The organism is Reyranella aquatilis, assembly GCF_020880995.1.
GTDB lineage: Bacteria > Pseudomonadota > Alphaproteobacteria > Reyranellales > Reyranellaceae > Reyranella > Reyranella aquatilis.
This window is the reverse complement of the sequence record NZ_JAJISD010000007.1, coordinates 57672-170239: the sequence shown is the minus strand read 5'-3', so window position 1 is coordinate 170239 and position 112568 is coordinate 57672. Positions and strand designations below refer to the sequence as shown.

Annotated in this window: 106 protein-coding genes, 1 tRNA gene, 2 pseudogenes and 1 riboswitch (2 of these 110 cut by a window edge); of the genes and pseudogenes, 71 read left to right on the top strand and 38 right to left on the bottom strand. The window is 65.8% G+C overall.

Going from position 1 to position 112568, the window contains the following annotated elements; all coding sequences use genetic code 11:
• The 3 genes in view from LJ725_RS17125 to cobJ are tightly spaced (each overlapping or abutting the next) and all read left to right on the top strand, a layout consistent with a single transcriptional unit that may run on beyond the window.
• Window positions 1–444, top strand: the 3' portion of a protein-coding gene (locus LJ725_RS17125) for a precorrin-8X methylmutase (RefSeq protein ID WP_230551854.1). 189 nt of this gene lie to the left of the window's left edge; only the last 444 of its 633 coding nucleotides appear in the window; the start codon falls outside the window, past its left edge; its stop codon occupies window positions 442–444.
• Window positions 441–1199, top strand: a complete 759-nt coding sequence (locus LJ725_RS17120) for a precorrin-2 C(20)-methyltransferase (protein WP_230551853.1) — start codon at window positions 441–443, stop codon at window positions 1197–1199. The genes LJ725_RS17125 and LJ725_RS17120 overlap by 4 nt, the downstream gene beginning before the upstream one ends.
• Complete coding sequence (gene cobJ, locus LJ725_RS17115; protein WP_230551852.1) at window positions 1196–1942, top strand: precorrin-3B C(17)-methyltransferase; 747 nt, start codon at window positions 1196–1198, stop codon at window positions 1940–1942. The genes LJ725_RS17120 and cobJ overlap by 4 nt, the downstream gene beginning before the upstream one ends.
• Here cobJ and LJ725_RS17110 read toward each other — a convergent pair.
• Window positions 1912–2667, bottom strand: a complete 756-nt coding sequence (locus LJ725_RS17110) for a cobalt-precorrin-6A reductase (RefSeq protein WP_230551851.1) — start codon at window positions 2665–2667, stop codon at window positions 1912–1914. The genes cobJ and LJ725_RS17110 overlap by 31 nt on opposite strands.
• Before the next feature lie 14 nt (window positions 2668–2681).
• Between LJ725_RS17110 and cbiE the strand changes: the two genes are divergently transcribed.
• From cbiE to clcA, 7 genes are read left to right on the top strand one after another with little or no spacing between them, the layout of a single operon-like run.
• Window positions 2682–3923 (top strand): precorrin-6y C5,15-methyltransferase (decarboxylating) subunit CbiE, encoded by a 1242-nt coding sequence (gene cbiE, locus LJ725_RS17105; RefSeq protein WP_230551850.1) that lies wholly within the window; start codon window positions 2682–2684, stop codon window positions 3921–3923.
• Window positions 3920–4303, top strand: a complete 384-nt coding sequence (locus tag LJ725_RS17100) for a cobalamin biosynthesis protein (protein ID WP_230551849.1) — start codon at window positions 3920–3922, stop codon at window positions 4301–4303. The genes cbiE and LJ725_RS17100 overlap by 4 nt, the downstream gene beginning before the upstream one ends.
• Window positions 4300–5061, top strand: a complete 762-nt coding sequence (gene cobM / locus LJ725_RS17095; protein ID WP_230551848.1) for a precorrin-4 C(11)-methyltransferase — start codon at window positions 4300–4302, stop codon at window positions 5059–5061. Before LJ725_RS17100 ends, cobM begins: the two co-directional genes overlap by 4 nt.
• Window positions 5058–5843 (top strand): uroporphyrinogen-III C-methyltransferase, encoded by a 786-nt coding sequence (cobA, locus tag LJ725_RS17090; RefSeq protein ID WP_230551847.1) that lies wholly within the window; start codon window positions 5058–5060, stop codon window positions 5841–5843. The genes cobM and cobA overlap by 4 nt, the downstream gene beginning before the upstream one ends.
• Window positions 5843–7180, top strand: a complete 1338-nt coding sequence (locus tag LJ725_RS17085; protein WP_230551846.1) for a cobyrinate a,c-diamide synthase — start codon at window positions 5843–5845, stop codon at window positions 7178–7180. The genes cobA and LJ725_RS17085 overlap by 1 nt, the downstream gene beginning before the upstream one ends.
• Window positions 7180–7818, top strand: coding sequence for a 5,6-dimethylbenzimidazole synthase (gene bluB, locus LJ725_RS17080; protein ID WP_230551845.1), 639 nt, complete (start codon window positions 7180–7182; stop codon window positions 7816–7818). The genes LJ725_RS17085 and bluB overlap by 1 nt, the downstream gene beginning before the upstream one ends.
• Before the next feature lie 57 nt (window positions 7819–7875).
• The gene (gene clcA / locus LJ725_RS17075) at window positions 7876–9246 is read left to right on the top strand and encodes a H(+)/Cl(-) exchange transporter ClcA (protein WP_230551844.1); all 1371 of its coding nucleotides are present in this window, start codon (window positions 7876–7878) and stop codon (window positions 9244–9246) included.
• A 196-nt stretch (window positions 9247–9442) separates the two neighbouring features.
• Here clcA and LJ725_RS17070 read toward each other — a convergent pair whose 3' ends face one another.
• From LJ725_RS17070 to LJ725_RS17045, 6 genes are read right to left on the bottom strand one after another with little or no spacing between them, the layout of a single operon-like run.
• Window positions 9443–10537, bottom strand: coding sequence for a carboxylesterase family protein (locus tag LJ725_RS17070; RefSeq protein ID WP_230551843.1), 1095 nt, complete (start codon window positions 10535–10537; stop codon window positions 9443–9445).
• Window positions 10537–12177, bottom strand: a complete 1641-nt coding sequence (locus LJ725_RS17065; protein ID WP_230551842.1) for a GMC family oxidoreductase — start codon at window positions 12175–12177, stop codon at window positions 10537–10539. Before LJ725_RS17065 ends, LJ725_RS17070 begins: the two co-directional genes overlap by 1 nt.
• Before the next feature lie 16 nt (window positions 12178–12193).
• Window positions 12194–13033, bottom strand: a complete 840-nt coding sequence (gene panB / locus LJ725_RS17060; protein WP_230551841.1) for a 3-methyl-2-oxobutanoate hydroxymethyltransferase — start codon at window positions 13031–13033, stop codon at window positions 12194–12196.
• Window positions 13034–13056: 23 nt separating this feature from the next.
• Window positions 13057–14553 (bottom strand): sensor histidine kinase, encoded by a 1497-nt coding sequence (locus LJ725_RS17055; RefSeq protein WP_230551840.1) that lies wholly within the window; start codon window positions 14551–14553, stop codon window positions 13057–13059.
• A 7-nt stretch (window positions 14554–14560) separates the two neighbouring features.
• Window positions 14561–15358 (bottom strand): response regulator transcription factor, encoded by a 798-nt coding sequence (locus LJ725_RS17050; RefSeq protein ID WP_230551839.1) that lies wholly within the window; start codon window positions 15356–15358, stop codon window positions 14561–14563.
• Window positions 15288–15887 carry a hypothetical protein gene (locus tag LJ725_RS17045; RefSeq protein WP_230551838.1) on the bottom strand — a complete coding sequence of 200 codons (600 nt, stop codon included), beginning with the start codon at window positions 15885–15887 and terminating at the stop codon, window positions 15288–15290. The genes LJ725_RS17050 and LJ725_RS17045 overlap by 71 nt, the downstream gene beginning before the upstream one ends.
• Window positions 15888–15982: 95 nt before the next feature.
• Between LJ725_RS17045 and pepN the strand changes: the two genes are divergently transcribed.
• Both pepN and LJ725_RS17035 read left to right on the top strand, forming a co-directional pair.
• The gene (gene pepN, locus LJ725_RS17040; RefSeq protein ID WP_230551837.1) at window positions 15983–18634 is read left to right on the top strand and encodes an aminopeptidase N; all 2652 of its coding nucleotides are present in this window, start codon (window positions 15983–15985) and stop codon (window positions 18632–18634) included.
• A 140-nt stretch (window positions 18635–18774) separates the two neighbouring features.
• The gene (locus tag LJ725_RS17035) at window positions 18775–19185 is read left to right on the top strand and encodes a hypothetical protein (RefSeq protein WP_230551836.1); all 411 of its coding nucleotides are present in this window, start codon (window positions 18775–18777) and stop codon (window positions 19183–19185) included.
• 9 nt (window positions 19186–19194) lie between these two features.
• Here LJ725_RS17035 and LJ725_RS17030 read toward each other — a convergent pair whose 3' ends face one another.
• On the bottom strand, window positions 19195–20769 hold the full coding sequence (locus tag LJ725_RS17030; protein WP_230551835.1) for a GMC family oxidoreductase: 1575 nt from the start codon (window positions 20767–20769) through the stop codon (window positions 19195–19197).
• 90 nt (window positions 20770–20859) lie between these two features.
• On the opposite strand from LJ725_RS17030, the gene LJ725_RS17025 reads away from it, so the two are divergent.
• A complete protein-coding gene (locus tag LJ725_RS17025) occupies window positions 20860–22098 on the top strand; it encodes a Zn-dependent hydrolase (RefSeq protein WP_230551834.1) in 1239 nt (412 codons plus the stop codon).
• Between the two features lie 10 nt (window positions 22099–22108).
• Here the strand turns inward: LJ725_RS17025 and hutC are convergent, their stop codons facing one another.
• Both hutC and LJ725_RS17015 read right to left on the bottom strand, forming a co-directional pair.
• Window positions 22109–22831 (bottom strand): histidine utilization repressor, encoded by a 723-nt coding sequence (gene hutC, locus LJ725_RS17020; RefSeq protein WP_408015755.1) that lies wholly within the window; start codon window positions 22829–22831, stop codon window positions 22109–22111.
• Window positions 22825–24192 carry a formimidoylglutamate deiminase gene (locus LJ725_RS17015; RefSeq protein WP_230551832.1) on the bottom strand — a complete coding sequence of 456 codons (1368 nt, stop codon included), beginning with the start codon at window positions 24190–24192 and terminating at the stop codon, window positions 22825–22827. The genes hutC and LJ725_RS17015 overlap by 7 nt, the downstream gene beginning before the upstream one ends.
• Before the next feature lie 30 nt (window positions 24193–24222).
• On the opposite strand from LJ725_RS17015, the gene hutI reads away from it, so the two are divergent.
• Genes hutI through hutU form a run of 3 tightly spaced genes read left to right on the top strand, consistent with a single transcriptional unit; the run spans window position 24223 to window position 28618 of the window.
• Window positions 24223–25422 (top strand): imidazolonepropionase, encoded by a 1200-nt coding sequence (gene hutI / locus LJ725_RS17010; protein ID WP_408015748.1) that lies wholly within the window; start codon window positions 24223–24225, stop codon window positions 25420–25422.
• Window positions 25419–26960 carry a histidine ammonia-lyase gene (gene hutH, locus LJ725_RS17005; RefSeq protein ID WP_230551830.1) on the top strand — a complete coding sequence of 514 codons (1542 nt, stop codon included), beginning with the start codon at window positions 25419–25421 and terminating at the stop codon, window positions 26958–26960. Before hutI ends, hutH begins: the two co-directional genes overlap by 4 nt.
• Window positions 26957–28618, top strand: coding sequence for a urocanate hydratase (gene hutU, locus LJ725_RS17000; RefSeq protein WP_230551829.1), 1662 nt, complete (start codon window positions 26957–26959; stop codon window positions 28616–28618). The genes hutH and hutU overlap by 4 nt, the downstream gene beginning before the upstream one ends.
• Here the strand turns inward: hutU and queG are convergent.
• Together queG and queF are read right to left on the bottom strand one after the other, a co-directional pair.
• Window positions 28615–29790, bottom strand: a complete 1176-nt coding sequence (gene queG, locus LJ725_RS16995; RefSeq protein ID WP_268990730.1) for a tRNA epoxyqueuosine(34) reductase QueG — start codon at window positions 29788–29790, stop codon at window positions 28615–28617. The genes hutU and queG overlap by 4 nt on opposite strands.
• An 8-nt stretch (window positions 29791–29798) precedes the next feature.
• Window positions 29799–30257: a preQ(1) synthase gene (gene queF, locus LJ725_RS16990; RefSeq protein ID WP_230551827.1), complete on the bottom strand. Its 459-nt coding sequence runs from the start codon at window positions 30255–30257 to the stop codon at window positions 29799–29801.
• A 28-nt stretch (window positions 30258–30285) separates the two neighbouring features.
• Between queF and LJ725_RS16985 the strand changes: the two genes are divergently transcribed.
• Window positions 30286–31470: an FAD-dependent oxidoreductase gene (locus LJ725_RS16985; protein ID WP_230551826.1), complete on the top strand. Its 1185-nt coding sequence runs from the start codon at window positions 30286–30288 to the stop codon at window positions 31468–31470.
• 87 nt (window positions 31471–31557) lie between these two features.
• A complete protein-coding gene (locus LJ725_RS16980; protein WP_230551825.1) occupies window positions 31558–33138 on the top strand; it encodes an ABC transporter substrate-binding protein in 1581 nt (526 codons plus the stop codon).
• Window positions 33139–33248: 110 nt separating this feature from the next.
• Here LJ725_RS16980 and LJ725_RS16975 read toward each other — a convergent pair whose 3' ends face one another.
• Both LJ725_RS16975 and LJ725_RS16970 read right to left on the bottom strand, forming a co-directional pair.
• Window positions 33249–34229 carry a Bug family tripartite tricarboxylate transporter substrate binding protein gene (locus LJ725_RS16975; RefSeq protein ID WP_230551824.1) on the bottom strand — a complete coding sequence of 327 codons (981 nt, stop codon included), beginning with the start codon at window positions 34227–34229 and terminating at the stop codon, window positions 33249–33251.
• A 25-nt stretch (window positions 34230–34254) separates the two neighbouring features.
• Window positions 34255–36051 (bottom strand): acyl-CoA dehydrogenase family protein, encoded by a 1797-nt coding sequence (locus LJ725_RS16970; RefSeq protein WP_230551823.1) that lies wholly within the window; start codon window positions 36049–36051, stop codon window positions 34255–34257.
• Window positions 36052–36157: 106 nt separating this feature from the next.
• Here LJ725_RS16970 and LJ725_RS16965 point away from each other — a divergent pair, with 106 nt between their 5' ends.
• Window positions 36158–37114 carry a LysR substrate-binding domain-containing protein gene (locus tag LJ725_RS16965; protein ID WP_268990717.1) on the top strand — a complete coding sequence of 319 codons (957 nt, stop codon included), beginning with the start codon at window positions 36158–36160 and terminating at the stop codon, window positions 37112–37114.
• A gap of 97 nt (window positions 37115–37211) precedes the next feature.
• Window positions 37212–37356, top strand: a riboswitch (FMN riboswitch).
• A 77-nt stretch (window positions 37357–37433) separates the two neighbouring features.
• Window positions 37434–37883, top strand: coding sequence for a 6,7-dimethyl-8-ribityllumazine synthase (locus LJ725_RS16960; protein WP_230551821.1), 450 nt, complete (start codon window positions 37434–37436; stop codon window positions 37881–37883).
• 16 nt (window positions 37884–37899) lie between these two features.
• Here the strand turns inward: LJ725_RS16960 and LJ725_RS16955 are convergent, their stop codons facing one another.
• On the bottom strand, window positions 37900–38430 hold the full coding sequence (locus LJ725_RS16955) for a dihydrofolate reductase family protein (RefSeq protein WP_230551820.1): 531 nt from the start codon (window positions 38428–38430) through the stop codon (window positions 37900–37902).
• A gap of 16 nt (window positions 38431–38446) precedes the next feature.
• Complete coding sequence (locus LJ725_RS16950; RefSeq protein ID WP_230551819.1) at window positions 38447–39262, bottom strand: N-acyl homoserine lactonase family protein; 816 nt, start codon at window positions 39260–39262, stop codon at window positions 38447–38449.
• Between the two features lie 176 nt (window positions 39263–39438).
• Between LJ725_RS16950 and LJ725_RS16945 the strand changes: the two genes are divergently transcribed.
• Window positions 39439–39693, top strand: a complete 255-nt coding sequence (locus LJ725_RS16945; protein ID WP_230551818.1) for a hypothetical protein — start codon at window positions 39439–39441, stop codon at window positions 39691–39693.
• Window positions 39694–39754: 61 nt separating this feature from the next.
• On the opposite strand, the gene LJ725_RS16940 is transcribed toward LJ725_RS16945, so the two are convergent.
• From LJ725_RS16940 to LJ725_RS16920, 5 genes are all read right to left on the bottom strand, one after another.
• Complete coding sequence (locus tag LJ725_RS16940) at window positions 39755–40771, bottom strand: Bug family tripartite tricarboxylate transporter substrate binding protein (protein ID WP_230551817.1); 1017 nt, start codon at window positions 40769–40771, stop codon at window positions 39755–39757.
• On the bottom strand, window positions 40768–41409 hold the full coding sequence (locus tag LJ725_RS16935; RefSeq protein ID WP_230551816.1) for a glutathione S-transferase family protein: 642 nt from the start codon (window positions 41407–41409) through the stop codon (window positions 40768–40770). The genes LJ725_RS16940 and LJ725_RS16935 overlap by 4 nt, the downstream gene beginning before the upstream one ends.
• A gap of 9 nt (window positions 41410–41418) precedes the next feature.
• Window positions 41419–42288, bottom strand: coding sequence for an NAD(P)-dependent oxidoreductase (locus LJ725_RS16930; RefSeq protein ID WP_230551815.1), 870 nt, complete (start codon window positions 42286–42288; stop codon window positions 41419–41421).
• A 125-nt stretch (window positions 42289–42413) separates the two neighbouring features.
• Window positions 42414–42626, bottom strand: coding sequence for a DUF4287 domain-containing protein (locus LJ725_RS16925; RefSeq protein WP_230551814.1), 213 nt, complete (start codon window positions 42624–42626; stop codon window positions 42414–42416).
• Window positions 42627–42671: 45 nt separating this feature from the next.
• On the bottom strand, window positions 42672–44141 hold the full coding sequence (locus LJ725_RS16920) for an L-lactate permease (RefSeq protein WP_230551813.1): 1470 nt from the start codon (window positions 44139–44141) through the stop codon (window positions 42672–42674).
• 228 nt (window positions 44142–44369) lie between these two features.
• On the opposite strand from LJ725_RS16920, the gene LJ725_RS16915 reads away from it, so the two are divergent.
• A tRNA-Thr gene (locus LJ725_RS16915) sits at window positions 44370–44445 on the top strand.
• A 201-nt stretch (window positions 44446–44646) separates the two neighbouring features.
• Window positions 44647–45942, top strand: coding sequence for a tyrosine-type recombinase/integrase (locus tag LJ725_RS16910; RefSeq protein WP_230551812.1), 1296 nt, complete (start codon window positions 44647–44649; stop codon window positions 45940–45942).
• On the opposite strand, the gene LJ725_RS16905 is transcribed toward LJ725_RS16910, so the two are convergent.
• The 4 genes from LJ725_RS16905 to LJ725_RS16890 form a co-directional block, all read right to left on the bottom strand.
• Window positions 45939–46313, bottom strand: a complete 375-nt coding sequence (locus LJ725_RS16905; RefSeq protein WP_230551811.1) for a MerR family transcriptional regulator — start codon at window positions 46311–46313, stop codon at window positions 45939–45941. The genes LJ725_RS16910 and LJ725_RS16905 overlap by 4 nt on opposite strands.
• 325 nt (window positions 46314–46638) lie before the next feature.
• A complete protein-coding gene (locus tag LJ725_RS16900; RefSeq protein ID WP_230551810.1) occupies window positions 46639–48030 on the bottom strand; it encodes an exonuclease domain-containing protein in 1392 nt (463 codons plus the stop codon).
• Window positions 48031–48042: 12 nt separating this feature from the next.
• On the bottom strand, window positions 48043–48555 hold the full coding sequence (locus LJ725_RS16895; RefSeq protein ID WP_230551809.1) for an ImmA/IrrE family metallo-endopeptidase: 513 nt from the start codon (window positions 48553–48555) through the stop codon (window positions 48043–48045).
• 2 nt (window positions 48556–48557) lie between these two features.
• Entirely contained in the window at window positions 48558–48884 is a 327-nt protein-coding gene (locus LJ725_RS16890; protein WP_230551808.1) for a helix-turn-helix domain-containing protein, read from the bottom strand.
• A gap of 178 nt (window positions 48885–49062) precedes the next feature.
• Between LJ725_RS16890 and LJ725_RS16885 the strand changes: the two genes are divergently transcribed.
• Genes LJ725_RS16885 through LJ725_RS16870 form a run of 4 tightly spaced genes read left to right on the top strand, consistent with a single transcriptional unit; the run spans window position 49063 to window position 51509 of the window.
• Window positions 49063–49770 (top strand): multiubiquitin domain-containing protein, encoded by a 708-nt coding sequence (locus LJ725_RS16885; RefSeq protein ID WP_230551807.1) that lies wholly within the window; start codon window positions 49063–49065, stop codon window positions 49768–49770.
• Complete coding sequence (locus LJ725_RS16880; RefSeq protein ID WP_230551806.1) at window positions 49767–50099, top strand: hypothetical protein; 333 nt, start codon at window positions 49767–49769, stop codon at window positions 50097–50099. Before LJ725_RS16885 ends, LJ725_RS16880 begins: the two co-directional genes overlap by 4 nt.
• Window positions 50096–50611, top strand: a complete 516-nt coding sequence (locus tag LJ725_RS16875; RefSeq protein WP_230551805.1) for a hypothetical protein — start codon at window positions 50096–50098, stop codon at window positions 50609–50611. The genes LJ725_RS16880 and LJ725_RS16875 overlap by 4 nt, the downstream gene beginning before the upstream one ends.
• A complete protein-coding gene (locus LJ725_RS16870) occupies window positions 50598–51509 on the top strand; it encodes a HesA/MoeB/ThiF family protein (protein ID WP_230551804.1) in 912 nt (303 codons plus the stop codon). Before LJ725_RS16875 ends, LJ725_RS16870 begins: the two co-directional genes overlap by 14 nt.
• A gap of 284 nt (window positions 51510–51793) precedes the next feature.
• On the opposite strand, the gene LJ725_RS16865 is transcribed toward LJ725_RS16870, so the two are convergent.
• A complete protein-coding gene (locus LJ725_RS16865) occupies window positions 51794–53281 on the bottom strand; it encodes an RES domain-containing protein (RefSeq protein ID WP_230551803.1) in 1488 nt (495 codons plus the stop codon).
• Window positions 53282–53765: 484 nt separating this feature from the next.
• On the opposite strand from LJ725_RS16865, the gene LJ725_RS16860 reads away from it, so the two are divergent.
• The 5 genes from LJ725_RS16860 (at window position 53766) to radC (ending at window position 63535) form a co-directional block, all read left to right on the top strand.
• Window positions 53766–55883 carry a ParB/RepB/Spo0J family partition protein gene (locus LJ725_RS16860; RefSeq protein ID WP_230551802.1) on the top strand — a complete coding sequence of 706 codons (2118 nt, stop codon included), beginning with the start codon at window positions 53766–53768 and terminating at the stop codon, window positions 55881–55883.
• 213 nt (window positions 55884–56096) lie between these two features.
• The gene (locus LJ725_RS16855) at window positions 56097–60431 is read left to right on the top strand and encodes a strawberry notch family protein (protein ID WP_230551801.1); all 4335 of its coding nucleotides are present in this window, start codon (window positions 56097–56099) and stop codon (window positions 60429–60431) included.
• A 10-nt stretch (window positions 60432–60441) separates the two neighbouring features.
• Window positions 60442–61467 carry a DUF7146 domain-containing protein gene (locus LJ725_RS16850; RefSeq protein ID WP_230551800.1) on the top strand — a complete coding sequence of 342 codons (1026 nt, stop codon included), beginning with the start codon at window positions 60442–60444 and terminating at the stop codon, window positions 61465–61467.
• A gap of 282 nt (window positions 61468–61749) precedes the next feature.
• Complete coding sequence (locus LJ725_RS16845) at window positions 61750–62718, top strand: DUF2493 domain-containing protein (RefSeq protein WP_230551799.1); 969 nt, start codon at window positions 61750–61752, stop codon at window positions 62716–62718.
• A gap of 136 nt (window positions 62719–62854) precedes the next feature.
• Window positions 62855–63535: a RadC family protein gene (radC, locus tag LJ725_RS16840; RefSeq protein ID WP_230551798.1), complete on the top strand. Its 681-nt coding sequence runs from the start codon at window positions 62855–62857 to the stop codon at window positions 63533–63535.
• Between the two features lie 11 nt (window positions 63536–63546).
• Here radC and LJ725_RS16835 read toward each other — a convergent pair.
• A pseudogene (locus tag LJ725_RS16835) lies at window positions 63547–63989 on the bottom strand (flavin reductase family protein).
• 277 nt (window positions 63990–64266) lie between these two features.
• Here LJ725_RS16835 and LJ725_RS16830 point away from each other — a divergent pair.
• Both LJ725_RS16830 and LJ725_RS16825 read left to right on the top strand, forming a co-directional pair.
• A complete protein-coding gene (locus LJ725_RS16830; protein WP_230551797.1) occupies window positions 64267–64743 on the top strand; it encodes a hypothetical protein in 477 nt (158 codons plus the stop codon).
• A 532-nt stretch (window positions 64744–65275) separates the two neighbouring features.
• Window positions 65276–65599: a DUF736 domain-containing protein gene (locus tag LJ725_RS16825; protein WP_230551796.1), complete on the top strand. Its 324-nt coding sequence runs from the start codon at window positions 65276–65278 to the stop codon at window positions 65597–65599.
• 236 nt (window positions 65600–65835) lie between these two features.
• On the opposite strand, the gene arsB is transcribed toward LJ725_RS16825, so the two are convergent.
• Window positions 65836–66864 carry an ACR3 family arsenite efflux transporter gene (gene arsB / locus LJ725_RS16820; protein ID WP_230551795.1) on the bottom strand — a complete coding sequence of 343 codons (1029 nt, stop codon included), beginning with the start codon at window positions 66862–66864 and terminating at the stop codon, window positions 65836–65838.
• 98 nt (window positions 66865–66962) lie between these two features.
• Here arsB and LJ725_RS16815 point away from each other — a divergent pair, with 98 nt between their 5' ends.
• The 8 genes from LJ725_RS16815 (at window position 66963) to LJ725_RS16780 (ending at window position 75078) form a co-directional block, all read left to right on the top strand.
• On the top strand, window positions 66963–67811 hold the full coding sequence (locus LJ725_RS16815; protein ID WP_230551794.1) for a metalloregulator ArsR/SmtB family transcription factor: 849 nt from the start codon (window positions 66963–66965) through the stop codon (window positions 67809–67811).
• A 16-nt stretch (window positions 67812–67827) separates the two neighbouring features.
• Window positions 67828–68871 carry an ArsJ-associated glyceraldehyde-3-phosphate dehydrogenase gene (locus LJ725_RS16810; protein ID WP_230551793.1) on the top strand — a complete coding sequence of 348 codons (1044 nt, stop codon included), beginning with the start codon at window positions 67828–67830 and terminating at the stop codon, window positions 68869–68871.
• On the top strand, window positions 68868–70115 hold the full coding sequence (gene arsJ / locus LJ725_RS16805) for an organoarsenical effux MFS transporter ArsJ (protein ID WP_230551792.1): 1248 nt from the start codon (window positions 68868–68870) through the stop codon (window positions 70113–70115). The genes LJ725_RS16810 and arsJ overlap by 4 nt, the downstream gene beginning before the upstream one ends.
• Window positions 70116–70165: 50 nt before the next feature.
• Entirely contained in the window at window positions 70166–70486 is a 321-nt protein-coding gene (locus LJ725_RS16800) for an ArsR/SmtB family transcription factor (protein ID WP_230551791.1), read from the top strand.
• 59 nt (window positions 70487–70545) lie between these two features.
• Window positions 70546–71898 (top strand): FAD-dependent oxidoreductase, encoded by a 1353-nt coding sequence (locus LJ725_RS16795; protein WP_230551790.1) that lies wholly within the window; start codon window positions 70546–70548, stop codon window positions 71896–71898.
• Window positions 71898–73067, top strand: coding sequence for an MFS transporter (locus LJ725_RS16790; protein ID WP_230551789.1), 1170 nt, complete (start codon window positions 71898–71900; stop codon window positions 73065–73067). The genes LJ725_RS16795 and LJ725_RS16790 overlap by 1 nt, the downstream gene beginning before the upstream one ends.
• Window positions 73048–74292, top strand: coding sequence for an MFS transporter (locus tag LJ725_RS16785; RefSeq protein WP_230551788.1), 1245 nt, complete (start codon window positions 73048–73050; stop codon window positions 74290–74292). Before LJ725_RS16790 ends, LJ725_RS16785 begins: the two co-directional genes overlap by 20 nt.
• A 72-nt stretch (window positions 74293–74364) precedes the next feature.
• Complete coding sequence (locus LJ725_RS16780; protein WP_068190747.1) at window positions 74365–75078, top strand: sulfite exporter TauE/SafE family protein; 714 nt, start codon at window positions 74365–74367, stop codon at window positions 75076–75078.
• 67 nt (window positions 75079–75145) lie between these two features.
• Here LJ725_RS16780 and LJ725_RS16775 read toward each other — a convergent pair whose 3' ends face one another.
• Together LJ725_RS16775 and LJ725_RS16770 are read right to left on the bottom strand one after the other, a co-directional pair.
• Complete coding sequence (locus LJ725_RS16775; RefSeq protein WP_156716909.1) at window positions 75146–75304, bottom strand: hypothetical protein; 159 nt, start codon at window positions 75302–75304, stop codon at window positions 75146–75148.
• Window positions 75305–75384: 80 nt separating this feature from the next.
• Window positions 75385–75993, bottom strand: a pseudogene (locus tag LJ725_RS16770) (cation transporter).
• Between the two features lie 90 nt (window positions 75994–76083).
• On the opposite strand from LJ725_RS16770, the gene LJ725_RS16765 reads away from it, so the two are divergent.
• Entirely contained in the window at window positions 76084–76485 is a 402-nt protein-coding gene (locus tag LJ725_RS16765; protein ID WP_230551787.1) for a MerR family transcriptional regulator, read from the top strand.
• 405 nt (window positions 76486–76890) lie between these two features.
• Here LJ725_RS16765 and LJ725_RS16755 read toward each other — a convergent pair whose 3' ends face one another.
• Complete coding sequence (locus tag LJ725_RS16755) at window positions 76891–77118, bottom strand: helix-turn-helix domain-containing protein (protein WP_068190743.1); 228 nt, start codon at window positions 77116–77118, stop codon at window positions 76891–76893.
• A gap of 244 nt (window positions 77119–77362) precedes the next feature.
• Here LJ725_RS16755 and LJ725_RS16750 point away from each other — a divergent pair, with 244 nt between their 5' ends.
• On the top strand, window positions 77363–77626 hold the full coding sequence (locus LJ725_RS16750) for a DUF2285 domain-containing protein (protein WP_068190742.1): 264 nt from the start codon (window positions 77363–77365) through the stop codon (window positions 77624–77626).
• Between the two features lie 149 nt (window positions 77627–77775).
• Window positions 77776–78096 (top strand): transcriptional regulator domain-containing protein, encoded by a 321-nt coding sequence (locus LJ725_RS16745; protein ID WP_230551786.1) that lies wholly within the window; start codon window positions 77776–77778, stop codon window positions 78094–78096.
• A gap of 22 nt (window positions 78097–78118) precedes the next feature.
• On the opposite strand, the gene LJ725_RS16740 is transcribed toward LJ725_RS16745, so the two are convergent.
• Window positions 78119–78292: a hypothetical protein gene (locus LJ725_RS16740; protein ID WP_230552057.1), complete on the bottom strand. Its 174-nt coding sequence runs from the start codon at window positions 78290–78292 to the stop codon at window positions 78119–78121.
• On the opposite strand from LJ725_RS16740, the gene LJ725_RS16735 reads away from it, so the two are divergent.
• The 19 genes from LJ725_RS16735 to LJ725_RS16645 all read left to right on the top strand — a co-directional run bounded on the left by LJ725_RS16735 (window position 78209) and on the right by LJ725_RS16645 (window position 96144).
• On the top strand, window positions 78209–78550 hold the full coding sequence (locus LJ725_RS16735; RefSeq protein WP_230551785.1) for a DUF2285 domain-containing protein: 342 nt from the start codon (window positions 78209–78211) through the stop codon (window positions 78548–78550). The genes LJ725_RS16740 and LJ725_RS16735 overlap by 84 nt on opposite strands.
• A 141-nt stretch (window positions 78551–78691) precedes the next feature.
• Entirely contained in the window at window positions 78692–78973 is a 282-nt protein-coding gene (locus LJ725_RS16730) for a helix-turn-helix transcriptional regulator (protein ID WP_230551784.1), read from the top strand.
• Between the two features lie 13 nt (window positions 78974–78986).
• Entirely contained in the window at window positions 78987–79859 is an 873-nt protein-coding gene (locus LJ725_RS16725) for a replication initiator protein A (RefSeq protein WP_230551783.1), read from the top strand.
• Between the two features lie 244 nt (window positions 79860–80103).
• Entirely contained in the window at window positions 80104–80568 is a 465-nt protein-coding gene (locus tag LJ725_RS16720) for a DUF2840 domain-containing protein (protein WP_230551782.1), read from the top strand.
• Window positions 80568–81074, top strand: coding sequence for a S26 family signal peptidase (locus LJ725_RS16715; RefSeq protein WP_230551781.1), 507 nt, complete (start codon window positions 80568–80570; stop codon window positions 81072–81074). Before LJ725_RS16720 ends, LJ725_RS16715 begins: the two co-directional genes overlap by 1 nt.
• 2 nt (window positions 81075–81076) lie before the next feature.
• Window positions 81077–81895 carry a lytic transglycosylase domain-containing protein gene (locus LJ725_RS16710; protein ID WP_230551780.1) on the top strand — a complete coding sequence of 273 codons (819 nt, stop codon included), beginning with the start codon at window positions 81077–81079 and terminating at the stop codon, window positions 81893–81895.
• Between the two features lie 571 nt (window positions 81896–82466).
• Window positions 82467–84350, top strand: a complete 1884-nt coding sequence (locus LJ725_RS16705) for a DUF3363 domain-containing protein (protein WP_329958373.1) — start codon at window positions 82467–82469, stop codon at window positions 84348–84350.
• Window positions 84351–84478: 128 nt separating this feature from the next.
• Entirely contained in the window at window positions 84479–86479 is a 2001-nt protein-coding gene (locus tag LJ725_RS16700) for a conjugal transfer protein TraG (RefSeq protein WP_230551778.1), read from the top strand.
• 8 nt (window positions 86480–86487) lie between these two features.
• A complete protein-coding gene (locus tag LJ725_RS16695; RefSeq protein ID WP_230551777.1) occupies window positions 86488–86931 on the top strand; it encodes a CopG family transcriptional regulator in 444 nt (147 codons plus the stop codon).
• 138 nt (window positions 86932–87069) lie between these two features.
• Window positions 87070–88038, top strand: a complete 969-nt coding sequence (gene trbB / locus LJ725_RS16690; RefSeq protein ID WP_230551776.1) for a P-type conjugative transfer ATPase TrbB — start codon at window positions 87070–87072, stop codon at window positions 88036–88038.
• A gap of 53 nt (window positions 88039–88091) precedes the next feature.
• Window positions 88092–88361: a TrbC/VirB2 family protein gene (locus LJ725_RS16685; protein ID WP_230552050.1), complete on the top strand. Its 270-nt coding sequence runs from the start codon at window positions 88092–88094 to the stop codon at window positions 88359–88361.
• The gene (locus LJ725_RS16680) at window positions 88361–88624 is read left to right on the top strand and encodes a VirB3 family type IV secretion system protein (RefSeq protein WP_230551775.1); all 264 of its coding nucleotides are present in this window, start codon (window positions 88361–88363) and stop codon (window positions 88622–88624) included. The genes LJ725_RS16685 and LJ725_RS16680 overlap by 1 nt, the downstream gene beginning before the upstream one ends.
• A 10-nt stretch (window positions 88625–88634) precedes the next feature.
• A complete protein-coding gene (gene trbE / locus LJ725_RS16675; protein ID WP_230551774.1) occupies window positions 88635–91073 on the top strand; it encodes a conjugal transfer protein TrbE in 2439 nt (812 codons plus the stop codon).
• Entirely contained in the window at window positions 91070–91807 is a 738-nt protein-coding gene (trbJ, locus tag LJ725_RS16670; RefSeq protein ID WP_230551773.1) for a P-type conjugative transfer protein TrbJ, read from the top strand. Before trbE ends, trbJ begins: the two co-directional genes overlap by 4 nt.
• Before the next feature lie 37 nt (window positions 91808–91844).
• Complete coding sequence (gene trbL / locus LJ725_RS16665) at window positions 91845–93098, top strand: P-type conjugative transfer protein TrbL (RefSeq protein WP_230551772.1); 1254 nt, start codon at window positions 91845–91847, stop codon at window positions 93096–93098.
• Entirely contained in the window at window positions 93098–93781 is a 684-nt protein-coding gene (gene trbF / locus LJ725_RS16660; protein WP_230551771.1) for a conjugal transfer protein TrbF, read from the top strand. The genes trbL and trbF overlap by 1 nt, the downstream gene beginning before the upstream one ends.
• A complete protein-coding gene (gene trbG, locus LJ725_RS16655) occupies window positions 93778–94725 on the top strand; it encodes a P-type conjugative transfer protein TrbG (RefSeq protein WP_230551770.1) in 948 nt (315 codons plus the stop codon). The genes trbF and trbG overlap by 4 nt, the downstream gene beginning before the upstream one ends.
• Window positions 94722–95891: a TrbI/VirB10 family protein gene (locus LJ725_RS16650; RefSeq protein ID WP_230551769.1), complete on the top strand. Its 1170-nt coding sequence runs from the start codon at window positions 94722–94724 to the stop codon at window positions 95889–95891. Before trbG ends, LJ725_RS16650 begins: the two co-directional genes overlap by 4 nt.
• A 10-nt stretch (window positions 95892–95901) precedes the next feature.
• On the top strand, window positions 95902–96144 hold the full coding sequence (locus tag LJ725_RS16645) for a DUF2274 domain-containing protein (RefSeq protein ID WP_230551768.1): 243 nt from the start codon (window positions 95902–95904) through the stop codon (window positions 96142–96144).
• On the opposite strand, the gene LJ725_RS16640 is transcribed toward LJ725_RS16645, so the two are convergent.
• The 3 genes from LJ725_RS16640 to LJ725_RS16630 all read right to left on the bottom strand — a co-directional run bounded on the left by LJ725_RS16640 (window position 96137) and on the right by LJ725_RS16630 (window position 101420).
• Window positions 96137–97045, bottom strand: coding sequence for a LysR family transcriptional regulator (locus LJ725_RS16640; RefSeq protein ID WP_230551767.1), 909 nt, complete (start codon window positions 97043–97045; stop codon window positions 96137–96139). The two genes, LJ725_RS16645 and LJ725_RS16640, sit on opposite strands and share 8 nt — an antisense overlap.
• Window positions 97046–97797: 752 nt before the next feature.
• Window positions 97798–98985, bottom strand: coding sequence for an adenylate/guanylate cyclase domain-containing protein (locus LJ725_RS16635; protein ID WP_230551766.1), 1188 nt, complete (start codon window positions 98983–98985; stop codon window positions 97798–97800).
• Between the two features lie 83 nt (window positions 98986–99068).
• Complete coding sequence (locus tag LJ725_RS16630) at window positions 99069–101420, bottom strand: heavy metal translocating P-type ATPase (protein ID WP_230551765.1); 2352 nt, start codon at window positions 101418–101420, stop codon at window positions 99069–99071.
• Here LJ725_RS16630 and LJ725_RS16625 point away from each other — a divergent pair.
• From LJ725_RS16625 to LJ725_RS16595, 7 genes are all read left to right on the top strand, one after another.
• Window positions 101382–101735: a metal-sensitive transcriptional regulator gene (locus LJ725_RS16625; RefSeq protein WP_329958377.1), complete on the top strand. Its 354-nt coding sequence runs from the start codon at window positions 101382–101384 to the stop codon at window positions 101733–101735. The two genes, LJ725_RS16630 and LJ725_RS16625, sit on opposite strands and share 39 nt — an antisense overlap.
• Before the next feature lie 55 nt (window positions 101736–101790).
• A complete protein-coding gene (locus LJ725_RS16620) occupies window positions 101791–102216 on the top strand; it encodes a hypothetical protein (protein WP_230551763.1) in 426 nt (141 codons plus the stop codon).
• A gap of 374 nt (window positions 102217–102590) precedes the next feature.
• A complete protein-coding gene (locus LJ725_RS16615; protein WP_230551762.1) occupies window positions 102591–104027 on the top strand; it encodes a TolC family protein in 1437 nt (478 codons plus the stop codon).
• Window positions 104028–104041: 14 nt separating this feature from the next.
• A complete protein-coding gene (locus LJ725_RS16610; RefSeq protein ID WP_230551761.1) occupies window positions 104042–105433 on the top strand; it encodes a multicopper oxidase family protein in 1392 nt (463 codons plus the stop codon).
• Window positions 105434–105452: 19 nt separating this feature from the next.
• Window positions 105453–105944, top strand: coding sequence for a cupredoxin domain-containing protein (locus LJ725_RS16605; protein ID WP_230551760.1), 492 nt, complete (start codon window positions 105453–105455; stop codon window positions 105942–105944).
• A gap of 25 nt (window positions 105945–105969) precedes the next feature.
• The gene (locus LJ725_RS16600; protein ID WP_230551759.1) at window positions 105970–106260 is read left to right on the top strand and encodes a copper-binding protein; all 291 of its coding nucleotides are present in this window, start codon (window positions 105970–105972) and stop codon (window positions 106258–106260) included.
• A gap of 296 nt (window positions 106261–106556) precedes the next feature.
• Entirely contained in the window at window positions 106557–107042 is a 486-nt protein-coding gene (locus tag LJ725_RS16595; protein ID WP_230551758.1) for a c-type cytochrome, read from the top strand.
• 269 nt (window positions 107043–107311) lie between these two features.
• Here the strand turns inward: LJ725_RS16595 and LJ725_RS16590 are convergent, their stop codons facing one another.
• The 3 genes from LJ725_RS16590 to LJ725_RS16580 all read right to left on the bottom strand — a co-directional run.
• Window positions 107312–108760, bottom strand: a complete 1449-nt coding sequence (locus tag LJ725_RS16590) for a TolC family protein (protein WP_230551757.1) — start codon at window positions 108758–108760, stop codon at window positions 107312–107314.
• A 169-nt stretch (window positions 108761–108929) separates the two neighbouring features.
• Window positions 108930–112073: an efflux RND transporter permease subunit gene (locus tag LJ725_RS16585; protein WP_230551756.1), complete on the bottom strand. Its 3144-nt coding sequence runs from the start codon at window positions 112071–112073 to the stop codon at window positions 108930–108932.
• On the bottom strand, window positions 112070–112568 hold the 3' portion of the coding sequence (locus LJ725_RS16580) for an efflux RND transporter periplasmic adaptor subunit (RefSeq protein WP_230551755.1). The gene runs 764 nt beyond the window's last position; the window shows 499 of its 1263 coding nt (coding positions 765–1263); its start codon lies beyond the right edge, outside the window — the gene reads right to left on this strand; its stop codon occupies window positions 112070–112072. The genes LJ725_RS16585 and LJ725_RS16580 overlap by 4 nt, the downstream gene beginning before the upstream one ends.

The window sequence follows — 112568 nt, the reverse complement described above, 5'->3', positions numbered from 1 at the left end:
GTGGCGCGGCAGGCGCTGAAGGACGGCGCGCCGATCCTGTGCGATGCGAAGATGGTGGCCAATGGCGTGACGCGCGCGCGCCTGCCCGCGGCGAACGACGTGATCTGCACGCTCGACGATCCCTCGGTGCCCGCTCTGGCGCAGAAGCTCGGCAATACGCGCTCCGCCGCGGCGATGGAGCTGTGGCGCGAGCGTCTCGGCGGTGCGGTCGTCGCGATCGGCAACGCGCCGACGGCGCTGTTCCGCCTGCTCGAGATGCTGGACGAGGGCTCGCCCGTGCCGGCAGCGGTGATCGGCGTGCCGGTGGGCTTCGTGGGAGCGCTCGAGTCCAAGGACGCGCTGGCGGCCGACGGGCGCGTGCCCTTCCTGATCGTACGCGGCCGTCGCGGTGGCAGCGCAATGACGGCCGCGGCAATCAACGCTCTGGCCAGCGACATCGAATGACCAGCCTCGACGCGATCGCGGGCACCGCCGAGCGCGGAACGCTGTACGGAATCGGCGTGGGGCCGGGGGACGTGCGCTATCTCACCCTGCGCGCCGCCGGGCTGGTGCGCTCGGTCGACGTGGTCGCCTTCTTTGCCAAGCGCGGCCGTCTCGGCAATGCGCGGCGCATCGTGGCGCCACTGATGGACGCGGCGCGGCAGGAGCTGCGGCTGGAATATCCCGTCACCGACGAGATCCCGGCGGATCATCCCGACTACCAGAACCAGATCGCGGCGTTCTACGCCGAGGCTTCGTCGTCTCTCTCGGCGCTGCTGGAGGATGGCAGGTCGGTCGGCCTGCTCGCGGAAGGCGATCCGTTCTTCTACGGATCCTTCATGCACATGTGGCGGCGTCTGGCGGAGGTCTTCCCGGTCGAGGTCGTGCCCGGCGTCACCGGCATGTCGGGCTGCTGGACGCGCGCCAACCTGCCGATCACCTGGGGCAACGACACGCTTTCGGTCCTGCCGGGGACGCTGGCCGAGGGGCAGCTGGTCGACCGGCTGCGCAACACCGACGCGGCGGTGATCATGAAGCTCGGGCGCAATCTCGCCAAGGTGCGCCGCGCCGTCGAGGCGGCCGGCCTGCTGTCGCGGGCGGTCTATGTCGAGCGCGGTACCATGCCGGGCGAGCGCATCCTGCCGCTGGCCGAGTGCGGAGAGCCGGCCGGTGCCTATTTCGCGATGGTCCTGGTTGCCGGCCAGGGGCGGCAACTGTGAGCGGCTCGCTGACCGTGGTCGGAACAGGACCGGGCAAGGCCGAGCTCATGACGCCGGCGACGCGCGCGGTCCTCGACCGGGCCTCCGACCTGGTGGGCTATGGCCCCTATCTCGATCGCATTCCCGCGACGCGCCCGGATCAGCGACGCCACGCCTCGGACAACCGCGTCGAACTCGATCGTGCCCGCCATGCGCTGTCGCTCGCCGCGACCGGACGCGATGTCGTGGTGGTGTCGGGCGGCGATCCCGGCGTCTTCGCCATGGCCTCGGCGGTGTTCGAGGCCGTGGAAGGCGGCGATCCGGCCTGGCGGACGCTCGACATCCGCGTCGAGCCCGGCGTGACGGCGATGCTGGCGGCGGCGGCGGAGGTGGGTGCGCCGCTCGGCGGCGATTTCTGCGCGATCTCGCTCTCGGACAATCTCAAGAGCTGGTCGACCATCGAGCGTCGATTGAAGGCAGCGGCCGACGCCGACTTCGTCATGGCTTTCTACAATCCCGCCTCGAAGGCGCGGCCACACCAGCTTGGCAAGGCCTTCGAGCTGTTGCGTCAGGTGAAGGCGGGCGAGACTCCGGTCCTCTTCGTGCGCGCGGCGGGAACGAACGATGCCAAGGTGACGGCGGCGACATTGGAGACGGCCGATCCAGCGGTGGCCGACATGCGCACCCTGGTCATCGTCGGTGCCAGCACGACCCGCACAGTCGGACGCTGGGTCTACACGCCGCGCAGCGAGCGCCGGACATGATCGAGCCAGGCCACGGCCTCTTCGGGCGTTGCCGTGACATGACCGGCCGGCTTGTCGGGGCGCGCGATCATGACGACCGGCACGCCGAGCGCGCGGGCCGCGGCGATCTTGGCGTAGGTCGCGTCGCCGCCCGCGTTCTTCGACACGACGAGGTCGATCCTGTGGTCGCGCAGCAGGTCCGTTTCAGCGGCGAGATCGAAGGGCCCGCGCGCCTGCAGCAGCGTGAGCTGCGGCGGCAGGGCGACGCCCGCCGGTGCGTCGATGACGCGGGCCAGATAGCGATGCTGCGGCGCGCCGGCGAACAGTGGCAGTTCCTGCCGTCCGATCGCCAGGAGCACGCGGCGCGGCTCGGGTCCGAGAGCCTCGACGGCGGCTGCCATATCGATCGCATCGTGCCACTCGTCACCCGTCTGTCGCGTCCAGGGCGCGCGCACCAGCGAGGCCAGCGGAACGGCGGCCTCGTCGCAAGCCGCAACGGCATGCTTCGACATCTGGTCGGCATAGGGATGCGTCGCATCGACGACAGCGGCGATCTTCTCGTCGCGCAGATGGCGCACCAGGCCGTCGATGCCGCCGAAGCCGCCGATACGCGTCGGCAAGGGCTGCGGCGCAGGACGCTCGGTGCGGCCGGCCAGCGAAAGCGTCGCCTCGAAGCGCGCATCGTTCGCGAGAAGGCGCGCCAGCGCGGACGCTTCGGTGGTGCCGCCGAGGATCAGAATGCGCATGTCGGAGTCGGGCGATGACGGGCGGGGGCGCAACCTGCCCGGCAAAGCCATGGCTGTCCATCGTCGGACTGGGCGAGGACGGCATCGACGGCCTGTCCGCCGTGGCGCGCCGCCTCGTCTCGTCGGCGGAACTGGTGGTGGGCGGCCGGCGCCACCTCGAACTGGCGGGGTCACTGATCGGCGGCCGATCGCTTGCCTGGCCCAGCCCGATTGCCGGCGCGATGAGCGACATCCTGGCGATGCGCGGTCGGCCGGTCGTCGTGCTGGCGAGCGGCGATCCTTTCCACTACGGCGTCGGCGACATGCTGCTGCGGTCGGTGCCTGCCGACGAGACCATCTGCCTGCCACAGCCTTCGTCGTTCAGCCTCGCCGCGTCGCGCCTGGGCTGGTCGTTGCAGGATGTCGCCCCGGTGAGCCTGCACGGTCGCGCGCTGGAAGGCATCGTGCGCCATCTGCAGCCCGGCGCGCGCATTATCGCTTTGTCCTGGGATGGCGAGACGCCGGGCCGGCTGGCCCGGTTGCTCTCCCAGCGCGGCATGGGCGAGTCGAAGCTCACGGTGCTGGAATCGCTGGGCGGCCCGCAGGAGCGCATTCGCCGGGCAACGGCGCAGGGCTTCGCGCTTGCCGATGTGGTGGCCCTCAACATCGTCGCGCTCGAGGTCGTGACCGCCCCCGGGGCGCGGATCGTGACCCTGGCGCCGGGCCTCGACGATTCGCTGTTCGAGCACGATGGCCAGCTCACCAAGCGCGACATTCGCGCGGTGACGCTTTCTTCGCTGGCGCCGCAGCAGGGCGAACTGCTGTGGGATGTCGGGCTGGGTGCGGGCTCGATCGCCATCGAATGGTTGCTGCGCCATCCCTCGCTGCGTGCCATCGGCATCGAGGAAAGCGCGGAGCGGGCGGCGCGGGCGATGCGCAACGCCGCGACATTGGGCACGCCCGACCTTCAGATCGTGCAGAAGAGTGCGCCGGCGGCTTTCGACGGCTTGCCGGCGCCCGATGCGATCTTCGTGGGCGGTGGCCTGTCCGATCCCGGCCTGCTCGATGCCGCCTGGTCGGCGCTGAAGCCCGGCGGACGGATAGTGGCCAACGCCGTGTCGTTGCAGTCGGAGGCTCGCCTGATCGACTGCTTCCAGCGTCACGGCGGCGAGATCACGCGCCTGCAGGTCGCCAAGGCCGGACGCGCCGGAACCGGCAATGTCTTCGTCTGGCGCCACGCGGCTCCCGTCACGCAATGGCGCGCGAGGAAGCCATGATCGTCGCGGGCGTGGGCTGCCGGCGCGAGACGTCGGCCGACGAGATCGAGCGGGTCGTGCGCATGGCGCTCGGGATGTTCGACCTGCCGGTCGAGCGCCTGGATTCGGTCGCGACCGAATCGGAAAAGGCGACCGATCCGGTGTTCGCCGAAGTGGCGCGCCGGCTGTCGGTCAAGCTGGTCGGCTGCACGGTCGACGATCTCGACCGCGTCGCGGGGCGCGTGCTGACGCCGTCGAAGCTGGTGCTGAAGGCCAAGGGATTGCCGTCGATCGCGGAGGCGTCGGCGCTGGTGGTGGCGGGTCGCGACGGCCGGCTGCTGGGAACGCGTGTGGCGACCGGGCGCGCGACCTGCGCCATCGCCATCGGAGAAGGACGATGACCATCCATTTCATCGGCGCGGGTCCGGGCGCGCCGGACCTGATCACCGTGCGCGGACGCGACCTGATCGCGCGCTGCCCGGTCTGCCTCTATGCCGGCTCGCTGGTGCCGAAGGCGCTGCTCGACCATTGTCCGCCGGGCGCCCGCATCGTCGACACCGCGCCGCTGTCGCTCGACGAGATCGTGGCGGAATGCCGTCGCGCGACCGAGGCCGGCCAGGACGTGGCGCGTCTTCATTCCGGCGACCTGTCGATCTGGAGCGCGCTCGGCGAGCAGCTTCGCCGCCTCGACGCCGAGAGCATCCCCTACACCGTGACGCCGGGCGTTCCCTCGTTCGCCGCGGCGGCGGCCGTGCTGGGACAGGAACTCACCTTGCCTGAAGTGGCGCAGACCGTCGTGCTGACGCGGACCTCGGGCCGCGCCTCGGCCATGCCCGAGGGCGAGACGCTCGCCGCCTATGCCGCGACCGGCGCCACCCTCGTGCTGCATCTCTCGATCCATGTGCTCGACGGGATCGTGGCGGAGCTGACGCCGCATTACGGGTCCGACTGCCCCGTGGCGATCGTCTATCGTGCGACCTGGCCGGACGAACGCGTGATCCGCGCGACGCTGGGCACGATCGTCGATGAAGTCGCGAAGTCGCCGATCGAGCGCACCGCATTGATCCTGGTGGGCAAGGTGCTGGGCGCGCGCGACTTTCGCGACAGCGCGCTCTACGACGCGGCCTATCAGCGGCGTTTCCGGGGGCGCGGCGCGTGAACCTGGAAGGCTTTCCCGACCTGCCCGCGTTTCCACCGGGCGAAGTGTGGCTGGCGGGCGCCGGTCCGGGCGATCCGCGCCTGCTCACCGTGCTGGCGCTGCATGCCGTGTCGCGGGCCGACGATATCGTGCACGACGCGCTGGTCGATTCTCGTGTGCTGCGTCTCGCGCGCCAAGACGCCGTCCTGCTGCCGGTGGGCAAGCGCGGCGGCCGGCCCTCGCCGAAGCAGGACGAGATCAATGCGTTGCTGGTCGAACGCGCGCGCGCCGGCCGGCGCGTGCTGCGGCTGAAGGGCGGCGATCCCTTCGTGTTCGGCCGTGGCTGGGACGAGGTCACGGCGCTCAGCGAGGCGAAGCTTCGCTTCCGCATCATTCCCGGCCTGACGGCAGGGCTTGCCGGCACCGCTCTCGCCGGCATTCCCGCGACCTCGCGCGACACGAACCATGCCGTCGTGCTGGCGGCGGGCCATCGCGCCGAGGGCCAGTCCACCGCCGATTGGGAGGCGCTGGGACGGCTCGGCCAGCCGCTCATCCTGTACATGCCGATGGCGCAGCTCGAGGAGATCGTGGCGGCGCTGCAGCGCGGCGGGCTGCCGGGCGACACGCCGGCGGCGCTGGTCCAGTCGGCGACGACGGAGGACGAGCGCGTCGTCGAGAGCCGGCTCGATGCGCTGGCGGAAGATGCGGAGCGTCATGGCATCGGCTCGCCCTGCATCGCCGTGATCGGCGCGATCGCCACGCTGCGCCGGCGGGCGCTCGCGTCGATGGTGGGCTGGTCGTGATGGACGGTCCGCGCGGGCTGATCGTGGCGGCGGCGCGCTCCGGCGCCGGCAAGACGACCATCACTTCCGGCCTGATCCGCGCGCTTGCGCGCCGCGGACGCACCGTGCAGCCCTTCAAGTGCGGGCCGGACTATCTCGATCCCGCGTTCCATGAAGCTGCGGCGGGGCGGCCGAGCTTCAATCTCGACAGCTGGGCGATGGCGCCCGCGACTCTCTTCGATCTCGCGCACCGCCACGGGCGAACCGCGGATCTCGCCGTCGTCGAAGGGGTGATGGGCCTGTTCGACGGCGTGGCCGAACCCGGCCAGACGGCGCGCGGCACGACCGCCGATCTCGCGGCGCTCACGGGCTGGCCGGTGGTGCTCGTGCTCGATGTGTCGGGCCAGGCCGAGACGGCGGCGGCGGTGGCGGCGGGGCTCGCGCGCTATCGCGACGACGTCGAGATGGCCGGCGTCATCCTCAATCGCGCGGCGGGCGCGCGGCACGTCGGCCTGATCGCGCCGGGGCTGGCGCGTGCCGGCCTGACCCTGTTCGGCGCGCTGCCGTCGGATCCGACCGTCTCCCTGCCGGAGCGGCATCTCGGGCTGGTGCAGGCCATGGAGCAGCCCGACCTCGTGCGCCGCCTCGACGCCGTCGCGGACACGATCGAGGCTTCGCTCGATCTCGATGCCATCGAGGCGGCGGTGCGCCCGGCCCGCATCGGCCCGACTCGCATCGGCCCGGCTGCACCGACTGCCGGATTGCCGCCGCCCGGCCAGCGCATCGCGGTGGCGCAGGACCGCGCCTTCTCGTTCCTGTACCCGCACCTGCTCGAAGGCTGGCGCAGGTCGGGCGCGCAGATCCTGCCGTTCTCGCCGCTCGCCGATGAGGCACCCGATGCCGCTGCAGACGTGGTCTGGTTGCCCGGCGGCTATCCGGAACTGCACGCGGGAACGCTGGCCGCCGCCGGCCGTTTTGCCGCCGGTGTCCGCGCACTGGCCGCGCAGTCGGTGGCGGTCCACGGCGAATGCGGGGGCTACATGGTGCTGGGGCAGGGGATCGAGGATGCGGGCGGCGCACGCCACGCGATGCTCGGCCTGCTGAACGTCGAGACCTCCTTCGCCAAGCGGCGGCTGCACCTCGGTTATCGACGCGCGCGACTGCTGGCGGACGGCGTGCTGGGCGCCGCGGGCGAGGAAGTGGCGGGCCACGAATTCCATTACGCCAGCATCCTGTCGGTGGGGGATGCGCCGTTCGTCGACTGTCGCGACTCGGCCGGCGCGCCGGTCGCCGAGGCGGGTGCCCGGCGCGGCGCGGTGAGCGGCACCTTCTTTCATGCAATCGATCGGTGGAGTTGATGACGCATCCCGATTTCGACGCGGCTTTCCGGGCCGAGTTCCGCCAGCTCGTGCTGTGGCGACGCGACGTGCGTCGCTTCCGCACCGATCCGGTGGCGCGCGAGCGCATCGACGCGCTGCTGGAAGTGGCCAGCCATGCGCCGTCGGTCGGCCTCAGCCAGCCGTGGCGGTTCGTGCATGTCGAATCGGAAGCGCGGCGCCGCGCCGTGATCGAAAGCTTCACCCAGGCCAACGAACAGGCGCTCGCGGGCTATGACGGCGAGAAGTACGCGATCTATGCCGGCCTGAAGCTGGCTGGACTCAAGGAGGCGCCGGTCCATCTTGCGGTCTTCTCCGACGACGGCACGCATACCGGCAGCGGACTGGGGCAGCAGACGATGCCCGAGACGTTGCACTACTCCGTGGTGGCCGCCATCCAGACCCTGTGGCTCGCGGCGCGCGCCGACGGGATCGGCATGGGATGGGTGTCGATACTCGACCCGAAGAAGGTGACGCAGGCCCTCGACGTGCCGGCCGGCTGGAACCTCGTGGCCTATCTCTGCCTCGGCTTCCCGGCGGAGGAGCATCTCGATCCGGAACTCGAACGGCATCACTGGGAAGTGCGTAGCGATCTCGACAAGGTAGTGTTCACGCGCTGACGCTTTGACAGTCCGGTTTCGCCGGGCATTATTGCACCTCATCATCGGAGGGTGCGCGTGGCTTCAGGAGATCGACCGGCAGGGCAATCGATCTCCGATGCCGCCTTGTACGTTCTGGCGGCACTGTGCGGCGCAGCCACCGGAGTCCTGGGCGCCGGCTTCCATCTGATCGTCGATACGCTTGTCCGCTGGCCTTCGTGGCTGGTGGCGTACATGGGGCATGGCCCCCTCACCATGGTTGTCGCGGCGGCGATTGCCGCAGTCGCGCTGGTTGCCGCCTTCTTCCTCACGCGTCGTGTCGCGCCCGAAGCGGCGGGCAGCGGCGTGCAGGAAATCGAAGGTGCGATGGAGGGGCTGCGCGAGGTGCGCTGGCGGCGCGTCCTGCCGGTGAAGTTCGTGGGCGGCGTGCTGGCGCTGTCGTCAGGTCTCGTGGCGGGACGAGAAGGGCCGACCATTCACATGGGCGCGTCGATCGCGCAGGCCGTTTCGGAGCGGCTGAAGCTCAGCGAGTCGGAGTTGCGCGGCCTGCTGGCGGCCGGCGCCGCGGCCGGCCTGGCCGCCGCGTTCAATGCGCCGCTGGCGGCGATCCTTTTCGTGATCGAGGAAACGCGCAAGCAGTTCCGTTACACGCTGCGCTCCTACACCGCCGTCATCATCGCCTCGACGGCCAGTGCCATCGGCATGGAACTGGTCGGCGGCACGGCGCCGCAGCTCAAGCTCGACAATGCCGAGATGCCGCTGTCGCTGCTGCCGGCCTTCCTGGTGCTGGGCGTGTTCCTGGGCGGGCTGGGCATCGTCTTCAACCGCACGCTGCTCTTCCTGCTCGATTGGGTGGCGGACACGTTCCGCAAGGTGCCGTTCGTGCCGGCGCTGCTGGTCGGCGCCGCCGTCGGTGTGCTGGCGCTCGTGCTGCCGCAGGCGGTGGGCGGTGGTGAACTTCTGATCCCCGGGATCGTGAGCGCCAACCTGCCGATCACGGCGCTGCTGCTGCTCTGCCTGCTGCGCTTCGTCGGCGTCATGGTGAGCTATCCGGTGGGCGTGCCCGGCGGCATCTTCGCGCCGCTGCTGACGCTCGCGACGACGGTCGGCCTGATCGGCGCCTGGCTGTTGCAGACCGCCGTGCCGCTGCCGCCGCTGGCCGGCGCCGCCTTCGTCATCGCCGCGATGGGCGGATTGTTCTCCGCGTCGATCCGCGCGCCGCTGGTCGGCGTGGTGCTCGCGGCCGAACTGACCGGCGGCTATGCGCTCATCCTGCCGCTGATCGTGACCTGCGTGACGGCCAATGCCGTGTCGCAGGCGCTGGGCGGGCGGCCGATCTACGAACTCCTTCTGGAACGCACCCTGCGGCTGTCGGGCCAGGCGGTGCCGCCACCGGTCACGACAGGCGTTCTGTCGCCGGTCGGCGTGGACGAGGACCGCCGCGCTTGAGATCTGCCTGCTTCAGGTTCCGCCGCACAACCTCATCCTGAGAGCCGGGCCGGGAATGAATGCAGCGAAAACAACGGGCTATGAAAAGCCCCTATGACCTCACCCTGAGGAGCATCGCGCAGCGATGCGTCTCGAAGGGTGGGAACGCGCACCTTGCCTGTTGCCCATCCTTCGAGACGGCCACTCCGTGGCCTCCTCAGGATGAGGATGGCGACAGGAACCAGTCGAGGATCCGTGGATTCTCGTCGCGTGGATAGGTGTGCGAGAGGTCGGCGATCTCGCGATAGGTGACATCGGCTCCCGCCTGTTCCAGAGCACGCTGCGCGCCCTGCGCCATCTCGGGCGGAAACATCCAGTCTTGCGTGCCGTGGACGATGTGGATGGGCAGGCCGCGCAGGCGCTCGGCATCGGCGAAGGTCATCAGCATCGGATGGAAGCTGGCGGCGACCGGCGCGAGATGGGTGAAGCGGCAATCGCCGCGCAGGCCGACGACGTAGGTGAAGGTGCCGCCGTCGCTCATGCCGGTCAGCAGCTGGCGTCCGGTGTCGATGTTCCAGTCGTTGGCCACGTCCGCTGCCATGCGGTCGATGCGTGGCCCGTCGATCTCCGGTTCCATGAGCGACCACGTACTGCCCGACGCCGTGGGCGCCAGCACAATGAAGCCGCGCGTGCGTGCTTCCCGGACCCAGCTCCACAGGAAGGCGCCGCCATTGCCGCTGCCGCCATGCAACGCCACGACCAGCGGCCAGCTTTTGGCCGCGTCGTAGTATTCGGGAACGTAGAGCGAAAAGGCGCCGCGCGTGCCCGCCGGGCCGGCGATATGCATGAAGCCCACGCCTTCGCGCGCCGGATCGGCGGCCGCGAGCCGCGCCTGCAGCTCGGTGTCGCCGCGCGCGGCCTGTTCGAGAAAGAAGTGACTGACCGGCTTGAGGAAAGGGGTCAGCGGATAGAGCGCCTCGCAGGCCCGCGGGTAGCCGCGCAGGGTACGGTACGCGGCTACGATGGGTTGCGGCGCGTCCGGCGCGGCCATCAGGCCGGCAAGCGTTTCTTGCGCCTGCTCCGCCGCGCGCTCCAGATGATGGCGCACCGGCGCCAGGCGGCCCGGCCAGTCCAGAGCGCGCGAGGCGGCCAGGGCGGGGCCGAGATCGTCGGTGCGCTTGGCGAGGGCCTCGATGACCTGCGGCAGGGTGGCGGGGGAGAGATGACGCGATGCGAACTCGATGGCGTTCAGGGCGCGCAGAGTCGCCGGCACCAGCGCAGAGATCACCTCGACGGCGGCCTCGTCGGCCATCAGTCCTTCAGCACCGTGGCCTCGAGCGGCGGCTTGCCGCGGATCATGTCGGCCGCCTTCTCGGCGATCATCAGCACGGAGGCATTGAGGTTCGCCGACGGCATGGTCGGCATGATCGAGGCGTCGACCACGCGCAGCCCGTCGAGGCCGCGCACGCGCAGCTGGTCGTCGACGACGGCGGTCGGATCGTTGTCCGGCGCCATGCGGCAGCTACCCATCAGATGGAACGTCGTGGTGCCCCGTTCCTTGGCGGCCTGCAGCAGGTCGGCGTCCGACTGCTTCTCCGAGCCGGGGAACTCCTCGCGATCGTAGTACTTGCTGAGCGCCTTCGAGCCCAGCAGCCGCCGGGCCAGCTTCATGCCGGCCAGCAGCACGCGCCGATCGCTCTCGGCGCCGAGATAGTTCGGCTGGATGACGGGATGCTCGAACGGGTCGGCGGAGCGGGAGCGGACATAGCCGATCGAATCGGGACGCTGCTGCCACGAGGCGATGGTCATGCCGGGGAAGTCGTCGAGCGTCGACTGGACGCCCTCCTTGTAGCTGGCAGGCGTGAAGGTGAGCTGCAGGTCGTAGTTCTCGATGCTCTCGTCGGACTTCCAGAAGACGTAGATGAGCGTCGGATTGAGCGTCAGCAGGCCCTTGCGCGTGGTGACGTATTTCAGGACCTCGCCGGCCAGGCGCAGGCCCTTCGAGCGCTCGTTGATGCTGACCGCGTTCTTGACGCGGGCGACGAAGCGCGGCGCGTAATGGTCGCGCAGGTTCTCGCCGACGCCCGCCAGTTCATGCTTCACCTCGATGCCGAGCGACTTCAGCAGCGGCGCCGGACCGATGCCCGAGAGCTGCAGCAGCTGCGGCGAGTTCACCGTGCCGCCGCTCAGGATCACTTCCTTCCGGGCGCGGACTTCCATCGCCTTGCCGCCGCGGCCGCCCTTGAGATAACGCACGCCGACCGCGCGCTTGCCGTCGAGCACGACCGATGTCGCATGCGCGTGGGTGCGCACCGTGAGGTTGGCCCGCGACATCGCGGGATGCAGATAGCCTCGCGCGGCGCTGACGCGGCGGCCATTCCTGATGATGCGCTGGACGTAGCTCACGCCTGCCTGGGTCGTGCCGTTATAGTCGGAATTGCGCGGGATGCCCTGTTCCACCGCGCCTTCGATAAAGGCCTCGCACAGGGGATCGCGCCATTCGAGATCGGTGATCGGCAGGTTGCCGTCGCTACCGCGGAAGGTGGCATCGGCGTCGCCCGCCAAGCGGTTCTCGCTGCGGCGGAAATAGGGAAGCACGTCGGAATAGCCCCAACCGCGATTGCCACGCTGGGCCCAACCGTCGAAGTCGAGCCGCTGGCCGCGATTGTAGATATGGCCGTTGATCGAGCTCGAGCCGCCGAGGGTCTTGCCCCGCGGGGCGGCGATCGCCCGGCCGCCGGTCCATTCGCTGGGCTCGGACTTGTAGAGCCAGTTCACCTTGGGATCGACCAGCGTGTACATGAAGCCGGCCGGGATATGGATGAAGGGATGCCAGTCGCGCGGACCGGCTTCGAGCACGCAAACCGTGACGTTGGGATCCTCGCTCAACCGGCTGGCCAGCACACTGCCCGCCGAGCCGGCCCCCACGATCACGTAGTCGAAACTCTCCATCCGGTCGCTTCCTCCCTCAGGGACGGGATTGACCACCGGATTTGGGCAGGAAGCAATGCTCCATTGCGGGAAAACGACGCGCCTTCACGTCGGCTGAATAGGCGGCCGCGGCCTCGGAGATTTTCCCTCCAAGATCCGCGTAGCGCTTCACGAACCGCGGGGTGAAATCGCTGAACAGGCCGAACACGTCCTCCGACACCAGGATCTGCCCGTCGCAGGCGGGCGAGGCGCCGATGCCGATGGTCGGGATGGAGACCGACCGGGTGATTGCGGCGGCCACCGGCTCCAGCGTGCCTTCCAGCACCACCGCAAAGGCGCCGGCCTCGGCCATCGCCTCGGCGTCGCGCGTCACTTGGCGGGCTTCCTCATCGGAGCGGCCGGTCGCCTTGAAGCCGCCGGCCACGTTCACCGCCTGCGGCATCAGCCCGACATGGGCGCAGACGGGGATGCCGCGCTGGACGAGGTAGCGCACCGTCTCGGCCATAACCTCGCCGCCCTCCAGCTTCACGCCACTGGCTCCGGTCTCGGACATGATACGCGCCGCGCTGTGGAACGCCTGCTCGGGGCTGGCCTGGTAGCTGCCGAACGGCAGGTCGACGATCACGCAGGCATGTGCGGCGCCGCGCATCACGGCCGAGCCGTGGGCGATCATCATGTCGAGCGTGACCGGCAGGGTGCTGTCGAAGCCATAGACGACCATGCCCAGCGAATCGCCGACCAGCAGCAGGTCGACATGCGGGTCGAGCCAGCGCGCCATCTGCGTGGTGTAGGCGGTGAGGCAGACGATCGGCTCACCGCCCTTGCGGGCGCGGATCTGCGGCGTGCTCACTCTCTTGGCTGCGGTGACGGCGCTCATGATCTCTCACCTTTCGACGGCAACTAGTGGATGACGGCGCGGGGCAACCGAACCCTGATCGACAGACCGCCGCCGGGGCGATTGGCGGCCATCACCTGGCCGCCCAAGGCCTCGACGTTGCGCCGCACGATCCAGAGGCCGAGGCCCGAATGCTCGACGGCACGGTCGCTGCCTATGCCATCCTCGGGGCGCAAAGAGAAGTAGCGTTGGAAGACGCTGTCGATCTTCTCGGGATCGATTCCGGGTCCCTCGTCTTCGACGATGAGTTCGACGGCATCGGGGAAGACGCGCAGCGAAACGGCGATACTCTTGCCCGCAGACGAGAAGCTGATGGCGTTCTCCAGCACGTTCTGCAGGACGATCTCCATCATCCCGGCCGCTGTCCGAACGACCGCGCCGCGGTCGAGTTTCACCGTCAATCCGATCTCGCGAGTCGCGAGGATCTCGCGGAAATGACGGGCCGCATCTTCGACAAGTGGCGCGAGGTCGGTCGGCACGCGCGGCGCGTCGATCAGGTCGGCGGTTCCCATGTCGTGACGCTGCGCGGCGTTCACCAGGCCGAGCAGGCGGGCGAGCGAGGAGTCGATGATCTCGAGCGCACGCCGGGCCCGCTGGTCCTGCTCGGGCACGGCGCGCTTCACCGGGCTCAGGGCCGACTGCACGGCGGCAAGCGGCGTCTTGAACGAGTGGGCGTTGTCCTCGGCGGACTGGCGGATCTCGCGCGACACGCGGCGTAGTTCGTGGACCAGCCGATCGAAGTCGCGCGCCACGCCCGACAGTTCGGGCACGGTGTTGCGCTCCACGAAGGTCGCGTCCACGGCGCGGCCCAGGGCGATCTCGTCGGCGACGTTGCGGAAGCGGCGCAGGCTGAGACGGATGCCGAGCACGACCAGCACAGCGAGCAGCGCGCCGACCAGATAGATCGCGGCGGCGATCCGGATTTCGCGCGTCTGCCAGTAGGGGCGGCCGATCGAGGTGTCGAGAAACTCGGAGGCGACATGCGTGGTCGTCAGGATCCAGCAGTTGCCGCGGGCGCGGATCGGGATGATCGAGGTCAGCAGCTCGACCGTCCCGTCGGCGCGGCTGTAGCGCATCTCGTCGGATGCGTTCCAGGTGCAGGCCTCCGACAGGCGCAGCAGGATGCCACGCTGGCCCAGCTCCTCCAGCTCGGCCGTCACCGCTTCCGGCCCGAGCGGCGGCGCCGACGCGACGAGAAAGAAGCGGCCGGCCGAGCGTGCCGCCGGCGGCTGGAACATCAGCTTCAGCACCGTGCCGCTGCTCGCATACTTGGCGAGCTCGCGGTTGAGGTTCATCGGCTCGGACGGGTCGGTCTCGCGCAGCACCGGCGCGAGCGCCTCGGCGATCAGCGCGCTGCGGTCCTGGATGGCGCGCGTCACCAGGGCCTGCATCTGGCTGTCGGCGCTCTCGAACTGCCCGTAGAGCACGATCGGCAGTGCTACGAACAATCCGATCAGCGCCGCCAGCTTCAGCGTCAGCGAGGCGGCGAGGCGGCGCAGCACCGGAGCGCTATTCCTTCCCCCAGCGGTATCCGAACGACTGGTAGTTCTCGATCTCGCTGAACTCGGGATCAATGGCGCGGAACTTGTTGCGGATGCGCTTGATGCAGGAGCGGACGTTTGTCCGGTAGCCGTTCTCGCCGCTGCCCGCGATGAAGCCGACATAGTGCATGCAGTCGTAGACCGCGCGGTAGCTCACGTAGCTGCCGATGTTGGCGGCGAGCGTGTGGACGATCTTGAACTCGGTGACGGTGAGGTTGAGGTCGGTTTCGTCCCAGAAGGCGCGGCTCACCGCAGGCTTCAGCAGCAGTCGGCCGCAATGGAAGTTGCCTTCGCCGTCCGCCGACATCGGCTTCTCGGCACGGTCGGCGATCAGCCGCAGGCGGCGCGCGAGGATCGGCACGCCGCGCGACTTGTCGACGAAGTCGATGGCGCCGCGGTCGAGCGCGAGCTGCTCGTAGTTGGGTTCGCTGTGTCCCGTCAGGAACACGACCGGGAGGTTGATGCCCGCCCGCCGCAGCTTCGGCAGCAGGTCGATGCCCGAGACGCGCGGCAGGCCCCAGTCGAGGACGATGATCTCGATGTCGCCCGCCGACTCCAGGAATTCGACCAGGCCGGTGCCGTCGCGGAAGGCGGCGACGTCGAAGCCATGGTCGCCCAGCTCGCCGCTCGCGACCTCGCGGAAATCGTCATCGTCTTCCACGAAGGCGATGCGGACCCGCCGGCCGCTCTCGATCTCAGCGTCGGCCCTGTATGCGGGATTGGAGCTGGGCCAGACAGAGCCGTCGTCCTTCGTCTGTGTCGTCATCGCTCTTCACCTTGTACGCGAGGGTTCCGTACTGCTTGGTTTCGACATCCGGATAGAGCTGGATGTCCAGGGTGCACTGGCCGTTTCGGTAGCGCCACTGCTTGCCGGGCGGGCGAGCTTCCTCGCTGGTCGGCGGCCCGAGCATCGCGCGAAGTTCGGATTCGCGGTAGCCGGTGAGCACGGGCGGAGGGACATTGGCCACGGGCGCGTCAGGCGCGGAAGCGGGAGCGGGCGGCGCGGCGGCAGCTGTCGTTGTCGCGCCGGCTGGCTTCGCGGGGCGTGCGGGGGGCGGCGGCGCAGGCTTGCGTGCTGCGGTGGTGGCGGCGGGCGCAGGCGAGGTGAGGCGCGCGAAATCGGCACGCATCGCCTCGCAGCCCGAGAGGAGCAACATGCCCATGCCGGCGCCGAGCGTTCGTGTTGCCAGAAATCCAAGGGTCATCCGCATCGAAGAAAAGCCTGCTGACTGGCGTAAAGCGACCATGTGGCGGGTTTGCGGCAAAGCGCCCGGTAGCGGCAGGGCAATTCCCAAGGGAGCGGCACCGTCCGTCCTGCAGGATTGCGGCGAGTCGTCACCCGGGGCAAGCGCGATTTCCGCGCCGTCCCAGGCTGGCGTATGAGGTTTTCATGGACATCAGCAAAGACATGACCGCCGCGCCCCGCACGATCCGCCGCGACGACTATACGCCGCCGCCATTCCTGATCGACACCGTCGATCTCGTCGTCGAGCTATTCGCGGACTCCGCGAAAGTCGTCTCGCGCATGGCGGTGCGCCGCAATCCGGCGGCGGTCGCGAAGCCCGCCGATCTTGTCCTCGACGGCAAGAAGATGGACCTCCTCTCCGTTTCCCTCGACGGCCGGGCGGCCGCGCACGAGGCGACTCCGGAGACGCTCGCGATCCGAGCCGTGCCGGACCGCTTCACGCTGGAAATCGCGACACGGCTGCGACCGCAGGACAATGCCGAGCTCACGGGCCTGTACAAGTCGCGCGACATCTTCTGCACGCAATGCGAGGCGGAGGGCTTCCGACGCATCACCTATTTCCTCGACCGGCCCGACGTGATGGCGCGCTACACGACGCGCATCACCGCGGAGAAGTCGTTGGCGCCGGTCCTCCTGTCCAACGGCAACCTCGTCGAGCGGGGCGAATTGGACGGCGGCCGGCACTTCGCCGTCTGGGAGGATCCGTTTCCCAAGCCCTCGTATCTGTTCGCGCTGGTCGCCGGGCCGCTCGACTGCCTGGAGGACCGGTTCACGACCCGCTCCGGCCGGGAAGTGACGTTGCGCATCTACGTTCGCCCGGGCGACGTGCCGCGTTGCGATCACGCCATGGAATCGCTCAAGAAGTCGATGAAGTGGGACGAGGACGTCTATGGCCTCGAGTACGATCTCGACACGTTCATGATCGTGGCCATCGACGACTTCAACATGGGCGCGATGGAGAACAAGGGTCTGAACGTCTTCAACTCGAAGCTCGTGCTGGCCAATCCGGAAACGGCGACCGACCTCGACTATCATTCGATCGAAGCCGTCATCGCCCATGAATACTTCCACAACTGGACGGGCAACCGCGTCACCTGCCGCGACTGGTTCCAGCTTTCCCTGAAGGAGGGGCTGACCGTCCTGCGCGATCAGCAGTTTTCCGCCGACATGGGCTCGGCGGCGGATGCGCGCATCGACGACGTGCGCCGCCTGCGCGCCGCGCAGTTCCCGGAGGATGCCGGGCCGATGGCCCATCCGGTGCGGCCGGACTCCTACATCGAGATCAACAACTTCTACACCGCGACCGTGTACCAGAAGGGTGCCGAGGTGGTGCGGATGATGCACACGCTGCTGGGGCCCGAGCGCTTCCGCAAGGGCATGGATCTCTATTTCCAGCGTCATGACGGCCAGGCCGTCACCTGCGACGACTTCGCGAATGCGATGGAGGACGCGTCGGGCGTCGATCTCGCGCAGTTCCGCCTGTGGTATGCGCAGGCCGGCACGCCGGACCTCAAGGTCGAGGGCCGTTACGACGCGGCCGCGCGGCGCTACACGATGACGGTCGACCAGAGCCTGCGGCGGACGCCGGGTCAGCCGGACAAGAAGCCGATGCACATTCCGCTGTCGGTCGGCCTGCTCGACGGTGCGGGTCGGGACCTGCCGCTGAAGCTCGCGGGCGAAGCGGCGGCGGGCGGCACGACGCGCGTGCTCGACGTGCGCAATCCGCGCGACGTGTTCGTCTTCGAGGATGTCCCCGAGAAGCCGGTCGCCTCGCTGCTGCGCGGCTTCTCCGCGCCGGTGAAACTCCAGGCGCCGCGTTCGGAGGAGGAACTCACCTTCCTCATGGCGCACGACAGCGATCCGTTCGCGCGCTGGGAAGCCGGGCAGCAGCTCGGCGCCCGGCTGATCCTCGACATGGTTGCCGCGCGCAAGGCCGGCAAGCCGATGGTCGTGCCGGACCTCTTCGTCGATGCCATCCGTCGCACGCTCGACGATCAGCGGCTCGACCGCTCCTTCATTGCCGACGCGGTGACCCTGCCGGGGCTCGCCTTCCTGGGCGAGCTCATGCCGGAGATCGACATCGAGGGGATGTGGGCCGCGCAGCAGCGCGTACGCGGCGTGCTGTCACAGCAGCTCGCCGATCGATGGAGCTCGGTCTACGACGCCAACCATGGCAGCGGTCCCTATCGCTTCTCGCCCGAGGAGGTGGGCCGCCGCCGCCTGCGCAGCACGGCGCTCTCCTATCTCTCGACAGACAAGGGCGAGGCCGCGCGGCGCCGGGCCGTCGAATATTTCGAGAACGCGAAGAACATGACCGAGCAGGTCGCGGGCCTCGGCGTGCTCGCCGAACTGGGCGGTGCGGAGGGAGATGCCGCGCTCGGAGCCTTCCATGAGCGCTGGAAGGGCGAACCGCTGGTTCTCGACAAATGGTTCGGCATCCAGGCGCGCACGCCGACCGGGGACACCCTCCAACGGGTGAAACAATTGGTCGACCATCCTTCCTACGACCGGAAGAATCCGAACCGCGTCTATTCGCTGATCGGGGCATTCGCCTCGGGCAACCCGGTCCAGTTCCATGCCGGCGGCGGGGCGGGCTACCGCTTCCTCGCCGACCAGGTGCTGGCCACCGACCGGTTCAACCCGCAGGTCGCGGCCCGCCTGCTCGCGCCGCTGGGGTCGTGGCGGCGCTACGACGCCGGACGGCAGACGCTGATGAAGCGCGAACTGGCGCGGATCGTGGCGGAGAAGGGCCTGTCCCGGGACGTGTTCGAAATCGCGTCGAAGAGCCTTGACTGAGGATTTTCCGTCATTATTTCATCTTGACTGCCACCTTGAAAGGTTGCTGTAAGACTGCAGACTTAAGTGTTGTGTGTGGGAAAAACGTGTTCCGGGTCGGCCTGTGGGGGGCTGGGCCGGAACCTTGGGGTCGTAAAATCATGCAGACAAAGACGAAATTGATCATTTCGGCTGTCGGCGGCGCTGTGATCGCTCTCGGCGCCGTAGCCTTTGCTCAGACGACTGCGCTCAGCCCGTCGGCTGGCGCGCAGATGGGGGCTGCTCCACAAACTGCAGTAGCCCCGCAAATAACCATGCCGGGTGAGGTGACCTGCTCGTCGCAGCACCAGGAGCAACCGGGTATCACCACGGCCGACCTTCTCTCGGATTCCTACGAGATCAAGGCCGCGGTGCCCGGTGGCGTGTGGTTGCAGAAGAAGAAGGATGTCTTCTACTGCAACGCGGGCGTCACGCGCGACGACGAGACCATGTGCTGGAAGATCCGCGCTCCGGTGAAGGGCCAGAACTGCAATGAGGCCCTGAGCAAGGCCCGCGCGAAGGACCTTCGCTAGGCAAACGGGCTAGGCAGGCGCGCCCGGATGGGCGCGCTTCAGCTCGTCTGCCATCTTTTCCGCGATCATGACCGTCGTGAAGTGCGTGTTCGCACGTACCACGGTGGGCATGATCGACGCGTCGATGACGCGCAGGCCCGAACAGCCGATCACCCGGCATTCCGGATCGACGACCGACCGGGGGTCTTCGGGTGAGCCCATGCGGCAGGTGCCGCTGGCATGCTGGGCATCCGAGCATTCGTTGAACATCCAGTCGTCCAGCGCCTTTGCGTCGAACGGATCCTCGATCGAGCGTCCCGTCGTGCCGTACTCGACGCGGGTCGAGATCGCCCTGAAGGCGGGCTGCTGGCAGAGGTCGCGCAGGCGCTGTACGCCGTCGCGCATCCGCACGAGGTCGCTCTCGTCCGACAGCATGCGCTCTTCGACCTGCGGGTCGATCGAGGGATCGCGGGTGGTGATGCGCACCGTGCCCTCGCTGAGCGCCTGGAAAGCCGAGACGGCGAGTCGGGCCCGGGCGGTGCCGCCATCTTCCTCGGGGCGGAGGTTGCCGGCGATCACGATCATGTCCGTGATGCCCGCGCCCGCCAGCCCCGAGGAGTAGCGCAGGCAGCAATTGGTGTGGCGATGCATCAGCGTGCTGACGCGCGCCTCGTCGCGCAGGTCGAGCATGAGGCCGAGGATCGGGTGGTCGAGCAGGTGTTCACCGACCGGCCGTTCGGCCACGACCGGGATGCCAAGACGGTCAAGCAGGGCCCGCGGGCCGATGCCCGAGCGCTGGAGGATCGCCGGCGAATGGATGGCGCCGGCCGACAGGATGACTTCGCGCCGCGCACGCACATTGCGCGCCTCGCCGCCCGCGCTGACGCGGACACCGCTCACATGCGGTCGGTTGCCCTCGAACTGCAGCGTGTCGACGACGGCCCCGCCCACGACTGTGAGGTTCGGCCGGCCGCGCGCCGGCTCGAGGTAGCCGTCGTTGGTCGAGATGCGCAGGCCCTGGCGGCTGTTTATCGCGTAGGGCCCGACGCCGTTGCCGGTCGGTGCGTTATGGTCGTCGCACCAGGGATAGCCGAGGCCCAGCGCCGCCTCGCGCAGCGCGCGGTCGACGGAGCCCCACTGCTCTATCGGCGCGCGGTAGACGGGGAGAGGTCCTTCGTTGCCGTGATAGGGGAGGTTGCCGAAGTCGACGTCGGTTTCGAGCTTGCGGAAATACGGAAGGCAGGCGTCCCAGTCCCATCCGGTGGCGCCCATCGAGGCCCAGTCCTCGAAGTCCTCGGGGATTCCGCGGATGGCGATCTGGCCGTTGATGGTCGAACTGCCGCCGATGGCGCGCCCGCGCCACAGCAGCTTCGGCTCCTGCCGCTCGGTGCGGCGCGCCAGCAGCTTCGGGTACCGGTAATTGTCGTCGCCGATGGCGCGCAGCGGATTGGGAATGCGCAGGTGATGCGGGGTCTCGGCGGTCCGGAAATCCCGGCCGGCCTCCAGCAGCAGGACGCGCAGCGCCGGTTCCTCGCTCAGCCGCGCCGCGAGCGTTGCGCCGGCCGAGCCGCCCCCGATGATGATGTAGTCGTACTCGCTGTCCATGGTCGATATCTCGTCGTTCCGGCGGATGGCATGTTTCTTGGTTAGAATGCCATCGCTCGTTCAGAAAGCCGCACGCAAAAGGAGCGCCGCATGGTCGCAAACGTCCTGGAGGTCAATCCCGAACGCCTTTGGGAGAGCCTCGAACGATCGGCCGAGATCGGACGCTTCCGCGACGTCGGCCTGCGCCGTCTCGCTCTGTCCGCCGAGGACAAGCAGATGCGCGACCTGTTCGTCGACTGGGTGAAGGCGGCGGGCTGCTCCGTCGAGATCGACCGGCTGGGCAACATCTTCGCGCGGCGGCCGGGCACCGATCCGTCGCTGCCGCCGGTCGCGATCGGCAGCCATCTCGACACCCAGATCTGCGGTGGCCGCTACGACGGCATCCTGGGCGTGCTGTGCGGGCTGGAGGTCGTGCGCACGCTGAACGATCGCGGCCTGCAGACCAAGCGCGGCATCGAGGTGATCTGCTGGACCAACGAGGAAGGCGCGCGCTTCAACCCGCCGATGATGGGCTCCATGGCCTTTGCCGGGGTCCTGCCGCTGGAGAGCGTGCTGGCCACCACCGACGATGCCGGCGTGACGGTCGGGCAGGCGCTCGACGAGATCGGGTACGCCGGCTCCGCCCCGGTGGGCCGCACCTTCGATTCCTATCTGGAACTGCACATCGAGCAGGCCCCGGTCCTCGACCGCGAGGGGTGTGACGTCGGCATCGTGGTCGGTGGCTACAAGACCCAGGCCCTGCGGCTCACGATCAACGGCGACACCGGTCATGCCGGCGGCACGCCGATGGCGCAGCGGCGCAACGCGCTGGTCGGCGCCGGCTACGTCATTGCGGCGGTCAACGACATCGGCCTCGTCTATGCCGTTGACGAGGGCCGCACGACGACGACGCGCATCGAGAGCTTCCCCAACCTTGCCGGCACCTACGCCGAGCAGGTCAAGCTCACCATCGACTTCCGCCACATCGACGAAGGCCGCTTCAAGGCCATGCGCGCCGAGGTCGATGCCGCGATCGCGGCCGCGGCGAAGAAGGCGAATGTCGATATCGAGGTCGCCGAGGGCTGGAGCTGGGGCAGCGAACTGTTCGCGCCCGAATGCATCGAACTGCTGAAGTCGACGGCGAAGGAACTGGGCCTGCCCTATCGCGAGATGCGCAGCCAGGCCGGTCACGACGCCTACGCCGTCGCGACGATGGCACCGACCGCCATGATCTTCACGCCCTGCTTCGAGGGCATCAGCCACAACGTCAACGAAGCGATCGAACTCAGGCGCTCGGTGCCGGGCGCCAATCTCCTGCTGAACGCTGCTGTCGCTCGCGCGAACCGCTAGCGCGATTCAATCAAGCCTGGGTTGGCGTGAAGCGCGCGACCAGCTGGTGCGAATCGCCCGGATAGGTGAGGCGCACGTGCGTGACGGGCAGAGCAGCGCGCCAGGTCCGGCGTTCGACGATCAGGCAGGCGGTCGTCGCGGGCACCGACAGGAACGCCGCCCATTCCTTGCCGGCACTGCTGGCGCCGATCCGGTGTTCCGCCGCGGTCCAGGGCACGCTGTCGAGCAGCCATCGCCCCGGTGCGATGTCATGGAAGCGTTCGACGGCCGCCTCGGGCACGGCCTCCGCATTGATCAGGCGCTCTTCCAGGCAGAAGACGCGGTCGCCGGCGAAATGGCGGACCAGGAGGTCGACCACGCGACCGGGGGACCCGGACCCGAGCCGCTCGCGATCCGCCGCCGTGCTGCGTCGTGTGGCGCGCGACACCAGCTCGAAACGGTAGGGGAGGCCAAGCGCCAGCACCTCGGCCTTGATGTCGTGGATCTCCAGCACCGCCGCCTGCGACTGGGGGCGCGTGACGAAGGTGCCGGCCTTGCGTCGACGCTCCACCAGGCCGGCGCGGGCGAGCCTGGCCAGCACGTTGCTCACCGTCATGCGCGAGCAGCCATAGGTCTCCGCCAGCTCGTGCTCGGTGGCGATGCGCGCGCCGGGCGCCAGCTTGCCCGACAGGATCTTGCCCTGCAGGTCGCCCAGGATCTTCTGGTGAAGGGACGGTGCGGCGGCGGTCACGATGGGTGCAGTACCTTGTGCAGCGCCTGCCGGTAGCGTCGGCCGATCGCGTCGCGGTGGATGTGCAGCCCGCCGGTCACGAGCCTGGCGCCGGCGCGCCAGACGCAATCCACGGTCTGGCGGCCGCCGCCGAAGATCCAGCCGTCGAGCCAGCGGTCGTGACGCCGATGCGCGAGCGCATTGTCGTCGGCCTTCAGGCTGACGAGATCGGCCGGCTGTCCGGCGGCGAGCGTCGCCGGCGCCCCGAGCGCCTGCGCGCCGCCGGCCAGGGCCGCGTCGAACAGGCTGCGCCCCACCGACGGTGTCGAGGCCCGGGCCATGGCGTTGCGGGTGTGCAGGGAAAGTCGCTGGCCGTATTCGAGCAGGCGCAGTTCCTCGGCGGCGTCGATCAGCACGTTCGAATCCGAGCCGACGCCGAAGCTTCCGCCGCGTTCCACGAAGGCCTGCGCGGGAAAGAGTCCGTCTCCGAGATTGGCCTCGGTGATGGGGCACAGGCCCACCGTCGCCCCGCGCGCCACGATGCCCTGGCTCTCGGCGTCGGTGACATGCGTGGCATGGACGAGGCACCAGCGCCCGTCGACCGGCAGGCGATCGAGCAGCAGCTCGACCGGCCGCTGGCCCGACCAGGCGAGGCAGTCCTCGACCTCCTTCGTCTGCTCGGCGACATGGATGTGGACGGGGCCGCCGTCGGCGAGCGGCAGGATGGCCGCGATCTCTTCCGGCGTCGCCGCACGCAGGCTGTGCGGTGCGACGCCGACCACGGCGCCGGGCAGAGACGACACGGCCTTGCGGCTGGCCTCGATCAGGTTTCCGTAGCGGTCGATATCGTTGACGAAGCGCCGCTGGCCCGGTGCTGCGGGCAGGCCGCCGAAGCCGGCATGGCGATAGAAGACGGGCAGGAGCGTCAGAGCAATGCCTGTCTCACCCGCCGCCGCCGCGACCCGCGCCGCCAGCTCGGCGATGTCGGCATAGGGCGCCCCATTCGGATCGTGATGCACGTAGTGGAATTCGCCGACGCGGGTGAAGCCGCTTTCGAGCATTTCCACGAAGGCCTGCGCGGCGATCGCCTCGACCTCCTCGGGGCCCATATGGTCGACGAAGCGGTACATCGCCTCGCGCCATGTCCAGAAGCTGTCTGCCGTGGCGCCGCGCTGCTCGGTGAGGCCCGCCATGCCGCGCTGGAAGGCATGGCTGTGCAGGTTGGGCAGGCCGGGCAGGCCGATCTCGTGACGTTCGTCGCCCGCCTCGGCCGGGCATTCCTTCACGAGGGTCTCGATGTGGCCATCCGCGAGGACGAGGCGCACGCCGTCGGTCCAGCCGTCGGGGAGGAGGAGGGAGCGAAACCAGAGGGCGGTTCTGGACATATTATTATGTATAGTCATAATAAGAACGCCATGCAATGTGACCGCCTCTGGAAGAACGCACGCCTCGCGACCCTGACGGGCGAGGGGCTGGGACTCGTCGAAGACGGCATCGTCGCCGCCCGCGACGGCCGCATCCTGTTTTCCGGGGCGAGGGTCGACGCGCCGTCGCTGGAGGCCGCCGAGACCGTCGATTGCGCCGGGCGCTGGATCACGCCCGGCCTTGTCGATTGCCACACCCACATCGTCTACGGCGGCAACCGCGCCCACGAGTTCGAGCTGCGTCTGGCCGGCGCCAGCTATGAGGAGATCGCACGGGCGGACGGCGGGATCGTCTCGACCATGAAGGCGACGCGGGCGGCAAGCGAAGACGCGCTGGTCGCCAGTGCGCTGCCGCGCGTCGACACGCTGATCGCCGAAGGCGTGACAACCCTGGAGATCAAGTCGGGCTACGGGCTCGATACGGCCACCGAGATGAAGTCGCTGCGCGCCGCCCGCCGGGTCGGCGAGCTGCGGGCTCTCACGGTGAAGACGACGTTCCTCGGCGCGCATGCGTTGCCGCCCGAGGCCAGCGGCGACAAGGATGCCTACATCGCCACAGTCTGCGACGAGATGCTGCCGGCCGTCGCCAAGGCCGGACTGGCCGATGCGGTCGACGGCTTCTGCGAGGGCATCGCCTTCATGCCGCAGCAGGTCGAACGCGTGTTCGAGGCGGCGAAGGCGAGGGGGCTGCGCGTCAAGCTGCATGCCGAGCAACTCTCCAACCTGCACGGCGCCAGCCTCGCCGCACGCTACGGCGCGCTTTCGGCGGATCACCTGGAGCATGTCGACGAGCAGGGCGTGATTGCCCTTGCCAAGGCCGGCACAGTTGCCGTGCTGCTGCCGGGTGCCTTCTACTTCGTGCGCGAGACGCACAAGCCGCCGGTCGAGCTGCTGCGCCGGCATGGCGTGAGCATCGCCCTCGCCTCCGACAGCAATCCCGGTACCTCGCCGCTCACGTCGCTGCTGCTGGCGATGAACATGGGCGCGACGCTGTTTCGGCTCACGGTCGACGAATGCCTGGCCGGCGTGACGCGCGAGGCGGCGCGTGCGCTCGGATGCCTCGACAGCATCGGCACGCTCGAAGCGGGCAAATCGTGCGATCTCGCGATCTGGGACATCGAGCGCCCGGCCGAGCTGGTCTACCGCATGGGCTTCAATCCGCTGCACGCGCGCGTCTGGAGAGGCAAATGAAGGCGATCGTACTCACGCCCGGCGCCGTTCCGCTTTCGGCCTGGCGCGACATCTATCGGGGCGCTGCCGTAAGCCTCGACCCGGCGGCCTACGAGGTCATCGAAAAGTCGGCGCGCGCGGTATCGGCCATCCTGTCCAGGGGTCAGCCGGTCTACGGCATCAACACGGGCTTCGGGAAGCTGGCGAGCGTCCGCATCGAGGCTGCCGATCTCGAAACGCTCCAGCGCAACATTGTCCTCAGCCATGCCGCCGGAGTGGGTGCGTCGATGCCCGTGCCCGTCGCGCGGCTGATGATGGCGCTGAAGCTCGGCAGCCTGTCGCAGGGTGCGTCGGGCGTGAAGCCCGAGACGGTGCGGCTGCTGGAGACGATGCTCGCGGAAGGGCTGACGCCCGTCGTGCCGTGCCAGGGCTCGGTCGGCGCCTCGGGCGATCTCGCGCCGCTTGCGCACATGAGCGCGGCGATGATCGGAGTCGGGTCGTTCATCGTCGACGGCAAGATCGTGCCGGCCGCGAAGGCGCTGGGCGATGCTGGGCTGAAGCCGCTGGTGCTGGGCGCCAAGGAAGGGCTTGCGCTGCTGAACGGCACGCAGTTCTCGACCGCCTATGCCCTGGCGGGCCTGTTCGAAGCCGAAAATCTGCATGGGGCGGCGCTGGTCACCGGTGCGCTCTCGACGGACGCGGCGCGCGGCTCGGATGCGCCCTTCGATCCCCGCATCCATCAACTGCGTCGCCACGCCGGACAGATCGCGACGGCAGACGCGCTGCGGCGCTTGATGACCGGCTCGGCGATCCGCGCCTCGCACCTCGTGGGCGACGAGCGGGTGCAGGACCCGTACTGCCTGCGCTGCCAGCCGCAGGTCATGGGCGCGGCGCTCGACATCTTGCGCCAGGCGGCCGCCACGCTCGAAACCGAAGCCAACGGTGTCACCGACAATCCGCTGATCTTCACCGATCCCGAGGAGGCGCTCTCGGGCGGCAACTTCCACGCCGAGCCGGTGGCGTTCGCCGCCGACATCATCGCGCTGGCCCTGTGCGAGATCGGCTCGCTGGCCGAGCGCCGCATCGCCATGCTGGTCGATCCGGCGCTGTCGGGCCTGCCGGCCTTCCTGACGCCGCGGCCCGGTCTCAACTCGGGCTTCATGATCCCGCAGGTGACGGCGGCGGCGCTGGTCTCGGAGAACAAGCAGCGCGCCTATCCCGCCAGCGTCGATTCGATCCCGACCTCGGCCAACCAGGAAGACCATGTGTCGATGGCCGCGCACGGCGCGCGCCGTCTGCTCGACATGGCGGCCAACGTTGCGTCCGTGATCGGCATCGAACTGCTGGCGGCGGCCCAGGGCTGCGACTTCCACCGGCCGCTGGCCTCCAGCCCGCCGCTCGAAGCGGTTCGAACTCTGCTGCGGCGCGGGGTGCCGCACCTCGAGGACGACCGCCACTTCCATCCCGACATGGAGAAGGCCACCGCGCTCGTCGCGGATGGCACCATCGTCGCAACCGTCGGCAGCGGCTTCCTGCCCGCGCTTCAGGAGACACCATGAACCGTATCGACAATGCCCGCACCGTCCGCGCGCCACACGGCACCGAGCTCACGGCCAAGAGCTGGCTGACCGAAGCGCCCTTGCGCATGCTGATGAACAACGTCGATCCCGACGTGGCCGAGAAGCCGGGCGAGCTCGTGGTCTATGGCGGCATCGGCCGCGCCGCGCGCGATTGGGAGAGCTTCGACCGCATCGTGGCCTCGCTGCGCAAGCTCGAAGCCGACGAGACGCTGCTGGTGCAGTCGGGCAAGCCGGTGGGCGTGTTCCGCACCCACGCCGATGCGCCGCGGGTGCTGATCGCCAACTCCAACCTCGTGCCGCGCTGGGCGACCTGGGAGCATTTCAACGAGCTCGATCGCAAGGGCCTCATGATGTACGGCCAGATGACGGCAGGCTCGTGGATCTACATCGGCAGCCAGGGCATCGTTCAGGGCACCTACGAAACCTTCGTCGAGATGGCGCGCCAGCATTACGGCGGCAGCCTCGCCGGCCGCTGGATCCTGACCGCGGGTCTCGGCGGCATGGGCGGCGCGCAGACGCTGGCGGCGACCATGGCCGGCGCTTCGTGCCTCGCCGTCGAGTGCCGCCCGAGCAGCATCGAGTTCCGCCTGCGCACCGGCTATCTCGACGTCCAGGCCAAGGATCTCGACGATGCACTGGCGATCATCGGCAAGGCGGTGGCGGAGAAGAAGGCGGTCTCGGTCGGCCTGCTGGGCAATGCCGCAGACGTGCTTCCCGAACTGCTCCGGCGCGGCGTGCGGCCCGATTGCGTGACCGATCAGACCTCGGCTCACGACCCGGTCAACGGCTATCTGCCCAGGGGCTGGACCCTGGCCGACTGGGAGGCCAGGCGCGCGAGCGATCCGGCCGGCGTCGCCAAGGCCGCCAAGCAGTCGATGGCTGGGCATGTGCGCGCCATGCTGGAGTTCCACAAGCTCGGCGTGCCCACGGTCGATTACGGCAACAACATCCGCCAGATGGCGCTGGAGGAGGGCGTGTCCGACGCCTTCGCCTTCCCGGGTTTCGTGCCGGCCTATATCCGTCCGCTGTTCTGCCGCGGCGTCGGGCCGTTCCGCTGGGCCGCGCTCTCGGGCGACCCCGAGGACATCTATCGCACGGACGAGAAGGTGAAGGAGCTGCTGCCCGACAACAAGCATCTCCACAACTGGCTCGACATGGCGAAGAAGCGCATCAAGTTCCAGGGCCTGCCGGCGCGTATCTGCTGGGTCGGGCTGGGCGACCGTCACCGTCTCGGTCTCGCCTTCAACGAAATGGTGGCGAAGGGCGAACTCAAGGCGCCGATCGTGATCGGCCGCGATCATCTCGATTCTGGTTCGGTCGCCAGCCCCAACCGCGAGACCGAGGGCATGCGCGACGGGTCGGACGCGGTGTCCGACTGGCCGCTGCTCAACGCGCTGCTGAACTGTGCCTCAGGCGCGACCTGGGTGTCGCTGCATCACGGCGGTGGCGTCGGCATGGGCTTCTCCCAGCATGCCGGCATGGTCATCGTGTGCGACGGCACGCCGGAAGCGGCCAGGCGCGTCGAGCGCGTGCTGTGGAACGACCCGGCGACCGGCGTCATGCGCCACGCCGATGCGGGTTACCCGGAAGCCATCGACTGTGCCCGAGAGAAGGGGCTCAACCTGCCAAGTCTTTAGGATTGTCGTTTCTCGTGCGCGTCGGCCCATTCGGCACGCACACCGGCATCGGAGTCATCGGTCGTTTGGCCCCGACGCGCCGCCTCTTCGGGCGCAAGCTGCGACAGCGCCCAGACGGCGGCGCCGCGCACCACGGGCGAAGCGTCGGCCAGCAGGCGCTCGACGGCGGGCAGGGCGGTGACGGGGGCGGCGCTGTTGCCCAGCGCATAGGCGACGTTGCGCAGGAAGCGGTCGCGCCCGATGCGCTTCACGGCGGTGCCCGAGAAGCGCGTGCGGAAGGTCGCGTCGTCCAGCGTGGCGAGTTCGGCCAATAGGGGCGCCTGCAGCTCGGCGCGCGGCGCGAAGGCGGCCTCGCGCGACTGGCGGGCGAACTTGTTCCAGGGGCAGGCGGCGAGGCAGTCGTCGCAACCGTAGATGCGGTTGCCGAGCGCCGTCCTGAACTCGCGATCGATCGGGCCGGGATGCTCGATGGTGAGATAGGAGATGCAGCGCCGCGCATCGAGCTGGTAGGGCGCGGGAAAGGCGTCGGTCGGGCAGGAATCGAGGCAGGCGCGGCACTGCCCGCAATGATCTGTTTCGGCGTCATCGGCCGGCAACTCGACCGACAGGAGCAGTTCGCCGAGGAACAGCCATGAACCGAAGCGGCGCGACACCAGGTTGGTGTGCTTGCCCTGCCAGCCATGGCCCGCCTGCTGCGCGACCGGCTTCTCCATCAGCGGCGCGGTGTCGACGAACACCTTGAGGCTCTGGTGATAGGTGTCCCAGATGAAGCGGCCGAGCTGCTTCAGCCGGCTTTTCATCACGTCGTGATAGTCGCGTCCCTGCGCATAGACCGAGATCGCGCCGCGTTCGGCCTGCTGCAACACGTCGCGCGGATCGCCGGCGGGGCCGTAGTTCAGCGCCACGGACACGACCGTGCGCGCCTCGGGCCACAGGGTCGAGGGATCGATGCGCTGCTCGGCGCGATCGGCCAGCCAGCCCATGTCGCCCTGGAAGCCGCGTTCGAGGAACGCCTCCATGCGCTCCCGGCGCTGCTGCCGCGCCTCGGGCGAGAGCTGCGCGGGCGCGAAGGCCACGGCGTCGAAGCCGAGTTCCAGCGCCTTGGCGGCGATCGCGTCCCGCAGCTCGCGCGGCGTCGCCGGTTTGGGCGGCCGCTTGGGGCGGGGCGGCAGCTTGGCCACTATCCCCGGCCGCGATAGGACGCGACGCCGGTGTCCGGCAGCCACAGGCCCTTGGGCGGCGCGGCGGTCTGCCAGAAGACGTCGATCGGCATGCCGCCGCGCGGATACCAGTAGCCCGCGATCCTGAGCCAGCGCGGCGACAGTTCCTTCACCAGCCGCTTGCCGATGCCCACGGTGCAGTCCTCGTGGAAGGAGGCCTCGTTGCGGAAGCTGTTGAGATAGAGCTTCAGCGACTTGCTCTCCACCAGCTTGGCCCGCGGCACGTAGTCGATCACGAGGTGCGCGAAATCGGGCTGGCCGGTCACCGGGCAGAGCGAGGTGAACTCGGGCTGCATGAAGCGCGCGAGATAGAGCGTGCCCGGATGCGGATTGGGCACCGTCTCGAGAAGGGCCTCGGCGGGCGAGGCGGGGACGGGCGTCTCGTGCCCGAGCTGTCGGAGTTTTGCGTATTTAGCCATCCGCCCATCATATGCTAAGCGGGCCTCCATGACTCACAGGGTTGCCATCGTCGGCGCCGGACCTTCCGGTTTCTACGCCGCGGACGGGCTGCTGCGCGGCCGGCCGGACCTCCGCATCGACATCATCGACCGCCTGCCGACCCCCTACGGGCTCGTCCGGGCCGGCGTCGCCCCCGACCACCAGGGCACCAAGGCCGTGGTGCGGCAGTTCGACAAGCTGCTCGACCAGCCCGACCTGCGATTCGCGGGCAATCTCGACATCGGCCGAGACCTCACCTGGGAGGAACTCGTCGAGTCCTACGACGCCGTGGTCGTCGCCACCGGCATGGTGATCGACCGCAGGCTCGGCATTCCGGGCGAGGACCTGCCGCATGTCTGGGGCTCGTGGCGCTTCGTGGCCTGGCTGAACGGGCATCCCGATTTCCGCGAGGGACCCGATCTGTCGGCCGTGAAGTCGGTGGCCGTCATCGGCAACGGCAATGTCGCCCTCGATGTGGCGCGCCTGCTGGCCAAGACGCCGGACGAGATGGTCAAGTCCGACATCGTGCCCGAGGCGGCTGCGGCGATCGCGGCCGCGCCGCTCAAGGACATCCAGGTGATCGGCCGGCGCGGCGCCGAACAGGCCTCCTTTACCCCCAACGAACTGGCCGAGATGGGCCGCCTGGCACGCGCCGTCGCGGTCGCCGATGCGAGCGTGCTGGACGCCGTGGCGCCGGCCGCCGATCCCACACCGGAGAGGCTGCGCAAGGCCAAGAACATCGAGACGCTGAAAGGCTTCGCCGCTCACAAGCCGGGGGAGAAGCCGGTGACGGTTCATTTCCGCTTCCACGAGACGCCCAAGGCGATCCGTCCGGGCGAGGTCGACCTGTCGACCGGAACCGTCCCCGCCGACCTCGTCGTCACCTGCATCGGCTATACCGGCGAGGCCTTTCCTGAGGCGGACAGTGTCTTCGCCGTGGGCTGGGCGCGTCGCGGCCCGAGCGGCACCATCCCGACCAACCGCGCCGACAGCCATGCGGTGGCCAAGGAAGTGATCGCCTGGCTCGAGGACCGCGATCCCAAGAGCGGCCCCGACATCCTGCCGCTCGCCGTCGACGCCGAGGGCTGGCGCCGTATCGACAAGGCGGAGGTCGCCGCCGGCGCCGCCCAGGGACGGCCGCGCGTCAAGCTGGTGGATCGGCAGGCGCTTCTCGACATCGCGCAGGGCGACTGACGATTGATTGAGCCGTCAGGGCATCGCGCCCGTCGGCCGCAACCTCTATTGTCCGGCCGCCGGGGAAGGCAAGGGTAAGGAGTTTTCATGCGGAACATCGCTCGTCGTTTCATCTGCGCGCTCGCCGCCGCGGCCGCGGTGGTGCCGTTTGCCGCGCCTGCGTCCGCGCAGCCCGCGCTCAAGGTGGCACTGCATTCGGACCTCAAGATCATCGATCCGATCTGGACGACGGCGCTGATCACCCAGCATCACGGCTATCTGGTCTACGACACGCTGTTCGCGCTCGACGACAAGCTGCAGGTCAAGCCGCAGATGGTCGAGAAGTGGGACGTCTCGCCCGACAAGCTCACCTGGACCTTCACCCTGCGCGACGGGCTCGCCTGGCATGACGGCAAGCCGGTGACGGCCGAGGATTGCGTCGCCTCGCTGAAGCGCTGGGGCGCCAAGGATGCGATGGGCCAGAAGCTGATGTCCTTCGTGTCCGAGCTGTCGGCGCCCGACGACAAGACCATCAAGATGGTGCTGAAGGAGCCCTACGGCCTGGTGCTCAACACGCTGGGCAAGCCCGGCTCCAACGTGCCGTTCATGATGCCGAAGCGGGTCGCCGAGACTGATCCCAATACGCAGATCACCGACGCCACCGGCTCCGGCCCGTTCATCTTCAAGAAGGACGAGTGGAAGCCCGGCGAGAAGGCGGTCTACGTCAGGAACACGAACTACAAGCCGCGCGCCGAACCGTCGGCCGGCCTTTCGGGTGGCAAGGTCGCCAAGGTCGATCGCGTCGAATGGGTCTGGATCCCGGACGCGCAAACGCAGGTCAACGCGCTGCTGAACGACGAAGTCGACATGATCGAGATCGTGCCGCCCGACCTGCTGCCGCTGATCCAGAAGGAGAAGGGCATCAAGGTCCAGGTCGTGAACCAGGCCGGCCGCCAGTATTCGATGCGCTTCAACGTGCTGCACAAGCCGTTCGACAACGCCAAGGTCCGGCAGGCCGTGCTCTACGCCCTGAACCAGAAGGATTTCCTCGACGCCAATGTCGGCAATCCCGAGTTCTACAAGGAGTGCAAGTCGCTGTTCCCCTGCGGCTCGCCGAGCGAGACGACGAAGGGCTGGGAAGACAAGCTTTCGGGCAACGCCGCCAAGGCGAAGCAGCTCCTGACCGAGGCGGGCTATGACGGCACGCCGGTCGTGCTGATGCACCAGACCGACATTGCCGGGCACAACAACCTTGCCACCGTGGCCAAGCCGCAGCTCGAGAAGGCCGGCTTCAAGGTCGACCTGCAGTCGATGGACTGGCAGACGCTGGTCGGCCGCCGCGCCAAGAAGGATCCGCTGAACGCGGGTGGCTGGAGCGCGTTCTTCACGTCCTGGGCCGCCGTCGACGTGCTCGACCCGGTGGCCGCCGCCTTCCTCAACGCCTCCTGCGACAAGGCGACGTTCGGCTGGCCGTGCGACCCGGAGCTGGAGAAGCTGCGCGACGCCTACGCCAAGGAGACCGATCCGGCGAAGCAGAAGGAGATCGCCGCGCAGGTCCAGGCCCGCGCCGCCGAGTATCCCACGCATGCGCCGCTCGGCCAGTTCACGACCCCCACGGCGGTCGGTCGCAAGGCGTCGGGCCTGCTGCCCTCGCCGGCGCTGGCGCTGTGGAACGTCGAGAAGAAGTAACACGAACCTCCAGAAGACGAAGGGCCTTCGCTCCCCAGGCGAAGGCCCCCCTCTCGCGTCCGCGACGGCACCGCGTCCGGCGCAGAGGCGATGAACGGGTGCCGCGGGATCTACTCGCGACGGATGCCGGTCACCTCGATCACCCGACGGTTCTTCTCCGTCTCGCGGGCGACGAACTCGGTGACCGCCGCGGCACTGCCGCCGAGGGGGCGGATGCCAAGGGCTTCCAGCTTGGCCTGGACTTCCGGCTTGCCGGCGGCCTCGGCGATCGCTTCGTTCAGCCGGGCGATGACGGCGGCGGGCGTGCCCTTGGGTGCCACCAGGAGGTTCCAGGTGTAGCCGGTAAACTCCGTGAAGCCGGTCTGCTCGGCTGCGGTAGCAACCTCGGGCAGGGTCGGACTGCGCTCGCTGCCGGCCATTGCGAGGGCCTTCACCTTGCCGGCCTTCACCAGCCCGATGCCGGTGGCGATGCCCATCAGCGCGATGTCGACGTCGCCCGCGACCACCGCCGCGGTCGCCTGGCTGTCGCCGGGGAAGGGCACCAGGAAGAGCTTCATGCCCGCCAACAGGGAGAGGTGCTCGATCTGCAGTTGCTGGGGACCCGCGACGCCCGCCGTCGCATAGGTCACCTTGCCGGGATTGGCCTTCGCATAGGCAACGAGTTCCGGAAGATTGGCGACCGGCAGGCCGGGGCGCGCCACCAGCACGAAGTCGATGCGACCGAGGCCCGCCACGATCTCGAGGTCGCGCGCGGGGTTGTAGGGCAGCTTGGGATCGATGATCGGCAGGATCGCGGTCGGCCCGACGCCGCTCACGCCCAGCGTGTAGCCGTCTGGCGGAGCCTTCGCCACCAGATCGATGCCGATCGTGCCCGACGCGCCGGGACGGTTGTCGATGACGAACGGCTGCTTGAGAAGTGCGGTCAGTTCGGCGGCGAGGATGCGGGCGTTCACGTCGGTCGCGCCGCCCGGCGGGAACGGCACGATCAGGCGCACCGGCCGGTCCGGATAGGTCTGTGCCTCGGCCTGGCCCGCCATCATGCACGGGATCGACAGGGCGAGGGCGAGCAGCAGCGATACTGTCTTCTTCACTGTTTCCTCCTGTTGGTCGGACGCCTCAGCGGGTCGCGCTTGCGACGAGGGCGGCCGCGCGCTCGAGCGGTACCGGCGCGTCGTCCAGCAACCACTCCGCGGCTTCGTCCTCCCAGGCATCGGAGGGCACCGTCAGCGCCGGCTGCGGATCGAGACGGTGCTCCACGACGAAGCGCGACATCAGGAGACGGCGGGCATCGCCGCCGTCGCGGCCGATGCGGTCGCCTTCCCAGGCCAGCAGCACGGCCGACAGGGCATGATAGAGCGCGCTGGTGGCGAGCCGCGCGTGCTTCTCTCCCCCGGAGTCGGCGGCGATGCGCTCGGCATAATCGACCGCCCTGTCGCAAAGCGCGGCGAGACGGTCGCGGTAGGAAGCCGGCACGCCTTCGGCTTCCGCCAGCAGCCGCTGAAGCTCGGTGCGCAGTGCGCCCTGCGCCTGCGATTTGCCGATCGCACGGCGCACGACGTCGATCGAGTTGATGATGCTCGTGCCTTCCCACAGGACGGGGATGAAGGAATCGCGCAGCAGGCGGGAGTTGACCCAGTCCTCGATCACCCCGTTGCCGCCGCGGATCTCGATGGCCTTGGCCGTCGCCCGCACGTTGTCGCGATTGCTGCGCATCTTGATGACGGGCGTGATCAGGCGCAGGAGCTGCGCGGCGGTGTTCGAACCTTCCTCGCCGCGCCGCAGCACGTCGGCGCCGTAGCACGACGTCGAAAGCGCCTGCTCCGTCGGAATCAGCACCTGCAGCAGCTGTCGCCGCATCAGCGGCTGGCGCAGGGCGGGCTGGCCGAACAAGATCCGCGAGCGGGCGAAGGCCAGCGATTCGTGCCAGGCGCGCCGCATCGTCGCCGCTGCCCGCATGCCGTGCGAGAGCCTCGACATGTTGACCTGGTCGAGCAGGATCTTGATGCCCTGGCGGCGCTCGCCGAGCATGTAGGCCAGCGCGCCGTTGTAGGTGATCTCGCCGCTCGCCAGCGATTTGCTGCCCAGCTTGTCCTTGAGGCGCTCGATGCGATAGGCGTTGCGCGAACCGTCGTCGAGGTCGCGCGGCACCACGAAGGCGGTGAGGCCGGCGGTTCCCGGCGGGTCGCCGTCGATCCGCGCCAGCAGGACCGCGACGTCGCAGCCGGCGTTGGAGCAGAACCACTTCTCGCCGTGCAGGCGCCAGTGGCGACCGTCGGGCACGGCGCGAAGCTCGTTGGCGCCGACGTCCGAGCCGCCCGCCTTCTCCGTCATGAACTGCGCGCCCTGCATCAGTTCGGCGGGATCGAGGGAGATCATGCGCCGGCCGTACTTCTCGCGCAGCTCCTCGGAGCCGTAGCGCAGCACCAGCATGGCCGCGAGCTCGGTGACGGCGAGCGGGCACATCAGGCCGAACTCGGCCTGCGAGAAGAGATAATGCAGCGTGAACTTGACCATCGGCGAGACGCCGGTCGGCCAGCCGAGGATCGGCCGGTGCGGTGCGGCGTGCAGGCCGAACTCGTGGAAGCCCACCTTCTCCATCTCGTGGTAGGCGGGATGATGCTCGATCCATTGCACGTCGCGGCCAAAGCGGTCGCGGTTGTGCAGCACCGGCGGATGCTTGTCGGCCTGATCGGCCCAGCGATCGAGGTCGCCGCCGGCCAGCCGGCCGAGCCGGTCGAAGTGCGGCCAGAAATGCACCTGCTCGTCGGCGCTGAGATAAAGGCGGAGAAGATCCCGCAGGCCGGCATCCGCCTGGAAGAAATTGAGTTCGCGGCTGTCGCCGCCGACATGGTCGGACCCGCGCCGTGCGGTCGCTCCGCGCGGCTGAGATTGCGCGGTCAGGTGCGTGTCCATGCGTTCCTCCAAGGCTGTTTTGCGGAACACTCGCCGCTGGACGGTCGCGCGGGCAAACGATTAAATCGGCCTGTATTTTGAATTTTGATCAAAACAGGCCTTCCGCATGCCCGACGATTTGCCGCCACTGAATGGCCTGAGGAGTTTTGTTCAGGCCGGCCAAGAATTGAGTTTCTCTCGCGCAGCCCAGCGGCTCGGCGTGACCGCGGGTGCGGTCAGCCGGCTGGTGCGCAAGCTCGAGGAGCATCTGGGGGTGCGCCTGCTGGAACGCACCGCGCACGGGCTGGTGCTGACGCCACAGGGCGAGCTCTATCTGCGCGACGTCTCGGGGCCGCTGACCGCGGTCGAGGCCGCGACGCGCCGGTTGGTGGGCAGTCGCAATCCCAACCGCATCGTCGTCGCCTGCTATCCGACCTTCGCGGCGCGCTGGCTGCTGCCGCGCTGGAGCCGCTTCTTCGACCGCCATCCCGAGATCGACGTCCAGATCGCGACGTCGCTCACCGATGTCGATTTCCATCGCGACGACGGTACCGACATTGCGATCAGGCTCGGCGCGGAGGCCGATCTTGCCGCGCCGCCGGCGGGCACGGTCTGCGAGAAGCTGCTCGACATCGAGATCGTGGCCGTCAGCGCGCCCGGCGTGTTCGACGGCTGCCGCAGCGAACTGCAACGCGTCGAACGGCTGGCGCGGCAGGTGCTGATCCATTCGCGGCCGCTGCCTGCCGAATGGCGCCAGTGGCTCGATGCCTTCGCCCGTTCGCCGGTCAGCCCGGCGCTGGCGCGCGCCCTGCAGGCGGTCGATCCCGGCCGTGGCCCGGAGTTCGAGACGCTGAACCTCAGCTTCCAGGCCGCGGCCGAAGGAATCGGCGTGGCCATCGGCATGCGCGCGCTCGCTGAGCCGGAAATCGCCGAGGGCAGTCTCGTCTGTCCCTTCACCTTCCGCCGGCGCAGCGGCCGCGGTTTCCATGTCGTCACGCGGAGGGGCGGCGCCAACGGCCGCGCGGTCGACCTCTACCGTCGCTGGCTCACCGAGGAGGCGCGGCGCGACGTCGGAAAGAGGTGAACAGGCACGGTGCGCTCGCCTGCGCTCGCCTCGTGGAACGTCGAGAAGAAGTAATGCGAGAGCGCATTGCCTTCCGGGAAACCGGCTCCTAGGGTTTCGCCGTTCTCAGGGCAGGGTGAAACTCCCTACCGGCGGTATGCGGCGCGAGCCGCGAGCCCGCGAGCGCCTTCCGCGAGGAAGGGTCAGCAGATCAGGTGCGAGGCCTGAGCCGACGGTCATAGTCCGGATGAAAGAGAACGTGGGTCCCGCTGCCTCGGCAGAGCGGCCGGTCCGCGCGTGATCGCCTTGGGTGACGTGTCGTTCGCCAAAGGAGATTGCCATGACACAAGCCCGCCACACACAAGCCCGCTATGCCTTCGTCAAAGCCAGGTGGCACGCCGACATCGTCGACCGTGCGCTCGAGGGATTCCTCGAACTGATTCCCGCCGCGCAGGTCGACGTGTTCGACGTGCCGGGCGCCTTCGAGCTGCCGCTGTTCTCGCGCGACCTCGCGGCGACCGGGAAGTACGCCGCCGTCGCCGCCGCCGCCTTCGTGGTCGATGGCGGCATCTACCGGCACGATTTCGTCGCCCAGGCCGTGGTCGACGGGCTGATGCGCGCCGGCCTGGATACCGGCGTCCCGGTCCTGTCGGTTTCGCTGACGCCGCATCACTACCAGGAGACCGAACATCACAACGCGATCTTCCGCGCGCACTTCGTCGAGAAGGGCCGCGAGGCCGCGCGGGCGGCGCTGATGATCGGAAAGTCCCGGGCCGCCCTCGCGGCGTGAGGCGGCGGCCGGAAGGTCAGGCCGGGACGTAGCGCAGTCTCAGCACGTCCTCGCCGATCCGGTCGTGGGCCACGAGGCGAAGCGGCGGTCGCGGTCCGGCGAAGTAGGGCGTGCCGCGCCCCAGCACGACCGGGTGCAGGTAGATCCGGTACTCGTCGATCAGGCCGAGCTCGGTGAGGCTTTGTCCCAGGGTCGGGCCGGCGACCTCGATCTCGCCATCGCGTTCGGTCTTGAGGGCGCGGACCGCGCCCTCAAGATCGTCGCGGATGAGCGTGGCGTTGGGGCCGACCGACTTCAGCGAGCGCGAGACGACCCATTTGGGTTGCCGGCGCCACGCCGCCGCGAAGGCGTAGCGCTCGGCGTCCCAGTCGGGCTGGTCCTCGTCCCAGTACCGCATCAGCTCGTAGAGGGTGCGGCCGTAGAGACTGCCGGCCTGCCCCTCGGCCTCCTCGATGAAGTGGCGGAAGAGCGCGGGGCTTGGCCCGAACGACAGGTGGTCGACATAGCCGTCCAGCGACTGGTTCATGCCGAAGACGAGGCGGGCCACGCGGCTTCCTTTCGGCTCAGTCGAGCCGGACGCTGATGCCTTCCAGACCCTTGCCCGAGGCCGGGTAGCGCTTCATCACCTCGGCGTCGTGGCCTGGGATCACCATCTCGACGCGGCCGTCGGCGAGTTTCTTGAGCTTGTCGTAGCCCGCCAGCATGTCGGCGACCGAGTAGACGATCGAGAACAGCTTGTCGTTGTTCACGCCCCAGAAATAGTGGCTGGCGTCGGAGGCCAGCACGAGCCACCCGTTGCGCGTGTTGATGCGCACCGACTGGATACCGGCAGTGTGACCGCCGATCAGGTGCAGCGAGATGCCGGGCTGCAGCTCCTCGTCGCCGTCGTGGAACACCAGCCGGCCGCCGTACAGCGCGCGCACCATGCCGACGATGTCCTCGCACTCGTAGGCGTGGCGGAACGGTCCCTTGCACATGTGCCGGCCGGTCGCGAAGTTCATCTCCTTGTCCTGGAGATGGAAGCGCGCCTTGGGGAAGCGGTCCCAGTTGCCGATATGGTCGTAGTGGAGATGGGTGACGATGACGTCCTCGACCTCCTTCGCATCGACGCCGATTTCACCGAGGAGATCGGCCGGGTTCTTCTTCACCTCGCGGCCGCGCTGCTTGCCGACCGTGGCGTTGAAGCCGGTATCGATCACGATGGGCTTGCCGCCGATCGTGCGATGGCCGCTCTCGTCGAGCGGGAGGGCGACCCAGACGAAATAGTCCATCGGGAAGTCGGCGTCGTGCGGGTCGGGGTTGATCTGCACTTCCCATGCCTTGCGCGGCAGGTGGGCATACTTGACCGCATGCACCTCGTAGATGGGCGTCGAACGCATTTTTGTTTCCTTCCCGGCGGGTTCCTTGCCCGGACCCTAGCGCGCCCGCCGTCTCCGACGCTATAGTCGCGTCATGGCCCGCACGGACCTCCCTGGACGGCGAATTAGCACCACGGTTTGCACTGCAAACCGTTGCGTTGCCGCGTTCGCCTGTCATTCGTCCAAGGAATCGTCCGATGTCTGCCGTTCTCTCCCTCAAGCGTAGCAATTCCGCCGTCCGTTACTGTTTCGAGGCCGACGCCGAGCCCGGCGTGTTGCCGCGCGCGCTCGAGCTGATCGCCAAGCGCGGCCTCGTCCCGGCCCGCGTCTTCGCCCAGGCCGACGGCGATGCGTTGAGCGTCGAGATCGAGGTGGAGGGGCTGGAGCCCGCGACCGCCGAGCATGTCGGCCGCTCGCTCGGCCAGATCGTCGGCGTGCGGCAGGTGTTCTAGGCGCCCGCGAATCTTCGCCTCCCCCGTGTGACGGGGGAGGTGAGAAGAGATCGAAGGCGACCTACTCCGTAAACGTGATGTTGTTCTCGCGGATCACCTTGCCCCAGGTCTCGACCTCGCCCTTGGCGAAGTCGTTCATCTGGGCGGGCGTCCAGTCCTTCAGCACGGTGCCGAGCTGGTTGGCACGGGCCACGACGGCTTCCATCTTGCCGATCTTGCGCATCGCGGCGTTCAGCTTGTCGACGATCGGCTGCGGCGTGCCGGCCGGCGCGAACAGCGCGAACCAGCCATCGAGGACGAAGCCCGGCAGGCCCGCTTCCGCCGTCGTGGGAATGTCGGGGAAGGCCGGATGCCGCTGGCCGCTCGCCAGCGCCAAGGCCTTGAGGTTGCCGCTGCGGATGTGCGCGGAGACCGAAGGCGGCGTCACGATCAGCAGCTCGACCTGGCCCGCCACCGTGTCGGCCGTCGCCGGGCCGGCGCCCTTGTAGGGCACGTGGATCAGGTCGAGGCCTGCCGCCTTGTTCAGCAGCACGCCGCCGAGGTGCGGCACCGAGCCCGCGCCCACCGACGCGTAGTTCAGCTTGCCCGGATTGGCCTTGGCGTAGGCGATGAAGCTCTTGAGATCGTCGGCCGGCACCTTCTTGGCGACCACGATGACGTGCGGCGCCACCGCGCCCATGGCGACGCCGACGAAGTCGTCCGGCTTCCAGTTCAGGTCCTTGATCAGCGCCGGGTTGGCCGAATGGTAGGCCGAGTACTGCATCAGCAGCGTGTAGCCGTCGGGCTTGGCGCGGGCGACGATGGCCGTGCCGATGTTGCCGTTGCCGCCGCCCTTGTTGTCGACGATCACCTGCACGCCCAGTTCCTGGCCCAGCAGATCCGAATAGAGACGCGCCACCAGATCGGTGCCGCCGGCCGGCGGCGCCGGCACCACCATGGTGATGGGCTTGTCGGGATAGGTGCCCTGCGCCCCCGCGCCCCCGGCGAGAGCGGTCGTGGCAAGGCCGGTGGTGGCGAGCGCAACGAAGCTCCGGCGATTCAAGGGGCGGTTCATGCGGCGATCGATGGAGCGTTTCACGGGAAGTTCCTCCTCCAGGTTTCTTTCAGTTCCGGCCGTTGATCGGCCTTGCGCGCGATGGCGAACAGCTTGGGCGTCTCAGTCTCGAACCAGCCACGGCGCGGACGCCAGCGCGTCATGACGTCGATATAGAGGTCGAGGGCGGAGAACCGCTCGCCTAAAAACCAAGGCGTGCCGGCCGCGCTCTCGACCTGGCGCCACAGCCGCTGGGCATAGGCGTCGGTGGCGGCGCGGAACGGATCGCGCGCGTTGTTGACCGAGACGAAGCGCGACGGATCGTCGGCATAGGTGAAGGTGGGATAGATGTTGGCGACCAGAAACACCAGCCAGCGCAGGAACGACGCGCGCTCCGGTGCGCCGGCCGCCGGGACCAGCGAGTCCTGTCCCGTGAGATCGGCCAGCAGCAGCGTGATCGCCGCGCTCTCGCTCATCACGGTGCCGTCGGGCAGGACCAGCGTCGGCACCTGCGCCAGCGGATTGACCTTCTCGAGCTTCGCCTTCGCGCCGGGCGTCTTGAACAGATCCTCGACCGGCTCGAAGGCGAAGGGCAGCCCGTACCAGTCGAGCTGCGCCTCCACGATGGCCGAGCCCCAGCCGGGCCGGCCCCACAGCGTATAGCCGCTCGTGTTGCCGTTCATCGCGTCGCCCTACGGCTTCTGCAGAGGCTGGATCAGGCTCGACGTGTCCCAGCGTCCGCCGCCGCGCGCCTGCACGCGCTCGTAGAACTGGTCGACCAGCGCGACCAGCGGCATGGCGGCCTTCTGGCGCTTGCCCTCGGCCAGCGCGATGCCGAGATCCTTGCGCATCCAGTCGACGGCGAAGCCGTAGTCGAACTTGCCGTTCACCATGTTCTGCCAGCGATTCTCCATCTGCCAGCTCTGCGCCGCGCCCTTGGAGATGGCGCCCAGCGCCTTCTCCATGTCGAGCCCGGCGCGCTGGCCGAGGTTCAGCGCTTCGGCGAGGCCCTGCACGATGCCGGCGATGCACATCTGGTTCATCATCTTGGTGACCTGGCCGGCGCCCGACGGGCCGATCAGCGTCACTGCCTTGGAGAAGGCGTCGGCCACCGGCTTGGCGCGCTCGAACGGAGCGGCATCGCCGCCGCACATCACGGTGAGCTGGCCGTTCTCGGCGCCCGCCTGGCCGCCCGACACCGGCGCGTCGATGAAGTCGATGCCGAGCTTCTTGCCCTCGGCGTGGAGTTCGCGGGCGATGTCGGCCGAGGCCGTGGTGTTGTCGAAGAAGATGGTGCCCTTGGACATGCCGGCAAAGGCGCCGTCGGGACCCAGCACGACCGAGCGCAGATCGTCGTCGTTGCCGACGCAGCAGAACACGATCTCCTGGCCGGTCGCGGCCTCGCGCGGGGTCTTCGCGGCCTTGCCCTTGTGCTTCTGCGTCCAGGCCTCGGCCTTGGCGAAGGTGCGGTTATAGACCGTGACCTCGTGGCCCTTGGCGGCGAGATGCCCCGCCATCGGAAAGCCCATCACGCCCAGTCCCAGAAATGCCACCTTGGCCATCGTTCCCTCCCGCGAAATCCGCCCCATCCGCGGGGCGGCGGCGATCATAGAGGCAAAATGCGACTGTGCCAGAGGGTGTGAAGTGGGAGCCGTAGTCGTTAGCCGGATTGCGTCGCCGCTCGGCTCTACTTCGTGTCCTCTGCCAGCGTATGCGCCACGATAGCGTTGGCGTGCCCGTGGCCCATGCCGTGGTCGTTCTTCAGCATCGCGACCAGTTCCATATGCCTGGCCGGAAGAGCCTTCCGCACAAGGGCTTGCCACTCGTGGATGGGACGCCCGTACTTCTTCTCGATCGACGGAAAATAGGAGGCCGGTCCCTTGACGACTTTATCGACCATGACTGCGTGTCTCTCCAAAATCCGAGGTCGGCGCTCGCGACAGTTTCAGGGATGTACGAGCAACACCACCACCGCCGCAAACCCCGTCAGCAACGGCGGCAGGGCGAGCGGCCAGGCGCGGCGGTAGAGGACGGCGTCGGAGGTCGAGAGGGCGAGGATCGCCGCGCCCATCGAGACGCGGATCGGCGACAGCATGGTGAGGTTCGTCGTGACGCTGTTCTGGACGGCGGCGATCCAGGCGGGATCGACGGCGACGGCGCGGGCGAGCGCGATCTCCATCGGCATCAGCATGGCGTTGGCCGCCGCGCCGCTCCCCGTGAGGAAGCCGCCGACGGCGGCGAACAGCGGCACGCCCAGCGCCGCGCCCCGGCCCGCCACGCCGCGCAGCGCCTCGGCGATCGCGGCCGCCATGCCCGAGCCCACGTAGAACTCCGCCATCACCACGAAGGCGAGCGTGACGGCGCAGGCGCGCCAGGCGCCGGTGAGCGCTTCCTTCGCGACCCGGCCGAGCGGCGCGCGCGCCACGATCACGACCGCGAGGCCGATCGCCAGCAGCCAGAAGCCCGGCGCGTAGAAGGGCGCGAAGGCCGGCTGGTTGTCGAACGGGCGCATCGCCCCCAGGGGCTTCAGCAGGTCGCGCAGCGGCGTGACGAGACGCGTGGCGCAGAGGACCAGCGTCAGCGCGACATAGGGCGCGGCGGTGCGCAGCGTGGCGCGCAGGGCAGCGCCGTCGGGCCGCTCGTCGCGCCAGAAGCGCACCGCGAGCAGGAAGGCGGTGGGCGCCGCCGCCGCGATCTCGACGTCGCTGGCGCGGTTGGTCAGCCAGATCAGCGCCAGCAGCAGCGCCGTCCACAGCGTGTCGTCGAGCTTCTGCAGCGCCGGCACGGGCACGCCCGCCTCGCGCGCGAAGCGCCAGTAGAGGCCGAGATAGAGGAAGTGGATCGGCACCTGCAGCACCGCCGAGCCGAGCCCGAGCTGGTTGGGCGTCAGGCCTGCGAGCGTCGCGCCGACCGTGGTGCCGATGGCGAGCGCGCCCCACGGCACCAGCGACTGGCTGTAGAGGCCGAGCAGCAGGGCGGGCAGGCCGCCGATCCCCAGCCGGCGCAGCGCCGCCAGCGCGATGATGTAGCCGACGCCGAAGCCGGTCACCGATTCGGCGAAGGGCGCCAGCAGGAAGCAGACGGAGAAGAGGCGGCGCGGCGTCGCCTCGAGCGCCCCGGTCCCGCCGATTCCACCGCCCCGCGCGAGGTTGGCGCGGTGGAAGAAGACGCCGGTGACGATGATCGCGATCACGTGCCAGGAGAGCCAGAGGCCCGCCGGCACCTCGCGGCGGAACAGCAGCGCCACGGCGGCGGGTCCACCCCCTTCCGGTCCTGGCGCCTGCATCACCAGGGCGGCCGAGGCGGCGAGGGTGGCGGCGAGCCCGGCCAGACCCGCCACGAGGGCGCTGGCGCGGCCCGAAGCGAGCAGGCCCAGCACGAGGAGGAGAGGCAGCAGCGAGAGGAGCGTCGTCATGCCGGCGTTCTATAGCCTTACCGCACGCCGCATGCTTCGGTTTCGGCCGAATCGAGGTTCAGCGGCAGGGGCCGCGGCCGCGCCCGGAACGCGGCCGGAAATGCGGCCAGAAACGAGGCCAGAATCGCGGCCAGAAACGCGGCCAGAAACGGGGCCGCAGGCGGCGCCGGACGGGGCCGAAAACGCCGCCTTGCGCCCGCGCTCCCTTTCCCTTACACCCGCCTCCGCGCCCCGATAGCTCAGCTGGTAGAGCACGTCATTCGTAATGATGGGGTCGGCGGTTCGATTCCGTCTCGGGGCACCATTTTCCATCCAGCCTAGTTCTTTGTCGTCCGCGCTCGTTCGCCGACCACTCAGAACGCTCGTAAAATCAGGCTTTGAGCGTATATTGGCGCTCGGCGCCGTTCGCGGCTGTCCGACGCAATCCGGCTTCTCTGGGTACACTGTGGGTACACCTGAAAGGCCGGGTACACTGGCGCTTCGCAGTTTACGAGGGACCTCTCCCATGGAGGAACTGAGCGACACCAAAATCCGCAATGCCAAGCCGGCCGACAAGGAATACACGCTCGCTGACGGCCAGGGCCTAAGCGTTGTGGTGCGACCCAATGGGACTAGGCTGTGGCTCTACCGCTACCGTTTCGGCGGCAAACGCAAGAACCTGTCCTTTGGCACCTTTCCCGGCGTCGGACTGAAGTCCGCCCGCGAGAAGCGGCACGACGCAGAGAAATTGCTAGACCAGGGGCAGGATCCGGCCGCAGTGCGCGAGGCGCAGCGAAAGGACGACGAGAAGCAAAAGCACACCTTTCGCACGGTCGGCGAGGAATGGGTGAGCAAGAAGCTCGAGAAGGAAAACAAGGCCAAAGCGACGATCAAGCGGGAGCGTTGGAATCTCGGCCAGCTCAATCGCGAGATCGGCGATCGACCGTTGTGTGAGATCGAGCCTCCCGATTTGCTGACAGCGATGCGGCGCGTCGAAGCCCGCGGCCGCTACTATACCGTCGGCCGGCTGCGCTCGACGGCCTCGCGGGTCTTCCAATTTGGTATTGGCGCGTCGTATTGCAGCAGCGATCCCACCCGCGATTTGAAGCACGCGCTTACCAAGGCACCCAAGGCAAACCCGCGCCCGGCTCTGACCGACCCGGACGAGGTTGGCGACCTGATGCGCCGCATTGAAGTCTACGACGCCAAAAACGGCGGATTAGTGCGCTACGCGCTCAAGTTGATCGCCTTGACCATGGTGCGGCCGGGCGAGCTTCGGCTAGCGGAGTGGACCGAATTCGACGAGGCGAACCGGGTATGGTTGATCCCCGCCGAGAAGATGAAGATGCGCGATGATCACGAAGTGCCTCTTTCCCGCCAGGCGCTCGCTATTCTTTTGAAGCTGCGGCAGTTGAGCGGCCGATGCCGCTACTTGTTTTCATACGATGATGATGTGCCTATGTCTGACAACACGCTCAACAAGGCTCTACGGATCATGGGCTACGATACCGGTCCCGGAGGCGACCATTGCGCGCACGGCTTCCGTTCGACAGCGTCGACCTTGCTCAACGAGGAGGGTGCGTTCGACGGCGATGTCGTTGAATCCCAACTTGCCCATTCCACGGAGGAAAAGAAGCGGCGGCGACGCGACGAGGTGGTGCGGCGCCAACTTGGCAAGGGCGACAAGAACAAGATTCGCAGCATCTATAACCGAGCGGAGTATTGGACCGAGCGTGTACGTTTGATGCAGCACTGGGCTGATCGGCTCGACAGCCTTCGTGACGGGAGGCGCACCGTCTTGCTAAGTCGGTCTGCGGCCTAGCTTGCTCTTGATTCAACTCTGGGCAGCGAGGCGTGAAATTCGTCAACGCTGTCGAGGTCGATCATGGTCTTGCCTCCCAATTTATAGGCCTTGATCCGCTGCTCGGCGATCAATTCGTAAGCCTTGGTCTTTCCAAATTTTCCATAGCGGCAACCGTCCTTGAACTCGACGAGACGACGCTGCTTACCGATGTCATTCTTAATCCTAGCTCGCGCAAGTGCGTCTAAAATTTCTGCCATGATCGGGTGATCAGGCCGAGCTGCACCAGCGGACTTTTCCATCTCGCGACAAGGTGTTGAAGTGCACCCGCTGGAGAGACGGCGTCCGGGGTGACGCTGATCGCGTTCCGGCTGATGTTGTTTTGACGTCATCGACACGGCTCCATCGCCTAGATTTGTCGATCTACGTCTTCGATGGTTACCAAGCCAAGCGCGAGTGATGGCGGCGCTAAGTCCAGCGTGGTGTGGAGTGCAATTCGGACGTATCAGTCGCTTATCGCGTAATCATTGCGCGAATTGCCAAGTTTTGTCATCATCTTCATACGCACCCGTATCCCGTAGCTCTCAACTGCTAGCCGCCCTGCAGCTTTGGCGGCTACAGGATGCTCGGACCGAGGTCGGGATCCTGTGCAAGCTCTGGCCGATTTGCACGCCCCAGTCGGTCAGAGCAAGATTACTGCGAGTCGGCCAAATGACCTCAGGCGGCCGCAACGAGCTGTGCCTGAAGATGGTCGCGGTAGCTCGCCAGGGACGGGCTGACGATCTTGATCTCGGCCACCAAGGCGTCCAATTCCTGCAGCGTGGCGGCGTAGCTTCGGCCCGGGGCGTCGGGCTCATTTCCCCTCAAGCGCCCCCAGATCGCCCGGTCGATCTGTCCGCGAATGTCGGGGGCCAGAAGATCAGGTCGTTCGAAATAGATTAATCGCCGGGCCAGCTTCTTCAGCCGCGGATCTTGGAAGCGGTCAATCAGCGCTGGCCGATCCCTCCAGGCCGCGGCATGGAATCGCCGGCATACGTCCTCGTCCCAGTCCTGGATGAAGCCCTCGTAGATTTGAAACTCGACATACTTGGACTTCGGCCAGACCCTTTCGGAGGCGATGGCCGCGGCCACCAACCGCTGAACGAACGCCGTGTCGCCGCGCACATTGGCGGCCGTCGTCTCCAGGTCAGCCTCGGTGAAGTCGCCGAGTTGCCCTTGGTCTAGTTCCCACAGTTCGGCCAAGATCGGCGAGCCATTGGCCTTCATGCGCAGGATCGGTCCGTCAGGCTTGCCAATCTCGATCATCAGCTCCGCCGGCGTCATCCGCCGTAGCGCGCCAAGGTCCGCCGTCAGGTCCAGGCAGTAGCGGACGTTCTTGTCGGCGGGCTTGAAGCCGATCTCGGTCACTGGATGAACGTCCTGCACGCCTCGCTTGAACTCGAACACCGAGAACGCATCACGTTCGGCGATGAAGCTCAGAACCTCGGCCTTGTTTGAGAACCGCATGAAGCTCGACCAGAGGATCGGCGCTTCAGCGGCGATCAGCCGGCAAAGCGCCAAGGTGGTCGCGACATCGGCCGACGCGGTGTGCGATCGACCGGGATGGACGCCGTTGGCCCGGGCGAGGTCGGCCAGGCGGAACACGCGCCGGCCGTCCTGACCCCGGGTGGTCTTAAGGACGTCGGGCTGCAGGGTCCCGACCACGCGCGCCAGCTTAAGCAGGTCGCCGCGCGAATTGCCGTCTCTGTTGGTGACGTAGATCGGCGCCCGCAGGGACTCGTAGAAGGCTTGGCGCAGGACCTCTTCGTCGTAGCTGATGGAGTTGAAGCCAATGAACATCGACGGGGTCCAACGCTTCATCGTTCCATAGATATCGCCCAGCATGGCGTCGTAGGACGGCCGCAACGGGTCGATCAGGTTCGCGTAGTGGCCGCCCGTAACATGCAGGGCGCCGGGCGAAGGCAGGATGTGGGGGCGAAGGCGTCCCTCGAATTCGACCTGCTCCTGCACCACAAGGTTCGCGTCGGTGTGGACCGCGGCGAATTGCAGGATCTGGTCGAACCGTTTGTTGAGGCCCGTGGTCTCGAGGTCATAGATTACGAAGCCCATCGACCTGCCTGCCTAAGACCGTTGGATTCGGTAGACTAGGGCGCTGGCGCTGACGTTGAAGCGCTTGGCCAAGGCCTGCACCGCCTCGTCGTCTTCAAGGTCGAGAGTTCGCCCATCGAGCGTGGCGGCGAGCAGAGGTTCTGGAATCAAGAGTTCTGCGGCGAAGTTGTTCGCCTCGATCTCCCGGTCGTCCGTGCCTTGGGACGCCAAAGTGTCGCGGCGAAGGATGCCCTTGTCGACATGGACGCCCTCCGTCTCCAAGACATGACGGTGCAGGATCACGTGGCCAAGTTCGTGCGCCAAGGTGAACCGCTTGCGAGTCGGTGCATGAAGGGAGTTTACGCCGATCATCGCCTGGCCATTTTTGATGAAGGCCATGCCGGACAATTCGCCGTCGAACGGCGCGTATTGCACGATGGTGCCGGCCGCGCGGGCGATGCGGTCGAGCGGCACGGGCGCGGATTTGACGGCGTTGGCCTCGAAGAGCCGCAAGGCTTCCGCCCTGGCTTTCACCTTATCGGCCATGGTCAGCGCTTTCCGGCGATCTGGACGAACCGCTGCACGGCGGCGTGCTGCTGGTCACTGAGCTGGCTTCCGTGCGTGGTGATCGGCGGCTCGTCGTCGGCGAAGACGAACGTCTCGGGAATGAGATCGAGGACAGACCGGCATTCAAGCGCGTTGGCCAGCCGAAAAACATGGTGCATCAGGACCTTCTGGCGGCCGGTTTCAATATTGGCCAGCGAGGCGCGAGTTAGGCCGATCTGCGCGGCGATTTCGGCTTGGGTCTTGCCGAGCTTGCCGCGCGCACGCGCAACATTCTGACCGAGCTGCCGGTAAATTTCCATATCGTCCATGGGAACATAATGACAACTCCATGGAATAGTGTCAATCGGGCTGACATTGTCTGTGCTTAACATAAACATAAGACGTGCATGTGGTGCTTGTTATTGACGTCTCCATGTGTCGCTGTTACTCCTACTGTCGCGGGTCGGCATCACGGCCCTTTCACAACCAAGACCGAGGTATCCATCCATGACTCAGCTCATTCATCAGGAGGAGAGCGTCCCCGACCGAGACGCCGCCGGCGTTTTCTCGGTCGAACTCGGCGACGAAACCTTCGAGTTCCGCCGCGTGCGCTTTGACGATCGCAAGGTCGTGGGCCTCCAGATCGCTGAAGCCGCCGGCGCCCATCCGATCGAAGCGTTCGCCATCCTGCGCCATCTGCGCTCGGGCGAGCTGGAGTCGATCCGGCCCTCCGAGCCCGTCGATCTGGGCGAAAAGGGGGTGGAGCGCTTCTTCGTGATCCGCGGCGACGACCTCCACCGCTTCACGGTAGAGGGCCTGTCGATGGAGTGGCCGAAGGCGAAGCTGGCCACCAAAAACATCAAGTTCCTGGCAAAGGCCGCCGAGGGCCAAGTGCTGGTGCTCGACAGCGAGGACGGCGACGTCGTCCTCGACGACGACGATCTGGTGGACCTGGCCGCCAAGGGCGTGGAGCGGCTGATGCTGCGCCACCCGCCCAAGACGGTGACGGTCTACTACAAGGAAGCGCCGTTCGAACTGGAGCGCGGCACCTACACCACCGAGCAGCTGATCGCCGTTTTCTCGGCGCCGGCCGGCTACCTGCTCGACCTGATTGAGCGTGACGGCGAGTTCCGCGAGTTGAAGCCCGGTGAGTCGATCAAGATCCGCGAGGGTCAGGAGTTCTCGTCGCACCCGCCGGCGGGGCACTCGTCGTGAGCGACCCGGCGTCGGAACTGCGCAAGCTGCGTCGGATCTGCCGCCGGGCCGAACTCCACGAAGATGGCGGGCAACCGCTCGTCCATCTTCCGGAGTTGAGGGTCCAGTACGCGGGCGGGGTGGAGACGGTCGATGGCCTTCTCTGCCCCGGCCAGCACAGCGGCTACGTCTCGCGGCTTTTCCTGTCGAAGCCCTTTCCCGCCCGCGGCCAGAACTGGACCACGCACAACATCCTCGGCGTGCCCTGGTACGCCATGTCGTGGAACGGCGTCGATCCCAGCCTCGGCTGGGACGAAATCCTAGGTGCTCATTTGAGGCCTCTGCAATGAACGTACACCTGAAGATCGACGGCCGGCTGCTCGACGTTGTCCGCAAGGACCTGCACCGGCCCCATGCCTTCGCCCACGAACGCGTGGGCTTCTTCACAGCCGGCGCTGCCGACCTGGGTGACCGGCTGCTGCTTACGATCCGGGACTACATGCCGGTCGCCGACGAGGACTACGAGGTCGATCGCAAGGTCGGGGCCAAGATCGGTTCGGCGGCGATGCGCAAGGCGGTGCAGTCGGCCTACAGGCCGGCGGCGGCGCTCCTGCACGTTCACACCCACGGCGGTCGCGGCAAGCCGGGCTTCAGCCGGGTGGACCTGAACAGCGCCGATGACTTCGTCCCCGGCTTTTTCGAAACCACCCCGCGCATGCCGCACGGTCTGCTCGTCCTCAGCAACGACGCGGCCCACGGCCTCTTGTGGCTCGCCAACGACCGGGCGCCGATCGCCATCAATCAATTCCAACGCATCGACGCGCCCCTGCAGCGCGAATGGGGGTCACATGTCCTGGCTTGATCGACAGAGTTTCCTGGGCGCGGATAGCGACACCAGGTTGGCGGCGGCAACCGTCGGCCTGGTGGGGCTCGGCGGTGGCAATTCCCATGTGGTCCAGCAGTTGGCTCACCTGGGGGTCGGCGGCTTCGTTCTGCTCGACGACGACATCATCACCCTGACCAATCTCAACCGGCTGGTCGGCGGAACCCTAGACGACGTCAAGGCGGAGCGGCCGAAGGTCGAGATCGCGGCGCGCGTGATCCGGGCGGTCAATCCGAACGCCCGGATCGTGATGCGCAAGGCCAAGTGGCAGGAAGTCGGCGACCTCTTGAAGGGTTGCGACATCATCGTCGGCGGCCTCGACCACATCGGTTCGAAGGACGAACTGGAAGCCTTCTGCCGCCGCTTCATGATCCCCTACATCGACATGGGCATGGACGTGACGTCCTTGCCCGGCGCCGGCCAAAGCCTGGTCAGCGGCCAGGTGGTGCTGTCCATGCCGGGGGAGCCTTGCTTGCGGTGCCTGCAGCTGGTCACCGACGAGCGGCTGAAAGAGGAGGCGCAACGCTATGGCGTCGCCGGCAGCCGGCCGCAGGTGGTCTGGCCGAACGGCCTGTTAGCATCCTCGGCCGTCGGTCTTGTGGTCCAGTTGCTGACGCCCTGGACGGCTGACCCGCCCCACAGCGCCTATTTCGCCTACGACGCCAACTTGGGGACGGTGGCCCCCTCGGATCGCTTGGACCGGCGGCGCGGCAAGCCCTGTTCGCACTACCCAGCCAAGGCTGTCGGCGATCCGATGTTCGACGTGCGTCGCTATCTCGAACGCCTGGATCAGCCAGCACCCATCTTGCCGGCCGCCAGCGTTCCGGTCTCGCGCCTGGCTCGTGTGACCCACTGGATCCGCACGCGCTTCGGCTAGGAATAACGCGAAGGGGGCGAGCGCCGCCACGCTCGCCCCAAGTGGGTCACGCCGCCTGGCCTGCGGCCTGCCGGCCGTGCAGGAAATCGGCCGCCCTTTGGGCCTGGGCGGCGGCGCTGAAGATGAACCGCTTGTCTTCCTTGAGCACCCGCAGCCAGCTTTAAATCGGTATGGCTCTGGCCGCCCCCGACCCGAGTGCTGCAAGACGTGCTCGCAGCGCTGATCGCCCAACTGCAACGCGGACGCAGACAACCATTTGGCGTCGCCGGTCGCCCAGCCCTCACTCAGAAGTCGCTTTGCCCCGGATGCCTTTGGCGCTTAATACATTTCCGATCGACTTTTTCGTTGTCTGTGTGGAAATGCACACCCGTCACCTTCCGCACCTCAAGCGACGTCAAATCTACGTCAAGCGTCATCGGCCTCTTGTCCAAATCTGGATCGGGGTCCCAATCGATATCTGAGAGCCCGCCCATGCCGGTTTGATCGAAAGGGGGCGGAAGCGACTTCCCGGATTCGGGCGGCGGCACTTCTTCGACCACGGTCAGCTGATGTTCCCACTCCTCGCCGTTGAATATACCCGTGTCTACCGAGAGCTTCGTACCCTTCGGGTATTTGATCGCCGCGATCCGTGCCGCCTTCTGGAAGAGCACCACATTCGACTTGCGGCCCGGAACCTGAACCGAGGGGAATAGAATCCCGTCGAGTTCTGGCTCAATGCGCGACGCCAGAAAGTCAGCGACGGCCTGGGTCGCCAAATATTCGAGCGCTTCATCGCTGGGCATGACAGGCATGGTCATCCGCCGCAGCAGCCTTTCAAGGAACAAGGCCCGTTCCTTTCTTGCGGCATATATAGGATCGAAGATGCTGCCTTTCTCGAGAATCTCGGCTAAGGCTTTGAGATCGAGTAGACGAACGCGGCGCACTAGCATGAAACGAGCGACGACCACGTTGGCACCAACGGGAGGACGTACTTCGGCCAGCGCCGTCTCCGGTTCGTCGGCTCCGTAGAACACTGCAATCCCACGCGCGTTCATGCGTCCGCCCTGAGCTAATGTAGGTGGGGGCGGTCCAAGATTCTGGGCCGGATCGGTTAGAGCAGTCTCTAGGTTTGACCAGGATTCGAATGCCCGCGCACGATAGAAGCCATGGATCGGTAACTCCTCTTCGGGACCTGCCTCGACGATGACCCCGGCACCACTCTGCGTTCGCATGGTGGCGACACCGTCAAACAACCGTGTGAGATGCGCTCTGGCCTCTTCGCTGAAGAAGCGTGACTCGGTCTTCAGTGACCGCTCAAACTGCCTCCACTCGCGCTGCCACGTCTCATCGTCGAATTTCTTTGGCTCGTAGTGGCTTTCGTCATCGAATTCCTGTTCGTCACCAGACCAGTCGGTCGGATCACCCGCATTCTCGTCGCGCAGGATCTGCTGGATGTCGATTGCCGGCTGCTCGTCAATTAATGCTGCTTCCTGGATCACGTCGGTGACTAGCTCGCCATGCCGTGACCAGTCGTAGGTCGACTCCTTATCCCGCATCATCGCGTACTCAAATCCTGTAGGGTTCGGATCCGTCCGCTCATAGTGCTGGCCGAACGCCGTTGATATCCGGACGGCCAATTGCTCAAGCGTGAATGTCTTGCCTACCCCGCCGCAATAGTTGCAATTCCCGTCTTTGCCAGAGCTCTCGATCTCATTGGACAAAAACACCTCTCCCACACAGTCACAGCAGATGAGCCGCAACTTCAAATCTTCCGTGTCGACGTCCTCGGTCATGTGTCGGTCAATGCCACTCGATGATTTGGTCGTTCTCAACTCTATCACGATGAATTCGGCGCGTCGGCTGTACCGACCGGGCCCTATTTGGCTCCGCTGGCAGTATGGGGCCTCACGCAGCCGCCCCTTTGGCAAAACATGAAGGAGAGGCGTCTTTGCCGTTCGATGACAATCCCTCGGGCAATGAGACAATGACAGCATGCGGCTGACGTTCGTCGACTTGGATAAATTAAGGCTCCGCCCGCAGTGCACTTTGGAGTGCCTCTCCTGCTTAGGGGCTTACGCTGACCTTTCTGCGCACGGAAAGGGACGGGCTCGGTGCCATCAATCGTTTGTTCGAGCGATCTGTAATCACACGGAAGACCGACGGGTAGCCATCCGTTGCTGAACCACCCTTCGCGAGAGTGAGAGGGCTGCGCCTGATTCCGTGACGGATTCGAGGTCGAGAGGAAGTCTCCCGGCCGTCCGTCGCGGAGTGTTTTCCATGGCAAAGACAGTTCAGAAGATCACCCTTAACGCCTCGCGCGACATCCCCTTCAACAAGCTGGTGCTGAGCCAGTCCAACGTCAGGCGCCTGAAGTTCGGCGTATCGATCGAGGATTTGGCTGAGGACATCGCCCGGCGCGGGCTCCTACAGAGCCTCAACGTCCGGCCGGTCCTCGACGCCTATGGTGCCGAGACCGGCCAGTTTGAGATCCCGGCCGGCGGCCGCCGCTACCGGGCTCTTGAGCGGCTGGTGAAGGAGAAGCGTCTGTCCAGAACGGCACCGATTCCCTGCATTGTCTGTGATCGTATGGGTGAGATTTCGGCGGAAGAAGATTCGCTGGCGGAGAATTTCCAGCGTGTCGCTCTGCATCCGTTGGACCAGTTCCGGGCATTCAAAATCCTGCGCGACCAAGGAGCGGGTGAGGAGGAGATCGCTGCCCGTTTCTTCGTCGCGACCGCGGTGGTGAAGCAGAGGCTGCGCCTGGCTTCTGTCTCCGAGAGGCTGCTCGGGATTTATGCTGAGGACGGCATGACTCTGGAGCAGCTCATGGCGTTCACCGTCAGCACCGACCATGCCCGGCAGGAGCAGGTCTGGGAGGCATTGCAGCAGTCCTACAACAAGGAGCCTTACCTGATCCGCCGCCAGCTCACCGAGAGCGCCGTGCGCGCGTCGGACCGCCGTGCGCAGTTTGTCGGTCTCGATGCTTACGAGGCAGCGGGCGGCGGGGTCCTGCGCGACCTGTTCGAGGACGACGGAGGCGGCTGGCTGCAGGACGTAGCCCTGCTCGATCGCCTGGTCACCGAGAAGCTGGCGGCCGAAGCCGAGAAGATCGCCGCCGAAGGCTGGAAATGGATCGAGGTGGCCGTCGACTTCCGGTACAGCCATGCGCACCAACTTCGGCGGCTCGACGGCGTGGAAGTCGAGCTCACGCCCGAAGAAGAGGCGAGTGTCGGCACTCTGACAGCCGAGCAGGCCAAACTCGAAAGCGAGTACGAAGGTGCCGACGAACTGCCGGAGGAGGTCGACGCGCGGCTGGGCGAGATCGAGGAAGCGCTTGCCGCCTTCGACAGCCGTCCAGTTCGCTACGAGCCGGCGGAGATCGCGCGTGCCGGTGTGTTTGTCAGCATCGACGTTGACGGACGCCTTGCGGCCGATCGCGGCTATGTCCGGCCAGAGCACGAACCGATGCAGGTCGGCAGCGAAGATCTGCAGGAAGGCGAGACCGGCGGGGCGGATGAGACAGCGTTTGCCACTCCCGCCCAGCGTACCGTCATCACCATCGGAGGCGACCAGCCGGAGGACGACGGTGACGACGACCCGATCAAGCCGCTCCCGGAACGGCTCGTGAGCGAGCTGACGGCTCATCGCACCCTCGCGCTGCGGGACGCGGTGTCGAACAACCCGCAGGTCGCTTTCACGGCGCTGCTGCACAAGCTTTGCCTCGACACCTTCCAGCACAGCGCTCCCGGCGCCTGCCTGGAAGCCTCGGTGCGGCATGTGTTCTTCCCTGCCCAAGCGGTCGATTTGAAGGACAGCCCCTCGGCCAAGGCAGTCGCCGATCGCCACGAAGCGTGGAAGGCCGAGCTATCCAAGGATGACGACGCGCTGTGGGACTGGCTCGCCTCGCTCGACGATGCACGCCGTGCCGCGCTGCTCGCGCATTGCGTCTCGTTCGGTGTTAACGCCCTCTATGAGAAGGGTGACCGCTACGGTGGGCCGGGCGTCTCGGCGCACGGTGTGCAGCAGCGCATCGCCCAGGCCGACCGGCTGGCCCGTGCCGTCGGTCTCGACATGGTCGAGGCCGGCTGGCGGCCCACGGTCGACAACTATCTCGGCCGTGTCACCAAGCCCCGCATCCTGGAAGCGGTGCGGGAGGCCAAGGGCGATCAGGCAGCACAGCTCATCGACCATCTGAAGAAGGCGGAGATGGCGAAGGAGGCCGAGCGGCTGCTTGAGGGCACGGGCTGGTTGCCTGAGCCACTGCGACTCGCCGACAGCGGGGACGTGTCGGACACACCCGCCGAGTGGGCCGGGGAGCTTCCGGCTTTCCTCGCCGACGGCGAAGGGGATGCCGGGACGGACGAGTCCGAGCCGCATCCCATCGCTGCGGAATAGCGTGAACGCCGCGGCCGGACGAGGCCGCCCGCGGTGTCTTCGCCCATCGTTGGAAAAGCCCGGCCGCCGTGCCGGGCTTTTTCCTTTGAGAGATTCCTCGCATTCGCCGCGCAAGGCGAGAGGGAGAGGACGGCCGGGACGGGTTTGAGCCGGCGGGGTCCAGAGAGAGCGCCTCCCGGTTCGGACCGTTCCCGCTCTCCTGAGGTCTCCTCCATGTCGAATGTCTCCCTCCCGGCGGCCGCGCCCGCGCCGCTGCGCTCGCTCGCCGGCGTTCCTGCGGATCCGTCCGCCGGCATTGCCGCGGCCGCACACCTTCTTCTCCCTCACCTCGAGCGTGGCCGCCGCATCGATGCGGTTACGCTGCGCGCCGCCATGGAGCACGCCTTCGGCGGTTCCGACGCAGCCGGCGCCTGGGACTGGAAGTCCGCGTACGACGCCTGCGAGGCGGCGACCGTGCTGTTCATGCGCAAGTTCGGCCCGGCCATTCGGGCACGGGCTGGCTCGCCGGCTGCCGAGCTGTCCATGCTCGGCAGGATCGCGGCACTTCTTCCCACTCATACCCGCCGATCCGAGGAGAGCCAGGCGCTTCAGCAATTCTCGACGCCGCTCGCGCTCGGGTTTGTCGCCGCCAGCGCCGCTGCGATCGGTCCGGCCGATCTCGTGCTCGAGCCCTCGGCCGGCACGGGCCTGCTCGCCATCTTCGCGGAGCTTGCGGGCAGTGGGCTGCACTTGAACGAGCTGGCGGAGACCCGCGCGGTCTTGCTCGGGCGGCTGTTTCCCGCTGTCGCGACGACACGCTACGACGCGGCTCACATCCACGACCATCTCGACGAGGCCGTGCGTCCGAGCGTCGTGCTGATGAACCCGCCGTTCTCGGTCGCGGCGCATGTCGATGGCACCGTGGCGGACGCTGCCCTTCGCCATGTGTCCTCGGCGCTTGCGCGACTCGCCGACGGCGGCCGCCTGGTTGCGATCACCGGTGCCAGCCTCTCGCCGGACCATCCGGCCTGGCGCGAGGCCCTCGTCCGTCTGCAGGAACGCGGCCGGGTCGTGTTCAGCGCTGCCGTCGATGGCCGCGTTTATGCCCGTCACGGCACCGCGGTCGAGACCCGGCTGACGGTCATCGATCGCGTGCCTGCCGATGATCCGAGATCGTTTCCGGCATCACCAGGTATGGCGCCCGACGTCGCCACCTTGCTTCAATGGGTGACGTCGAATGTTTCACCTCGCTTGCCTGTTGAGGGTACGGCAGTGGTTCCGGCATCCGTCAGTCTCGTCGCAATCAGACCGAGCCGACGGACTGCACGACAGCCGCTCGCTGTTGCTGGCAGTTCGCTCGAACGAGCGGCCACCGAACTTGCTTACGAGACCGTCGACTGGAAGCCGGCCGAGGGCGGCAGCCTCACCGAAGCGCTGTATGAAGGGTACGACCTGCAGTCGATCCGAATCGCCGGCGCCCTTCCGCATCCGACGCGGCTCGTGCAATCCGCGGCGATGGCCTCGGTCGCGCTACCCAAGCCCTCTTACCGGCCGCAACTGCCGGCCGATGCCGTCAGCGTCGGCATGCTGTCCGATGCGCAGCTCGAGAGCGTCATCTATGCGGGCGAGGCGCATGCGGGCTGTCTCGCCGGATCGTGGGTCGTGGACGAGACCTTCGACACTGTCTCCGCCGCGCCCGACGATGCCACCAACGCCGTGCGCTTTCGGCGTGGCTGGATGCTGGGCGACGGCACTGGCGCCGGGAAGGGCCGCCAGGTTGCCGGCATCCTTTTGGATAACTGGCTAAAAGGCCGCCGTCGGGCGGTGTGGATCTCGAAGTCCGACAAGCTGATCGAGGATGCCCAGCGTGACTGGTCGGCGCTCGGCATGGAGCGGCTGCTGGTGACGCCGCTCGCCCGCTTCCGCCAGGGCACTCCGATCCGCCTGGAGGAGGGCATCCTTTTTGCCACCTACGCCACGCTACGAACCGATGCGCGCGAGGAAAGAGTTTCGCGAGTCCGGCAGATCGTTGATTGGCTGGGGTCGGAGTTCGACGGAGTGATCGTGTTCGACGAGAGCCACGCCATGGCAAATGCGGCCGGCGGCAAGGGTGAGCGCGGCGACCAGGCGCCGTCGCAGCAAGGCCGTGCCGGCCTACGTTTGCAGCATGCGCTGCCCAACGCCCGGGTCGTATATGTCTCGGCCACCGGGGCCACCACTGTGCACAATCTCGCCTACGCGCAGCGGCTCGGACTGTGGGGTGGCGAGGACTTTCCGTTCGCCACGCGCGCCGAGTTCGTGCAGGCGATTGAAGCCGGCGGCGTAGCGGCAATGGAGGTTCTTGCTCGCGACCTCAAGGCGCTTGGCCTCTACGCAGCACGATCCCTGTCCTACGAGGGAGTGGAGTACGAGTTGGTCGAGCATGCGCTGTCGCGCGAGCAGATCCGCATCTACGACGCCTATGCCGGCGCCTTCCAGGTCATCCACAACAACCTCGACGCCGCCATGCAGGCCGCCAACGTCACCGGCGAGCGCGGCACGCTCAATGCCCAGGCGAAGTCCGCGGCACGCTCGGCTTTCGAATCTGCTAAGCAGCGCTTCTTCTCGCACCTGATCACCTCGATGAAGACGCCGACACTGATCCGCGCGATCGAGCGTGATCTCGAGGCCGGACATGCCGCCGTCATTCAGATCGTCTCCACTGGCGAAGCGCTCATGGAGCGCCGGCTCTCCGACATTCCGACCGAGGAGTGGGGCGACGTGCAAGTCGACATCACCCCGCGCGAATATGTTCTCGACTACCTGGCGCACGGTTTCCCGACCCAGCTGTTCGAGCCGTTCACGGACGGCGAGGGCGATCTTTCCTCCCGGCCGGTCTATCGCGACGGCCAGCCCGTGCAATGCCGCGACGCTGTGGAGCGCCGCGATCGCCTGATCGAACGGCTCGCCTCGCTGGCACCGGTCCAGGGTGCGCTTGACCAGATAGTGCAGCGCTTCGGCACGGACCTGGTCGCCGAGGTGACGGGCCGCTCACGGCGGATCATTCGCAAGGGTGACCGGCTCTGCGTCGAGAACCGTCCCGGCTCGGCCAATCTCGCTGAGGCGCAGGCTTTCATGGACGACGACAAGCGCATCCTGGTGTTCAGCGACGCCGGCGGCACCGGCCGCTCCTACCATGCCGACCTTTCAGCCCGGAACCAGCGCCTGCGCGTGCACTACCTGCTGGAGGCAGGCTGGAAGGCCGACACGGCCATCCAGGGGCTGGGCCGCAGCAACCGCACCAATCAGGCGCAGCCGCCGCTGTTCCGGCCGATCGCCACGGACGTGAAGGCCGAGAAGCGCTTTCTCTCGACCATCGCCCGCCGGCTCGACACGCTGGGCGCCATCACAAAGGGCCAACGCCAGACCGGCGGGCAGGGATTGTTCTGCGCCAACGACAATCTCGAATCGCCCTACGGCCGGGCAGCGTTGCGTCAGCTCTACTTGTTGCTGTTCGCCGGCAAGGTCGAAGGCTGTTCGCTGGAGGCTTTCGAGGCGGCGACGGGCCTGAATCTGACCGACCAGGACGGCAGCCTGCGTGAGGAACTGCCGCCGATCACGACGTTCCTCAATCGGCTGCTGGCACTCACCATCGGCCTTCAGAACACGCTCTTCGGCGTGTTCGAGGATTTGTTGCGCACGAAAATCGAAGGGGCGCAGCTCTCAGGGATCTACGACGTCGGCGTCGAGACGCTGACGGCCGAGAGCCTGACGGTGACGAAGCGCCAAGTGGTGTATGTCCATCCGACGACCGGCGCCCAGACGCAGGTGTTCACCATCCACCGCAAGGAGCGCAATCAGCCTCTCGCCCTGGCCGATGCATTGGACCGGGCCGGTGATCCTCGCGCGGTCCTGCTCGTCAATGCGCAGTCGGGCCGGGCGGCGGTACAGGTGCCGGCGCCCGGCGTCGTGCTGGACGATGGCGAAGTCGAACGCCGCGTCCGGCTCGTGCGTCCGATGGAGCGGACAGCGCTTTCGGGTGCGGCCCTCGAGCAATCGCACTGGCAACGGTCGGATCGAGCTCCGTTTGCCCAAGCCTGGGGCCGGGAGCTCGCCGAGATACCTCCTTTCACGGAGAGCGAACTTCATATCGTCACCGGGCTGCTGCTGCCGATCTGGAAGCGCTTGTCGGACGATTCAACGCGGGTCTACCGCCTGCAGACCGATGCCGGCGAGCGTGTCATTGGCCGGCTGGTCTCGCCGGCCTGGGTGACGCAAGCCGTCTGCGCCGACGGCGTGAGCATCGCGCCGACGGATGCCTTGACTGCCATGCTTGACGGTCGAACCATCCTCGAGCTCCAAGACGGGCTGTCACTTCGCCGCGCCAAGGTCATGGGCCGGTTCCGGGTGGAACTCTTCGGCTTCACGGACGGGATGGTCGATCGCCTGCAGGCGATGGGGCTGATGTCCGAGATAATCGCCTGGAAGCTGCGGCTATTCGTGCCAACCGGTGCCAATGGTCCGGAGATTTTGACGGCGTTGATGGAACGTTACCCGATCGTGCGCATCGCCGATCGGGCAGCGGTATGAGGAGGCAGTCGTGCCATCGCCCGCCGCGGAGCTCGCCCGCCGCCTCGCGCGCAACGCCGAGGCAGTCTGCCATCACTATCTCTCCAATGGCCGTCGCGAGGGCCGTTACTGGCTAGTCGGCGATGTCGCCAACAGCCGGGGCCGCAGCCTGTTCGTGCGCCTGAGCGGCCCGGACCATGGCAAGGGTGCGGCCGGGCATTGGACCGACTCCGCCACGGGACAGCATGGCGATCTTCTGGACCTGATCGCCCTCAATCGCGGGTTTGACCGCCTGCGCGATACCCTGGACGAGGCACGGGCATTCCTCGCGTTGCCACCGGACCAGATCGCTCCTCGGCTTCAGCGCCTTCCTGCGCCACGCGGTTCGCCTGAGTCCGCTCGGCGTCTCTATGCCATGTCCCGGCCGATCACGGGCACCTTGGCTCAAGCCTACCTGCACAGTCGCGGAATCACGACCGTTGCTCACGATGACCCACTACGCTTCCATCCACGCTGCTACTACCGGCCCGACGAGGACAGCCCGACCGAGACCTGGCCGGCACTGATCGCCGCTGTCACCGATCTTGGCGGCACGGTCACCGGCGCACACCGGACTTGGCTCGATCCCTCCGGACGCGACAAGGCGCCCATCGCTTCACCGCGACGGGCCATGGGGCACCTCCTAGGGCACGGAGTTCGCTTCGGCATGGCCGCCGACGTCATGGCCGCCGGGGAGGGGATCGAGACCATGCTGTCCCTGCGCATGATCCTGCCGACTCTGCCGATGGTCGCCGCCCTCTCGGCCAACCATCTCGCTGCACTGCTGCTTCCAACGACACTGCGCCGTCTCTATGTCGCTCACGATTCCGACCCGGCCGGTAATGCTGCGATGGCCACGCTGTGCAATCGCGCCGACGCCGCCGGGATCGAGTCGTTGGCCGTGTCGCCGTGTTCCGACGACTTTAATGACGATCTCCGCCGACTGGGAATCGAAGGGCTCCGGGCATCGGTGCACCGGCAGCTCGTCCCGCAGGACGTGGTTCGCTTCTTGGCCTAGGCCGTGACGGGATGAGCACTGGCAAGCGAATCGATTCGTGCTCAGTCGCTCTTCTGCCCTTCGGACCGGACGGGAGCGCGCCCCGGCCTTCTAGAGGGGCGATCGGACGGCAGGCAGCCCGGTCCCGCAACGGCGGTCCTGTGGCTTTCTTCCCCTGCCGGCTGCGCCGGCATTCCTCGCGAGGCAAGAAAGCCTCGGCCCGCCGTCCTCCGCTGCGCTCCGGCCGCAAGCGCGGTGCGGGACCGGGCTGCCCGCCGTCTGTCGACGCCCACGAAGGCCGCGATGGGCGCGGCCGATCCGACGAAGGACAGCATCATGGCGACCTACGACGATTCCGACTTCGAGCCCGTGCACGCCTCATCCCCGACCGATCACGTCCTCACCGAGCTGCAGCTCTTTGGCCACCGTCCCTTCCAGGACGAGCCCGATCCCCGCCCGTTGCCGGAAGGCAACACTATCGCCGGCGCGGTCGTCGACATCTTCGACGCGCTGGTCTCGACCCTCACCGACACCCGTCTCGAACCCGATCTCGAGAACCTGCTGTGGTCGACCGTCAACCTGTTCCATCGCGCCGTCGACCGGATCGAGCGCGAACTCGACGGCAACGAGCAGGCGCAGCGTCGCAGCCAAAAAGAGCAGAACGGCTCGGAGGTCCGCTCGGTCGAGCTGGAGCGTCTCGTCGCCGAGGGCCTGACCTTGATCGAGCGTCGCAATGCCATGGAGCTCTTCCGAGATCAGGCCGCGGAGCGCTTCGAGGTCCACACCGGCTCGACCTGGCGGCCACGCACCGGCTCGATGGTCAACCACCGGGCTCTCACTGCCGCCATGATCGACAGCCGCGAATTCCTGGCCGCTCGTCGCCGCGCCGAGACCGAACTCCTCGTGCCGGCCGGTCCCAAGATCGCCTTTACCGGCGGTGCCGACTTCAACGACCACCAGCTCATCTGGAGCACGCTCGACAAGGTCCGCGTCAAGCATTCCGACATGGTGCTGCTGCACGGCGGCTCGCCGACCGGCGCCGATTGTATCGCCGCTCGCTGGGCCGATAGCCGCAAGGTCACCCACGTTCCGTTTAAGCCCGACTGGACCCGCCACGCCAAGGCCGCACCCTTCAAGCGCAACGACCAGATCCTGGATGTCCTGCCGATCGGCGTCATCGTGTTCCCAGGCTCGGGCATCCAGGAAAACCTCGCCGACAAGGCACGCAAGCTTGGCATCCCGGTCTGGCGCTTTGGTTCGGGTGGCGCGTGAGCGCCACCTCTTTCCTGCGCCCACGGGCATAGCCGGACCTGTGAGAGCAAGAGGAAGGCCGGGGGCGGGTGAGCCGCCGGGCCTTCAGAGAGAGCGGGCGGCGGCTCTCCCTTTGCTGCTCTCCGGGACACGATCCATGGCTATATCCACTTTGACCTCTGTATCTACGTCGCTGCGCCAAGATCCGGTCAGGAATGGTGATCTTGCCGTCCTGCCGGCGACGGAGACGACGGAGCAGGATCTGCTCGCCGGCTTGCTGGCTTCCTCGCAAGGTATCGAACAAGCTTCTGCCCTCTTGCGGCACTTTCCCAGCATTGGCCATGTCATCACCGCAGAAACGGCGCAGCTTCGCGCCTTCGGATTGACGGGCCGCGACATCGCCGCGTTTCGGCTTGTTCGCGAGATCGCGTGCCGCATGGCCAAAGCCGAGGTGCGCAGGCGTCCCATGCTCAGCAATTGGCAGGCGCTGATCGCCTACCTGCAGACGGCAATGGCCTGTGAGCAGGTCGAGCAGTTCCGAATCCTGTTTCTCGATATCAAGAACAATCTGATCGCTGACGAGGTGCAGCAGCGGGGAACCGTCAATCACACGCCCGTTTATCCGCGGGAGGTCGTCAAACGAGCGTTGATTCTAAACGCCTCCGCTTTGATCGTTGTCCACAATCATCCATCCGGAGACTCAAAGCCGTCGCGGGATGACATTGAGATGACGCGGGAATTGAAAGCGGCCGCCCAGGCTCTCGGTATCGAGCTGCACGACCATGTCGTGGTCGGGCACGGCAATCATGCTTCCTTCCGGTCGCTCGGACTTCTGTAGGTCGCCGGCTCTTACAGCATTCCCGGTCTGAAGTGCGATCGCCGGCTGATGACCTTGCCGGCGATCACGAACACGCCGTCACCGGTGTAATGAAGCGTCTCGGGATGCTTCGGCGATGCCGCGACATGCGCCTTCACCACCTCGAAGATGAAGAAGTTGTACTTCGAAATCAGGCGGCCGTCCGCCGGCCGGCATTCGAAGCTGGCGTGGCATTCGGCGATCAAGGGCGCATTGACCTCCTGTGCGTTTTGCGGCGTCAGCTTGAACTTCTCGAACTTGTCGATCTGCGCCCCTGACGTGTTGCCGATACCGACGACCTCATCGATGAGCGCCGTGGTCGTAGGTTGATGACGCATTCCCTGCTGCGTCGGATCAGGCCGAAGCTGTGATTGCCGCCGGCGATCACGCAGCCGATGAGGGACGGCGTGAATTCCATCACTGTCTGCCACCCCATCGTCATGATGTTGCGCTCGTCGCCATGCGCCGATGTGACCAGCACGATTGGGCCTGGCTCCAGATAGCGGCGGATCTTCGAGACCGGCAGGTCGTTCTTGCGGCGGACCCTCGCCATCTTTCCCCCTTGAGCTGGAATGCGGTTCCTCGAGAGCATCAGCGTCACTCGTTTACAACCTAAAGTCTCTCTTCTGCCACTTTCAATCCTGATAAGATTCGGCGGCGCCATGGTGGTGGTGGAAGGCGCGACCGTTCGACCCTGGTCACGGAGATCCACCATGCTTGCTCTCGGCATCGTACTCAGCATCGTTGGCCTTTGCTTCTTCTGCCGGCTGCTGTTTACGCTGGCCATCTATGCGCTCCCCACCTTTGCCGGACTCACCGCAGGATTGGCGTCGTTTCACAGCGAGGCAGGTGTCCCCGGTGCGATCACTGTCGGATTGCTGGTGGGCGGCGCGACATTGGCGTTTGGACAACTCGCCTTTGCGGGCGCGCGCACGCCTCTCATCCGCGCCATCTGCGGCCTGCTCTATGGCGTTCCAGCTGCAATCGCCGGCTATCAGGTGTCATTTGCCTTGGCGGGCATCGGCATGGTCGGCAATGTTTGGCAGACGGCGTTCGCCGCGGTCGGCGCGGTTGTCTCCGGCTGTACGGCCTTCTCGCGATTGGCATTATTGACCCCGTCGGCGGACGCACAGGGCACGAGGAGCGCTTCCTCGCTTGCTGACAGGCGACTGCACGACCAGGGGCGCTGACGCTTTTGCATCTCATCATCGAACAGGTTGGCGAAGATCGGCGTGGCGAACGCTTGTCTCGACGCGACTGTCGAACGCAGGCCCTCTATGACCACTTCGAGGCGCCGTTTCTCTGGCAAGCCGACAGGATGAAGGCGAGGTGCGTCTGCGATCCATTGAGCTGGGACGATGCCGTCCTGCTTCTGCGCTATGGCTGCCGTCTCTTCGCCCGGTGTGCCGGTCCTCTTCCGCAGGGACCGTCAAGTTGGCCATGATTTCTCCCGAGGAGCTGTTCGGCGCGCGACCCACGGCCTCTCTTTGGCTGATCTGGCCAGAGGACGGCTGCGCCTCGATCGCCTGAGCCGCAACGGCTGCGGTTCGACTTTCTTCCCCTGGGCTTCGCCCATTCCTCGCGAGGCAAGAAAGTCGCCCCGCCGCCATCCTCCGCTCTGCTCCGGCCCGTGAACGGGTGCGGCGTCGATCGCCTCCGGCCTGCAGATCGCCATCGAGGCCGCGATGGTCGCGGGGCTCGAAACAGCACAGGAGAAGTCACATGGCCAACATCGGTACCTTCAAGAAGTCCGGCAACGAGTACCAGGGCGAGATCGTCACGCTCAGTGTCCAGGCGAGAGGCGTGCGCATCGTCCCCGAGGCCAACCGCAGCAACGACAACGCCCCCAGCCACCGGGTCTTCGTCGGTCGCGCCGAGATCGGGGCTGCCTGGTCGAAGCGCTCTAACGAGGGCCGCGACTACCTCTCGCTCAAGCTCGACGATCCGAGCTTCAACGCGCCGATCTTCGCCAACCTGTTCGACGACGAGGACGGCGAGGGCTTCAGCCTGATCTGGTCGCGCAGCCGCAAGAAGAACGGCGAGTAAGCCGCGGCTCCCAGAGCCCCGCCCGGACCGCCGGGCGGGGCTTTTCTTTGCTTGGGCGGCTGTGTTTCTGAAAGGCCGCAAGATGAGGCATGGGATAGAGCAGCCATGTTTTTGCGTTCGGCTTCGAGGCCTAACGGGATGGTGCGACTTCGATTTGGGTGCAGGCTCAACGATCAGGTCAGCCGGACGCACGCTCAGGCGGGGCTTTCTGTCGATCAGTTAATCGCCCTTGGCGATTAACTGTGTCGTTTCTGTTCGTACCAACCTTTGCTCGCGTTCACGATCCTCACAACGGACAGCATGACGGGCACTTCTATGAGGACCCCGACCACGGTGGCCAGCGCCGCGCCCGAGGAAAAGCCAAAGATGCTGATGGCCGCCGCGACCGCCAGCTCGAAGAAGTTGCTAGCGCCGATTAGCGCCGACGGCGCAGCGACGCAATGCTGCTCGCCAGCCGCCCTGTTCAGCAGATAAGCCAAGCCGGAGTTGAAGTAGACTTGGATTAAGATTGGCACCGCCAAGAGGGCGATGATCAACGGCTGCGCGATAATCTGTTCTCCCTGGAAGCCGAACAGCAGCACGAGCGTCGCCAGCAAGGCAACGAGCGAAGCCGGTTGCAGGCGCGCCAGCAGGCGCGCGAGGGCTTCCCGGCTCTGCGCGAGCGCCGCGCGGCGTATGAATTGCGCCAGCAGCACGGGCACGAGGATGTACAGGGCGACTGACAGCAGCAGCGTCTGCCATGGCACCACGATGGCCGATAGGCCGAGCAGCAACCCGACGATCGGTGCGAAGGCGAAGAGCATGATCGCGTCGTTCAACGCCACCTGCGTCAGCGTGAAATCGGGCTCGCCTTCGGAGAGGTTGCTCCACACGAACACCATCGCGGTGCAGGGTGCGGCCGCCAGCAGGATTAGGCCGGCGATGTAGCTGTCGATCTGGTCGGCCGGCAGCCACGGCCTGAACAGATAACCGATGAACAGCCAACCGAGCGCCGCCATCGAAAAGGGTTTCACCGCCCAGTTGATGAACAGTGTCACCCCGATCCCGCGCCAGTGTCGGCGCACCTCTGCGATGGCCGCGAAGTCGACCTTGATGAGCATCGGGATGATCATCAGCCAGATCAGGGCTGCGACCGGCAGGTTCACATGGGCGACTTCGGCCGCGCCCACGGTGTGAAAGACCACCGGGAAGAAGTGCCCGAGCGCGATCCCGACGACGATGCAGGCCGCGACCCAGAGGGTCAGGTAACGCTCAAAAAGGGACATTTCGCCGTCTCCCGCTCGTCGATCCGCTGGTTTGCCCGTCGACACCCGACGGCCGGCCACGTAATACGTATGTCATACACTTGGACTATTCGAGAACTATGGAATCATCGGACGTAGCTGCCGGATTTGCTGCCCTTTCGCAAGAGACCCGCCTCAACTTGATGCGGCTTCTGGCGAGCAAGGGAGCGACCGGCATGGCGGCCGGCGAACTCGCCAGCGCGCTGGGGCAACTGCCTTCGACGCTGTCGTTCCATCTGGCTGCCCTGGAGCAAGCCGGTCTCGTTCAATCCACCCGGCAGGGTCGCAACATCATCTATGCGGTCCGTTTTGCCGGCTTGCGCGCGCTCTTCAGCTTCCTGACGGAGACGTGCTGTGGGGGACGACCGGACCTCTGTGGCGACCTGGCGCGACTCCTCCCCGAGGATCAACCCGAGGTTCACATGACTCCCGCCTTCAACGTCCTGTTTCTGTGCACGCACAATTCCGCCCGCTCGCTGATGGCCGAGGCAATCCTCGAACAGCTCGGCAAGGGCAAGTTCAACGCCTATTCGGCGGGCTCCGACCCGGCGGGCCAGCCGATGCCAGACGTACTGGCCAAGCTCAAGACGCTCGGGCACGACGTGGCCGGATTGCGCTGCAAGTCGTGGGATGAGTTCACCGGCCCGAATGCGCCGCGCATGGATTTCGTCATCACGCTTTGCGACATCCTGCAGGGCCAGCACTGTCCCGACTTCGGCGAGCGGTCGGTGACGGGCGCGTGGCCGCTGCCCGACCCCGCCAAATTCATGGGCTCCGATGTAGAGCGCGCCACGATGATCAACGAGCTGTACGGCATGATTCGCCGGCGGCTGGAGATCTTCATCAACCTTCCCTACGCCTCGCTCGATAGGATGGCGCTCAAGAAGCGCCTCGACGAGATCGGCGACTCCGCCAAGGCCCCGGCGTAAGCGGACGGAGGCTGCGATGAAGGTCGGCATCAACGGCATGGGGCGCATGGGGCGCCTGGCGCTCCGGGCTGCGTTCGGCGGCATGCATCGTCCCGGCGACGACCCACGGCGCGATAATCGTCTGGAGGTCGTGCACCTCAACGAGATCAAGGGAGGCGCTGGCGCCACGGCGCATCTTCTGGAGTTCGACAGCATGCACGGCCGCTGGCGCACCTCGTTCGAGGTCGACGGCGAGCGTGGCATCGCGGTCGGCGGCACCTATCTCGGCTTCAGCGCCGCCGCTTCGCCCGGAGATGTCGCCTGGGGCGATCTCGGATGCGACATGGTTCTCGAATGCACTGGCAAGTTCTTGAAGCCGGAGCAGTTGCAAGCCTATTTCGATCGCGGCGTGAAGAAGGTCATCGTCGCAGCACCCGTCAAGGACGAGCGCGCGCTGAACGTCGTCGTGGGCGTCAATGACGGCCTCTACGATCCGGCCCGTCATCACCTGCTGACGGCGGCGTCGTGCACAACCAACTGCCTCGCACCGGTGGTCAAGGTGGTGCACGAGTCCATCGGCATCCGGCATGGTCAGATCACGACGGTTCACGCCCCGACCAACACCAACGTCGTCGTGGACGCGCCGCACAAGGACCTTCGGCGGGCACGCTCGGCCATGCTTTCGCTGCAGCCAACGACGACCGGCAGCGCCACTGCGATCACGGTCATCTATCCTGAACTCAAGGGAAAGCTGAACGGGCATGCCGTGCGGGCGCCGATCCTCAACGCGAGCCTCACCGACTGCGTCTTCGAGTTGAAGCGCTCGACCACGGAAGCCGAGGTCAACGAGCTGTTCCAAGTGGCCGCCAAAGGACCGCTGGCGGGCATTCTCGGCTACGAGACGCGCCCCCTCGTTTCGGCGGACTACGCCAACGACACGCGCAGCTCGATCGTCGACGCTCCCAGCACGATGGTGACTGACGGCACGATGCTCAAGGTCTACGCGTGGTACGACAATGAGGTGGGCTATGTCTGCCGCATGGTCGACCTCGCCCGAATGGTGATCGACGCAGGCACATGATGGGCACGTCGGCGCGCGATTACCTGATCGTTACGGCGTCGTACTGGGGCTTTACCCTAGTCGACGGCGCGCTGCGCATGCTCGTGCTGCTCCACTTCTTCAGGCTCGGGTACTCACCGTTCACGCTCGCCTTCCTGTTCCTGCTCTATGAGTTCGCCGGCATCGTGGCGAACCTGGCGGGCGGCTGGCTGGCGACGCGTTTCGGCATCCCCCGCATGCTGATGGCTGGTCAATCCCTCCAGATAGCCTGCCTCATTATGTTGTCCGCGCTCGATCCGTCGTGGACGGCTGCCGCTTCTGTCGCGTGGGTGGTTGCGGCACAGGGTATTGCGGGACTGGCCAAGGATTTCACGAAGACAGCCTCCAAATCGGCCATCAAGGCGACGGCCGGCGATGGCGCGGGCCGGCTCTTCAAATGGGTGGCGTGGTTCACCGGCTCGAAGAACGCAATGAAGGGAATAGGTTTCTTCGTGGGGGGCTTGCTGCTCGACGCCGTGGGCTTTCGTCCTGCTCTATGGCTGATGGCTGGCCTGCTGGTCGTCATCCTGCTTACCGGGCTCATTCTCTTGCCCCGTGAACTCGGCAAGGCGAAGGCCTCGAAGTCGATGCGCGAGCTGTTCGCCAAGTCGTCGGGCGTGAATCTTCTGGCGGCGGCACGCGTTTTCATGTTCGGCGCACGCGATGTCTGGTTCGTCGTTGGCCTCCCCGTGTTCCTCTACGCCTCTGGCTGGCGGTTCGTGGAAGTGGGCGCGTTCCTCGCCGCCTGGACGATCGCCTATGGCGGACTGCAGGCCGTTGCGCCGGCGTTAGTTCCGCGAAGCACCGACGGGCTCAGCCGCGAAGTGCCGGGCGCGCGCGTATGGGCGGGCATCCTGCTCGCCGTGCCGGTGATGATCGCCTTGCTTTTGTCCGGCCAGCTCGGCTTGCGTCCTGACCTCATCGTCACGGTCGGTTTGGCGATCTTCGCGCTGCCCTTCGCCGTCAATTCCTCGCTGCACTCCTACCTGATCCTGGCCTATGCCGGTTCGGAGAAGGCCGCCGAGGATGTCGGCTTCTATTATGCCGCCAATGCCTGCGGCCGATTGAGCGGCACGTTGCTCTCTGGGCTCTTCTATCAATTGGGTGGGATGACCGTCTGCCTGCTCGGCTCCGCGGCCATGCTACTGGCCTGCTGGGCCATCACTTTCCTGCTGCCCGGAGCGGCCGGGCATCCTCGCCCTCGGGCCGCACCGAGCAATTTCTAAGATTCTAGAAATATGGTTGACTCTCTCCAGGGAGAGCCTACCTTTGCGTCATGAAGATCGAAGATGCCGCTGCCCGTCTGGAAGCACTCGGCAATCCGACGCGACTGAAGATCTACCGAACGTTGGTGCGTGCCGGCGCCGAAGGCATGTCGGTTGGCCGGCTGCAGACCAAGCTGGATGCAGCGGCGTCGACCCTGTCGCATCACATCAAGTCTTTGATGATCGTCGGGCTCGTCACGCAGGTTCGGGAAGGCGCGACCCTCGTCTGTCACGCCAACTATGAGGTGATGCGCGAACTTCTTGGGTTCATGGCAGAGGAATGCTGCGCCGAGGGCACCCGTCCACCAGTGGCAATTCCGAGTGTTGCCTGACTCACCGCGCTATTTTTTGCCTGAGAATTTCCAAAATTCTAGAAGGATAGGAGAGCCAAATGCCCGACTCACTCACAAAGCCGAAGACAGTTGCCGTGATCGGCGCCGGTCCCGTTGGACTCGCCGCTGCGGCGCATCTGCTGGAGCGCGGACTGGAACCAGTCGTTCTGGAAGCCGGTCCGACGGTCGGCCATGCCGTGCGTCAGTGGAGCCATGTGCAGACCTTCTCGCCATGGGAGTTCAACATCGACAAGGCGGCAGATCGCCTGCTGACTAGCGCCGGCTGGAACAAGCCGCAGCCCGATCACTATCCGACCGGCGCTGAACTGGTGGAGCAGTATCTCGAACCGCTGGCGACGCGCACTCCGTTGAAGGATCGCATCCGGACCAGCAGCCGCGTGACGGGCATCGGCCGTGTCGGCTTCGACAAGGTGAAGACGAAGGGCCGCGAGACTGCGCCGTTCGAGATTCGGTACGAGAACGGCAAAGGAGCAGATAGAATCACGGCCGATGCCGTCATCGATGCGAGCGGCACCTGGTTCTCTCCCAATCCAGCCGGCGCGAATGGGCTGCAGGCAGCCGGTGAGCATGACTCCCATGATCGAATTACCTACGGTATGCCCGACATACTGGGCCGCGACCGCGCGCGCTATGCCGGCCGCACTGTCGCGGTACTGGGCGGCGGCCACTCCGCCGTCGGCACCCTGATCGACCTTGCGCGACTCAAGGAGCAGGTGCCGGCGACGGAGGTCGTCTGGCTGCTGCGTGCGACTGATCGGGCGAAATCCTTTGGCGGTGGCACGGCCGACCAACTCAAGGTGAGGGGCGCGCTGGGCTCGGCCCTCGCAGGCCTCGTCGCTGGCGGAACGATTCGGACCGAAGCCGGATTCCGTGTCGGCCATATCGACCACGAGGGCGAACGCCTGCGCGTGGCGACGGGCGCGGCCTGCTGCGCGCGCGCCGTGACGGTCGACGAGCTGATCGTCGCGACCGGCTTCCGGCCCGACCTCGATTTCCTGCGCGAGCTGCGCCTGTCGCTCGATCCGGCACTTGAATGCCCGCCAATCCTCGCGCCGCTGATCGATCCCAACGAGCATAGTTGCGGCAGCGTGCGTCCGCACGGCGCGCGGGAACTGAGCCAGCCCGAGGCCGGCTTCTACTTCGCCGGCATGAAGTCCTACGGCCGCGCGCCGACCTTCCTGATGATGACCGGCTACGAGCAGGTCCGCTCGATCGCCGCCGAGATCGCGGGCGACCACGAGGCTGCGGGCAAGGTCGAGTTGGTGCTGCCGGAGACGGGAGTGTGCAACGGCCCTGCGCCGTCGGCGTCGCCTGCCGATGCCGCCTCTAGCTGCTGTGCGCCTGCGCAGCCGGCCGTGGCGACGAGCTGTTGCGCTCCCAAGGCTTCGTGATGGATCGCCGCCGCCTCGCGACAATCCTCGTCCTGGGGACGGCGCAGACGCTGGCTTGGGGGTCGACCTACTATCTGCCAGCGGTGCTGGCAGACGAGATGGCGCGAGACATCGGCATCTCGACCAACCTGTTTTTCGGCACCTTTTCCGCCTCGCTCATCATCTCCGCCGTGATCGGCCCGAAGGTTGGCCGGATGATCGACCGGGCGGGTGGTAACGGTGTCCTCTCGGCATCGAACCTGCTGTTTGCGGTGGCGCTGGTACTGCTATCACAGGCGCATTCCTTCCTGCCGTTTGCCGTCGCATGGATGCTGATGGGCGTCGGCATGGGCCTCGGCCTTTACGATGCAGCCTTCGGCGCGCTGGGCCGCCTCTACGGCAAGGACGCGCGCGGAGCGATCACCGGCATCACGCTCCTTGCAGGCTTTGCAAGTACCATCGCCTGGCCACTGACTGCATGGGGCGTGGCTGAGATCGGATGGCGCGAGACATGCCTGATGTGGGCGGCCGCGCACATCGTCATTGGCCTTCCGTGCAACTACCTGCTGCTGCCGCGTCCCACCGATCTCGCGGCCACGATCAAGGCGGCGGACGAGCCGGTGCCGTTCGATCGCACGATGGTGCTGCTGGGAATCGCCTTCGCTTTGGCGTGGGTCGTCACCGCCGGTATGGCCGCGCACTTACCGCGCATCATGGAAGCGGCGGGCGCAAGCCCCACCCAGGCCATTGCGGCGGGCGCGCTCATCGGGCCGGCGCAGGTCGCGGCGCGCATGCTCGAAGCAGGCCCGCTGCGGCGCCTGCATCCACTGGTCTCGGGCCGCCTCGCGACCACGACACATCCGGCGGGCACGTTGGTCCTGCTGACCTTCGGGGGTGGCCTAGCCGCGAGTGCCTTCGCGGTGCTGCATGGCATGGGCAACGGCGTTCTCACCATCGCGCGCGGCACGGTGCCGCTCGCGCTCTATGGGCCGAAGAACTACGGCTACCGGCTCGGCCTGCTGGGTGCACCCCCGCGCTTCCTGTCGGCGGGAGCACCGCTGCTGTTCGCTTTGCTGATCGACCGGCTCGGTGCCGGCGTGTTGCTCATTTCGTCCGCGCTTTGTGTCGTCGCGTTTCTCGCCCTCTTGATGATCCGGTTACCCGTTCCCCATGCAAGCTCTGCCGACTGATACCTCCAAGGGCGCGCGCCTCGTCGCCGTCGTCTGCGCTGCGCAGATTTTCGTGCAGATCGGCGCCGGCTTCTGGCCCGCGCTGCTGCCGCAGATGATGCAGCGCTGGAGCCTGTCGAACAGCGAGGCCGGCTGGATCACAGCGATCTTCTTTGGCGCCTACATGGTTTCTGTGCCGGTGCTGGTCACGCTCACCGACCGGATCGATGCCAAGAAGGTCTATCTGTTCGGCGTCGCCTGCACCGTGGCGGGGCATCTGATGTTTGGACTGTTCGCCGATGGCTTCTGGTCGGCCTTCGCCACGCGCGCGCTTGCAGGGCTGGGCTGGGCCGGCACTTACATGACCGGGTTGAAGCTGCTGGCCGACCAGGTCGACGCCAAGCTTATGTCGCGGGCCGTCACCGGGCACGCGGCGAGCATCGGCATTTCCGGGGCCGTGTCGTTCCTGCTGGGCGACGTTCTCGCCGACCAGTTCGGCTGGCGCTCGGCCTTCGTCTTCTCCGCCGTGACGGCGGCCATCGCCTGGATCATGGTCGCGACCGTCGTACCGACGCACCGACCGGCGCCGCGCAAGCCTGCGCAGGGTGGTGGCTTGTTCGATTTCCGGCCGGTGATCCGCAATACTTCGTCTTTCGCTTATTCGGTCGTCTACTGCGTGCACACCCTGGAGATGAGCGCGTTGCGCGGCTGGGGTGTCGCGTTCCTCGCCTTCGTCGCCGCGCACACCGGGCTCACCGACGAGACCCTCTCGCCCGCCCTCGTCGTCACCGTACTGGCGTTGCTCGGCACCTTGGCCAGCATCGCCGGCAACGAAGCCTCGATCCACTTCGGCCGCCGCCGCCTTGTCGCGACGGCAATGATCCTGTCGATCGGCTTCGCCGCCGTCGTTGGCTTCGCCGGCTCGACTCACTACTGGCTCGCGGTGGTGCTGCTGATCGCCTACGGCATGGTGGTGTGGCTCGACTCCTCGTCGGTCACGGCGGGCGCCGCGGGCAACGCCGATCCCGCACGTCGCGGCGCCACGCTCGCGGTGCACTCGACACTTGGATATGCCGGCGGGTTTCTAGGGCCGTTGATCGTAGGATGGACGCTCGACCTCGCCGGCGGCATGTCGCCGATGGCCTGGGGCCTCGCTTTCGGTGTGGTCGGCCTCCTCATGCTGCTGGCGCTTGTGGCGTTCCTGGCGATGCGGCCTGCCAATCTTGTCGGCGACCGACGGAGCTAGTAAGGACCCGGAAGATCTGCTCGCGTGAGGCTCACGCGAGAAAACCGTTAACGGTTCGGGTAGCTTCTCGGGATGCTCGTCGCGCTCATTCTCCTTGCCGTGTCAGCGGTCTATGCCAGCGTCGGTCAGGGGGGCGGCACAGGGTTTCTGGCTGTCATGGCGGTCGCGGGCGTGCCGGTCGGCGATCTCCGGCCGACGGCATTGGCCATGAACATCGTCGCGGCGTCCTACACGACGTGGCGCCTGCATGCGATTGGCTTCATCGACTGGCGCAGGCTGATCTCCCTCGCGGTCCCGGCGCTGCCTGCGGCGTTCGTCGGCGGGCTGGTGGCGCTTCCCGCCGGCCTCTACGCACTTGTCACTGGCGCGTTGCTACTGGCGACGGCGCTGCTGATGGTGATGCGTCCGCAGGCAGCCCGCTGGTCCATTTCGCCATCGACGATGGGTCTAGCGGCGCTGGGGGGCGCCGCCGGGCTATTCTCGGGCCTGTCCGGAATCGGCGGCGGCGTATTCGTGGCGCCGGCGCTGATCGCGCTAGGTTGGGCAGGGCCGAAGGAGGCCGCGGGCCTTTCCGCACCGTTCATCCTGGGCAACTCGATCACAGGGCTCGCCGGTGCGCTGCTTTCGGGCCAGCAGCTCGCATCGGAGTTCCCGCTGTATGCCGCCGCCGCCCTGCTGGGCGCGGCCGCCGGCACCGCCTTCATTCAGCGCCTTTCCGAACGCACCGTCCGACTCGTGCTGGCCGGCATCGTGGCGTTCGCCGGCTTCCGTCTCATGTCGAGGTGACGACGCGACGGCCGGCCTCCGTGAAGGATACGCGATGCTCGCCATCGAGAACGAGCCATCCTTTCGTCTAGGCCAGACGCGCCGCTTCCTCGACGGCGCCGGTCTCTGGCAATAGCAGGCGCTGCGCGATCCTGCCCAAGTCGACCCACTTCTGCGGGCGGCCGCTCGTGTAGTTGTAGGCCTCGCAAAGAATCTCTAGAGCGATTGAATTGGCGTCGTCCCGCATGGTCCGATTCCGTTGAATGTGTCTCCTCTACCTTACATCGTCCGAATGCCGGGGGAGTAGCTCATGCGAGGCCCTTGCCCCTATTCCGCCGGTACGGACCGCGCGGTCGGCGCCTCGCGCGGTTCCGACAGTGCATGCCGGCCAATCTGCCACGCACCCGAGAGCGAAAGCAGCGCCATAATCGAGCCGACCACGAGATCGGGCCAGCCGGTGCCGCTGGCGAACACGCCGAGAGCCGCCAGTATGACGGCGACGTTGCCGATGGCGTCGGTGCGGCTGCAGATCCAGACGGAGCGCATGTTGCTGTCGCCTTCGCGGAACAGGCAAAGCATCACCGCCACGAACAGATTAGCCAGCAGCGCGAAGAAACCGACGACGCCCATAGCATGCGCATCGGGCACTCGGCCGAAGAATACGTTGTAAATCGTGACGCCCAGAATCCACGCTCAGAACAGTCCCAGGGTCGCGCCCTTCAACAGCGAGGCCCGTGTCCGCCAAGTCAGCGCCATCCCGGCCGCGCCAAGGCTGACGGCATAGTTGGCGGCGTCCCCTAGGAAATCGAGCGCGTCGGCCTGCAGGGGCACCGAGCCGGCAGCCGCACCGGCCACGATTTCGATCACGAAGAACGAGGCATTGATCGCGAGCGCAATCCAAAGCGCGGGCTGTTCAGGCTTTGCGAACTGGGGCATTCCGCCGACTGACAGCAGGCCATAATGCACCTGACGACGTTTGCGACAGGCCCAACGTAGAGGATGTAGTTACTAGAGGGTCATGCCTGGATGGACAGTTTCACGATCGGCAAGCTCGCAGCCGCTACCGAGACGAAGGCCGAGACGATCCGCTACTACGAGCGCATCGGCCTGCTGGCACTGCCGGAGCGGACGGAAGGCAACTACCGCGCCTATCTTCCCTCGCATCTGGCGCGGCTGCGCTTTATCCGCCGCTCGCGCGCGCTGGGCTTTTCGCTCGACCGGGTGCGCGCGCTGCTGCGCTTCTCCGACGATCGCGCCTGCTCGTGCGACGAGATCGACCGGATCGCCAATCAGCACCTGAAGGAGGTCGAGGACAAGATCGCCGACCTCAAGAGACTGCAGTCGGAGTTGCAGGACATGATCGGCCAGTGCCACCGCGGCACCATCGCCGACTGCCGCATCATCGTGACGCTGGGCACGTCGAGGTAACGACACTGCCACCTATTTGTGCATGCCCGCCAAACCTTGACCGACGAGATGACGAGGATCGCGGCCAGCAGCGGCAATTGATAGGCTGATTCGATGATCCCAACAGCATTGCGCCGATGAATCTGCCGGCGATAGAGCCCAGAGCCATGACCAGAATGAAGCGGGCGTTTCGCGACAGCACAGCGAAGGTGCTGTCGAGGCTGTAGCGTGCGAAGCTGACCAGCATCGTGGGCAGGCCGACGACCAGCGACAGGCTTCCGGCCAGCCGCGTCGCCCGAGAGGCGCCGATCCACGTGCCGCACCATGCCCTAAGAGGCCGCTAGGAGGGTTGGCGGCCGTACGAAGCCACCCTTCGGCCGAAGCGACGGAAGGGTGTCTTCGCCTGACGGTAACGATCCCTTGTGCTCACGACCGTGATTTTTGAACCGATTCCACAAGCAGGTCAGCCGGACGGACGTTCAAGGATTCTGCCACTTGCAAGATCGTCAGGAGAGTGACGTTCTGCAGCCCTCGCTCGATCGCACTGACGTAGGCCCGGTCCACACCCATGCGAGCGGCGATCGCCTCCTGGCTGAGGCCCGCTGCCAGTCGATAGACGCGGACGTTGGCGCCGAACACCTTGCGAATGTCCATCCGCAGGATAGGAGGCAATCGCGTATTCTGGCGCTACGTACTATAATACGCGACCAAATTTGCTGGTGCGACGACGTCTCTATGCTTTTATGCAGATCAGGCTGCAATGGTCTTTACGATGCGCTTCGTGAGCATGGAAGTTGATGGAGGTGATGCCTGGCTTGCATCGCCAATGGGCATTGGACTGTGACTATGCGGTGGTTGGAGTTCCGACGAATGTTCTTCCCTCGCTGCGATTCCTGAGATGACGACGCCTCCTTTTGACGACAGCCCTCCTGAAAGCGACGTGGTCACGCCGTACGACGAGCGGCACTTCGCGACGTATCTACGTTTGCTGGACGCTGCGGCCGAGGCCGCAGACTGGCGAGAAGTCGTGCGTATCGTCTTTCAGCTAGATCCGGCATTGGAACCCGACCGCGCAAGCTTGGTCTACGACACTCATTTGTCTCGGGCTCGGTGGATGACCGAGAAGGGCTTCCGCGATCTCTTGCGCGCATCGCGCAACTGACGGGCAAGGCACCAAGAAGGACCTTTAGATACCCGCTTGAGGGAGTCTTCGCATGACATCGCGCGTTCGGCGTTCGGGCTCTTCAACAACCCTTGGTCGCATGAAAGGCTTGGGCCCGTTAGCCCTGAGTTCGCGTAACGGAGTCTTTGATGTCCAAGAGACCCGATTGGAGGTCGCCCGACTATGTCGAAGCGTTGAAGGACCTCGATCGTGCCGGGTTCGCGTGGGAATTCCTGCGACGCAATCCGGCCTACCAGGAAGATTACGACCGGATCGACGAAGATCCGGAGGAGTCAGAGTTGAGCCCGGAGACGGTAGGAGGCAACTGGGGGCTTTCCTTTCGCCTGCGCCCCCTCACTCGATGCGACTGCCGCGCGAGTTCTATGGCGGCCAGAGCTGCTTCCCCATGCCGTGCTGCTCGTTCCTGCACCCAAGGGTTTCGAGGCCGCTTACCGCTTCGAAGCACTTGACGGCTTGCCGCCCTCGATAGATCTACAGCGCGGCGGAGAGCGGCGCTGCATCGTGAATGATGCCGATGGCCCACATTCCTTGTGGCTCGAGGGTGAGCGCCCAGCGGTGCCAATGGCGGCGCTTATCCCCCTGGATGAGACCGTTCTCCTTCGCCTCGCCGGTTTGCTCCGCCTGAAGCGCCGCCTCGATCGCCACTCCGCTGGCCCGCTTCCGTCCGCCTGGCAGATCACAGCGCGTCTCCGCAGACGGCTTCTAATCATGATCCGTGCGTTGGACGGTCACCTGGAGGGAGCAAGTTATCGCGAGGTGGCAAAGGCGCTCCATGGTCCGGAAGCGGTCGGGCGATTCCCCTGGAAGACCTCATCGATCAGGGGCCAGACGATCCGATTGGTCGCCGATGCCGTGGCCATGATGGACGGCGGCTATCGAAAGCTGCTGCGCGCCAGTCGTTAGCTTCGCCGATACCAGGGAAGGGGGTATCGCCAACCTCAGGAGTGAGTTCGTCATCCTCCCGGCCCGCGAATCTCCGCCACCGTGACCGTCGTTACGCCGTCGCCTCTCGACGGCTCTCGTCACAACCACGGAGCCATCCGCATGCCCGATCCTGCCGCCGGCCTGCCGCCGCGCTTTTTGCGAACGCCGGAAGCTGCACGTTTTCTCAGCCTGTCCGGACGGACCCTCGAAAAACATCGAACCTACGGTACAGGCCCCACCTATCGGAAGATCGGCGGTCGAGTCGTGTACGCCGTCGATGATCTCAAGGCCTGGGCCGACCGCGGGGCCAAAACGTCGACCTCCGATCCCGGGACGGGGACTGTGCTGCCTGCAAAGCCGCACATGAACCCGCTCGCCAACACTCCTCGTGCTCGGCGTTGAGTGGAGGCCAAACGTGACCTTCAAGCACAAGCGCATCAGCGAGCGAGACCAACTCGACCTGTTCAGGGCGTTGCCCGGCGATCTCGCACCGCGTGACGCCCAGGATCTCATGGCCTACCCGTTCTTCTCACTCGCCAAGTCGAAGCGTGTCCGGCCCATCGACTATCACACACGCACGGTTGCAATACGGGTCGAGGCCGTACCGGATCACGGCATGGCGACCATCTGGGACGCCGATGTGCTGATCTGGGCTGCTTCGCAAATCGTCGAGGCGAGGGATGCCGGCTTGAAGACATCGCGACTGATGGCTGCCACGCCTTATGAGATCTTGACGTTCGTTGGACGCGGCACCGGCGCGCGAGACTATGATCGCCTGAAGGCGGCCTTCGACCGTCTCCAGTCCACCACCGTGCTGACTTCCATCCGTCAACCTGCAGAGCGGCGGCGCCATCGCTTCTCCTGGATCAACGAATGGAAGGAGACTGCGGACAGCCACGGTCGTCCGCTCGGCCTCGAACTTATCATCCCGGACTGGTTCTATACCGGCGTTCTGGACGACGCGCTTGTGCTCACGATTGACCGTGCGTACTTCGATCTCACGGGCGGCCTGGAGCGCTGGCTATATCGAATCGTCCGCAAGCACGGCGGCCGTCAGGCCGATGGGTGGAGCTTCGATTTTTCGCATCTTCACGCCAAGTCCGGCAGCCTCTCGCCGCTCAAGCACTTCGCCTACGATCTGCGTGAGATCGTCCGCCGACAGTCACTGCCCGGCTATCGGCTTTGCATCGAGCGCAGCTTCCGCGGCGCGGAGCGTCTTGAGTTCGTGGCCGTTTCGCGCAGCCCTTTTATCCAGCGGCCGGTGGGTGCTTCTGGGGACAAGCTGTGACTCGGCTCGTGCTTTCGGGGACGTGGACCATCGTGCCATCAGGGACCCGATCCTCGTGCTATCGGGGACGAGAATCGCGAGATTGTCTTTGGCACTCAACGGCTTGGTGCCTCCTTAACTTCCCTAACCCAGATTCCTTCGGAATCTGTCTAACGCCCCAGACTTGTCCACTGGCGGGGACAGCCGCCTCGCCGGGAAGGGGCAGGTCAAGGCACGCAGGTCCGATCCGGGCAGGAGGTCGCGCATGACCGATCTCACGCAAGTCGAACTGTTGTGGCTCGAGAAGCAGATCGAACGATGGATACGCTTCGGCCGGCCCGTAGATGAGCGGATCCTGGATCGGCGGCGGCGGGTCCTTTCTTTTACGCCCGGCAGCACCTTCGGCTTCGTGCGCTGGGCCGCCAACGACCACGGAACGATCGCTTCGCGTATCGATATCCTGCGCGCCGTGCGCTCAAGCGAAGCCTGCGCAACGATCCCCTACGTCCGACCGGGTGCGGACATCCTGTTACGCGCTTCCGGCTGGGCGAAGGTGAAGCATGTGCTGCAGATGATCGACATCGTCGAAGCGCTGGGCGTCGATCCCGCCGACGCGGCACCGGATTACTGGCGCCATGTCCACAGTCGTCTGGCGGTGGGGGAAGCGTTGAGGCCTTACACGATGGCACGCCATAAGGCCTGGCTGCTGCGGCAGAGGCTCGAGTCGTAATGCGCCAGGTGTTCGTTTTGCTGATTGCGTTTGGTGTCGTCAGCCTGGTGGCGCCGGCCTTCTTGCAGCCGCATCGCATGATTGTGTGGAATGCGTCGGCCAGTGTTCCCGTGGGGCTTTACCTACTCGAAGCCACTGACGGGAGATATGTCTCTGAGCTGGTAGCCGTAGTGCCGCCGGAGCCGCTCGCGACCTTCCTTGCGGCCGGCAACTACCTGCCGCGCGGCGTTCCCATGCTGAAACATGTGCTGGCGCTTCCAGGCCAGACCGTTTGTCGAGATGGCCTCGTCGTCACCGTCGACAAGGTTGCTGTCGGCGTGGCGCTCGAGCGTGATCGCCAAGGGCGAGCTTTGCCGGTCTGGCAGGGCTGCCGCGTCGTCGCCGAGGACGCCCTATTCCTGATGAATTCGCGATCAGCGGACTCGCTGGACGGGCGGTATTTCGGGCCACTGCCGCGATCCGCCGTTACCGGTCGCGTTCATCCAGTTTGGACAAAGGAGCAGTGAACATGAAGTTACGCCGACATGAAGTGCCCGCCCGATCCTATGTGGGACGTCGTGGCCCTTCCTCCCTTCCGGCCAAGACCTTTCACAAGACGATCCGGTTGATCGTATCGATGGCCGCGATTCCTATTGTCGTAATCGTGATGTCATCCGGTGGTACGGCGCTCGCTCAATCTGCCACTGCGGTGTTGCGAAAGGCCTCATCGGACGCTGGTACCTATGCAAGCTTCGTGCGTGAAGCGGCCCAGCGGTTTGGCGTACCGGCATCCTGGATCGGAGCGGTGATGGTGATCGAAAGCGGTGGTGACGTCCTGGCTCTGTCATCCGCGGGCGCGATGGGATTGATGCAGGTCATGCCCGCGACCTGGGCTGATTTGCGTATCCGATATGATCTCGGTGACAACCCCTATGATCCGCGCGACAACATCCTTGCTGGCGCGGCATACTTGCGCGAGCTTCATGAACGCTACGGCTCACCGGGTTTTCTGGCCGCTTACAATGCAGGTCCCGGGCGTTACGACGACCACTTGGCCACAGGCCGACCATTGCCGCACGAGACGCAACTCTACGTGGCCACTCTTGCGCCGCTCATTGGAGAGCAGCAGGCCGATGATATCGTCGCCGCCAGCCGCCGCTTCGTTCCCTGGCAGGAAGCGCCGCTGTTCGTAGCGCGTACTCGCGACGATTCCGCAGGCACGCGGGCAGCGTCCAAGACGACAACTGACCGGCCAGCGCATGACCGGTCTGCCGATAACTCATCTCGATTGAAAGCGAGGACCGACAGCTTGTTTGTCCGCGCTGGAAACGCAGTGCGTCTGCCGTGATGTGGAGAGCAGACGGTTGGATCCTTCAGCTGTGCTCGTGAAGTCTTCATGAAGTCATCGGCTCAGAGGCCCCAGATCATGGACGGCAAGATAAAGCGGGTGGCCCCGCTGCCGTCGCTGCGCTCCTAAAGGCTTGTCTGCACGTTGTTTTTTGAGACCGCTGCGCCAGCTCTTCGCGGCAGACAAGCGTCCCTTCAAGCAGTTTTCTCTTTGTATTCAATGCTCCGAGCGCCGCCGCTTCTGGGACAAACCCTACCGTTGCTCCGCCTGAGGTGTCTTTTCTACGCCACGCAGCGATCCCCGCGTTCTGACGCTTGCGGCGCTTGGTTTCGCTACCAATCGTTATGCCATGTCGCGTGATGACGACGATTTCCGTCTCCGGCCCGGAAGGATCCAGGATCGCGGCGACGCGCGAACCGGGAGACGCCGCGCCGGGAGCCAAGCTAGCCGGGCGTCTACTTTCAACGGGCAAATTCAGCAGGCTATTCGACGGGCTGGCGGCAATCCCTCTCGATTGGGTGAGGCCGGGAAGGGCGGCGGCCGGTTCAACGAACGGGGACGGGGGGCCTCGGTGGCTGCGGCGTTGAAAAGCCGGAATGCCTGGAGCCGCCTCGATCGCCTTCGCACCCGCTCACGTCGGGTCGCGGTCAAGGCTCGCATCGTGAAGCTCAATCCGCAGCGAGGCGCGGCCAGGGGACGGCAGTTCGTCAGCGCCAAAGCCGTCGATGCTCATCTCCGGTACCTCCAGCGCGATGGTGTAACCAAGGACGGAGAAAAGGGCCAAGTCTACTCCGCTGGCAAAGATGTCGAGGATGGTCGTGCATTCGTGGAGCGCGGCCGGGAAGACCGCCATCAGTTCCGCTTCATCGTGTCGTCCGAGGAGGGTGTCGAGCTCTCTGATCATCGCGCGACCACCCGCGAACTCATGAAGCAGATGGAGGCCGACCTGGGTACCCGCCTCGACTGGATCGCGGTCGATCACCACAACACCGGCCACCCTCACACTCACATCATTGTTCGGGGCGTGACCGACGATGACAAGACTCTCAACATCGCTGGCGATTACATCGCTTATGGCATCCGGGAGCGGGCTAGCGAAATCGTAACCCGGGAGCTCGGCCGCCAGACCGAGCATGAAGTGTCCCGCGGCTTGGAGCGCGAAGTCGACGGTGACCGCTTTACGCGCCTCGACCGCATGCTGCTCGCCGAGCAGCGGAGCCGAAACGAGTTTACCGACCTGAGGCCGGATCGGGACATGCTCGAAAGCCTGCGCCGGAATCGGGCGCTGCTGATTCGGCGGGCGCGCAAGCTGGAGCGCATGGGCCTGGCCACCCAGGTGGAGCCAGGCCGGTGGACAGTGTCGCCCAGCGCCGAACCCGTCTTGCGGGAGCTGGGAGAGCGTGGCGACATCATCAAGACCATGCATCGGGCACTGGACCGCGAAGGGTTGGCCGACGCCCGCGCAATCGCAGGCTATGTCCTGCATCGCGAGGAGATGACCGCGCCGATCGTTGGTCGGGTGCTCGACAAGGGGCTGGCGGGCGACGAGATGGGCGAGCGCATGAGGCTCGTCGTCGACGCCGTGGACGGGCATGTCCATCATCTCGAGATGGATCCTGCCGGAGTAGAGAATATTCAGCGCGGCATGATCGTGACTGCTGGTGCCGGCAAGACGGGACCGCGCGCATCGGACCGCAATATCGTGGCCATTGCCGGAGAAGAGGGTATCTATCGGCCAGCCGCGCATCTGGAGCACGCTGTCGGCACCGTCGAGCGTCTGGGCGGCGATCCGGCGGCCTACGTCCGATCCCATGTCCGGCGCCTGGAGGCGCTGCGACGGGCCGGCCATGTCGAGCGGATCGATGCCGACCACTGGCGCATTCCCGCCGACTTGGCCGAGCGCGGGCAGGCGTATGACCGCACGCGGGACCGCGCGGCAGGTCGGGTGACCGTCCTCTCGACGTTGGGTCTCGATCGGCAAGTCGGCCATGAGGGCGCGACGTGGCTCGACCGAGAGTTGGCCTCTCGTCAGCGCACCGTTCTGGCGGACGACGGATTCGGCCGGGACGTGACGGCCGCGCTGGCCAGGCGTCGGCGATGGCTGGCGGACAAGGGGTATGCCACGGAAGGCGTCGACGGGCGGATCCGGATTTCTCGCGACTTGGTGCAGCGGCTTGAGGCTCGTGACGTCGAGCGCGTCGGCCGCGCGCTCGCCGCCGATCGGGGGCGGGAATGGCAGCCCGCCATTCCGGGAAACCACGTTGCCGGGACGCTGGTCGGCTCCACGCAGCTTTCGAGTGGACGGTTTGCCATGATCGACGACGGGCTTGGCTTCAGCCTGGTCCCGTGGCGGCCCGCGCTCGAACAGCATGTCGGCCGCCTCGTGTCAGGGGTGGCCTTGCCCGGCGGTGATGTCAGCTGGTCGCTTGGACGACGCCAAGGACTGGGGCTGTAACTCGAAGAGGAAGAGCGCGGCAGACCGGTTCACGGCACTCACCAAATTGCACGCCAGGGCCGCCGGCTGAGCGCTCTGCGCGTCGTCGGCATTGAACGGATGGCAAGCGACCGCTTGATCTCCTCGTCATGTCTGCGACGAAGATCCTGTGGGGGCAGATCACCCTCGTTTTCGCCATCGTGCTCGTAGCCGTATGGGCATCCACGCAATGGACGGCCTGGCGGCTGGGTTATCAGCCCCAGCTCGGGCCACCATGGTTCGAACTCGCCCAGGTACCGATCTATTTTCCTCCAACCTTCTTCTGGTGGTGGTACGCCTTCGACGCCTATGCCCCCGCGATCTTCGTGGAGGGCGCCTGTATCGCGGCCTCGGGTGGCTTTATTTCGATCGGGGTCGCGATCGGCATGTCGGTGTGGCGCGCGCGAGAAGCGAAGAACGTGGCGACTTATGGTTCAGCTCGTTGGGCGACTGCAGTCGAGGCTCGCCATGCAGGCTTGATTGGTCCGGACGGCGTGGTGCTTGGCAAGCTCGGCGCCGACTACCTGCGGCATGAAGGACCGGAACACGTTCTCTGCTTTGCGCCGACGCGAAGCGGCAAGGGCGTCGGTTTGGTCGTGCCGACCTTGCTGACCTGGCCGGGCAGCTCGATCGTTCACGACATCAAGGGAGAGAACTGGGAGCTGACGTCGGGCTTCCGGTCTCGGCACGGCCGCGTGCTCCTGTTCGATCCCACTAATGCGGCGTCGGCCGCCTACAATCCGTTGCTCGAGGTGCGTCGCGGCGAATGGGAAGTCCGCGATGTCCAGAACATTGCCGATGTTCTGGTCGATCCCGAAGGCGCGCTGGAGCGGCGCAATCATTGGGAGAAGACCAGTCACGCCCTTCTGGTCGGTGCGATCCTGCATGTCCTGTATGCCGGTGAAGACAAGACGTTGGCAGGAGTTGCCGCATTTTTGTCAGACCCAAAGCAGCCGATCGAGACGACACTCAGGGCAATGATGACCACGGCGCACCTCGGCGAGGTGGGTGTCCATCCGGTCATCGCGTCGGCCGCGCGGGAGCTGCTGAACAAGAGCGAGAACGAGCGCTCGGGCGTACTCTCGACCGCCATGTCCTTCCTCGGACTATACCGCGACCCCGTGGTCGCCCAGGTGACGCGTCGCTGTGATTGGCGCATCCGCGATCTCGTCGAGAACGAGCGACCGACGACCCTCTACCTGGTCGTACCGCCGTCCGACATCAGCCGGACCAAACCGCTGGTGCGCCTCGTGCTCAACCAGATTGGCCGCCGACTTACCGAAGAGCTCCACGCCAAGGGACGGCGGCACAGGTTGCTGCTCATGCTCGACGAGTTTCCTGCTCTGGGTCGCCTCGACTTCTTCGAGTCGGCACTGGCTTTCATGGCCGGTTACGGATTGAAGGGCTTTCTCATCGCCCAGTCGCTCAATCAGATCGAGAAGGCCTACGGTCCCAACAACGCCATCTTGGACAACTGCCATGTCCGTGTGTGCTTCGCCACCAACGACGAGCGCACCGCGAAGCGCGTCTCGGACGCGCTCGGCACGGCGACCGAAATTCGCGATGCCAGAAACTATGCCGGGCACCGGCTGAGCCCGTGGCTAGGCCATCTCATGGTTTCTCGGCAGGAGACGGCGCGGCCGTTGTTGACGCCTGGCGAGGTCATGCAGCTGCCAGCGAGCGACGAGCTGGTCCTGGTTTCTGGGTGCCCGCCAATCCGCGCCAGGAAGGCGCGGTACTACGAGGACCGGCAGCTGACAGAACGTCTGCTACCACCGCCAGAGCCAGAACGGCTGGGAGATTCCGGCGTCACGCTGGATGATTGGAGTGCCAAAGCTTTTCCAACGGTTCAGGCGGCACGCGGAGAGGGAACCGGCGGTCTTCAGGGAGGGCAGCCCGTCGACGATCCCGCCAATGGCGGCATTCGTCGAGAGCCGGAGCTTGCCGAGCATGAAGACATCGCGGCCGAGCCCGTCACGCCGTCGCCCGAGTTCGAGTTTGCCGAGGATGAAGCCGACGAAGATGCGGTGCGAGCTCGCCGTTTGCGCGCGACGGCTCGGGGGCTCGCCCGCCAGGCCACGATGGATCCTGGCGATGGAATCGACTTGTGAGTGGATAGATGCGCACCAAGCATACGTTTCGCCTGCCACCCGATTTGGGGCTGAAGCTTGCCGACTATGCGTCGCGCAAACGTGTGCCGCAGGCCCATATCGTGGAGACCGCACTCGCCTCGTTCCTGTCGCCGGATGCCTCCGAAAGACTTGAGGGAGCGCTCGGCCGTCGCTTGGACCGGCTCGTTCGACAGGTCGAGCGTCTGGAACGGGATGTCACGATCTCCAACGAGGCGCTGGCGCTCTTCGTGCGCTTTTGGCTGACCACTACGCCGTCTTTGCCTGACGGCGCACAGCAGGCCGCGCAAGCCAAGGGCCGCGAACGCTACGAAGGTTTCGTGGATGCTCTGGGCCGGCGCCTAGCGAAGGGACGGACGCTCTCCGATGAGATCTCGCGGGACATCGGGCCAGACGAGGGTGCGGAACGCGACTCGCCCAAGGAGCCAGTTTAGCAGTCCCGCTCATTCGCACGCCCTTCTACGCCAGAGCACTACGATCCATCGGTTGTTATTGCGCCGAGCGTGTTGGTGCTTCTTCTAATCGACCCCGTTCGATGGCCGCTGCTTGCGGCCCAGCATCCCGGGGTGACGATGACGATTCATTCCTTTCAGGCAGAGGTCATTTCTCGGGGCGCGCGCATGCTCCGCACCGCGCTCGGACCCGCAATCGCGACATGGCTCGAAGATCCGTCCGTCGTCGAGGTGATGCTCAACCCCGATGGTCGGCTCTGGATCGACCGACTGACGACCGGCCTGGCCGAGACGCAGGAGAGACTGGCAGCCGCCGAAGGTGAGCGCATCGTGCGGTTGGTCGCCCACCATGTCGGCGCCGAGGTCCATCCTGCCCGTCCGCGCGTATCGGCCGAGTTGCCCGAGACGGGTGAGCGGTTCGAGGGGCTGCTGCCGCCCGTTGTCGCGGCGCCCACCTTCGCGATCCGCAAGCCCGCGGTCGCCGTCTTCACCCTCGACGATTACGCCGGGGCAGGCACCATGACGATGGACGAGGCCGAGGCACTCCGGCGGGCGGTTGCCGACCGTCGCAACATTCTCGTGGCCGGTGGCACTTCGACCGGCAAGACGACGCTCGCCAACGCGCTCCTCGCCGAGGTGGCAAAGACGACCGATCGGGTGGTGCTGATCGAGGATACCCGCGAACTGCAATGCCGCGCCGCCAACCTCGTCGCCTTGCGCACGAAGGACGGTGTGGCGTCGTTGTCCGAGCTGGTGCGTTCGTCCCTGCGGCTGCGGCCCGACCGCATCCCGATCGGCGAGGTCCGGGGCGCCGAGGCGCTCGACCTTCTGAAGGCCTGGGGCACCGGCCATCCCGGCGGCATCGGCACCATCCACGCCGGATCGGCGATCGGGGCGTTGCGGCGTCTCGAGCAGCTTATCCAGGAAGCCGTCGTCACGGTGCCCCGCGCCCTGATTGCAGAGACGATCGACATCATCGCCGTGCTGTCCGGTCGGGGGAGCGCCCGTCGGCTGACGGAACTCGCCCGCGTCGAGGGCCTCGGCGCCAACTCGGACTACGCCCTCTCACCTGCAGGAGAACGTCAATGAATCGCCCAATCCTCCGTCGTGCCGTAGGAACGGCCGCGATCTCGTCATTGAGCATGGCGATCTACTCGTCGGCAGCCTATGCGGCGGGCTCAAGCATGCCCTGGGAGCAGCCATTGCAGCAGGTCCTGCAATCGGTGGAAGGACCGGTCGCCAAGATCGTCGCGGTGATCATCATCATCGTCACCGGTCTCACCCTGGCGTTCGGCGACAGCTCCGGTGGATTTCGTCGCCTGATCCAGATCGTGTTCGGCATTTCGATCGCCTTTGCCGCCTCGAGTTTCTTCCTCTCCTTTTTTTCGTTCGGCGGGGGGGTCCTGGTCTGATGACCGAGCCCGTTCCCGGCTTCGTGGTGCCGCTCCACCGCGCCCTCAGCGAGCCGATCCTGCTGGGCGGCGCGCCGCGCTCGATCGCGATCCTCAACGGCACTCTGGCGGCGGCCATCAGCCTGGGACTGCGCCTCTGGGTCGCCGGCCTGCTGATCTGGCTTGTCGGTCACGGTGTGGCCGTCTGGGCGGCCAAGCGCGACCCGCTCTTCGTCGAGGTGGTGCGTCGCCACCTGCGCATCCCGGGCCGGCTCGGCGTCTGAGGGGACTGTCATGATGAATCTCGCCGAATACCGGAACTCGGCCACGCGCCTCGCCGATTTCTTGCCGTGGGCAGCGCTCGTCGCTCCCGGCATCGTCCTGAACAAGGACGGCTCTTTCCAGCGGACCGCGCGGTTCCGCGGCCCCGACCTCGATTCGGCGGTGCCGGCAGAGCTGGTCGGCGTCGCGGGACGGTTGAACAATGTCCTGCGTCGGCTTGGATCGGGCTGGGCGCTGTTCGTCGAAGCGCAGCGGCAGCCTGCCAGTATCTACCCGGAGGGAAGGTTTCCGGACGCGGCATCGGCGCTGGTCGACGCTGAGCGAAAGGCGGCCTTCGAGGAAGAGGGGACGCATTACGAATCGGCCTACTACCTGACGTTTCTGTATCTCCCACCCGCCTGGGAATCTGCTGGTGCCGAGCGCTTCTTCTATGAAGGCCGCCACCGCGCTGCGGGAGCGGATGCTCGTGAGATCCTGGCAGGCTTCATCGACCGGACGGACCGTGTGCTGCATCTTCTCGACGGTTTCATGCCCGAGTGCCGCTGGCTCGACGACGCAGAGACGCTGACTTACCTGCATTCCTGCATCTCCACCCGGCGTCAGAGCGTGCGCGTGCCGGAAGTGCCAATGTATCTGGACGGGCTGCTGGCCGATCAGCCCCTGACCGGCGGCCTCGAGCCTAAGCTTGGCGACAGCCATCTGCGGATACTCACGATTGTCGGTTTCCCCGGTACGACCACGCCGGGGCTGCTCGAAGAACTCAATCGTCTGGCCTTCGCCTATCGCTGGTCGACGCGGGCGATACTGCTCGACAAGACAGACGCCACGCGGCTTCTGACGCGAATCCGCCGTCAGTGGTTCGCCAAGAGGAAGTCCATTGCGGCCATCCTCAAGGAGGTGATGACCAACGAGGCGACGACGCTCGTCGACACCGATGCGCACAACAAGGCGACCGACGCCGATGCTGCCCTGCAGGAGCTCGGCTCGGACGCCGTCGGCGCGGCCTACTGCACTGTTACCGTCACGGTATGGGACGAGGATCCGCGCGTCGCCGACGAGCGGCTGCGCCTCGTCGAAAAGGTGATCCAGAGCCGCGACTTCACCTGCATGGTGGAGAGGGTCAATGCCGTCGATGCGTGGCTGGGCTCACTTCCGGGGCATGCCTACGCCAATGTGCGCCAGCCGCCGGTCTCGACGCTGAACTTGGCGCACATGATCCCGCTGTCGGCGGTCTGGGCCGGACCCGCGACCGACGAGCACTTCCGTGCGCCGCCGCTGTTCTTTGGCAGGACCGAGGGGGCGACGCCCTTCCGCTTCTCGCTTCATGTCGGCGATGTCGGCCATACGCTCGTGGTCGGCCCGACGGGCTCCGGCAAGTCCGTGCTCCTGGCCCTAATGGCGTTGCAGTTCCGGCGCTACGACAAGGCGCAGGTGTTCGCCTTCGACTTTGGCGGTTCCATCCGTGCCGCTGCGCTCGCGATGGGAGGAGATTGGCACGATCTCGGCAGCGCGCTGGGAGAGGAGGAAGGGAATCCCGTAGCCCTCCAACCGCTGGCGGGCATCCACGATGTCGCAGAGCGTGGCTGGGCGACAGACTGGATTGCAGCACTCCTGGCCCGCGAGAAGATCGTCCTCACGCCCGAAGTGAAGGACCATCTGTGGTCGGCCCTCGGGTCGCTGGCATCGGCGCCTGTCGAAGAGCGCACCCTGACGGGGCTGTCGGTGCTGTTGCAGGCAACCGCCCTCAAGCGGGCCCTCCAGCCCTACTGCTTGGGAGGTGCCTATGGCCGCCTGCTGGATGCAGAGGCCGAACGGCTCGGCAGCACGTCGGTACAGGTCTTCGAAACCGAGGGGCTCATCGGAACAGGTGCCGCGGCTGCCGTGCTCGCCTATCTCTTCCATCGAATCGAGGCACGTCTCGACGGCAGCCCGACCCTGCTGATCGTCGACGAGGGCTGGCTCGCCCTGGATGACGAGGATTTCTCGGACCAGCTGCGTGAGTGGTTGAAGACCTTGCGCAAGAAGAACGCCTCTGTCGTCTTCGCGACGCAGTCTCTTTCTGACATCGATGACTCCGCCATTGCGCCGGCTATCATCGAGAGCTGCCCGACTCGGGTCTTTCTGCCAAACGAGCGAGCCATCGAGCCGCAGATCACGGAGATTTATCGCCGCTTCGGTCTCAATGATCGTCAGATAGAGATTCTCGCTCGGGCGACGCCCAAGCGCGACTACTACTGCCAGTCCCGCCGCGGCAATCGCCTGTTCGAGCTTGGCCTTGGCGCAGTGACGCTTGCCCTCACGGCGGCCTCGTCGAAGGCCGACCAGGCCCTCCTCGAACGCGTGCTGGGCGAGCACGGCCGAGAGGCTTTCCTTGCCGGCTGGCTTCAGGCGCGGGCCGTGCCCTGGGCTGCCGATCTCATCCCCGACCTCAGCACAGGAGAATCTTCATGACTTCCATTCGCCGTTGCAGTGTTGCGCTTGCGGCCATCCTCGCCTTCTCCGGCAGTGCGTTGCCAGCCTCGGCGCAGATGACAGTGTTCGATCCCAGCAATTATTTGCAGAATCTCCTGACCGCGGCGCGCACGCTCGAGCAGGTCAACAACCAGATCCTGTCGCTGCAGAACGAAGCGCAGATGCTGATCAACCAGGCCCGCAATCTTACGAGCCTGCCGTACTCCTCCTTACAGCAGCTGCAGCAGTCGATCGGGCGGACCCAGCAACTCCTGGGTCAGGCGCAGAACATTGCCTACGACGTCCAGCAGATCGATCGGGCGTTCTCGACGACCTATGCGCCTGCGTCGGCCACCCAGTCGGACCAATCGCTGATCGCCAGTGCCCGGACGCGTTGGGAAAACTCCGTCGCGGGCCTGCAGGATGCCCTGCGCATCCAGGCGACGGTCGTCGGTAACCTCGAAACCAACCGCTCAGAAATGTCCGCCTTGATTGATGCCAGCCAGGGCGCGGCCGGGGCACTGGAGGCGGCGCAAGCCGGCAACCAGCTCATCGCGCTTCAGGCGCAGCAGCTCGCCGATCTCACGGCGGCGGTCGCTGCGCAGGGCCGGGCACAGAGCCTCGAGGCGGCGGCGCGCGTGGCGGCCCAGGACCAGGCGAGGGAGCAGCTTCGACGCTTCCTTGCGCCCAACACCGGCTACCAGCCGTCGACCGTTCGCATGTTTCCTGAATGAGGCTGTCGTGTGGGCAGAAGGCAAGGAGTGAAAGCCGATGGGCGGCACTGGCGTTATCGACCGGTTCCTCGCAGTCTTTACGAGCTACATCGACAGCGGCTTCGGGTTGCTGGGCAGCGAAGTGGGTTTCCTCGCGGCCACCCTTGCCGCGATCGACCTGACGCTGGCCGCGCTGTTCTGGGCCTGGGGCCGGGACGAAGATATTATCGCCAGGCTCGTTAAGAAGACCCTGTTCATCGGGGTCTTTGCCTACCTCATCGGCAACTGGAACAGCCTCGCCCGCATCATATTTGAGAGCTTCGCCGGCCTTGGCCTGAAGGCCTCCGGTACGAGTCTGTCGGCGGCGGACTTTCTCCGACCGGGGCGGGTCGCCCAAGTGGGGCTTGATGCCGGACGCCCCCTCCTGGAGTCGATTTCAGGACTGATGGGCTACATCAGCTTCTTCGAGAACTTCATCCAGATCGTGGTGCTGCTGTTCGCCTGGGTCGTGGTGCTGCTGGCCTTTTTCATTCTTGCCGTTCAGCTCTTCATCACCCTGATCGAGTTCAAGCTGACGACGCTCGCCGGCTTTGTGCTCATTCCCTTCGGACTCTTCAGCAAGACGGCGTTCCTGGCCGAGCGGGTGCTGGGCAACGTCGTTTCCTCCGGCGTGAAGGTGCTGGTGCTGGCAGTCATCGTCGGGATCGGCTCGACGCTCTTCTCTCAGTTCACTTCAGGCGCTGGGGCCCAGCCTTCAATCGAAGACGCCATGGCGCTCGTGCTGGCCTCCCTGGCCCTGCTGGGTCTCGGTATCTTCGGGCCGGGCATCGCCAACGGCATCGTCTCGGGCGGCCCCCAACTGGGTGCCGGTGCGGCGGTGGGGACCGGGCTGGCGGCCGGCGGGCTTGCCGCCGCAGGTGGCGCCCTGGCGACGGGCGGCGCGAGTGCGCTGGCCGGTGCCGCGGGCGCGGCCGCCCGAGGCTCTGCGGCTCTGGCAGGGGGCGCCGCGACTGCCTATCGCGCCGGTGGTCTGTCCGGCGTGACCACGGCTGGCGCATCCGCCGCGTCGAGCCCGCTCCGCCGGGCGTCAGAAAGCGTTTCGAGCAGCTTCGAAGCCGGCGGGCGCGCCGCTTCCGGCGGTGCCGATGCCGGCACTGCGGCGGCTTCGCCGGACGCGCCGCCCGCCTGGGCGCGGCGCATGAGGCGGAGTCAGGCCGCAAGTCACGGCGCTTCCGCCACCACGCATGCCATCCGGTCCGGCGATCACGGTGGTGGCGGCTCCTCCATCGATCTTTCTGAAGGGAACCATTGATGTTCAAGCGTTCGTCCGTCCGTTACGGCCACACACCCGTGCCGGAGACGCCCTACCAGAAGGCTGCGCAAGTCTGGGACGACCGGATCGGGTCTGCACGTGTGCAGGCCAGGAACTGGCGCCTGGTGGCGTTTGGCTGCCTGGGGCTGGCCGCCGGTCTCGCCGGTGGGCTCGTCTGGCAAGCGGCGAGGGGCACGATCACGCCTTGGGTCGTCCAAGTCGACAGGCTTGGCCAGGCACAGGCGATCGCGCCGGCCGATCCCTCCTATCAACCCACCGATCCGCAGATCGCCTTTCATCTTGCGCGGTTCATCGAGGACGTGCGCGGGCTGCCATCTGACGCGGTCGTGCTCCGTCAGGGCTGGCTACGGGCATACGACTTCACGACGGACCGCGGCGCCACGGCCCTCAACGACTATGCGCGCCGCGCCGACCCTTTCGCCAAGCTCGGCAAGATGCAGATCTCTGTCGAGGTCTCGAGCGTCATCAGGGCATCGCCCGACAGTTTCCGGGTGGCCTGGACCGAGCGTCGCTACGAAAGCGGCCAGCTCGCGGCCACCGAGCGCTGGACCGCCATCCTCACCATCGTGATCGAAACGCCGCGAGACGCCGATCGTCTGCGCAAGAATCCACTCGGCGTCTTCGTAAATGCCATCAACTGGTCGAAGGAGCTCGCACAATGAGGTACCACCGCATGCGGCCAGCCATTTTCGTCTCCTTGCTGGCGGTTACGGGATGCGCGTCCACCAAGCCGCCTCAGATCAGTTACGACGAGAGCGTGCCGCCGCTCCCTGTGTCATCCGCTTTCACCGAGGATGCACCGCCGCAGCCTCTGCACATTCCCCCGGCCTGGACGCCGGCGCGCGGAGGACCGGGTGATGCAAGGGACCCGGTGGCACGCGTCGAGGCTGCCAATGGCGCCGCGCGGGTGGAGCCGCGCCGCGAGGGCTATTTCAACGCCGTGCAGGTGTTCCCGTATAGCCCGGGAGCCCTCTATCAGGTCTACGTCGCTCCCGGACAGATCACCGACATTGCCCTGGAGCCTGGCGAGCAACTCACCGGGTCAGGCCCGGTGGCCGCCGGCGACACGGTACGCTGGATTATTGGCGATACGGAAAGCGGTAACGGCGATACGCGTCGCGTGCACATCCTGGTCAAGCCAACCCGGCCTGCCATCGAAACCAACCTCGTGGTCAACACCGACCGACGTACCTATCTCATCGAGCTGCGGGCCCATGAGCGACCTTATATGCCCTCGGTTGCCTGGTTCTATCCGGAGAGCCGAGGCAAGAGCCTGCGCGCTCTGCCGCCAGTGCCGGTTCTCCCTGAGATCGCCCAGCGCCGGTATCGATACTCGATCGAGGGTGACAAGCCGCCCTGGCGTCCGGTCAACGCCTACGACGATGGGCGCAAGGTCTATGTCGAGTTCTCGCCCGGCATCGTTCAGGGGGAGATGCCACCTCTCTTCGTCGTCGGCGCGGACGGCAAGCCGGAGCTCGTCAACTCCCGTGCATACGGCAACGTCCTGATCGTCGACCGCCTGTTTGCCGCGGCCGAGTTGCGGCTGGGCGGCGAGAGCCAGCAGATCGTCCGGATTGTCCGCACGGACGGAAGGCAGCAACGATGACCGATCAGAACCAGTCGGATTCCACAATCTCGACAACTGCTCAATCTTTCAGGCTGCGATCCGAGGGGCCTCGCGTCACCCGCCTATCGCGCAGTGTGCTGATTGGCGGAACGGCACTGGGCCTGATCTTGATCTGTGGCGCCGTACTGTGGGCTTTGCAGGGAGACCGGCTGCGTGGCGTCACGCCGCAAGAACTCTACACCACCGACCGGCCTCGCGTGGCCGATGGTCTTGCGGCGCTGCCGCGGGACTACACCGGAGTTCCCCGGGATGTCCCGCCACTCGGGCCGCCGCTGCCGGGCGATCTCGGCCGACCGATCGTGGCAGCTCAGGGCCAGCCCGTCCCGCCATCGCCTGACGCCGAGCAGCAGCGTCGGGCTCAGGAGACGGAAGCGGCTCGCGTCAGTCGCCTGTTCGCGCCAGGCAATCGCCAGACACAGCCTGCTGCCGGAAACATTCCCTCGTCCCAGCCATCAACATCGGCAATGCCGTCATCCGCCGATGAGGCTTCGATACAAAACGGACAGGACCGCAAGCTCGCTTTCATGAATGCGCCCGTTGATCGGAAAACGACCAGTCCCGATCGTCTGGCGCGGCCTGCTTCACCGTTCGTGCTGCAAGCTGGAGCCGTCATTCCTGCGGCTCTCGTCACCGGCCTACGGTCCGACCTTCCGGGGCAGATCACCGCGCAGGTGACGGAAAACGTCTATGACACGCCGACGGGTGGCGCATTGCTGATTCCTCAAGGGGCGCGACTGATCGGCGTCTACGACAGCCAGGTTACCTTTGGTCAGTCGCGTCTTCTTCTGGTCTGGACACGGCTGCTTCTGCCAAATGGCTATTCGATCTTGCTCGAACGACAGCCCGGGGCCGATTCCACCGGGCAGGCCGGGCTGGAAGACGATGTCGACCACCACTGGGGATCCCTGTTCAAAGCCGCGCTTCTTTCCACCATCTTGGCGGTGGGCACCGAGCTGGGCTCGGATCAGAACGATAGCGATATCGTCCGCGCTCTGCGCCGGGGTGCGGGCGACACGCTGAACCAGGCTGGGCAGCAAGTGGTACGGCGGAACCTCAACATCCAGCCAATCCTCACGATCCGCCCCGGTTATCCAGTACGGGTCATCGTGACCCGCGATCTCGTGCTTCAGCCTTATCGGGGATAGGAGAAACGTCATGTCCAAGCTCAAGCTCGGTGCCATTCTGGACGAGAAGCCAGTGAAGCTGACGGTGGACTTGCCGGCGGCCATCCACCGGGATCTCGTCGTCTACGCGGAGACGCTCGGCCGGGAAACAGGGCAGACGATCGATCCGGCCAAGCTCGTGGGACCGATGTTGGCCCGGTTCATGTCGGCTGATCGAGTCTTTGCCAAAGCCCGACGTTCGGCGAAAGCTTTGGCAAAAGTAGACGCTAGGTGAGGCTGGTTGGATAGTGTGCTTGCCGCAGCGTTTCTAGGAACCGGACGAGAGCTGGATTCCTATTTTGCTCCTCCCAGCATGCCGTGAAGGTGATATGGCTGGGACCTGAAGCATCGCGAAGCTCGCGAAAGCGGACGCCGGGATAGCCAAGACTGGTCCACGATTCGCAATGAATGCTGACATGAAGCCCTGCTTCCATCATCCCGAGAATCTTCTCATTGCTGACGTCCCAGGCTTCTATTTTGGGAGCATCGCCTGGCGCGGCGAGCTTCTTGAGGATCAGATTGCGCAGATCCAAACCCGGATCCCACTGGCTGAGAAGAAAGGTCTCGTCTTTGAGGTCGTTCCAATCGATGACCTCACTGTTCGAAAGAGGGTGCCGCGAAGATAGCGCCGCAACAATGCGCTCCGACCATAGCGACATTGAAGGTCCACTATGTTGTCGCGCCTGTCCGGCGACGATGGCGACATCTATGTCGCCCGCTGTGAGTGCGGTAGCCAGTAGAGCCGCGGAGCGTTCGGTGACCTGTATGCCAATGCCTGGAAATGACTTAATATGCTCCGCCAGCACCGTGCGTACCTTGTTTGTGGACACGGCTGTTCCAAAGCCTGCCTTGAGTACGCCTGCTTCTCCACAGTCGGCCAACCGCGACGCTGTGACCATGTGATCGATTTCGTCAAACAGGCGGCGAGCCGCGTGAGTCATGCTCGCACCAGCCGGCGTGAGGCGTACTCCACCACTCGATCGCTCGAACAAAGGGAAACCGACTTGCTCTTCTAGGTGCCGAATCCGCCGGCTGAGTGCCGATTGTTTGAGGTTGAGGGCTGTCGCAGCTTGCCGAAAGCTTCCGTGCTCGGCAGCAGCAATTACACTGCGCAACGAACTTAGATCGAGGTTCATGTTCCGACCACGTGCCTGTTGCAGAATTTGAGCAGGAAAGTGCCGGGCGTCCTGCGAGGCTCTTCCTAAAGGGTGAAACCTGCCTTAGTGATTTCCCTCAACATACATCCGTGCAATCTCAGCCAATTCCCGAACGATGGTGTGCGTCTGCAATATGCAGCAATTTCAATCTGGTTAGAGCATCACCGAGCATCCAGAATGTTGAGTGGCGATGAGGGGGGAACGAAAAGTCTTTGGCGAAGGCCTCAGCGAAAGAGGACCGCCGAGCCCACGACGATGATTGTCAGCGGACGGGGCAGCAGTTCCATGGCGACAGCGAGCATCGATCGCGACGCCTGCAGATCCTCGCTGCCCGTGTTAAGTCCATTGTTAAGAGATGCGTGATCTCGCGCGGCCTCAGGCCGCGCAGTGCCAGGATGACATAGAGCCCCAGGTGCTGCGCCGGGCAGTCAGCCAGCGGACTGATGACCCTGCCGGCGGCAGAACCAGAAGGACGGCAAGTCCGCCGTGCGGCAGGGCCGCGAGTCTCGCGACCCGCACGCCGCCCAGCAGTTTCCGGCGCGGCCGAAGAAAAGCAGAATATCAAGGCGTTGCCTTTTGGCCAGGCTTCAGCGCGTGGGCAAGTAAGCCCATTAGCTTGCCAGACACGAAGGCCTCGGAACTGACGAACAACTCGGCGAAGCGCCGCGATAGCAGGCCTTCGAGCCGGAGCTGAAGGGTGACCACCCAAGAGCTCTGGCGCTCAGCAAGGTCTAACAGCGCGGGAGATACGCGAGTTTTAGTTTGCCGCGCCTTCCTTCGAGTTCCGCAGCATCCTTCCATTTCCAGTTGGCGCTGGCGTTGAAGCCAGGCACATCCTGCAGGACGTCTTGCGAAACGACGAGCGCAGCCTGCAGCGGCCGGCACAGCCGCTCCAGGCGTTCAGCAACGTTGACTGCGTCGCCAAAAACAGTGAATTCGGCGTGCCCACCACTTTCAAGAACGCCACCGATTACGGCCCCTGCATGCAGACCGATCCCGGCGTCGATGGCGGTCTTGCCAAGCCCTAGTCGCTCCTTGGTCCATTGCTCAAGCGACGCGCTCAGTTCCAGGCCGCATTTCACGGCGCTTGCCGAATCGTCTGGCCCGGCTTTGGGATGACCGAACACCGCCATGACGCCGTCACCGATGAACTTGTCGATGGTGCCCCCGTACTTGAATACCGCTTCGGTTACCCGTTGCCGGTATTCCGACAGAAGCTCGGCAATCGCCTCAGGCTTGGCCGTTTCGCTAAGCCGGGTGAAGGAGCGAAGATCGACGAACATTATCACTGCGCGTCGCCGGGCGAGAGCAAGGCCGGTGGCATTGTTCTGGAGTTCCGCGACTACGCTGGGGGAAAAAAACCGAGCCAGCATTTGGCGCCGTCTTTCACTTGCCACAGCCTCGGCAAGAATCGCGCTATGCTCCTTTGTCAGCAGGTAACAGACGAAGGCGGCGAATGCGAAAGCCGCCGCGAGCGCGCCCTCGGCACCAAACAAGGACCATTCGCTGGCCGCCATCGGATGCAGGTGAGCGTGCACAAAGAGGGTGATGGCGAGTAGCGATAGCCAGCCCGTCAGCACGACGGTGGAGAACAGGAGAACAAGATCTGGTCGCAATCGCAAGGCTGTGTGCGTCAGCAACAGAAAGCCGATCGCAAGGGAAGGGGCAGTTAAGCTGTGATCGAACGTTTGGCCGGGTGCAAACAGATGTTCGTGAAAGAGGGCCACTACCAACAGCGCATCAATGACAACGAAGACTGCCGTCGACCAGCCCGGCCCCCGTCGTTTCCAGGCCAACACCAACGCAACAGCGGTCGCAATTACGTACCAGCCGATAACTTGAATATGGACGAGTACGCTTTCGCCGTGCCTATTGGCCATAAGGTTAAGCACGAGGACGACGAAAACCAGCAGCCGCAACCACGCGGACCGCATCTCGCGGCGCCACCGGCGTTCCTCCCACGAGACGCCGGTTTCATTGGTAGCTTGCGCGAACAAAGGAGTTAAAGCCGAAAGGCTCTCAACCGCAAGGCGTTTGCGATGACGCTGAAGGAGGACAGCGCCATGGCAGCCGCTGCGATGATCGGCGACAGGAGGATGCCGAAAGAGGGGTAGAGTACGCCTGCGGCGATCGGGATGCCGGCTGCATTGTAGACGAAGGCAAAGAAGAGATTCTGGCGGATGTTGCGCATCGTTGCTTCGGACAAGCGTCTGGCCCGCACGATGCCCATCAGGTCGCCCTTGAGCAGCGTCACGCCAGCACTCTCGATTGCAACGTCCGTGCCGGTTCCCATCGCGATTCCGACATCTGCCGCAGCCAGGGCAGGCGCGTCATTGACGCCGTCGCCAGCCATGGCGACGACGCGGCCTTCGGCCCGCAACTTCTCGATGATCGCGCTCTTCTGTTCGGGAAGCACGTCCGCTTCGACCTCGGCAATGCCGAGCCGGCGCGCGACGGCTTCCGCCGTGGTGCGGTTGTCTCCGGTCAGCATGACGACCCGGATGTTCTCAGCGGTAAGGGCGCGGATCGCCTCGGGCGTTGTCGGCTTCACTGGATCGGCAATGGCAAAGACAGCCGCCGGGGCTCCATCCACTGCAAGGAAGATCGCGGTTGCGCCCTCGAGCCGGAGACGCTCCGCTTCTTCCTGCAGACTGTCCGGACTGACGCCGAACTCCGCTAGGAACTTTGCGTTGCCAAGCACTAGTTTGCGACCGTCAACCGTGCCGGTCACGCCCTTGCCGGTCGGCGAGTCGAACTCGCTCACCTCAGACAACGCAATCTTTCGGTCGGCAGCTTCCTTGACGATCGCTAGGGCAAGCGGATGCTCGCTGGCCCTCTCGGCACTTGCTGCCAGCGTCAGGACCGCGACCTCCGTGAACTCCTTGGCAGGGACGATGGCCACCACCTTCGGCTTGCCCTCCGTTAAAGTTCCGGTCTTGTCGACCACCAGCGTATCCACGCGCTCCATGCGCTCCAATGCTTCCGCGTTTTTGATCAAGACGCCTGCCTGCGCACCGCGCCCGACGCCGACCATGATCGACATGGGGGTTGCAAGGCCGAGCGCGCAGGGGCATGCGATGATCAGAACGGCGACTGCGGCGACGAGCCCGAAGGCAAGTCGCGGTTCTGGTCCGAACAGGGACCAGGCGATGAAGGCTGTAATCGAGATGGCGATCACGACGGGCACGAAGTATCCAGAGACCTGGTCGGCCAGCCTCTGGATCGGCGCGCGACTGCGTTGAGCTTCGGCCACCATCTGGACGATGCGGGCGAGCATCGTGTCGCGGCCCACCTTGTCCGCGCGCATGACCAAGGCGCCCGTCGAATTGAGAGTGCCGGCGATCAGGCTTGCACCCGTCTCCTTGGTGACGGGCATGGATTCGCCGGTGACCATCGACTCGTCGATCGCCGACCGGCCGCTCAGCACCTCGCCGTCCACGGGCACCTTCTCGCCCGGCCTGACACGCAGGCGATCACCGACCGAGATGACGTCTAGCGACACAGTCTCGTCGCTACCGTCCTCCTTGAGCCGTTGCGCGGTCTTGGGGGCGAGATCAAGCAGGGCCTTGATGGCGCCGGAGGTCTGCGCGCGTGCGCGGAGCTCGAGCACTTGGCCTAGCAGGACGAGGACTGTGATGACGGCCGCGGCCTCGAAGTACACCGCCACTGAACCATCGCTGCCCCGAAAGGCGGCCGGGAACAGACCTGGCGCGAGGACGGCCACGACGCTGTAGATCCAGGCCACACCGGTGCCGACGGCAATCAGCGTGAACATGTTGAGGTTGCGTGTGACCAGGGACTGCCAGCCACGCACGAAGAAGGGCCAGCCGGCCCACAACACGACCGGCGTGGCCAGGACCAGCTGAATCCAGTTGGAAGTCTTCTGATCGAGCAACATGTGAAGCGACGTGAGGTGTCCGCCCATTTCGAGCGCTACGATGGGCAGGCTGAAAGCCAGGCCAATCCACATGCGCCGCGACATGTCGATAAGCTCATGGTTCGGGCCATCGTCGAGCGAGACCTCTGCGGGTTCCAGCGCCATGCCGCAGATCGGGCAGCTCCCCGGCCCGACCTGACGGATTTCTGGATGCATGGGGCAGGTGAAAATCGTGCCGGGCGCTACGGGGGTGGCGGGCGTCTCGTCTCCTGGCTTGAGATAGCGGGCCGGCTCCGCCTCGAACTTCTGCAGGCACTTCGGGTTGCAGAAGTAATAGGTCTGGCCTTCATGCACGGTGGTGTGCTTGGCCGTCGCGACGTTCACCGTCATGCCGCACACGGGGTCCGTCGCGGTGGGCCGGGAATGGGCGTGGCCCTGATGGTCGGCGTGTCCGCCGCTGCAGCAATCGTGTTTCATGGCTTGCCATTTATACCCTACAGGGGTACGGTTCAAGCCATGGACGCCAAATTAAAGAAATCTCAGCTCGCCCGGCTCAGCCGCATAGAGGGGCAGGTGCGCGGGATCGCCCGAATGATTGAGGAGGAGCGGTACTGCATCGACGTGCTGACGCAGGTCCGCGCCGTGCGCGCCGCGCTGAACAAGGTCGAGCAGGAGACGCTTGCTGACCATCTGCAACATTGTGTGGCCCACGCCTTCCATGCAGGCTCGGAGAAGGACAGGATGAATAAGATCGAAGAGATCCTTGAAGTCCTCGACAGTAGGCGCCGCTGACCGCTCGCCATTCTGCCAATTGACAACTCATCGGTCCCTGTTCATTTAAATCCCCATGATCGCCGCTCTTTCTCTAAGAAAGCTTGCACAGGCAGTTTTGCTTGCGCTGGCGGCATGGGTGCTCGCTGCGGGTGTTGCATCTGCTCACGGCGGTCATGCGGGCGTGGATACGCGATCTTCATCAGAATCGGTCTCATCGCTGCCAGCGGCTTCCCAGCATAAAGATATCGCAGCGGGTCGTGCCGAACTAGCGGAAGGGAATCATGCGTTCGTCGAGCGCAGCGAAGATCCATGCCCGGCCGGCAACCCCGCGAAACACACCGGAAGTTGCTGCACTGTTGCATGCCATGCTGCCATGGCTGCTCCTGCGATCGACCCGTGGATTGGCCCCAGAGTGGTGTCGCCCCTTTTCGCCGCGCTGAGCGATATGCTTGAAGGCCGTTGCGGCGATCGTTCCGAACGCCCACCCAGACTCGTCTGACCGCGTTCGCGCCATAGGCGCGTGTCCGGTCGAGAGCCTGTGAGAGGCTCAACACCTCACGACACCTGACTTGCGTGAACGCAAAGAGGTCGCCGCGGCCCGTGGCGATGCTCCGTCCGTCGCGTTCACGTCAATTCCGTCTGGGTCGTCATCATGAAATCCTTGGTTCTAGCCGTGCTCGCGCTGGGAGTGGCTTCCTGCGCCGCGCCGCCATTGCCCGAGTTGTCGCCTACCGATGCGTCCAGCTCGGATGCTCCGACCGTCGCCACGCCCTACCAGCCGGTGTTGTCCGGCACTGCTTCCCACATGCCTGTCGGGCTGAAGCCCTGGCGGGAGCTCAATGATCGCGTCGCTCCCGGCGGGGGTCGGTCACAATGAAGATCATCACAAGAACTGCCGCCATTGCATGCGTAAGCTTGCTGGCCGCGGGCTGCGCAAAGTTCACGGACGATGGCGGCATGGCGCCAGTCACCGACAGCATTCGGAAGGAAATTGGCCGTGATGCGGTCAAGCTTTCGTCACCCGAAGATATGCGTCGCGCACGCGAGCGCGTACAGGCCTTGCTGTCGGAGCCCCTGACCGAAGATACGGCCGTACAGATTGCGCTGCTCAATAATCGCGGGCTACAGGCGGCCTACAACGATCTTGGAGTGTCGGAGGCTGAGTATGTCCAGACCAGCCTGCCCCCAAATCCGGCCATCACCGTGGGCCGTTCCTTCGGTACAGGCAACTTCGTTGAATTCGGCTTTCAGCTCGTCGGGAACTTGCTCGCGTTCGCGACGCTGCCGAGAAAGACTGAGATTGCGAAGCGCGAATTCGAAGAAGCGCGCTACCGCGCGGTCGCGACGACACTCAGCCTGACGATTGACGTACGTCGGACTTACATCAAGGCGATTGCTGCCCAGCAGCGCCTCGCCCTGCTGGAGCAGGCCCGGCAGACCGCCGATGCTTCTGCCCAGATGATGAAGCAGCTTGGCGAAACAGGTGCCGCCAACAAGCTCGACCAAGCGCGCGTCACCGCCTTTTATGCCGACCTGAGCGCCCAGGTGGCCCAAGCGCGACTGAGCGTCAGTACCACACGTGAAGCTTTAAATCGGATGTTGGGCATTTGGGGAAGTGATCTCAGCTATAAGTTGCCGGCTCGTCTTCCGGCCTTGCCCGCCGCCGCTGATGCTTTGGCGGACGTTGAAGTCGAGGCGATGAAGCGGCGCGTCGACCTCATCATTCTTCGCTACGAGATCGTGACGCTTGCGAAATCGGCAAAATTCGTCAACGCCACCCGCTACATGTCGTTTCTGGAACTTGGTCTCGGCTTCAGAAACGAAGTGGAAACCAATGATGCGGGCGAACAGACGTCAAAGAACAGGTATGGTCTCGAGCTAGGCCTCGTGATCCCTATCTTTGACACGGGTGAAGCTCGTGTGGTCACGGCGCGCGAAATCTATATGCGCGCCGTCAACAGACTTATTGAGCGTTCCGTTAACGCCCGCTCGGAAGCGCGAGTTGCTTACACGACCTATCGCGCGACCTACGATATCGCGCGATTCTACCAGTCGCGCATCCTACCGCTTCGACGCCAAATTTCGTCTGAGGTTCTCCTCCGTTACAACGGCATGCTCATCGACGTTTTCGAGCTGCTGATCGAGGAGCGCGAGCGAATCACGGCCAACATCGCCTCGCTCGATGCGTTACGCGACTACCACCTCGCCGTCGCCGACCTGCAGGCTGCTTTGATTGTTGGCGGCACCGTTCCGCCGTCCGGCGTCATCAACACGACTCCACCTCCCGAAACCGTTCCTCTGGGACTTTAGAAGAGGAGAATCACATGAGCATCTCCAGACGCGATCTCGTCGGAGCATCGGGCCTTGCCCTCCTCGGCGCTGCCGCCGTTAGCGGTCGCGTCCAGGCCCAGTCAATTCCGGAAGCGCCGACAACCACGACTAACACGATGCAGCCGCCACTATATCCGACAAGTGGACCGGACTATCAGCCTGTCGTGACGCTGAACGGTTGGACGCTACCCTGGCGGCAGAACGGGGACTGGAAAGAGTTCCATCTGGTTGCCGAGCCGGTTGAGCGCGAAATGGCGCCCGGCATGATCGCCCGACTGTGGGGCTACAATGGACAGAGCCCTGGCCCCACGATCGAGGCGGTTGAAGGCGACAAGGTCCGTATCTTTGTCACCAATCGCCTACCCGAGCACACGACCATTCACTGGCATGGCCAGCTCCTGCCTTCCGGCATGGACGGTGTTGGTGGCCTCAATCAACCGCACATCAAGCCAGGCCAAACCTTCGTGTATGAGTATCAGCTCATGAAAAGTGGGACCTTCATGTACCACCCGCACGCCGACGAGATGGTCCAGATGGCCATGGGCATGATGGGCTTCTTCGTCGTCCATCCCCGCGATCCCAAGCTGCATCGAGTCGATCGCGACTTCGTCTTCCTCCTCTCGTCCTACGATATCGACCCCGGCAACTACGTGCCCAAGGTCGCGGAGATGACCGCCTTCAACATGTGGACCTGGAACAGCCGCGTCTTCCCCGGCATCGATCCCTTGGTGATCGCCAAGGGTGATCGCGTGCGGGTGAGGGTCGGCAACCTCACCATGACCAACCATCCGATCCACATGCACGGCTACGACTTCGAGGTGACCTGCACGGACGGTGGCTGGGTGCGGCCCGAGGCGCGCTGGCCGGAGGTCACGATCGACATCCCGGTGGGCGCGATGCGCGCCTACGAGTTCGACGCGATCTATCCCGGCGACTGGGCGATCCACTGCCACAAGTCGCACCATACGATGAATGCGATGGGGCACGACCTCCGTACCTTCATCGGGGTCGACAAGAAGCAGTTTGCCAAACAGATGAAGCGGCTGGTGCCGGACTACATGCCGATGGGAAGCGCCGGCATGGCCGACATGGGCGAGATGGAGATGCAGCTCCCCGACAACACGCTGCCGATGATGACCGGCTTCGCGCAGTTCGGCGCTGTCGAGATGGGCGGCATGTTCTCGGTCGTGAAGGTGCGCGAGGGCCTGCAATCGGGCGACTACAAGGACCCCGGCTGGTACCAAAACCCACCTGGCACCGTCGCATGGGAATGGAAGGGGCCGAAGCCCGAAGCCACCCGCGCGCCGGCCCCGACGCCGCTCGCGAAGCCCGGCAGCGCACCGGTGCGCGTCGTCAAGCCGTCCTCACACGGCTCCCACAAGTAGTTTAACCCAGGAGGCAAATATGAAAGCTCGGACGTTCTTCATTTCTTCGATCGCCGCAATCCTGCTCACCGGAACAGCCATCGCCGCGCCCGGACACAAGCCAGGCGAAGGACATTCGCATGCGGATGACACGCCCTACGGTAAGCCGGGTGATCCTAAGAAGCCAGCGCGCATCGTTCAGATCGTCTTCCGCGAGGACGATGGAAAGATGTTGTTCCTGCCCGACAAACTCAAGTTCAAGAAGGGGGAGCAAGTCCGCTTCCAGCTTCGCAACAACGGCGCCATCGACCACGAGTTCGTCGTCGGAACGGTTGAGGAGAACCTGAAGCACATGAAGGACATGGAGAAAAACCCGGACATGGAGCACGACGATCCGAATGCGAAACGTTTGAAGCCCAAGGCGACCGGGGAGATCCTCTGGCAATTTACGAAGGCAGGCACTTTCGACTTCTCTTGCCTCATTCCCGGACACCGCCAGGCCGGCATGTTCGGCACCATCGTCGTCGAGTGAGCCAACGCAACTGAAGGAGCATCAGATGTTCAGGAATATCATCACAATCGTACTGACTGCGATCCTGTTCTCGGTTCCGGCATGGGCCGATGGCAACATGGTGAAGGCTGAGGTCGTCAAGGTGGACAAGTCTGCGGGAAAGATCACCCTGAAGCATGGCCCCATAAAGAATCTCGATATGGACGCCATGACCATGGTGTTCCGCGTCGCTGATCCCGCCATGCTCGAAAAGGTGAACGCCGGGGACAAGATCGAGTTCGAGGCTGATCGCGTCAATGGTGCCATCACTGTCACCAAGATAGGCAAAGGGCACTGACGGCGCACCGATGAAACAAGAGATGGTAGGCTCCGTCGTCTGCCTGGCCGCCTTGATAGGCATTGGAGGGTCGTCGGCAGTCGCCGACGATCGCGAGTTGCAGGCGATACTGGTCAAGCAGGCTTGCGTACCCGGCACAGTCAAGCAGACGGCACTGTCACCGTTGGTCACCGCCTACGAGGTGACTTGCCGAGGGTCGGGCCGGGTCCTTGCCATCGTGTGCGTGGACGCGGACTGCCGCCTGCAGCCGAAGCCACGGCAGGAGGACGAAGGCACGACCGCCAGGGAATCGATCGATGGGTAGACGATTGTTTGCCACGCCGCGCCGCGACTGGTGGAGGATCGGGTTTGGAAGCGCGATGCTCGTGATCGTTCTCACGGCGAGTGGTTTCGTGCTCCTTTGGAAGGAGCCGGTCCGTATCGATCCCAGCGACAGCAACCAGGTGGCACTCGGCAAGCAGCTCTACGCGACGGCCTGCGCGAGTTGCCACGGAACCGCTCTCGAGGGACAACCGGACTGGCAGCGGCGCCTTCCCAATGGCCGGCTTCCTGCCCCCCCGCATGACGCAAGCGGGCATACGTGGCATCATTCGGATGCCTTTCTAGTGCTCGTCATCCAGCGCGGTGCCGCGGCATATCCGGAGGGATACCCAACCGATATGCCGGCCTTCGGAGACACGCTCTCGGATCGAGAGATTGCGGCAATCTTGGCTTATATCAAGAGCCGATGGCCTGCGGACATCAGAGCCCGGCAAAGCCGCCTCGGTGGCGCGCGATCGTGACAAAACCACCTGCCATGTCGATCAGTGACCGCATGCCGCGCCACCGTGGCTGCTCTGCTTGAGTTTGCCGTCGACTACAATTCTGACAGGCTCCCCTTCGCGCAACCGGAGGATTGGCCCGAGGCCACCATCGCCATGTGCCCAAACTTGGTTCGCCGCAGGTCCGTGCCGGAACGTTGGGTGCGGTTGGCGCCGCCGCTAGCCTGAGGTCAAGGCGCCGAGAGCACTGCACGGCGACGGATTAGTGGGGAAGAGTTGTTCTCATGGTTTCACTGCATCGGAATTGATATTGATGCTGCTGGCTCGCTTGCTGCCGAGCCGCCGGCGCCAATAGACAGAGCGGCCTGCAGATCGGCCGCAGCCAGATAGAAGTCACGTCGGGCGTCCAGCGCTGAGGCGGTGGCGCCGATGCGCACGCGCGCGTCAACGAAGAACCGGAACAGATCGACGCGCAGCCCCTCACTGGCCAGCACACCATTAGTGTACCGCAATGACACCTCGCGGGAGACCGTCTGGCGTAGCGGCAAGACCCGGTCGCGCCAGAAACGGGCGATGTCATAGGTACCGCGATAGGTGTCGTAGGCGATCCGCGCCTCGGACCGGGCATTGACGGCCTTCGCAGCCAGCCGATTCAGCGCCCGCATGTAGGTCTCCTGCGCTGTCCGCGTGCGGGCTTCGCCGGTATCGAAGATCGGAAGCTGGAGGTCGAGCTGGGCGCCGCCGCGGTTGATCGCGGTATTGCTGTTGGTCAGCATGTTGGGCGACTCGTTGTTGTAGATGCCAGCCAGTTGCAGCATCGAGACGTAGCGGGTGGCTTCCGTGAGCGACAGGGATTTGGCCAGCGCGGCGACGTCGTAGCGCGCCAAGGTCAGGTCGACCCTGCGGTTGATGGCTTCGACCTCCACAGCCGCCTTCGATTCGGGTTCGCCCGGCAGAGGCGGTAGCTCGGCGGGCAGGCTAAAGGAGGTGTCGCCGCCCCACAGACCCATCAACCGAATCAGCGTCTCGCGCTCGCGGCGCGCCGTGAGCCGGGCCTGGGCCATGCGCGCGCTCAATTCGGCATAGAAGGCGGCCAGTTCGGCCTGATCGAGCTGGTCGCCGCCGCCGGCTTGACCAAGCTGCATATTCAGCCTTACGGCCGCGTCGACCGTGCTGCGCGCCTGGTCCAGGAAGCCGACCTGCTGCTGGGCGGCGACCGCGCGGATGTAGGCCCGGCGTGTGTCCGTCGCAAGGGTCAGCGTAGCTGCCACCGCCTGTTGCCGAGCACGGGCAAACTGATCAGCGGCGATTGCCGTCCGGCGCGGCAGGGTGAACAAGCTGAGGATGTCTCCAATCATCCTCAGCTCGAAATTTGCCACCCCCGTGCCGCCAATATTCATCAGCGAGATCCCCGGGTTGGGCGGCAGGCTGGCCTGGACGTATGCTGCTTCGGAGATACCCAAGTCGTTATAGGCAGCCTGCAGGTCGCGGTTGTTGAGCAGCGCCACCTGCACTGCCGCATCGGCCGAGAGGGGTGCAGCCAGCAGGGCCGCGACTTGTTCCTTCGCCTGCTGCGCCTGCTCGACACTAGTGATCTTGACGACGTTCTTGCCAACGCCGGGGCCGGTCTCCCGGCCGACGCCCCGCGCCACTTCGCTCATGCCGCCATCGGGCGAGAACGAGGCACAGCCGGGAAGCAAGCCGACGAGCAAGAGCACAATGGCGGGGGATCGGATCATGGCGCCCTCCCAAGCCCGTGATAGACGGTGCCGGCCATTATCGGGCGATAAGGCGCGTCGGAAGAAACGGCGGCCGGGTCGTCAGGCCCGGGTGACGGCGCCAGGATGGGTGGCGGCGAGTTCGAACATGCCTGGAGCAGCACGAGCAGCGCTGCGAGCACGAAACATCTCATGGATGGACCTCTCTCTCGAGCGCAGGTGCGGGTTGCAGCCGCCAGCCTTTCACCAGGCCATAGAGCGCCGGGATGACCAGCAAGGTGAGCAGGGTTGAGCTCACCATGCCGCCGATCATCGGCACGGCGATGCGCTGCATCACTTCGGAGCCCGTGCCGGTGCTCCACAGGATCGGCAACAGGCCTGCCATGATGGCCGTCACCGTCATCATCTTGGGTCGCACCCGCTCGACGGCGCCTTCAATGATCGCTGCCGTGAGGTCGGAGCGGTTGAGCGGACGGCCCTCGGCTTCAGCGCGTCGTCGCCGTTCGGCCAAGGCATGATCGAGGTAGATTAGCATTACCACACCGGTTTCGGCAGCCACCCCCGCCAAAGCAATGAAACCCACCGCCACGGCGACACTCATGTTGAATCCCATCCACCAAACGAACCAAAAGCCACCGACTAGTGAAAAGGGCAGCGATAGCATCACGATCAGCGTCTCGGTCATCCGCTGAAAGTTGATGTAGAGTAGTACTAGGATCAGCAGCAGAGTCGCTGGCACGACGATCTGGAGTCGGGCCTCCGCCCGCTGCAGGAACTCGAACTGCCCACTCCACACAGCGTAGAACCCCGGCGGAAACTTCACCTTTTCCTGTACGGCGCGCTGGGCGTCGGCGACGTAGCTGCCGAGGTCGCGGTCGCGGTAATCGATGAAGATGTAGACCGCAAGCTGGGCGTTCTCGGTGCGGATCGTTGTCGGGCCCCGATTGGGCTTCACCTCAGCGAGCTGGCCGAGCGGGATCATGCCGCCGCTCATGGTCGAGACCAGGACGTCGGAGGCGATGGCCCGCGGATCGGAGCGCAGGTCACGCGGATAGCGAACGTTGATCGTATAGCGTTCCCGGCCCTCGACCGTCGTGGCGACTGCCTCACCACCGAGCGCGCTCGACACGGCCAACTGGAGATCCTCGATCAGCACACCGTATTGTGCCAACCGGGTCCGGTCGGGCACGATGTCGAGGAAGGAGCCGCCGGTGACACGCTCAGCGAACGCTGATGTCGTGCCGGGCACATCGCGCACTGCAGCTTCGACCTGGCGCGCGAGATTTTCCAGCTCGCCGAGATCGCGGCCCAAGAGCTTGATGCCGACGGGCGTGCGGATGCCCGTCGCCAGCATGTCGGTACGGGCCTTGATGGGCATCGTCCAGGCGTTACTGACGCCGGGGAATTGCAGGGCCCGGTCGAGTTCAGCAATTACCTTGTCGATGTTCATGCCAGGCCGCCACTGGTCCTTGGGCTTGAGGTTGATCACCGTCTCGAACATTTCGAGCGGCGCGGGATCGGTGGCGGTGGTGGCGCGGCCGGCTTTGCCGTAGACCGAGGCCACCTCTGGGAACGACTTGATGATCTTGTCCTGGGTCTGCAGCAGCTCGGCCGACTTAGTGACCGAGAGCCCAGGCAACGTGGTCGGCATATAGAACAGCGTACCCTCGTCGAGGCTTGGCATGAACTCGCTGCCGACCCGCATCGCAGGCCATGCCGTCGCGCCCAAGACCGCCACCGCCAACAGGATAGTCGGCACGCGCGCCCACAATACCAGCCGGATCGCCGGACGATAGAGCCAGATCAATGCTCGGTTCACCGGGTTGCGTCGCTCGGGCAAAATGCGGCCGCGCACGAACAGGACCATCAGCGCCGGCACCAGGGTCACCGACAACAGCGCCGACGCGGCCATTGCGAGGCTCTTGGTCCAGGCCAGCGGCTTGAAGAGCCGGCCCTCCTGGGCCTCCAGGGTGAAGATCGGCAGGAACGAGACGGTGATGACCAGCAGGCTGAAGAACAGCGCCGGGCCAACCTCGACCGCCGCCGCTATGATCGCCTCAGTGCGCGACTCCCCCGGCTTCAATCGCTCAAGGTGCTTGTGGGCATTCTCGATCATGACAATCGCGGCGTCGATCATGGCGCCGATGGCGATGGCGATGCCGCCGAGGCTCATGATGTTCGAGCCGATGCCCAGCGCATGCATGGCGAGGAACGCCATCAGAATGCCAACCGGCAAGGTGATGATCGCTACCAACGCTGAGCGTAGATGAAGCAGGAATACGAAACAGACTACTGCCACCACGATGCTTTCCTCGATCAACGTGTAGACGAGGGTATCGATGGCCCGATAGATCAGGTCCGAGCGATCGTAGACTGGCTCGATGCGAACACCCTCCGGCAGGCCGGCGGCAATCTCCTTGAGTTTGGATTTGACGTTGGAGATGACATCGAGCGCGTTCTGCCCGAAGCGCTGCAGCACGATGCCGCTCACCACTTCGCCCTCGCCATCGAGCTCGGTGACGCCGCGCCGCTCGTCGGGGCCAAACTCGACCCGCGCCACGTCGCGCAGAAGTACCGGCGCCGTCCCGTCGGCGCGCAGCACGATCTGCTCGAGGTCCGCCACGTTTTTGATGTAGCCTCGCCCGCGCACCATGAACTCGGTCTCGGCCATCTCGACGACCCGGCCGCCGACTTCCCGGTTGGAGGCCCGGATAGTCTCGATGACCCGGGCGAGCGGCACGCCGAACGAGCGCAGCTTCACGGGATCGACGACGACGTTATATTGCCGCACGAAGCCGCCGACGCTCGCCACTTCGGCCACGCCTTCGGCCTTAGCCGCGCCGAAGCGGATGAACCAGTCCTGCAGCGAGCGCAACTCGGCCAGGGAATGGTTCGCGCCGACCACAACGTACTGGTAGACCCAGCCGACTCCGGTGGCGTCCGGTCCCAGGGTCGGCTTGACGTCGGCCGGCAGTTTCTGGGCGCCCGAGTTGAGGTATTCCAGCACGCGGCTGCGCGCCCAGTAGATGTCGGTGCCATCCTCGAAGATGATGTAGACGAACGACACGCCGAAGAAAGAGAAGCCGCGCACGGCGCGACTGCGCGGTACCGCAAGCATGGCCGTCGTGAGTGGATAGGTGACTTGGTCCTCGACCACCTGCGGCGCCTGACCCGGCATCTCGGTATAGACGATGACCTGGGTGTCGGAGAGGTCCGGGATGGCGTCGAGCGAAACGTGGCGGACCGCGTAGAGACCACCGCCGATCAGACCGAGGGTCGCGATGAAAACCAGCAGCAGACTCCGGGCAGACCAACGGATGAGGCCGGCGATCACTTGCTCTCTCCCGCCGTGAAGGCGCCAAGGGCCGCCCTGAGGTTGCTTTCGGCATCGATCAGGAAGGTCGCCGAGGTGACCACACGCTCGCCGGGCTTCAGCCCGTCGAGCACCTGAATATAGCCCGGCACGCGCGCGCCAAGTTTTACAGTCACCGGCTGGTAGCGGCCCTCGCCGCGCTCGACCAGCACGATCTGGCGCTGGCCGCTGTCGATCACCGCGGAATCAGGTACGGCGAGCGCGCGGCCTAACGGCGCCTCGATCTCGACAGTGGCCGCCATATCGGCGCGCAGCAGCCCGTCAGGGTTGGCAACTTCGATGCGCAGCCGCGCCGTGCGGCTTTCCTTGCCAACATTGGGATAGATGAAGATCACGGGGCCGGGAAACGACCGGTCGGGCCAGGTGTTGACCATTACCTTGGCCATGTCGCCCACCTTCACGTAGGCGAGATCCTGTTCGTACACCTCAGCCAGCACCCACATCGTTGATGTATCG

Bases quoted from the DNA above. Each gene is read 5' to 3' on its own strand.
- LJ725_RS17120 (WP_230551853.1), top strand. From the start codon at position 441: ATGACCAGCCTCGACGCGATCGCGGGCACCGCCGAGCGCGGAACGCTG.
- LJ725_RS17110 (WP_230551851.1), bottom strand. From the start codon at position 2,667: ATGCGCATTCTGATCCTCGGCGGCACCACCGAAGCGTCCGCGCTGGCG.
- cbiE (WP_230551850.1), top strand. From the start codon at position 2,682: ATGACGGGCGGGGGCGCAACCTGCCCGGCAAAGCCATGGCTGTCCATC.
- LJ725_RS17100 (WP_230551849.1), top strand. From the start codon at position 3,920: ATGATCGTCGCGGGCGTGGGCTGCCGGCGCGAGACGTCGGCCGACGAG.
- cobM (WP_230551848.1), top strand. From the start codon at position 4,300: ATGACCATCCATTTCATCGGCGCGGGTCCGGGCGCGCCGGACCTGATC.
- LJ725_RS17085 (WP_230551846.1), top strand. From the start codon at position 5,843: ATGGACGGTCCGCGCGGGCTGATCGTGGCGGCGGCGCGCTCCGGCGCC.
- bluB (WP_230551845.1), top strand. From the start codon at position 7,180: ATGACGCATCCCGATTTCGACGCGGCTTTCCGGGCCGAGTTCCGCCAG.
- LJ725_RS17070 (WP_230551843.1), bottom strand. From the start codon at position 10,537: ATGGCCGACGAGGCCGCCGTCGAGGTGATCTCTGCGCTGGTGCCGGCG.
- LJ725_RS17065 (WP_230551842.1), bottom strand. From the start codon at position 12,177: ATGGAGAGTTTCGACTACGTGATCGTGGGGGCCGGCTCGGCGGGCAGT.
- panB (WP_230551841.1), bottom strand. From the start codon at position 13,033: ATGAGCGCCGTCACCGCAGCCAAGAGAGTGAGCACGCCGCAGATCCGC.
- LJ725_RS17050 (WP_230551839.1), bottom strand. From the start codon at position 15,358: ATGACGACACAGACGAAGGACGACGGCTCTGTCTGGCCCAGCTCCAAT.
- pepN (WP_230551837.1), top strand. From the start codon at position 15,983: ATGGACATCAGCAAAGACATGACCGCCGCGCCCCGCACGATCCGCCGC.
- LJ725_RS17035 (WP_230551836.1), top strand. From the start codon at position 18,775: ATGCAGACAAAGACGAAATTGATCATTTCGGCTGTCGGCGGCGCTGTG.
- LJ725_RS17030 (WP_230551835.1), bottom strand. From the start codon at position 20,769: ATGGACAGCGAGTACGACTACATCATCATCGGGGGCGGCTCGGCCGGC.
- LJ725_RS17025 (WP_230551834.1), top strand. From the start codon at position 20,860: ATGGTCGCAAACGTCCTGGAGGTCAATCCCGAACGCCTTTGGGAGAGC.
- LJ725_RS17015 (WP_230551832.1), bottom strand. From the start codon at position 24,192: ATGTCCAGAACCGCCCTCTGGTTTCGCTCCCTCCTCCTCCCCGACGGC.
- hutI (WP_408015748.1), top strand. From the start codon at position 24,223: ATGCAATGTGACCGCCTCTGGAAGAACGCACGCCTCGCGACCCTGACG.
- hutH (WP_230551830.1), top strand. From the start codon at position 25,419: ATGAAGGCGATCGTACTCACGCCCGGCGCCGTTCCGCTTTCGGCCTGG.
- hutU (WP_230551829.1), top strand. From the start codon at position 26,957: ATGAACCGTATCGACAATGCCCGCACCGTCCGCGCGCCACACGGCACC.
- queF (WP_230551827.1), bottom strand. From the start codon at position 30,257: ATGGCTAAATACGCAAAACTCCGACAGCTCGGGCACGAGACGCCCGTC.
- LJ725_RS16985 (WP_230551826.1), top strand. From the start codon at position 30,286: ATGACTCACAGGGTTGCCATCGTCGGCGCCGGACCTTCCGGTTTCTAC.
- LJ725_RS16980 (WP_230551825.1), top strand. From the start codon at position 31,558: ATGCGGAACATCGCTCGTCGTTTCATCTGCGCGCTCGCCGCCGCGGCC.
- LJ725_RS16970 (WP_230551823.1), bottom strand. From the start codon at position 36,051: ATGGACACGCACCTGACCGCGCAATCTCAGCCGCGCGGAGCGACCGCA.
- LJ725_RS16965 (WP_268990717.1), top strand. From the start codon at position 36,158: ATGCCCGACGATTTGCCGCCACTGAATGGCCTGAGGAGTTTTGTTCAG.
- LJ725_RS16960 (WP_230551821.1), top strand. From the start codon at position 37,434: ATGACACAAGCCCGCCACACACAAGCCCGCTATGCCTTCGTCAAAGCC.
- LJ725_RS16950 (WP_230551819.1), bottom strand. From the start codon at position 39,262: ATGCGTTCGACGCCCATCTACGAGGTGCATGCGGTCAAGTATGCCCAC.
- LJ725_RS16945 (WP_230551818.1), top strand. From the start codon at position 39,439: ATGTCTGCCGTTCTCTCCCTCAAGCGTAGCAATTCCGCCGTCCGTTAC.
- LJ725_RS16935 (WP_230551816.1), bottom strand. From the start codon at position 41,409: ATGAACGGCAACACGAGCGGCTATACGCTGTGGGGCCGGCCCGGCTGG.
- LJ725_RS16930 (WP_230551815.1), bottom strand. From the start codon at position 42,288: ATGGCCAAGGTGGCATTTCTGGGACTGGGCGTGATGGGCTTTCCGATG.
- LJ725_RS16925 (WP_230551814.1), bottom strand. From the start codon at position 42,626: ATGGTCGATAAAGTCGTCAAGGGACCGGCCTCCTATTTTCCGTCGATC.
- LJ725_RS16920 (WP_230551813.1), bottom strand. From the start codon at position 44,141: ATGACGACGCTCCTCTCGCTGCTGCCTCTCCTCCTCGTGCTGGGCCTG.
- LJ725_RS16910 (WP_230551812.1), top strand. From the start codon at position 44,647: ATGGAGGAACTGAGCGACACCAAAATCCGCAATGCCAAGCCGGCCGAC.
- LJ725_RS16905 (WP_230551811.1), bottom strand. From the start codon at position 46,313: ATGACGTCAAAACAACATCAGCCGGAACGCGATCAGCGTCACCCCGGA.
- LJ725_RS16900 (WP_230551810.1), bottom strand. From the start codon at position 48,030: ATGGGCTTCGTAATCTATGACCTCGAGACCACGGGCCTCAACAAACGG.
- LJ725_RS16895 (WP_230551809.1), bottom strand. From the start codon at position 48,555: ATGGCCGATAAGGTGAAAGCCAGGGCGGAAGCCTTGCGGCTCTTCGAG.
- LJ725_RS16890 (WP_230551808.1), bottom strand. From the start codon at position 48,884: ATGGACGATATGGAAATTTACCGGCAGCTCGGTCAGAATGTTGCGCGT.
- LJ725_RS16885 (WP_230551807.1), top strand. From the start codon at position 49,063: ATGACTCAGCTCATTCATCAGGAGGAGAGCGTCCCCGACCGAGACGCC.
- LJ725_RS16875 (WP_230551805.1), top strand. From the start codon at position 50,096: ATGAACGTACACCTGAAGATCGACGGCCGGCTGCTCGACGTTGTCCGC.
- LJ725_RS16870 (WP_230551804.1), top strand. From the start codon at position 50,598: ATGTCCTGGCTTGATCGACAGAGTTTCCTGGGCGCGGATAGCGACACC.
- LJ725_RS16865 (WP_230551803.1), bottom strand. From the start codon at position 53,281: ATGACCGAGGACGTCGACACGGAAGATTTGAAGTTGCGGCTCATCTGC.
- LJ725_RS16860 (WP_230551802.1), top strand. From the start codon at position 53,766: ATGGCAAAGACAGTTCAGAAGATCACCCTTAACGCCTCGCGCGACATC.
- LJ725_RS16855 (WP_230551801.1), top strand. From the start codon at position 56,097: ATGTCGAATGTCTCCCTCCCGGCGGCCGCGCCCGCGCCGCTGCGCTCG.
- LJ725_RS16845 (WP_230551799.1), top strand. From the start codon at position 61,750: ATGGGCGCGGCCGATCCGACGAAGGACAGCATCATGGCGACCTACGAC.
- radC (WP_230551798.1), top strand. From the start codon at position 62,855: ATGGCTATATCCACTTTGACCTCTGTATCTACGTCGCTGCGCCAAGAT.
- LJ725_RS16830 (WP_230551797.1), top strand. From the start codon at position 64,267: ATGCTTGCTCTCGGCATCGTACTCAGCATCGTTGGCCTTTGCTTCTTC.
- LJ725_RS16825 (WP_230551796.1), top strand. From the start codon at position 65,276: ATGGCCAACATCGGTACCTTCAAGAAGTCCGGCAACGAGTACCAGGGC.
- arsB (WP_230551795.1), bottom strand. From the start codon at position 66,864: ATGTCCCTTTTTGAGCGTTACCTGACCCTCTGGGTCGCGGCCTGCATC.
- LJ725_RS16815 (WP_230551794.1), top strand. From the start codon at position 66,963: ATGGAATCATCGGACGTAGCTGCCGGATTTGCTGCCCTTTCGCAAGAG.
- LJ725_RS16810 (WP_230551793.1), top strand. From the start codon at position 67,828: ATGAAGGTCGGCATCAACGGCATGGGGCGCATGGGGCGCCTGGCGCTC.
- arsJ (WP_230551792.1), top strand. From the start codon at position 68,868: ATGATGGGCACGTCGGCGCGCGATTACCTGATCGTTACGGCGTCGTAC.
- LJ725_RS16800 (WP_230551791.1), top strand. From the start codon at position 70,166: ATGAAGATCGAAGATGCCGCTGCCCGTCTGGAAGCACTCGGCAATCCG.
- LJ725_RS16795 (WP_230551790.1), top strand. From the start codon at position 70,546: ATGCCCGACTCACTCACAAAGCCGAAGACAGTTGCCGTGATCGGCGCC.
- LJ725_RS16790 (WP_230551789.1), top strand. From the start codon at position 71,898: ATGGATCGCCGCCGCCTCGCGACAATCCTCGTCCTGGGGACGGCGCAG.
- LJ725_RS16785 (WP_230551788.1), top strand. From the start codon at position 73,048: ATGCAAGCTCTGCCGACTGATACCTCCAAGGGCGCGCGCCTCGTCGCC.
- LJ725_RS16780 (WP_068190747.1), top strand. From the start codon at position 74,365: ATGCTCGTCGCGCTCATTCTCCTTGCCGTGTCAGCGGTCTATGCCAGC.
- LJ725_RS16775 (WP_156716909.1), bottom strand. From the start codon at position 75,304: ATGCGGGACGACGCCAATTCAATCGCTCTAGAGATTCTTTGCGAGGCC.
- LJ725_RS16765 (WP_230551787.1), top strand. From the start codon at position 76,084: ATGGACAGTTTCACGATCGGCAAGCTCGCAGCCGCTACCGAGACGAAG.
- LJ725_RS16755 (WP_068190743.1), bottom strand. From the start codon at position 77,118: ATGGACATTCGCAAGGTGTTCGGCGCCAACGTCCGCGTCTATCGACTG.
- LJ725_RS16750 (WP_068190742.1), top strand. From the start codon at position 77,363: ATGACGACGCCTCCTTTTGACGACAGCCCTCCTGAAAGCGACGTGGTC.
- LJ725_RS16745 (WP_230551786.1), top strand. From the start codon at position 77,776: ATGTCCAAGAGACCCGATTGGAGGTCGCCCGACTATGTCGAAGCGTTG.
- LJ725_RS16735 (WP_230551785.1), top strand. From the start codon at position 78,209: ATGGCGGCGCTTATCCCCCTGGATGAGACCGTTCTCCTTCGCCTCGCC.
- LJ725_RS16730 (WP_230551784.1), top strand. From the start codon at position 78,692: ATGCCCGATCCTGCCGCCGGCCTGCCGCCGCGCTTTTTGCGAACGCCG.
- LJ725_RS16720 (WP_230551782.1), top strand. From the start codon at position 80,104: ATGACCGATCTCACGCAAGTCGAACTGTTGTGGCTCGAGAAGCAGATC.
- LJ725_RS16715 (WP_230551781.1), top strand. From the start codon at position 80,568: ATGCGCCAGGTGTTCGTTTTGCTGATTGCGTTTGGTGTCGTCAGCCTG.
- LJ725_RS16710 (WP_230551780.1), top strand. From the start codon at position 81,077: ATGAAGTTACGCCGACATGAAGTGCCCGCCCGATCCTATGTGGGACGT.
- LJ725_RS16700 (WP_230551778.1), top strand. From the start codon at position 84,479: ATGTCTGCGACGAAGATCCTGTGGGGGCAGATCACCCTCGTTTTCGCC.
- LJ725_RS16695 (WP_230551777.1), top strand. From the start codon at position 86,488: ATGCGCACCAAGCATACGTTTCGCCTGCCACCCGATTTGGGGCTGAAG.
- trbB (WP_230551776.1), top strand. From the start codon at position 87,070: ATGACGATTCATTCCTTTCAGGCAGAGGTCATTTCTCGGGGCGCGCGC.
- LJ725_RS16685 (WP_230552050.1), top strand. From the start codon at position 88,092: ATGGCGATCTACTCGTCGGCAGCCTATGCGGCGGGCTCAAGCATGCCC.
- LJ725_RS16680 (WP_230551775.1), top strand. From the start codon at position 88,361: ATGACCGAGCCCGTTCCCGGCTTCGTGGTGCCGCTCCACCGCGCCCTC.
- trbE (WP_230551774.1), top strand. From the start codon at position 88,635: ATGATGAATCTCGCCGAATACCGGAACTCGGCCACGCGCCTCGCCGAT.
- trbJ (WP_230551773.1), top strand. From the start codon at position 91,070: ATGACTTCCATTCGCCGTTGCAGTGTTGCGCTTGCGGCCATCCTCGCC.
- trbL (WP_230551772.1), top strand. From the start codon at position 91,845: ATGGGCGGCACTGGCGTTATCGACCGGTTCCTCGCAGTCTTTACGAGC.
- trbF (WP_230551771.1), top strand. From the start codon at position 93,098: ATGTTCAAGCGTTCGTCCGTCCGTTACGGCCACACACCCGTGCCGGAG.
- trbG (WP_230551770.1), top strand. From the start codon at position 93,778: ATGAGGTACCACCGCATGCGGCCAGCCATTTTCGTCTCCTTGCTGGCG.
- LJ725_RS16650 (WP_230551769.1), top strand. From the start codon at position 94,722: ATGACCGATCAGAACCAGTCGGATTCCACAATCTCGACAACTGCTCAA.
- LJ725_RS16645 (WP_230551768.1), top strand. From the start codon at position 95,902: ATGTCCAAGCTCAAGCTCGGTGCCATTCTGGACGAGAAGCCAGTGAAG.
- LJ725_RS16640 (WP_230551767.1), bottom strand. From the start codon at position 97,045: ATGAACCTCGATCTAAGTTCGTTGCGCAGTGTAATTGCTGCTGCCGAG.
- LJ725_RS16625 (WP_329958377.1), top strand. From the start codon at position 101,382: ATGGTCGGCGTGTCCGCCGCTGCAGCAATCGTGTTTCATGGCTTGCCA.
- LJ725_RS16630 (WP_230551765.1), bottom strand. From the start codon at position 101,420: ATGAAACACGATTGCTGCAGCGGCGGACACGCCGACCATCAGGGCCAC.
- LJ725_RS16620 (WP_230551763.1), top strand. From the start codon at position 101,791: ATGATCGCCGCTCTTTCTCTAAGAAAGCTTGCACAGGCAGTTTTGCTT.
- LJ725_RS16615 (WP_230551762.1), top strand. From the start codon at position 102,591: ATGAAGATCATCACAAGAACTGCCGCCATTGCATGCGTAAGCTTGCTG.
- LJ725_RS16610 (WP_230551761.1), top strand. From the start codon at position 104,042: ATGAGCATCTCCAGACGCGATCTCGTCGGAGCATCGGGCCTTGCCCTC.
- LJ725_RS16605 (WP_230551760.1), top strand. From the start codon at position 105,453: ATGAAAGCTCGGACGTTCTTCATTTCTTCGATCGCCGCAATCCTGCTC.
- LJ725_RS16600 (WP_230551759.1), top strand. From the start codon at position 105,970: ATGTTCAGGAATATCATCACAATCGTACTGACTGCGATCCTGTTCTCG.
- LJ725_RS16595 (WP_230551758.1), top strand. From the start codon at position 106,557: ATGGGTAGACGATTGTTTGCCACGCCGCGCCGCGACTGGTGGAGGATC.
- LJ725_RS16590 (WP_230551757.1), bottom strand. From the start codon at position 108,760: ATGATCCGATCCCCCGCCATTGTGCTCTTGCTCGTCGGCTTGCTTCCC.